Below are 115,343 nucleotides of genomic sequence, written 5' to 3'. Positions count from 1 at the left end.
TTTGAACCAAAAAAAAAGCCTCGGTGATGAGACTTTTTCCTTTGGTTTATTTTTTAATATTCATCCTCATTCCAAAGATAATCTTCGTCTGTTGGATAATCAGGCCAAATTTCTTCCATTGATTCATATATCTCGCCTTCGTCTTCAATCGACTGTAGGTTTTCTACTACTTCCAAAGGAGCTCCTGCTCTAATAGCGTAGTCAATAAGTTCGTCTTTGTTAGCAGGCCACGGTGCATCACTTAAATAGGATGCTAATTCTAATGTCCAATACATCTTTTGTCGATTTAGTTTGTGCAAAAATAAATTTTTTACTGAAAAAGACAAGTAAAATTTGATTTATTTTAATAAAATTTAAGAACGTCGCTTGTTAATTCTAATATTTAAATTCCAAATCCCAAAAAAGACCCTTGAAATCTCAATATTTAAAATCCAAATTTTTAAGATTTATTTCGTTTTAAAAATTCGAAATAATTTTATTTTTTATTGAAATTTGTGGCTTCAAAAATTGGAATTTGCAGAAAATTTATTTTCTGGGGATCCATTTCACTTCCTCCGCTTTGAGGTCAGAGGACAACTTCCGTGCCAAGACAAAAAGGTAGTCAGAAAGTCGGTTTAAGTACATAATTGCGATTTCAGGAACGTGTTCGTTATGGCTTAAATGGACAGCTAAGCGTTCTGCACGACGGCAAATACAACGCGAAATATGACAATGTGACACGGTTGGATGGCCACCCGGTAAAACAAAATGAGTCATTGGCGGTAGACTTTCCTCCATTTTATCTATTTCATTTTCCAGTAATTCAATATCCGAATCGATTATTCCGAGATTTTCTAATCGGAGTTTGCCGTTTTTTAAAACTTCTTTTTCCTGAGGAGTTGCCAAAATGGCACCAACAGTAAAAAGACGATCCTGAATTTCGATTAAAATAGTTTTATAATGCGAATCAATTTCCTGATCACGGATTAGTCCGATATAAGAGTTCAATTCGTCAACAGTTCCATAACTGTCAATCCTGATATTATCTTTAGGAACACGTGTGCCTCCAAAAAGAGCCGTGGTTCCTTTGTCTCCTGTTTTGGTATATACTTTCATTTTTTCTTTTAAGATGCTAAGGTTCTCAGATGCTAAGGCACTAAGCTTTTTTTATTAGTTGTTTAAGCCAAGTTCATTACTCAGTTTTGTTAATTTTTTATGGGCTTTGTCATTAAAGGCATCGCTTTTTATTCCCGCAGTTTTTGCGGTCGACTCAAGTTGAGAGCATTCTAAACAAATCTGTGTTTGACAAATTATTTTATTATCCTTAAAATAAATAAATCCAAGTCTTGGATTGTAACAAGCCGTCAGATTTGGATTTTCAAATGTTTTTTTATCTCCAATAATTGTATTTAATTTTAAGATTTGATTGCGATCGAGTTTCTTTCTGCCTTTTATGGTGTTAACAGATCTTCCTCTTTTATTTATTGGATAAAATGAATGTCCATTTCCATCAAAACCAATATAATTAACTCCAATAACTGAATCACATTCAAATTCTTTCTTGTAAGATAAAAGAGTGTCAATACTAACTACAAATTCATTTGTGGTTGCCCAACGTATTTTTACACTTTCAATTTTCGGATGTAATATTTTAGAATTTTCATTATTCTTTACTGAAGTATTTTTACAAGACGCTAAAAACAAAAAAGCTAATAAAAGAGATCTAATGAAATTGGTCATTTTTTTCTTTTCCGATTAAACAATAAACCAAATAAACGCTTAAACTATTTCGTAGTATCACTTTCAATCAAGCCATCTCGCAAACGAATAACCCGATGCGCATAAGCGGCAATATCTTCTTCGTGTGTTACCAGAATTACAGTGTTTCCCTGCGCATGAATATCTCCAAAAAGCTTCATGATTTCTACAGAAGTTTTACTGTCCAGGTTTCCTGTTGGTTCATCGGCTAATATAATGGATGGTTTGTTAACAAGAGCACGGGCAATTGCCACACGCTGGCGCTGCCCTCCTGAAAGCTGATTCGGCTGATGATCCATTCGGTCTGCAAGATTTACTTGTTTTAATACTTCTGTCGCTCTTGTGTTTCTTTCAGATTTAGAATATCCTGCATAAATCATGGGCAATGCAACATTATCTAATGCGGTCGTTCTGGGTAAAAGATTAAAAGTTTGAAAAACAAAACCAATTTCTGTATTACGAATTCCCGCCAGTTCATCATCTTTCATCTGGCTTACATCTTTTCCGTTCAAGACATAACGACCGGAAGTTGGTGTGTCTAAACATCCCAATAAATTCATTAAAGTAGATTTTCCGGATCCTGAAGGTCCCATTAACGCCACATATTCTCCTTTATTGATTTCTAAATTAATTCCTTTTAAAACATAAACGATTTCATTACCCAGCACAAAATTTCGTCTTATGTCAGTTATTTTAATTAATGGATTTGCCATTTTGTTTTACAATTTTGGATTTAAAAGTACAAAACCCTTTTCAATAATTGGTAAGTAGTATTTAATTGATTTTTGTTACAGGCTTTACAATCTAAATAGTCATTCATTGCAATACTTTGAATTCTGTAGAAAATTCTGGTTCTTCAAAAAAAGGTGTTATATGATTTCGATTAAATTTTATATAATTATCATATTTATTGAAATTAATTAAATTATTTTTAATTAAAAAGCTTAATTTTTAATAATAATTTATTTTTAGTTGTTTTTTTAACTATATTTGTTTGTAACTTTTAAAAATTAGAATTATGAAAAATATACAAATTTTATCAGCAATTGTATTGATTGCATTGGGTTTTACATCATGTAAAGACGAGAAACAAGAACAAGCTAAGAAGACGATTGATTCATATGTAGCTTATGTGGATTCAGTAAAAAATGTTGCGGCAGAAGATTTGAAAGCAGATTGGGCAGCTGTTGAAGCGGAATATGACAAGAGAGCAGAAAATGCACAACTAGCGCTTGCGGATATTAAGGATAATACAGCTGAAACGGAAAGAATAAATACGAGCAAAATTAAATATGAAGAATTTAAAAATGAGATGGCAGCTAAACTTGCGCCGCCTGTAAGTCCGAAACAACAATTGCGTAATGCTTTATTTGGAGAAGGAAAAATTGGTGACGACATGAGTTTTGCCTGGGTAAATGCTAAAAATATTCATAGTGTGTATCAACAATTTGTACATACAGTAGAAAATAATAAAGACAGTTATTCACGTGAAGACTGGGATGAAATTAAATTGATGTATGAAGCACTTGACAGTCGTAAAAATACAGTCGAAAAAGAAGGTCTCTCAGCAGAAGATAACAGAAAAATTGCAGGCTTAAAAATCAAATTTGCGCCTATGTATACTGTAAACAGAATGGGAGCTAAATCTGAAGAAACTGCCGCAGCTAAGAAATAGGTTATTTAGGTTTATTTAGTTTTGAAAATGACAATCAGTAATGGTTGTCATTTTTTTATGCCCTGATGATAAAGTGTTCTTTTTCCTGCTCACGTCTGAAAAATACAAAACCCCATTGAAAAGTATCGATTGTAACTTTTACTTTTGGATGTTTTTTTATAATTTCCCAAGCTTCCTCCATTTCTGAAGACCAATGAATATCATCAAAAATCCAAACGGAATCATTGTCAATCGTAGGTAGTAAAAGTTCAAAATAAGCTAAAGTTGCTTTTTCAGAATGATTACCGTCGAAGTAAATCAGTTCAAAGTTTAAAGTTTCTGATTTCAGGTTATTCAGATACAGTTCAAATTCTGAAATTACATTTTCAACATTATTGAAATTGAATCTTTGCAGTTGCAATTGACATTGGTTTGCAGTTTGCGGGCAGCCTTCTAAAGTAATGACTTTTGCTTTTGGATTTCCTAATGCAAGAGCAGAAGTTGCTAAACCTAATGAAGTTCCGATTTCAAGAATATTTTTGGGCTCAAAATAATTAGTTACGCGAAATAATAATTCAGCACGTTTTTTAGAAATTCCGGCAGTTTTTGCAATTTTTGAAATCTGTCTTTTATTGGATTTGAAAACTTTTGAACCTGCTCCAAAATCAGTTACATTAATAAAGTTTTTATTCTCTAAAAATGATTTTCGATAGTTATTAAGAGTTGAATATTCAGGTTTTGATTTTTTATCGTAAAAGCATTTCGTTAATAAACTAAAAACAAATGGAGAGTGTACTCCATGTTCATTTTTGGAGTTCCAAAGGAATTTTAGATATGATTTTATTTGATGTTGCATGTTTTGTTTCACAAAGATTCACAAAATCCAAACACAAAGATTTGCAAAAAAAGTTTAGTGTAATTCTGTGATTCTATTGTGAATCTCCGCGTAATGTTTAATTAACCGAAATCAATTTGACATCGAAAATAAGTACTGAGCCACCGGGAATTCCTCTATAATCAAAACTTCCATATGCTAAGTGGGATGGAATTAATAAAACACCGCTTCCGCCGGTTTTAAAATAAGGAATGCCCTCAGTCCAGCCCTTTATAACTTGATTTAATGGGAAAGAAACCCCGGCAGCAGTACTTTGATCAAAGATTTTTCCACTAGTGTAATAACCTTTATAAGCAACCGTAACATTAGAAGTTGCTGTTGGTTGTGTTCCTTCTCCGGGTTCGTTAATGACATAATATAGTCCCGTATCACTTCTTTGTGCGGTTAAATTGTTTTTAGCTATATAATCTGTAATTTCTTTTTCATTTTCAGCAGTGTAATCTTTTGCTATTTGTGGTTCTGCATTGTCCGGGTTACACGAAATAAAAAGCGTTAAAGCGATTAGATAAGATAGGATTTGTTTCATAACTGTTTTAAATTTTGTATGATGTGTTGATTTTTTGTTTTACAAAGATTGTCAAAGTAAATACATAATAATAAAAAGTAATGTACCTTTGTGGCTTTTTTAAACTCAATGAAAATAATTAGCCTTCAATTTTAGCAGAAAGCTCAAACCAGCGCTCTTCTTTGTGATCTATTTTGTTGATGATATTTTGTAATTCGTTTGCTTTTTTCTCGATGTCAGCATCGGCAACCTTTCCGTCAGAGAATAATTGTTCGATTTTAGTTTTATCAATTTCTAAATCTTTGATTTCTCTTTCTAGTTTTTGATATTCTTTTTGCTCGTTAAAAGTCAGGTTTCCAGTTGGATTATTTTGTTTCCAATCTTTCTTTTCGGCTTTGTTTTCTTCTTTTTGGGCAACATCCGCACTGTCTTCATAAGCTCTGAAATCAGAATAGTTTCCCGGGAAATTTTCGATCTCACCATTTCCTCTGAAAACAAATAAATGATCGACAATTTTATCCATGAAATAACGGTCGTGTGAAACTACTAATAGACAACCTGGGTAGTCTAAAAGGAAACTTTCTAAAACGTTTAGTGTTACAATATCTAAATCGTTTGTTGGCTCATCGAGAATCAAAAAGTTTGGATTCTGAATCAAAACCGTACATAAATACAAACGTTTTAATTCGCCACCACTTAATTTTTCAACAAAATCGTATTGTTTTTTGGCATCAAAAAGAAAACGTTCCAGTAACTGCGAAGCCGAAATCATTTTTCCCTTTGCAAGCGGAATATATTCACCATATTCCTTAATAATATCGATAACACGCTGTCCCGGTTTGGGATTAATTCCGCTTTGGGTATAATATCCAATTTTTATTGTATCGCCTTTTACGACACGTCCGCTGTCAAGAGGAAGTGTGCCGGTTAAAAGGTTTAAAAAAGTTGATTTTCCTGTTCCGTTTTTACCAATAATTCCGATACGTTCTCCTCTTTGGAAATCGAAACTGAAATTATCCAGAATAACATGATCTTTAAACTTTTTAGAAATTTTGTGAAGCTCAATAATTTTGCTCCCCATTCTTTCCATGTTGATTTCAAGTTCGACCTTGTTTTCTTTTCTACGACTTTGAGCTTTTTCTTTAATTACATAAAAATCATCCTGACGCGATTTTGATTTCGTCGTTCTTGCTTTAGGCTGACGGCGCATCCACTCTAATTCTTTTACAAATAAGTTTTTGGCTTTATCAACACTCGCATTTTCAGAGGTAATTCGCTCTTCTTTTTTCTCTAAATAATAGGAGTAATTTCCTTTGTATTGATATAATTTACCGTTATCTAACTCCAGAATTTCATTACATACACGCTCTAAAAAGAAACGGTCGTGTGTTACCATAAACAGCGTAATATTTTCTTTAGCAAAATAACTCTCCAGCCATTCAATCATTTCAAGATCTAAATGGTTGGTTGGCTCATCCAAAATCAGTAAATCAGGGCGATTGATTAGAATTATAGCTAATGAAAGACGCTTTTTTTGTCCCCCGGAAAGATTTTTTACTTTTAGTTTAAAATCTTCTAGTTTTAATTTGAATAAAATCTGCTTGTATTGCGTTTCAAAATCCCATGCATTGTGCTGATCCATTCCGTCAAAAGCTTTTTGGTAGGCTTCTTCGTCATTCGGGTTTTCTAATGCTTTTTCGTAAGCTTCAATAATTTTTAAAGTTTCATTGTCTGAAGCAAAAATACTTTCTTCAATAGTCAGTTCGTCCTGAAGATTATTATCCTGAGAAAGAAATGCCATTCTAATGCCTTTTCTTAAAACAACCTGACCTGTATCTGGTTCATCTAAGCCATTGATAATGCTCATAATGGTTGTTTTTCCAGAACCATTTTTAGCAATAAATGCAATTTTTTGATCTTTATTGATTCCGAATGAAATGTTGTCAAAAAGTGTTCTTTCGCCAAAAGACTTCGATATATTCTCTACAGATAGGTAATTCATTGTTTTTAAATAGCTTAAAATTAAGCTTTTGTGTTTTATTAAAATTAAAAGGTCTCCAATTAGGTCTCTAATTTTAATTAGGATAAATTTGGACTTTGCAAAGATACTTTTTTGAAGCAAACAAAAAAAGATACTCTTAAAGTATCTTAAAATTGAATTTTGAACAGCTAATTTAAGTTATCACTTGTCCATCTTGAAAGCTTCACGATTTTATAAAGTGAGCTAAAAGGTTTGAAATAAATATGCTTTATTCTTTTGGCTCTTGCTTGAATGAAAAATGCATTAATGATTAGGAAATTATCGTTGCAATAACTTTAAATTATTAAACTCAAACAAAGGCGATAATGAATTAAAATTTATGAAATTTACATAACTTTAAATTAAGCTACTTTCCGCAATGATTTTTGAATTCACTACAGCATATGGCTTTGACTTTATCACTCTCTTTGCAAAAAAGATCAATGTTCCTGTAAGAGATAATTTTATGGAAATTCCAAATGCAATGGGAGAAGGTTATGTGCGTAAAGTTGGGTTTGGAAATGATTTTAAATTAACAATACATCGTTATAAACTAAAGGAAGATCTTATTCTTAAGCGTAATCCTTCTCCGGAATCTGGCAGTGTACGTACTTTTTTCTTTTATAGTAATAGAGAAAGTCTTGAAGTCAAATATGATAACGAGGAAGATATAGCATTCTCACCAAAAAAAGATTCTTCTATTTTATTGTCTACAAATGATTTACAGACAGAAATTCGTTTTCCTGCCAAGAGTAATATACAATATGTAGTAGTAGCGATTGCTGCTGATAGACTACGCACAATTTTATCGATTGATAATCCTAATGCTACAATAAAAACCATCACGGCAGATAATGCTTCGTTTCTCTTTTTCGAAAACCTCGATACTGAAATGCAGTTGCTTATTAAAAATATTGTATCGGTGGATATGAATAACCCAATGAATAATTTCTATGTACAAATTAAGGTTCAGGAGCTCATGTATCTTCTTTTTACTAAGCTGTCACTTAGAGAAAATTCAACATTTAAAAGTATAAATAGCAACGATGCGGCGAAACTTTTGGTAATTCGTAACGAAATTTTGAACGACCTAAGTACACCACCAGTTTTGAAAGAATTAGCCGCAATTGCTTCAATGAGCGAGACAAAACTTAAGCAGCTCTTTAAGCAGACCTTTGGTGATACAATCTATAATTATTTTCAAAAGGCAAGGATGGAAGAAGCTGCATTCCTCTTGAAACAGGCAAAGCATTCGGTTTCTGAGGTAGGTTATGAGTTAGGATTTTCAAATCTTAGCCACTTCAGCAGACTATTCCAGAAGCAGTATGGTATTACCCCCAAAAAGTATTCCTATACTGCATAATACTTTTTCTCTACTTCTAGTTTTATTTGTCGGATAGGACTATTATTGTGTCTTTTTTGGTTATTTTATCCATTTATTAGCTTTTAAATTTGTGCTTGTAATTAAGCACGGCAAATGAAAAAGTTAATCGCTCCTTTCGGGAAAGGCTCCTTAAAATTAAAAAAACCATCTGGTGATGGCTCTCATACTGAAGCTAATCTTGTTATCGGTATCGAAAAAACACATCCCACAATGAATGATCTCGACTCTAACAGATTCTATTTCTGAGCCAACAAGATTACACTAATATTCTACTTTAAATTTTAAAATAATGAAAGCAATACAATACAGAACTTATGGAAGTTCAGATGTGATCGAACAGGTTGAAGTTTCGATTCCATCAATTCAGAGTGATAATGATGTCTTGATCAAGGTTAAAGCAGCAGGTATAAATCCGATAGATATGAAAATACGCATGGGATTTATGAAAGAAATCCGTCCCGTTGAAATGCCCTTTATACCTGGCGGTGAAGCTTCGGGAATAATTGCTGCTGTTGGTGCACGTGTTACAAAATTTAAGTTGGGTGACGAGGTTATTGCCCTTACAAAGAAACATTCTTATGCGCAATATGTAACTGCCAAAGAGAATTCTGTTTTGCTTAAACCTGAGGGTTTGTCGTTTGAAGAAGCATCATCAATAGGTGTCAATATCGGAACGGCACAAACTGTCCTTTTTACAGAAGGCAAATTAGAAAGAGGTCAAAAAGTTTTAATTCAGGGCGGAGGTGGTGCTGTTGGCGGTGCTATGATTCAGATGGCAAAAGCTGCTGGTGCGTATGTTATGGCTACAGCGTCAGGTGAAGGAGTTGCTTTGGCAAAAAAACTAGGTGCTGATAAAGTGATTGATTATAAATTAAATGATGTAGCAACTATAGCCAAAGATATTGATCTTGTTGCAGATACAGCCGGGGGAGATGCTCAGGAAAAACTTTTTCAGATTTTAAAGCCAGGTGGCAAGCTCTTGAGTATTGCCACACAACCGTCACAGGATTTGGCGGAACAGTATAATGTGACAGCCTACTTTGTAGCTTCGGATATATCGTCAGAGAATTTAAAGCAAGGGATTGACCTTATAGAGGCTGGTAAATTTGTGCCGATCGTTTCCAAAATATTTAAACTGGAGTATGCAGCAATTGCACAGGATTTTTTAGGTGCCGGAGGTGCAAATGGTAAGGTTGTTCTTTTAGTTGAATGACAGTAAAATAATAATTTAAAAAGATAAAAATGAATACAAAAAAAGTTATCGTTGCCGGGGCAACAGGATTTCTGGGCAGTCAGATTGTGAAAGAATTGCTTGAGCAGGGAGCAGATGTTACCGCTATGGTTAGGGCAAGCAGTAATAGAAGTGAACTTACCAAAATGGGCGTTGAAAATTTTGTAGTGGGGGATATGATGGATGTGGCTTCATTAAGGCAGGCTCTTTCTCCTAAACATGGTTTTGATGTAATAGTTGCCAGTGCAGCAGGATATACGCGTCGTAAAAAAAGCGACAGTGCAGCAACAGATACAATTGGTTACCAAAATCTGGTTGATGCGACCAAGGAAGCAGGTATTCCCCGTTTTGTGCTGATTTCTATTCTCGAATCTGATAAGGCAAGATCGGTACCACATTTTCACAATAAATACCTGATCGAGCAATATCTTAAAAAGAAAAACCAGCCTTTTATAGCGCTTAGACCGGGTGCATTTCTGGATCAGATGCCTGATTTTATAATCAATAAAATGACAAAAGGAATATTGCCGACTTTCCTAAGCGGAAGCTATGGCATTATTTACACACCACAATTAGCCAGATATACGGCTTTGGCAGCAGTTTATTTACCTAATTCAGAATTGAATACTTCTATAGATGTTGGCTGGGACAGACCGGTAAACGAGCAGATACTGGCGGCAGCCTTTTCAAGTGTTCTTAAAAAGAATATTAAAACGGAGCCGGTTATCCCGCCATTCGTACTGAAATTTATCCTGCCGTTAATTGCACGTTTTAATGACAATATAAAAGACATGGTCGAAATGACCAAATGGATCGATAAAGGTGTCTATATCAGTAGAAATCATCAAAGGCAAAAAGAGCTTTTCGGCGAATTACCAACTCCTGAGCAAAGTATAAGAGAATATTGCCGGGATAAGGGATTAATCTAAAGGAAGATTTTCAACATGATAAATTAAGCGGTACATCAATAATAAAAAAATAGACTATGAAATTATTAGAAAAGGTAACATTGGGAAAACAAACATTAAAGAATGCAATGGCGATGGCGCCTATGACCCGCAGCAGGGCAAATAGCAAAGGTGTAGTGTCAGACCTGACTGTATTGTATTACACACAGCGTGCGAGCGCCGGATTGTTGCTGACTGAGGCTATAAACATTTCAGAACAGGCATTGGGCAGTCCATTAACACCAAGCCTTTATAATCAGGAGCAAATTGATGCATGGAAAAAAGTGACCAAATCAGTTCATGATCATGGAGGTGTAATCTATGCACAGCTTTGGCATACAGGTCGTGTTGGGCATTCAGTGGATAGAAACGGTAAACTTCCTGTAGCACCATCGGCAATAGGGATAAAAGGACAACAGCATTTTACCTCTCAGGGAATGAAAGATTATGAAACTCCTCAGGAGCTTACTTTATTAGAGATTAAGCAGATCGTAAAGGACTACGGTCAGGCTGCCAAAAATGCTATCGAGGCCGGTTTTGATGGTGTCGAACTTCATTCGGCATTTGGGTACTTGCCTAACCAGTTTTTATCTGAAAGTGCAAACCTGCGAACTGATGAATATGGCGGAAGCGTAGAGAACAGGAACCGCTTCGTGCTTGAAGTAATGCATGAATTAGTTACTGCTATCGGAAGCGATAAGGTTGGCATAAAGCTATCGCCAACAGTCTATTATAATAATATTGAGAACAGTAGTGATCCTGAGGCACAATTCAAACCATTAATCCAAGCTTTGAATACATTACCGCTGTCATATATTCATTTAATGAATGGGATGCTGCCTCTTGATAATCATCCAAACTATCCTAAAAACGCAGTAGAAACTTTTGGCAGCATAAGCAAACATCTGGTAATTGCAAATGCAGGGTTTAATAAGGAAACCGGGGAGGCAGAACTTGAAAAAGGGATTGCCAAAATAATTGCTTATGGATCTTTGTTTCTCGCAAATCCTGATCTGCCAAGAAGATTTGAATCAAATGCAGAGTTCAATCAACTTGATCACACTACAATGTACGGCGGAGGTGAGCAAGGATATACGGATTATCCTCAATTGAAAGATTGAAACTATATGTTCATCATCAAGTGGAAGCTATGAGGAGATTTTAAAATAAAATAAAATCAATGAGATATTTTCCAGAATAGAACTCACGTCTTAGGTGACGTGAGTCCTTTTTGCTTTTACAACTTTCATCCAGATGAATAGATATTGTGGATACTCTAATAAAAAAAAATAAACAGACTCTAAAAAGAGAATCATTTTGAAGCCAAATTTTAAGATTTTATCAGAAGAAGATAAGTCCAATTTAAAAGCGAGAATTGCAAGCAGTATAGCAAAGGAAAATCAGTGTATAAAAAGAAAAAGGATTTTTATCCTTTTGTATAGTATTGCAGCTTTAGCACTCCTAATTTTAATTATTTTGCTTATTTCTATACTAATATAGATAATTTACGTAATTGAAAATGATTTTTTATCTGCTAAAGTTACTCCTTTTTTACTAGAGCTTTCGTCCGAAATAGTGTTTAAAAAGAGAAATCACATTATTCAAAAGTAGTAAAGCATCTAATACTCTCGCTTGGTTTTGCTTTTCATTGAAAATATTGTCCTTAAATGGTATGACAGTATTAAAAAACCGAAGTTAAAAGACTTGTAAACTTCTAAAATACAGTTCACGGAAAGTATCTGAAGAACTTTTATATGAAAGATTAATTTCACTTTGTAAATTATAAGTTATGAATGATTTACAAAGCACAATTTTTTTGCAAAAGTAAACTATTACATTACGATTTGCGAATTATTTATGGAGATAGGAATTCAATATAGGACTTAAATCGAAGTAATGGATCTGTTGACGAACATTTAAAATAGGTTTTTTGATTAAAGCTTCGTTGGTTAGATAATAATGCAAACCATCTTGGGTAGTAATTCCCTCTATTTGATGAAAAGAAAGTTTAAGACTTATTCTTCGTTTGTTTCCGGATAAAAAATCATGATTTTTAAAATCGTACAGAAGATATATAAACGGTTTTCCTTTTGCTGAATAGCCGCAAAGAGCAATTATTTTTTTTGATTCTATATAAGTGGCACCTGTTACTAAACCTTTTGTATCAATTGTTTCTCTTAGTGTTGCTTTATGATTTCCGGATTTGTTTGGTAAAGTGTAAATACTTGTTTTTGATGATTTCCATTGTTTTGTAAACAAGTAGATACTATCCTTTGTGACAATAAAAGCTTCACAATCAAGATTTGTAGCGTTTGGTTTTTTTGGAGAAAAATCAGTTTGGTCTGAATATGAAAATGAAATAGTCTCAATTATTGGATCTTCTTTTAAAAATGATTTTTTCTCAATTTTTAAGATTTTCAAGTTGACTCTGTTTCCTGCATAATTATTTCCAAAATCCCCAATATATAAATACGAACTGTCTTGCGAGATTTCTTCCCAATCATTATTTATCGTGTGCTCCAGAATTATTTTTTTTTTAATTTTTCCCAAAGAATCCAATCCGTAGATAGTTTTATCATGATCATCATTGTGAGTCCATAATAAATTTGCAAACGAAATAATTCCTGAAGTCTCGTTGATAGAATCGCTTAGTGTTTTTGAGTATTCTGGTTTTATTTTGATTGTTTTGTAGAGACAGCTTCCATCATTTAGAGTTGCATTCGAATTGTATGTTTTTGAAAAGGGATCTGTACATCCGGAAATTTGGCTGTAAGCTGTAGAGATAAAAAAAAAGCAAAAAATAAAATATTCTTTCATAATTAAAATGCAATAAACTAAAATATTAAAAGTTATGTTTTAGACATTATAATTTGAAATTAGTTGCAATATATAAAAAATACATGATTTAATTGCATAAACGGCTTTTGTAATAATCTCGAAAAGTCAGAAATTTAACATTAAAAAGTGTATTGTTTTATTTTAAGTGGTACTAAATTAAATTTAACTTATTTTTTTATCAAAATTTAAAAATTGACTACAATTTGTGTTAAGTTGTATGTGATTGATAATGAGATTAATGTATTTTTGTGTGGCTTTTATTAATTGCCTCCTGATGTTTTTAAGTATATAATCTAAAAAATGTCAATACATTTGCACAAATTTTATCTATTCTGAGTTTCTTTAAAATGGGATTTAGAGGAGCGAAGCTATGTTAAAACACAATTAATTTTACAAAATTATAAAGAAAAATACTATTATAGGTTTTTAAATAATTTATTTTTAATTTTCGTATTAACTTTGTTTTTAGAAATTATGTATTTATTAATTATTTGACAAAATAGTCATGATAAAAAAGAATAAAAAAGCAGCTTATGTTGTATGTTAGAAAATAATCTTTAAAAAATTTATTATAAATTATAACAATCCCAAAATTACCAACTTATGAAAAAAATGTTTTTTGCCTTATTATTAATTGCGACAGTTTCACAAGCTCAATACAGATTAAGATACGATAAGCTTTTTATGGAAGCCGGAATTGGATTGGCAGTTCCTTTATCAAATGTTTCACCTTCTGGTGAAAATACGCCAATATCTCTTGTTCATGGTCAGGGAGCATTACGTTATATGTTTAGTGAAAATGTTGGAGTAATGGGGACTTTAAGTTATGATCAGTTTGGATATCTAAAGAGTGATCAAAAAATGGCGGGTTTAGAGCTTTGCTATAATTTGGGCAATCTTCTTGAATTGTCAAGAAATACCGGAGGACAATTTGGATTATTAGTTCATGGAGGAGCTTCAGCTGGAGTAATGGCTAGCCGATTTAACAATCGCGATAATATTGCTGCTTTGGTACTGGGTGCAAGACCCTATATAGCTATAAATGAAAAAGTTTCCTTTTTTGCAGACTTAACTTATAAGTCTACATTTCAGCAAAGTATGTACTATAGCGGAGATTTACCAGGAAAAGCGTTGACAGGCAGTCAATTAGGGCTTACTTTTGGTTTTATGGTTGCTTTGGGACAAAACCGTTTCCATGCGGATTCAGCTTATTAAGTTAGAAGATAGTTAAATCATTTTCATATAAATAAATAATGAAAATAGGAATTACTTTTAGTGCTTTCGATTTGCTTCATGCCGGACACATTACCATGTTGGAGGAAGCCAAACGTCAGTGTGATTATTTGATTTGTGCATTACAAACCGATCCAACATTGGATAGACCTGAAAAAAACAGGCCTACTCAAACTGTTGTAGAACGTTACATACAACTAAAAGGATGTAGGTTTGTAGATGAAATAGTACCATATGCTACCGAGCAGGACTTGGAAGATATTTTACGATCTTTTAAAATTGATGTACGTATCATTGGGGATGAATACCGCGAAAAAAACTTCACTGGTCGGGAGTATTGCGAATCAAAAGGTATTGAATTATACTTTAATACCAGAGACCATCGTTTTTCAAGTAGTGGATTAAGAAAAGTAGTAGCTGAAAAAGAAGCTTTAAAAGTAATTTAAGTTAAAATGGACAAGAATATTAAAATATATATCGCCGGTCATAATGGTATGGTTGGAAGTGCGATTTGGAGAACACTAGCTGATAAAGGATTTACAAATTTGATAGGTGTTTCAAGTAAAGAACTTGATCTTCGTAATCAACAAGCTGTTCGTGATTTTATTACCAAAGAAAAACCAGAAGTTATTATTGATGCGGCTGCAAGAGTTGGGGGAATATTGGCCAACAATGATTATCCGTATCAGTTTATTATGGAGAACATGCAAATTCAAAATAATCTGATCGATTCAGCTTTACAAAATAATGTCGATAAATTTATTTTTTTAGGAAGTTCTTGCATATACCCAAAATTAGCACCGCAACCTTTAAAGGAAGATTACCTGCTAACAGACACTTTAGAGCCAACCAATGAATGGTATGCAATTGCCAAAATCACCGGAGTAAAAACGTGCCAGGCTATTAGAAATCAATTTGGAAAAGATTATGTAAGTTTAATGCCAACAAATTTATATGGTACGCATGATAATTTTGATTTAAATACATCGCATGTTTTGCCTGCTATGATTCGAAAATTCCATGAAGCTAAAGAAAACAATAATGCCCCGGTAACTCTTTGGGGAAGCGGAACTCCTATGCGTGAATTTTTATTCGTAGATGATATGGCGCAGGCTGTAGTTTTTGCATTAGAAAATAAATTACCGGATTATTTATATAACGTAGGAACAGGAGAAGATTTAACTATTAAACATTTAGCAGAAACTATTCAGCAAATTACCGGACATAAAGGAGAAATTATCTGGGATGCTACTAAGCCCGATGGAACTCCACGAAAATTGATGGATGTTTCTAAAATGCATAATTTAGGCTGGAAACATAAAATTGAACTTCAGGAGGGAATTCAAAAAACCTATGATTGGTTTTTAAAAAATAGCGAAGCATTCAAGCAGGTAAAAATGGAATGAATGACTTAAATGTTTTAAATATTTAGAACTTATCCAGTTTATCAAATAAATGTCAATTAACCAACTATCCAGTTGTTAACATAAAATATATGAGTACAAAAAAAGTTGCATTAGTAACAGGAATTACAGGTCAGGATGGATCTTATTTAGCTGAATTATTATTAGAAAAGGGTTATCAGGTACACGGAGTTAAAAGACGTGCGTCATCTTTTAATACTCAACGGATTGATCATATTTATCAGGATCAGCATGAAACACATGTTGATTTTAAGTTGCATTATGGAGATTTAACAGATTCAACAAATATTATCAGAATAATTCAGGAAGTACAACCGGATGAAATTTATAATTTAGGTGCAATGTCACATGTAAAAGTGTCTTTCGATTCTCCTGAATATGTAGCTAATGTTGACGGATTAGGGACTTTACGAATTTTGGAGGCTGTAAGAATATTAGGTTTAGAGAAAAAGACCAGAGTATATCAGGCTTCTACTTCAGAGCTTTATGGAGGTCTGGCTGAAAATAAAAATGAAAAAGGATTTTATGATGAGAACTCACCATTTTATCCACGTTCGCCATATGGTGCTGCTAAAATTTACGGTTTTTGGATAACAAAAAATTATCGTGAAGCCTATAATATGTTTGCATGTAATGGAATTCTATTCAATCATGAGTCTCCAAGACGAGGTGAAACTTTCGTAACGCGTAAAATTACTATGGCAACTGCTGCTATTGCAAAAGGAAAACAAGAATGTCTGTATCTTGGCAATCTAAACTCACAAAGAGATTGGGGGCATGCTAAAGATTATGTAGAAGCAATGTGGAGAATTTTACAACAAGATGTGCCTGAAGATTATGTAATAGCAACAGGAGTGACTACCTATATCAGAGATTTTGTAATAATGGCTTTTGCAGAAGTAGGAATAGAATTGACTTTTGAAGGGGAAAATGAAAGCGAAGTGGCTAAAATAGCAGCCTGTAACAATCCTTTATATCAATTGGAAAAAGGAAACATTGTGGTACGAGTTGATCCGGAATATTATCGCCCTACTGAAGTTGATCTTTTAATTGGTGATCCGACAAAATCTAAAACTAAATTGGGCTGGGAACCTAAATACGATTTAGCTGCTTTGGTTCAAGAGATGGTGGCTAGTGATTTAAAACTGTTTTAGGAAATTATGAGAAATCCCGAAGTTTTGAATGTTCAATTATTTCGAGTAGATTTTTAGACAATATATAAATCAGGATACTTTTCTTTTTAGAATTATTTAGAAAAGTTATCATCAAAAACTAATTATATACCAACCTGATTTCTGGTATTGCTGAATATGAAAAACATTTTAAAAACAGATTATTTTAAATCTCTTAAATGGGGTTTTTCTTCCATAATAATAAATTTCTTTAAGCAAATAATTTTAGTACCAATATTCATTTCTTGTGTTGGAAAAGACTTTTATAGTTTTTGGTTAATTATTTCTGCTATTGTTTTTATGATAAGGGCTATAAATTTAGGACAGCTTAATTATAGTTCAAATGTTATAAATTTAAATTATCATATAAAAAGCGATATTAAAGAAGAATTAGCAGTTAGTCAAGGAGCTAACTTGATGATGCTTTGTTTACAGTTTTTTGTTGGATTGGTTATATCATCACAATTTATTTTAGGTCACATTACCAATTATGAAAGTACTTTTTTAACAAATGTTAATGCTCAATTATGTGTTGTTTTTCTTGTAGTTTCAACCATCCTCTATCAATATAGCACATTATACCTTCTGAGGCTTTTTGAGCCTTTAGGTAAAATTAATTTAACAATAAAGTATCAGACAATTGGTGAATTTTTTGATTTTGTAGTTACAGCATTGTCAATATATTTTACCCGAAGTATTTTATTGACATGTTTTGCAGTTTTTATATTTAATATCCTCTATAGTGTATCAATATTTTATTTTATTAAAAAAAGAGTTCCTTTTGAAATACCCTTGTTTCGAAATTTAGATTTAAAAAAGTCATTTGAGCAAATAAGAAAATCATTTTTACTTTGTATTAGTTTTTTAATTGAAAAAATTTATGAAATTGGTATAAATTTGGTTGTAGTCAGGGTTTTTTCATCTGCCTTATTACCTGTTTTTACTACTAGCAGGGTCTTGTCAAACTCATCATTAAAGGTGTCAAATACGATGACAATACCCATAATGCCAAGTATTCAAAAACAATTTGCTTTAGAAGAAAAACATTTGATACTACAAAAAATTAGTTTGTTTTGGAGGATTTCCGGAACATTACTCATGAGCTGTATGACTGTAGCAATTCCTTTTATTCCGTATCTTTATAAGTTATGGACGGTCAATCAGATCGAATTTAATATGAAATTGCTTTTTTTTCTGTTAATCGCCATTCTATTTCAAAATTATGCCATGATTCTTACTGAGTTTTTAAAGAAAACAAATTTAAGCAGACAAATATTGGTATATAATTTAATCAAGGTTCCCACAACAGTTTTCTTTATTTTAATTTCTGGTATTTATAATAAAGGGATTCATTTTGTGGGAATTGGATTACTTGCAGGAGAGTTGACTGGTTTGACTTACCTTTTAATAATAATGTCAATATTGTTTAACGGATTTAAGCCTTGGAAAGAAATAATAAAAAATTTATTACCAATATTATTATTCACATTTACATTTACCATTTATTTATTTGCATCAAATTATTTAATATTTTTAATATCTAATATTCTGATTTTATTAATGAATAATTTTATGTTTTTAAAAAAGAATCTTTTAAAGTAATTTGAATTTAATAAATATAACACATCAAATTAGTTTTATATTATCTTTTTTTAAGCTAAAGAACGATTAACTATCTTTTAGTCTGCTATTTATATTTTTAAAATTAATTAAAATTTAAATCACTTGTATGTATCAAATCATTAAATTTATTAAGGCGGTTATACGAAGATTTAGAAATATATTTTCAACATTTTATTGGAAAATATATTTAAAAAAATTAGATAGAAATAGTAAAATATATTTAGGTACACAAATATCGTTTCCTGATAAAGTGGAAATAGGATCCAACTCATTAATTGAGTTTAATTCAGTTTTTTCAAGTGAATTGCCTACCGGGAAATTAACGATAGGAAATAACGTCAAAATTAATTCGAATGTTTTTTTGGATTTTACAGGAGGTTTAGAAATTGATGATGATGTGGTAATTTCAAAGGATACATATATAATTACGCATAGCCATGGATACGATCCAAGATCTTTACCAATGCCTAAACCATTAAAGATCGGTAAAAATGTATGGGTAGGTGCAAAGGTAATTATTTGCGAAAATGTTTCATTAATTGGTGAAAATTCAATTATTGCTGCCGGGGCTGTAGTCACCAAAAATGTTGAGGCAAATACTATTGTTGGAGGGAATCCGGCAAAAATGTTAAAAATTAAATAATGAATGGTGTTCTAATATCTTTACTATGGTTTTTATCACTTTACACTTTTGTATATTATAATGATAAGAGGTCAGATATTTTTTCGCCAATAAAATTTATTTGTCTTATATATTTGCTGAGAAATATTCCTTTTTTATTTATGGTTTATTTAGATAATGATAAATTTCCATATAATATTCTTCAGGCTATTCATACTGATCTTGATAACGCGTTTATTAATTATACTATAGTACAAACTGTAGCTTTTGCATCTTTAATATTTGGTATTTATTCATACAAGAATAGAGCATTACCTAAAATTAATCCTGCTGAGGTACATTATAAATCCACAAAAATCCTCATTTATATTTTGACACTTTTAGGTGTTGGGGCTTTTTTAGTGTTTCTAAGTACAATAGGCGGGATAGGTTATCTTTTAAGTAATCTTGATAACCGAGTTGAAATTCAAAGTGGCCAATTTATTTTATTGCTACTCCCTTTATTGACTATATCAGTAGTTTTGGTTATAAAACAAATTGAATTAAAAAATAAACTTTCGGATAAAATTTTATTGATTTTTTTGTTTATAATAACGGTTTTATCAAATTCAGCTCTTGGAGGAAGGAAAAATACCTTATATCTTATTGTAACCTGCGTCGTAGCTTATCATTATTTCATTAAAAAAATTATTTTTAAAAACATTAATAAGGTAAAATTTTTTATTGGAACGCTTTGTGTTGCAGGGTACATTTTTATTATCCCGATTTTACGACAATCAGATGGTTTTGAGACTATTTCTAGCGGAAGTGTTGATCTGTCTGATCAATTTAAAGTTGAGGAAATAATTGGACATATATCTTATACTAGTATTGATGTTTTTACTGCAAATTATTTCAATTATTCAAACATCTGGTATTTTTCAACGTTCTCAACAATTACTTCTAATTTATTTGACAGAGGTGATAAGGACAATTTACCGCCAGTTGATGAAGGGGTATACTATTATAACATAATTAATAATAATGCAAATTATTCTCCTCCATATCCCAGAAGCAGGATGCTAATAGTTTCTTTACCTATAGAGAATTTGGGATTTGGATATGCTAATTTTTTATTTGTAGGCGTCATAATAGCTTTTTTTTTGCAAGGAAGAGTTTTTGCCTATATGTACCAATTATTAATAAAGTATAACTTTCATCCATTCATGGTTTATTTTTATGTCTTTATGATTTTTAATTTTAATTTTAGTTCACTAAGAGTTTTTAATTTATTGACAATTTCGGCTACTTTATTATTTGCAATTTTTTTGCAAAAAATAACTCGTAATTTTTATCTAAAACAAACATGAAAATAACACATTGTATTTCATCAATAGACGAGTCAACCGGAGGACCGGCAAGAAGTGTGACGAATTTATGTGAAGAACTCATAAAATACGATAGAATTAAAGAAGTTAGTTTATTAACTCTGAGTTCTATTAAACCTCTAGTAAGGGATTTTCAAAGTAGTAAGGGAAAAATCGAGTTTTTTTTAATTTCATTAGGGATTTCAAAACAATTAGATAAAAGACTCTCCGTTATTAATACAGATCTTTTTCACGGTCATGGTATTTGGGAGCAGCCTGTTCATCAAATGGCAAAAAAGGCAAGAAAGAGAAATTTGCCATATATTATTTCAGTTAGAGGTATGCTTGAACCATGGTCTTTAACACAAGGGAAGTTTAAGAAAAAAATAGCCTTAATGTTATTTCAGCATAAAGATTTACAAAGAGCTAATTGCCTTCACGCTACCGGTAAAATGGAATTGGAGAGTATAAGAGCATTAGGATTTAATAATCCAATTGCAGACATACCTAATGGAATACAAACAGATCAATATCCTGTGAAAGATTTTTCTAAAAAAAGAGATCTAAAAAAAATTCTTTTTTTGTCCAGAATACATCCAAAAAAAGGAATAGAAATTTTAATTAATAGTTGGGAAAAGTTAAACCCCGAAATTCGTGAAAACTGGATCGTAGAAATAGCCGGTAATGGAGAAGAAGTTTACATTGAATCATTAAATAAAATAATAAAATCTAAAAATCTCGAAAATCAAATAACGATTGTTGGGCCTGTTTTTGGTGTTGAGAAAGTTAATTCCTATCAAAACGCAGATATATTTGTTTTGCCAACTTATAGTGAGAATTTTGGGATAGTAATTGCTGAAGCATTATCTTGTGGAACTCCGGTTATTACTACCAAAGGGACACCGTGGGAAGAATTAGAAAAAGAGAATGCCGGCCGATGGATAGATATAGGTGAAGAACCTTTGAAAATTGCATTGTCTGAGTTGATGATGAAAACGGATTTTGATAGAGAAATAATGGGTAAAAATGGAAGAAAATTAATTGAAGAAAAGTATTCTATTGAAGCAGTTGCTAAAAAAATGGAAGAATTGTATGAATGGATTATATTTAAAGAGAAAAAACCTGATTTTGTATATTTATAGTTATGGAAGATACTAAAATAGACTTGTCAAAATACAAGAATACCTTTAGCCGAAAAAACCAAATAGCTAGATTACTGTGGACAATAATTTGGGCAATTTTTGCTAGACCGCTGCCTCGTAGTTTTGGTAATTCCTGGAGAATTTTTTTATTACGATTATTTGGGGCTAAAATTCATAGAAAAGCAGTAATTTATTCTACTGTTCGAATTTACATGCCATGGAATTTAGAAATGGGTGCGTATTCTTGTTTGGCACCTGAAGTAGATTGTTATAATGTAAATAAAATAAAAATTGGTGCCCATAGTACAGTTTCTCAAAAAAGTTATTTATGTGGAGCTTCTCACAATATTACTCTAGCACAAAATCCTTTAATTCATGCTCCAATAATTATTGAAGACCAAGTGTGGATTGGTGCAGATGCCTATATAAGTATGGGAATTAAGATAGGACAAGGAGCAGTTGTTGGAGCAAGAGCTTGTGTGTATAAAGATGTTGAACCATGGGTAATTGTTGGAGGTAATCCTGCAAAATTTATCAAAAAAAGGATATTAAAAAATGGATAAAGTTTCTTCACTTACCGCAATAATTCTTACTTATAATGAAGAAATTCATTTACAACGTTGTTTAGATTCATTAAAGGATGTTGTAAAGGAAGTTTTTATTATAGATTCCTATTCTACAGATAGTACACGTGAAATTGCAGAAAGCAATGGTGCACATTTTTATCAAAACCCATGGGTTAATTATTCATTGCAATTTAATTGGGGCATAGATAATTGTTCAATAAATACAGATTGGATACTACGTATTGACGCTGATGAATATCTTACACCCGAATTACAAGCTGAGATTAAAGATAATTTACCAAATTTAAATACTGAGATATCAGGTATTGATGTTCCTTTGAAAAGGGTTTTTCTTAATAAGCACATGAAAAGAGGACTGGGTGAAATAAAAATGTTGCGTATATTTAGAAAAGGTAAAGCCCGATTAGAAGATAGATGGATGGATGAACATATCGAAATTTTAGAAGGGACAACAGTTACCTTTAAAAATTCATTTGCGGATCACAATCTTAATAATTTAAGTTGGTGGACTGCTAAACATAACTCTTATTCAAACAGGGAAGTTGTTGATTTATTGGATATTGAGTATAATTTAATAAATAATAATTCACATGTTAAACTCAGTAAACAAGCTTTAATGAAGAGAAATCTAAAAATTAAGTACGTAAAAATGCCATTATTTTGGCGTTGCTTTATTTATTTTATTTATAGATATTTTTTTCGATTAGGTTTCTTAGATGGTAAAGAAGGCTTTTTGTGGCATTTTTTACAAGGATGGTGGTACAGAACTATTGTTGATGCAAAGATCTATGAAATTAAAAAGGAGTGTGGAACAGATGTAACTAAAATGATAAAATATATTAAGGATATCTATAAAATTAATTTAACCGCAGATTTAAAATAAGATTTCTTTGCAGAAGACAATATTGCTATGAAAATTACAATAATAACAGTTTGTTACAATAGTGCTGCCACATTAGAAAAAACGATTCTCTCTGTTGCAGGACAATCATATAAAAATATAGAGTACATCGTAGTTGATGGTAACTCAAAAGATACAACAAAAGATATCATCCTAAAGCACGAAGATAAAATTACTAAATGGATTTCTGAACCTGACAAAGGCCTTTATGATGCCATGAATAAAGGAATCACTTTGGCAACAGGAGACATTGTAGGAATATTAAATTCAGATGATACATTTTATTCAACTACAGTAATAGAAGAAATTGCGGCTTTTCATATTAAGAATACTATAGATGCATCTGTAGGCAATATTATGCAGCATAAAGAAAATGGAACTACTGTTCGTATTTATTCTTCAAAATATTGGAGTCCTGAAAAGTTGAAAATTGGCTTTATGCCGCCGCATCCTTCTATATTTTTTAAAAGAAGATTGTTTGAAGAATTAGGATTTTATAAGCTTGACTTCATTATTGGGGCAGATTACGAATTAATAACCCGTTTTTTTCTAAAAGAAAAAATTAGCTGGAAATATTCAGGAATAACCACTACAGCTATGTTAGTTGGTGGGTTAAGTAGTTCAGGCAGGAGCTCCTATAATTTAATTACCAAAGAAATCCAAAAGGCCCTTCATATGAATGCTATCGATTTCTCAGGTTTAAAAATCAGGATGAGATTTGTTTGGAAAACAATTGGATTTTTAAAGAAATGAAAATAAACAAACAAATTTTAATTACAGGAATCACCGGATTTGTAGGTCAGAATCTCAGTGTATACTTAGCAGATGATTTTGATGTGAAAGGCATTACAAGAAAAGGATATAATGGATTAACCTACGAAGCTTTTCTGGAAGGCAGTACTCCATATGATGTAATGATCCACCTTGCCGGTAAAGCACACGATCTGAAAAAAACGTCCAATGACAACGAATATTATGAGGTTAATTTTGAATTAACAAAGAAATTATATAACCAGTTTTTGCAGTCTGAAGCTAAGCAATTTATTTACATAAGTTCTGTAAAGGCGGTTGTAGATTCTATAGATGGAATTTTGACAGAAGATGCCATTTCAAATCCGGTAAGCGTTTATGGAAAATCAAAACGAATGGCTGAAGATTACATTTTAGCAAATTTGCCTGAAACTAAAAAAGTGTATATTTTACGCCCCTGTATGATTCATGGTCCGTTAAACAAAGGAAATTTAAACTTGTTATTTGGTTTGGTTCAAAAAGGCTTTCCCTGGCCTTTAGGAGCTTTTAATAATCAGCGTTCTTTTTTAAGTGTAGAAAATTTATGTTTCGTTATTAAAGAATTATTAATTCAGGAAACAATTCTTTCCGGAGTTTATAATATAGCAGATGATGATTCAATATCAACTAATGAATTAGTGACCTTAATTTCCAAGTCTCAAAACAAGAAAGTTAGGATTCTTTCTCTTCCAAAAAATATGATTGTCAGTATTGCAAAAGCAGGAGATTTTCTAAGGCTGCCACTCAATCTGGAACGACTACATAAATTAACAGAAAGTTTTGTAGTATGTAACTTAAAAATTAAGCAAGCTATTAATAAGCCATTTCCTGTAAGTGCTAAAGATGGTTTGTTGAAAACGTTTACTTCATTTAAAATGTAGAATGATAGTGTATTAATGTGATTTAGTCAAAATCATTAAAGATCATATATTTAATTTAATAAAAACTTTTATAAACAACTATTTTAAGGCATAAGAATTTAAAGAATTTATTGCATTACCTTAGTAATACTAAAAAATAGTAATTATGAATGCAGATAAGCAGTAAATTTGAAAAGAGTAAAAATGTGGTCTCCAATTTTTAACTCTTGTTGTATTATCTATCTTTGCAAATTTTAAAATCTCAAACCGCATGAAATATGTATTTCTAATGAAAAAAACATTTCCACTCTTCGTTTTTTTCTTGTTTTTCTCCTGTGCATCTAAAAAAGATATTGTTTATTATCAAAATATTGATGGATTGAATAGACCAGAGAATGCTTCTTCTTACGAAGTAAAAATTCAACCTGATGATTTATTGATGATTATAGTTTCTGCTGAAGACCCTGAAATTGCCATTCCTTTTAATTTAACATCTGTTACTTTGCCTAATACAACAAATTTATTAGCTACAACAGGACAGCAGACAATTCAGTCTTATTTGGTGGATAGGAATGGAAATATTGAATTTCCCGTTATAGGAAAGATACAAGTAGGAGGTTTATCAAGAACAGAAGTACTACAGTCATTAAAAGAAAAAATAGGTGTTTATATTAAAAATCCAATAATTAATTTGCGGATCATGAATTTTAAGGTTTCCCTACAGGGTGAAATTAATATGCCAGGAACCTATTCTGTTGCATCAGAAAGAATAACACTGATTGAGGCTTTGAGTATGGCAAAAGATTTGTCAATATATGGAAGGAGAGATAATGTTTTGGTAATTCGTGAGATAAATGGTATAAAATCATATAATAGAGTTGATATAACCAAAGCTGATTTTATCAATTCACCTTTTTATTACTTAGCACAAAATGATGTGATATATGTTGAGCCTAATAAAACAAAAATAAATGCTGCAGCTGTAGGACCAAATACTTCTGTTATTATATCGGCAGTTTCGATTTTAATATCGCTTTCCGTTCTAATATTTAAATAAAAACTGATTAAACAAAAGACATGCAAGATTTTTATAATGAGGCTGTAGAAAATGAAATTAATGAAGTAAATCTTCGTGAAAAACTGGACAAATATTTTATTCACTGGAAATGGTTTGCTCTAAGTGTTTTACTATGCTTGATATTTGCGTTTTTGTATTTTCGATATACGACACCAAGTTATGAAGCAACTACTTCTATATTGGTAAAAGACGAAAAAAAAGGAGGAATGCTTTCTGAATTGTCTGTTTTCTCCGACTTAGGGTTGGGAGGAGGTTCTATTAATAATGTTGACAATGAAATTGAAATTTTAAGATCAAGAACATTAGTTGAGTCTACTGTGAAAAGACTTAATCTAAATGTTAGTCTATTAGTAGAGGGGAATGTTGTTGATCGTGATACTTATGGAACTGCTGCTGTGGATGTTTATTTCTTGAATAAAACAGAATTATTTGATGAAGCAAACGTTGTTTTGAAATTGGAGTTATTACCTAATGGATCTTTCGCTTTAGAGAATGTTATAATTGATGAAGCTGTAACAGAGAATGTTATTTTAACATCTAAAAAGCAGTTTAAATTTGGTGAAAAGATTCCTACAAGCCTTGGGGTATTAGTAATTAATAAGACTGCGTTTTACAAGAAAAATAGAGCTAAGCATAAATCAAGTAGAATAATTATTAGTCCTCTTGAAATTGTTACAGCAAGTTTTAGAAATAGATTAAAGGTAAATCCAATAAGTAAAACCAGTAGTGTGGTCAATGTAACTGTAACTGATCCTGTTCAGAAAAAAGCTGAAGATTTTTTGAATAATATGATCCAGATTTATAATGAGAATGCTGCTGAAGATAAAAATTTCATTTCTGAAAATACTTCCAAATTTATTGCGGAGCGCTTAGCATTAATTACACAGGAATTAGATGGTGTAGAACAAGATGTAGAGAGTTTTAAAAAATCAAATAGATTAACTGATATCGAATCAGAAGCAAAACTTTTTATTGAAGGCTCAAACGAGTATGGTAAAAAAGGAGTAGAAACTGAAATTCAATTAAATGTGGTTTCTTCTCTGCTTGATTTTATTAAAAAAAGTACTAATGCCGATTTATTACCCACCAACATTATTGCTACTGATGGTGATGCAGGCGGTTTAATTACATCTTATAATCAGTTGGTTTTGGATCGTAACCGAATTTTAAAATCGGCGACTATTGAAAATCCTTCGGTGATAAAATTAGATCAGCAAATTTCCTCTTTGAAAGCTAATGTAGCGACAAGCTTAAGAAGGATGCAGTCGAATTTACAAATTCAAAATCGTGATTTAAAAAATCAGGAAACCTTATTGAATAGTAAAATTGGTAAAATTCCGGTACAGGAACGACAGTTCAGGGTAATTGCAAGACAACAAAAAGTAAAAGAAGAGTTATATCTGTATCTTTTGCAAAAACGAGAAGAAACAGCTATATCATTAGCAGCTACTGAACCTAACGCCCGTATAATAGATGCAGCAAAAGCAAATAAAATCCCAGTAAGTCCAAAGAAAAAAATCATTTATATATTCGGATTATTAATAGGACTTTTAATACCTTTTGGTATTATATACGGGTATGATCTATTGGATACCAAAATTAAAAGCAGATTAGATTTGGAAGGTAAAACCCAGATACCTTTTATTGGAGATATTCCAACATCTGAAGATGCTAATGAACTGATTAAAACAGACAGTAGAACGAGTTCAGCTGAAGCGATACGAATTGTCAGGACAAATCTTGAATTTATGTTAACAAATGTACCGGAGGGCAGAGCAAAAACAATTTTTGTAACCTCTACTTTTCCGGCAGAAGGAAAAACCTTGGTATCTGTAAATCTTGCTGCTACATTTGCGCTCTCAGGAAGAAAAGTTTTGCTAATAGGAATGGACATTAGAAATCCTAAATTTATGGATTATTTCGCAATGCCTAATTTGGGATTGACTAATTATTTGTCTTCAAATGATATTGATATCAACAAATACATTATTAAGCATAATGATTATGAAAATTTCTATATATTACCTTCCGGTGTAATTCCTCCAAATCCGGCAGAATTGCTGATGAGTAAAAATGTTGATAAGCTTTTCGAAATAGTAAAAAAAGAGTACGATTATATTATTGTTGATACTGCTCCTGTAAGTTTAGTTGCTGATACATTATTGGTGGCAAAAAATGCAGATACTTTTGTATATGTAATGCGTGCGAATGTTTTAGAGAAGCGCATGTTGTCTATCGCAAACACTTTTTACAGGGAAAAGAAATTACCAAATATGTGTTTGGTACTTAATGATACTGATTCAACGAAAGGGTACGGATACGGTTATGGATACGGGGTTAAATCAGAGAGTAAATCCTGGTTTAAAAAAATCAAAAATCCAAGTTAAAATTTAAAAAACTGATTGTTAGATATGATTTTTTTTAATGCATCAAGTGAATTGACTTTTATTCTTTGTTCAAATGCTGCTATATGGTTATCATGATGTACATCGGTGCCTACAAAATCATACATGCCTTTTTTTAATAATTGTTCAGAAATTTTAGCGATCTCTTCACCATAATAGCCTACAACAGCTAGTAGATTTAATTGAAACAAGCAGCCTGCTTTTTTTAACCTTTCGTATTCATTAAAGTTTTTGTGATAAAATAAATATCGTTCCGGATGCGCTAAAACCGGTATGTATCCTGCAACTTGCAAATCGAACAGGATTTTATACAATTGTATTGGAGCATTCATGTAAGACATTTCTACTAATACATAATTGTCTTTTAGAGGAAGAAGTTTTTCTGTTTTAAAATGCTTTTCGAACCAATCGTCCATAAAGTATTCTGCTGCTGCCTTAAAAGGGTCTTTGATATTATTTTCAGATAACAATAGTGTGGTTTCGTAATGATTATCACAAACTGCTTTAGGAGAATTATTCCATATGTAATGGCTAATATGGGGTGTGGTGACAAATTGTGAAATTCCGATCTTTTTAAGCGCCTTTATTAATCGTACAGTGTCAGAGATCGTTTTTGCACCATCGTCAATTCCGGGCAGTAGATGGGAATGAATATCGATAAAATTATCCGATAAAAGATCTTTTAAGTATGGTTTTTGTTTTAAGAATGATAGCATAGTAGCAAAAATAAATAAAATTGGTAGAAATATTAAGAGTAAAGAGCATAAAGATTTATTTTGTTTTTAAAACCCTTATGCTGACTTAACTGAAATTATTAAATCACTGCAATCTTCCCGTTGGAATTACTTTATGTATTAAATGATATAAAAAGAGAACATGAATTTATAGAAGATTTTCTAAATATTGTAAAAACGATTGGTCAACAACGTTTTTATTGAAGTGAAAATTTTTAACTTTCCCAAAATATTTTAATTTCATGCAATTATCTGTTATTATTCTTAATTATAATGTGCGCTACTTTTTAGAACAGTGTGTTTTAAGTGTTCAGGAAGCTCTTTCGGTAATTGATGGAGAAATTATTGTAGTAGATAACAACTCGGATGATGACAGTTGTCAGATGATTAAAAATAGGTTCCCAGAGGTAAAGCTTATTCAAAATAAAGAAAATTACGGGTTTCCAAAAGGGAATAATATTGGTGTACAACAAGCAAAGGGGAAATATATTTGCATTCTTAATCCTGATACGGTAGTAGCCGAAGATACATTTTCTAAAATTTTGGTTTTTGCTGAAAGGCAAACAAATCCTGGAATTATTGGATGTAAACTTATTGACGGTACAGGTAATTTTTTACCTGAAAGCAAACGAGGAGTTCCAACCCCCTGGGTAGCTTTTACCAAAATTTTTGGATTGTATAAAATTTTCCCTAATCTAAAACTTTTCAATCAGTATTATGCACAGCATTTAAGGGATAACCAAACAGGAAAAGTAGATATTTTGGTAGGTGCCTTTATGGTAATGCAACGTGAATTGTATCTGGAAACAGGAGGATTTGATGAAGATTGTTTTATGTACGCTGATGATATTGATTTGTCCTATTCCGTTTTGCAAAAACAAAAAAGCAATTACTATTTTCATGAAACATCAGTCATACACTATAAAGGAGAAAGTACCATAAAAGATGAGAAATATATGAAAAGATTTCAGGAAGCAATGGAGTTTTTTTATCAAAAGCATTTCAGGAAATCGATATTTTTCTCTGTTTTTATTAAAATCGGAATTCTCTTTTTTTCGTTTATAAAAATGTTTCAGGGAAAACCAAAAGCAAATCTATTACCGGAAAGCTATATTTTCTTGTCTTTAAATAAAATATTGAGTGAACAATTGTCTTTGAGTTTAAAAAATAAAGTTTCTTTTTTGGATTTCAAAAAGGAAAAAATGGTAAATTCGTGCCTCGTTTCAAAGGGTAAAAGAGTTGAAATTATTTTGGATAATCATTATGTTTCTTTTAAAAAATGTATCGAAATCTTAGAAACTCTTAGAGATAAGCGTATTACTTTTAAAATTTTACCTAAAAATACTAACTTTATTATTGGAAGTGATTCTAAAAATGAACGTGGTAAAATGGTGAAAATTGATTAAAAATTATATTTTATGTAATTTATATTTAAAATATTCAGTAATTTCGCAATATCAAAATCGAAATCACCTTTTAGGTTAATAATATGGCAAGATTTGAATTAAGGCTTCCAAAAATGGGAGAAAGTGTAGCTGAAGCAACCATTACAAATTGGTTGAAGCAAGTGGGAGACAAAATTGAAGCTGATGAAGCGGTGCTTGAGATTGCAACAGATAAGGTTGATAGTGAAGTGCCAAGTGAAGTGTCAGGAGTTTTGATCGAGCAATTATTTGACAAAGATGATCTGGTTCAGGTTGGGCAAGTTATAGCGATTATTGAAACAGAAAGTGATGGTGTGTCAGAGGTTGAGTCTGTAGAGGAAGTTGTCATTCCTGCTGAAGCAGTTGAGATTGAAAAAACAATCGATGTAGTAAAAGAAGCTGTTTTAGCTCCTCAGGTTTTCTCTAATTCGGATAAATTCTTTTCGCCGTTAGTAAAAAACATTGCTAAAGAAGAAGGTGTTTCTCTTTCTGAATTGGAAAGTATTCCGGGTTCAGGAAAAGAGGGGCGAGTTACAAAAGAAGATATTTTAAAATATATTGAGAACCGTAAACCAGATGTTGAAGAGGTAAAAGTTACTCTTATTCCAAAATCAATACAACCGACAGTTCAAAAAAGCCAACAAGTAGTTCCGGTCTCTGTAAACGGAGAGGATGAAGTAATTGAAATGGATAGAATGCGTAAGCTTATCTCAGGTTACATGGTGGCTTCGCTTCAAACTTCTGCTCATGTTCAGTCTTTCATAGAGGTAGATGTGACCAATATTGTTAAATGGAGAGATAAGGTTAAAACGGCTTTCGAAAAAAGAGAAGGCGAAAAACTTACGTATACTCCTATTTTTATGGAAGCGGTTGCAAAAGCGATAAAAGATTTTCCGGGAATCAATATTTCTGTTGAAGGTGATTATATCATTAAAAAGAAAAATATAAATTTAGGAATGGCTGCTGCTTTGCCAAACGGAAACTTAATTGTCCCTGTTATTAAAAATGCAGATCAATTGAACCTCGTCGGAATGGCAAAAGCTGTAAATGATTTGGCAAATCGCGCAAAAACCGGAAAATTAAAACCGGATGATACCCAGGGAGGGACATATACAGTGACGAATGTTGGTACTTTTGGAAGTGTTTTTGGCACTCCAATAATCAATCAGCCACAGGTTGGAATCCTTGCTTTAGGAGCAATTCGTAAAGTACCTGCGGTTATTGAAACGCCTGATGGTGATTTTATAGGGATTCGTCAAAAAATGTTTTTATCGCATTCATATGATCACAGAGTGGTTGATGGTGCTTTAGGTGGAAGCTTTGTGAAGCGTGTAGCTGAATATTTAGAGGCTTTTGATTTGGATCGGGATTTCTAAATAATACATTTATAATATTTAATCCGGCAGAGTTTTGAATTTTGCCGGATTTTTTCGTTTTATAAGTGTAAACTTTCTAAAAAATAATTTTAACAATTGTTTTGAGAGATAAGTTTGTGATAATTCGTCTTTAAAAATTACATTTGTAAATTCAAAAAAAAATAAAAAAATGGAACTCAAACTTACCAGGCCAATCTGCTTTTTCGATTTAGAAACCACTGGAATAGATATCGGGAAAGACAGGATCGTGGAAATTTCAATATTTAAAGTTTTTCCAAACGGTAATAAAGAAAGTAAAACCTGGTTAGTGAATCCAACAATTCCAATTCCTCCGCAAACGACAGATGTTCATGGAATAACAGATGAAAAAGTAGCTAATGAGCCAACATTTCGCGAATTAGCACCGCAAGTGTACAATATGATTAAAGACAGCGATTTAGGAGGTTTTAATTCAGATCGTTTTGATATTCCTTTGTTGGCAGAAGAATTGCTTAGGGCAGGTGTTGATTTTGATATGAAAAATAAAGTTTCTGTAGATGTGCAGACTATTTTTCATAAAATGGAAGAGCGTACTTTAAGTGCTGCTTTAAAATTTTATTGTGGTAAAAGTTTAGAGAATGCCCATTCAGCAGAAGCAGATACGATGGCAACTTATGAGATTTTAAAAGCGCAGTTAGATCGCTATCCTGAACTTGAAAATGATATAAAAGTATTGTCGGAGTTTACAACACGTAAAAAAATTGCTGATTTTGCCGGAATGATTGCCTTTGATAAAGATAACGAAGAAATTTTTACTTTCGGAAAACACAAAGGAGCGAAAGTTGAAAAGGTATTGGAAACTGAACCGGGATATTTTAGTTGGATTCAAAACGCTGATTTTCCGTTGTATACAAAAAAAGTTTTGACGGCAATTAAATTAAGAAAGTTAAATACTAAATAAGTTTTTAAGACTCTAAGTTCTTATTGGCTTAGCGTTTTAGTTTCTTGGTAACTTTAGAAAAAATGAAAATAATCTGCATCGGTAGAAATTATACCAATCATATTGAAGAGTTAAAAAATGAAAGACCTTCCGATCCTGTTGTTTTTATGAAACCTGACTCTGCGGTTTTATTAAAACAGCATCCGTTTGTAATTCCTGAATTTTCAGAAGATATTCATCATGAAATCGAGGTTATTATTAAAATTAATAAAGTAGGAAAGTATATCGAGCCTAAGTTTGCACATAAATATTACGATGAAATAAGTGTAGGTATTGATTTTACAGCTCGTGATTTACAGACTAAGCTAAAAGAGAAAGGCTTGCCATGGGAAAAAGCAAAAGCTTTTGACGGATCGGCAGTAATTGGGGAATTTTTATCAAAGACACTTTTTAATTCTGTTGAAAATATTAATTTTGAACTCACAAATAATAATAAAACAGTTCAAAAAGGCAATACAAGTCTCATGCTATGGAAAATTGATGAGCTTATTTCATATGTGTCACAGTATTTTACACTAAAAATAGGTGATGTTATATTTACAGGAACGCCTGCAGGAGTTGCTGCAGTAAAGCCAAATGATGTTTTAGAAGGATTTTTAGAAGATAAAAAATTATTCAGAATACAAGTAAAATAATGGCATTAAAATATAATTTATCAAAAGTATACGCACTTTCAGACAATGATTCGGAATTTGTAAATGAGATTCTAAAGTTGTTTGTTACTGAAGTTCCGGAAGATTTAAAGCAAATTAAAGAGGGTATTAAGAAGAAAGATCATAAACATGCCTATTCATATGCGCATAAAATAAAACCAACGCTTGATTTGATGGGATTAAATGTTGCTTTTGAAGAGATTTTGCAAGTAGAAGCCTGGACAAAGGCTGAGGGTAAAAAGAAAGAAATCATCGAGACTTTTAAAAGTATCAAAAAGCAGGTAAATGATGCTATTAAAGAAATCAATAAAGATTTCGATTTGTAATTTTTGGGCGTGTCCTGATTTTTGACTCATTTGAAAGTTCAAAAATCAGGCCGGGTCATCCACTATATCTTTTGTTTCGGAAATTTTCGGAAAGCTAGTTGTTTCTTTTTGTCACAAAAGGATGCCGTTTCTACCCCTCACGCAAATTAAGGCGATAATAGCCTCTTCCTAAATAATGACTTACTTTTGTGAGCGAAATATTCTATAAATATGAAAGCAGCTATAATAACAATTGGAGATGAAATTTTAATTGGGCAGATTGTAGATACAAATTCAGGTTTTATTGCAAAATCACTTGATAAGATCGGAGTCGAAATTACCGAGATGATTTCTATCAGCGATAATAAAAAACATATTTTAGATACTTTTGCAAAATTGCAAAATAAGGTTGATGTGGTTATTGTTACCGGAGGATTGGGTCCAACAAAGGATGATGTGACTAAGAAAACTTTTTGTGAATATTTTGATGATGAGTTGGTTGTTAATCCAGAAGTTTTAGCACATGTAACACAATTGATTGAAGGTTATTTTAAACGGCCAATCACTCAAATGAATAAAGATCAGGCTTTAGTGCCGTCAACCTGTACGATACTTCATAATCAGGTTGGAACTGCGCCGGGAATGTGGATGAAAAAAGAAAATACTGTTTTTGTTTCATTGCCGGGTGTCCCTTATGAAATGAAATATCTGGTCGAAGAAGAAATAATTCCAAAAATAGTTCGTGAATACAAGCGTCCTTATATCATTCATAAAACCATTTTGACTTATGGACAAGGTGAAAGCTTAGTTGCAGAACGTATCGAAAACTGGGAGAATAATTTACCTGAATTTATCAAATTGGCGTATTTGCCAAATCCCGGACGTGTGCGTTTGCGTTTAACAGCGAAAGGGACTGATAAAGAACAACTGGAAAAAGCAATTGAGGAAAATGTAACATCTTTAGATGCTATAATTCATGATATAATAGTTGGTTATGAAGAGAATGAAACAATAGAAACGGTAATTGGTAAATTGCTTTCGAAACAAAATAAAACTATTGCAACTGCCGAGAGTTTTACGGGCGGAAAAGTAGCTTCTCTTTTGTCTGCGGTTCCGGGTGCGTCGGCTTATTTTAAAGGAAGTGTCGTTTCTTATGCAACCGAAACTAAAATAAATGTTTTGGGAGTTTCAGAAGAATTAGTAGAGAAATTTTCGGTGGTAAGTGCGGAGGTAGTATCTGCTATGGCTTTGAATGTTAGAAAGTTACTAAAAACTGACTACGCAATAGCAACGACGGGTAATGCGGGGCCTTCAAAAGGTGATTCTGATGCCGAAATTGGTGCTGTTTTCATTGCTTTGGCGACCCCAAACGAAGTAATTGTTGAAGAATTTAACTTCGGACAACCTCGTGAAAAAGTGATAGATAGAGCCACGATTAAGAGTTTGGAAATATTGCAAAAAGAAATTTTGAAAATTGTGTAATATTTTTTTGCTACAATCGTTTATTTTTCTTTTCTTTGCACCCTGATTTTGAATAACGATAAAAGATAAGTATAATGTCAAGAGTTTGTGACCTTACAGGTAAAAGAGCGATGGTAGGAAATAACGTTTCTCACGCTATGAACAAAACTAAGAGAAAGTTTTCTGTAAACTTAGTTAAAAAGCGTTTTTATCTTCCAGAAGAAGATAGATGGATTACTCTTAGAGTAGCAGCATCTACGATAAAAACAATTAATAAAAATGGAATTTCTGCTGTTTTGAAAAAAGCGCAGTCAGAAGGATTTATCAAATAATCTTTTCCTAAATAAATATATAGCAAGATGGCAAAGAAAGGTAATAGAATCCAGGTAATTTTAGAATGTACTGAACACAAGACTTCTGGTGTTGCAGGGACTTCAAGATACATCACAACAAAGAACAAAAAAAATACTCCGGACAGATTAGAGATTAAAAAATTTAATCCAATCTTGAAAAGAGTAACAGTTCACAAAGAAATTAAGTAATAATTAGAGATTTTGTAAATCTTGATTGGTTTGGCCATGAGAGTTTTATAAAAACTTCAAATAACATTTAAATCATGGCAAAGAAAACCGTAGCATCGTTACAAACAGCTTCTAAGAGATTGTCAAAAGCCATAAAAATGGTAAAATCTCCTAAAACTGGTGCATATACATTCGTAGAATCTATTATGGCTCCTGAAGAAGTTGATACTTTCTTGAAAAAGAAATAATTACAATTACAGTATATAGAAAAGCTACTTTCACTCCGAAAGTAGCTTTTTTATTTTTATATTTGTCTTAAAATTTAGAGAAAGCCAGGTATTAGTCCTTGTTTTAATTATGGTTTCCCACCATTACTCTGTCTTTTCCTGTCTGAAGAAGTTTGGAAAATGATGTTGTTTCTGTCGGGGCTAAATAAAATCAATTTGCTTTCTTTAAAGATTTGGATTTCAGGTCATCTAAAACCGAAAGGTCCCAACAATTCTAAAAACCTACAAAACAAATGAGTTTTTTTAAAAAATTATTCTCTACTGATAAAAAAGAGACTTTAGATAAAGGTCTTGAAAAAACAAAAACAACTTTTTTCTCAAAGTTAAGCAAAGCTGTTGCCGGAAAATCTAAAGTAGACGACGACGTTTTAGACAATCTGGAAGAAATTTTGGTAGCTTCAGATGTTGGAGTAAATACCACTTTGAAAATCATTGAAAGAATTGAGAAACGTGTTGCTGAAGATAAATATCTGGGTACAGACGAATTAAACCAGATTCTTCGTGATGAAATCGGAGCATTATTGTCTGAAACCAATACAGGAGAAGCAACAGAGTTCGAAATTCCGAAAGACAAAAAGCCGTATGTTTTAATGGTTGTTGGTGTTAATGGTGTAGGGAAAACAACTACAATCGGTAAACTGGCATATCAATTTAAAAAAGCCGGATATAAGGTAGTTTTAGGTGCTGCTGATACGTTTCGTGCTGCTGCTATCGATCAGTTGCAAATTTGGGCTGATCGGGTTGATGTTCCAATTGTAAGACAAAATATGGGGAGTGATCCTGCTTCTGTAGCTTTTGATACTTTGCAGTCTGCAGTGGCTCAAAATGCAGATATTGTTATTATTGATACTGCGGGACGTTTGCATAATAAAATCAATTTAATGAACGAATTGACAAAAGTAAAACGTGTGATGCAGAAAGTTGTTGCTGATGCGCCTCACGATGTGCTTTTGGTTTTGGATGGTTCTACAGGGCAGAATGCTTTTGAACAGGCAAAACAGTTTACAGCAGCAACTGAAGTAACTTCTCTGGCTGTTACAAAATTAGACGGAACTGCAAAAGGCGGTGTTGTAATTGGTATTTCAGATCAGTTTAAAATTCCGGTAAAATATATTGGTGTCGGAGAAGGAATTGAAGATTTGCAAGTCTTTAATAAATATGAATTCGTAGACAGTTTCTTTAAATAATTTTTTAGGCATAAAATGAAAAATATACCTCCTATTGCATTTTATTTTGCAAGTGTTCTGTGTTTTGTTTTCGCAAATGTTTCAAAAGATAAAAGTTTGTCTTTTTATTATATTCTATTGGTATTGGGTCTCCTTTTCTTTTTTGCAGGAATGTTGAAAAGAATCCGTACCAAACGATAGTTTCGTTATAATAGCTTTCTCTATTGATTTTATGAAATATTATACCTTCATTTTGCTGTTTAGTCTGCTTTCCTGTACAAACAAGAAAAATGATAGAGATGATAAAGAATTTCAGGCAGAACGGCAAAAAGTAATTGTTATTCAGCCTTTAGGAAACTTTAAGCTAAATCAGGCTGAAAAAGTTTTCAAGCAAATCAAAGCTATCAATTCGAATGTGGTTTTAAGGAAAAATATTTCTTTTCCTGAAAATTCATTTTACAAACCCAGAAACCGATACCGTGCTGACAGTATTATTAAAAATCTTAAAAATAATATTGGTGTAGATTCTGTAATTGTAGGATTAGCACATGCTGATATCAGTACAACCAAAAACGGAATTAAAGACTGGGGTGTTATGGGGTTGGGTTATAAGCCCGGAAAAGCCTGTGTCGTTTCTGATTTCAGATTGTCAGTAAAAAATAAAAACGAACAATTTTATAAATTAGTTTTACATGAATTAGGACATACAGCCGGTCTGCCTCATTGTAAAATCAAAACTTGTCTGATGCGGGATGCTGAAGGTGGCAATCCTCTTGATTATGAAAAAAGCTTCTGCAGGGAATGCAAAAGCTTTTTAAAAAGTAAAGGATGGCAATTAATCTAAAATGCCGATTTTCGTACTTATTGATATAAAGCATTAATTTTTTCCCATAAAACCTTGTCAAAATCAGACAAGGCAAGATTTTCAGCATCGGCAGCATTTCCCATTCTGATGACTACCATTTTCTTGCTCGGTATTACATATATTTTCTGATCGTTTTTTCCTAAAGCCATAAACATATCGTTTGGTGCAGTTGGAATTATGCTTCCCTGAAAAGTAAGCTGTGACTGAGGTAAGTGATAATTCGCTTTTCCGTTTAGCCACCATAAATAGCCATATCCTAAATTAATGTTTTGAGATGTAGTGGTAGCTTCATTGAAATAAGCCTCATTCAAAATGGTAGTATTCTCCCATTTTCCTTTGTTTAACATTAGTAAACCAAAACGTGCCATACTTCTGGTGTTGCTGGTATAAACACTGTTTACGTCTATTTGAACCCACGTGCCATTCATTCCGATTTTATCTCTCAATTTTGTATTGAAATAGGTTGACCAGTTTTGTCCACTTGCAGATGCAACAACATCCTGCAGTTTTACATATACATTATGATACGCCCAGCGTGTACCTGCATCGGCTTTGTAAATTAAATCTGTGGGTTCAACTTCATCTGTGCTGTCATCAAGGCCTGATGTCATTGTTAACAGATGTTTGCAGGTAATTAGATTTTCTTTAGCAAGTGTTTCGCTTGTCCAGCCAGTGCCCAGATATTGAGAAACCTTATTATTGATGTTGAGTAAACCTTCCTGTTGGGCAATTCCTGTAACAGTAGCCGTTAGTGTTTTTCCTGCACTTGCCCAATACCAGTTTTTGGTTACTGAATGGTCGTTGAAGTAGTTTTCTAAAACGATTCGGCCATTTACCAGTATGATAAATGATTTGGAGTTTTTGAGTTCTAAATAATCTAATAGTGGCTGAACAGCGTTCTGATTCCATTTTAGGTCAGAAATAGATTGGGTTTCCCAGGCATTTCCGGTCAGAGGTGGGAAATACATGCTTTGAGTAGTGGGTGTGTCAGTAGTGGTGTCTTCTTTACTACAATTGACGAAGAATAATAAAATCAGGATTTTACAAATTGTTTTAGTCATGGTTTATGTTTTTGGTTTGTGGTATGACCAAAAATATGTAAAATAGTTTAATGTGTTTAGCAAATTTTTATCTCTTTTCAACTTTATAAAGTTAACTTTGTAGATGTCTAAAAATCTTTTGAAAACAAGAACCCTAGCCCTGATAGAAGCGGCATCCTTTTATGGCAGGGTTTGCCATAAAAGATACAGCGGACAGATGGAAACAGCTTCTTATTAAAATGTATAGTATGAAAAACACTTTTATGATTTTGGTTTTATCGCTTTTGTTTGTAAGCTGCAAACAGCAAATTAAACCGGCAGATATTGCAAAACTGAATGGCTACTGGGAAATTGAAAAAGTGGTTTTTGATAAGGGAGAGAAGAAGGCTTACGGAATGAATGAGAATTTTGATTATTTTCAGATTAAAGGGACTAAAGGAATCCGGACTAAAGTAATGGTACAACTTTACGGGACTTTCCTGACTACTGATACTTTTGAAAATGTTTCCGTTCGGTTTACAGACAAAGGAACTTTTTTAGATTATAAAACGGATTACGCCAAATGGAGTGAGGAATTGATTTCGATTTCGGATGAAGCTTTTGTGGTAAAAAACGATCAGAATAAGGAATATCATTATAAAAAATCAGGACCAGTAAATTTATTAAACGATGGAAAAAAGACTAAATAACGAAAGTACGATTGGGGCTGTTTTGCAACAGATTATCCAGGTAAATAAATTACAGCCGGGAATGGACCAGATTGATGTTCGGGATGCCTGGAAGGAATTGATGGGAAGCGGTGTGAATACGTATACTAAAAATGTAATTTTGAAAGGAAGTACACTGTATGTTGAATTGGGATCTGCTGTTTTAAGGGAAGAACTGAGTCACGGTAAATCTAAAATTGTAAAAATGATAAATGAAGAGTTAGGTCGTGATGTTGTTAAGGATGTGATTTTACGATAGACTTCTTAGAATTTTAGATTATTGGATTAAAAAAATAGTGATTAAAAAAAGGAAACCCACTTCAATGAAGTGGGTTTTGTTGTTTATCAAGAAATCTAAGTTAGTCTAAAATAAGATGTCTAAATTAAAACTGCTCTCTTCCGGCAAAGTGGAATGCACCTTCGATTGCAGCATTTTCATCGCTATCTGAACCGTGAACTGCATTTTCTCCTATAGAAGTTGCGTATGCTTTACGGATAGTTCCTTCAGCAGCTTCCGCAGGGTTTGTAGCTCCGATTAAAGTTCTGAAATCTTCTACAGCATTGTCTTTTTCTAAAATAGCAGCAACAATTGGTCCGCGTGACATGAATTCAACTAATTCTCCGTAGAAAGGTCTTTCTGCGTGAACTGCGTAAAAAGCTTTTGCATCAGCTACAGTCAATTGCGTTAATTTTAATGAAACGATTTTGAAACCTCCGTTTGTAATCATTGCCAGGATATTTCCGATGTGTCCGTTTGCAACTGCATCAGGTTTAATCATGGTAAAAGTTCTATTTGTAGCCATTTTTTTTGTTTTTTAAATTTGGTGCAAAAATAGAACTTTTTTGCGAATTGATTTTAATATATTCATAATTAAAATAGGTCAGAATGATGTTTTGAATAATAAAAATATAAATTATGAATCATGATACAAAAAAAGAGACGCACAACAGTGCGTCTCTACAAATACGTCGAAATGTTTTTAAACTTTAAATATTAATTTATTTCTGTAGAATATCCACAAAATAAATGTCCAGATGCAAACATAAACTAATGCACCAGCTAATGAGGCTGTCATTGGGTTACTGAAGAACGGCGCAATCCAGAAGCGGTATAAGAAATCTAAAAGATTGGTCTGCTCTTCGGGATTTTTGGGATTTTGAAACCGAATCATTACTAAAGCCTGTGGTATAATTTGAGAGCTAAAAAATACAATCATTGGATTTACACCCCAGATCAGGAAGGGTTTAAATCCTTTTTTGTAGTTGGCAATATCAATAAGATAATACAATATGGTAAAAAATACGGTTGCTAATCCTGTTGTAAATAAAACATAACTGCTTGTCCAAAGCGATTTGTTGATTGGAAAAATCAAATCCCAAAGTAATCCTAAAATGATAAGTACAGCGCCAATCCTGCCCATTTTTAGTGCTTTTTTAATTTTAGAACTATCACTTTGTAAAAACTGTCCAATTAATAATCCTATAATTCCATTTACAATTGATGGAATTGTGCTTAAAATTCCTTCCGGATCCCAGGTGACAGTACCGCTGTACATATGACCTTTTAGCAAAATACTATCAAACCATGATGCCAGATTGGTTCCTTTTTCAAGATTTGCTTCTCCAATTCCGGGAACGGGAATTAGTGTCATTAAGGCCCAATATCCTAATAATAAAACTGTTCCGGTTATAATTTGTGTTTTTAAAGTCGTTTTTAGATATAAAAGTGAGACTACGAAATATACAATGGCAATTCGTTGTAAAACTCCCGGAAGTCTTACGTCATGATATGCTTCAATACCACTGTAAGCCAGAACCAGATAAATAAGCAGAATTGAAAAAGCTAAAATGTTTTTTACTTTAGAACTAAAACTTCCCATTAAGGCATAACCAACAGCAATGGTTATGGCTAAACGACCAATAAGAAGTGGAATTCCATCAAGCCCAAATAATTGAATTTTACCAAAAAAGTTGAAGAAAATCCCCAGACACAACATTCGCAACGAACGAATCAGGATTTTACTGAAAGTAGTATTGTCATAAAATTTGTCAGGCATTGCAAGCGGAACAGCAACTCCCATAATAAAAACAAAAAAAGGGAATACCAAATCGGTTGGCGTGCATCCGTGCCAGTCGGCATGTAACAGAGGAGGATAAACATTGCCCCAGTCTCCGGGATTGTTGACAATTGTCATTAATAAAATAGTGAGTCCACGAAAGACATCTAGCGAAATTAAGCGTTCTTTTACCATTGGTTTTGGGTAAATTGGTTAATTAATAATTTTTAAAAATCGCTATTTGGTTTAGGGAATAATAATTTTGAGAAGAGAGGTGGTTATTTGTTTCTCAAGATTATTACAAAATTATTTTTGCTGCAAATTAATCTTTTTTTGATGAGTAATTCAGTAATATATGCTCTGTTTATATTGTTATGATATCGAAATTGTGTTCTAATGGTTTTAGTTTCTGAATTAAAAGCGGAATCAGTTGTTCTCCTTTCTCTAAATAAAATTCAGAAAAATTAGCCTGACGTTCCTGTAAACTCTTATTTGGGAATAACTCAAATTGTAAATCAGTTACGCGTTGTAATTCGTCATCTAATTTTCTTTTTTGAGCTTTCAGTAAACGTTTTTCCAGATTTTCCAACCCTTTTTTCTGTTTGGCTTCCTGTGCTTTTACAGCTCCCGAAAATGATTTATCCGTTTGATCTGCTAATTCGTAAAGATATTTAAATTGTTGTTCTAATGTTTCTTTTTGAACAGATAAATCAATTGGAAATGCAGATAATTTATGTGTGATTGTATTCACTAAATCAGCAGGTTTAGTAAACAAATCGGCCCAGCTTAAATTTAAATTATCAGCTTTTCTTGCTTGTTTTTCAGTTGCTAAAAGAACTGAGTTTCGAACTAAAAGCATTGGGAAAGAAATATTTACTGCATCAAAAAATGATTTCAATTCGAGCCAATATGCAATTTCTCCGCCTCCGCCAATGTAGCATAGATTTGGCAAAATGATTTCCTGATAAAGCGGACGCATGATCACGTTTGGGCTGAATTTTTCAGGATTGCTTTCCAGTAATTTCAGAATTTCGTCTTTTGAAAATGAAATTCGGGTATTGTTTACGTAATATTGATCTTTTTCAAAAATGATTCTTTCGCGCAGATTTTCTTCGATATAAAACAAATTGATTTCGCGCGGATTTACCTGAACGCTGTAATCTCCAAGCTGTTCAATGGTTTTTTGAACTGTTTTGAAAGAAGTCTGCTTTTCTAATTCTTCTTTTACAAAAGGAATAAAAGCACGTTTTAAATCTGCATCATCAGCGTCTAAAATAATTAAGCCATAATTAGCAAATAAATTATTGGCTAAAAAACGTGTTGCATCAGCAAGATTATCATGTTTCAGATAAGCATCTTCAAACAGTTTTTTCAGAGTATTGGCATTCGTGCTTGATCCTAATTCCAAAGCATAAATTTCCAAAAATTCGGCTAAACCTTCAGTTGAAAGTCTCCCAACAGGTCCTGTACTTTCTTTGTTCCAACGGAATTTTTTCCCTTTGAAATTGAAATAATTGATCTCTTCAAAGTCATGATCTTCAGTTGCCATCCAGTAAATCGGAATAAAATTATTCGATGGGTATTTCGACTTTAATTCTTTGGTAAGATTAATAGTTGAAATAATTTTATAAAGAAAATATAATGGACCGCTGAATAAATTTAGCTGATGTCCTGTGGTAATTGTAAATGTATTTTCGAGCGCTAAAAGTTCAATATTTTGTTTAGTCGAATCTGAGATTTCGATATTTTGATATTGTTTTTTTAACGTATTTACTAGCGGAATTCGGTTTGCATTATCAAAATTTGATTGCTTTTCGACGATTTGTTTTTCGAAATTTTCAAGTGTTGGAAAATGATTGTACAGCGGTTTTAATTCTGGTTTCTGATCTAAATAGTCTTGCATCAATTTAGAGAAATACCCTGAGTTTTGATAGCTGATACAGTCGGTTGGCATAATTTTGAATTTATTTTTGACAGCTGTAAATTTAATGAAAATATGCAGTTAAAAATGGTTTTAACGATTGCTTATGATTTGATTTTTGATTTTTGGTTTAAAAACTTTGTAATCAGGTTTTTAGTTTTTGAGAAGTTGTGTAACATTGAAAATTTATAAAATTTGTTAAAAAACGCGAGTGTTGTGAAACTAATTTTCCTAAAACTGAATTATTTACAATGAAACTCTATTTTTGCAAGTAAAAAAGTTATATCACAGTAATATGAAAAGTAATCCCAATCAAAAGAACTCCTTAAAGCATGTTCTGTTTGGAAGCCTTATTGGCACCACAATTGAATTTTTTGATTTTTATATTTATGCCAATGCAGCCGTATTGGTTTTTCCTCAATTATTTTTTCCCGGTTCAGATGCTACCATGGCAACTTTAGAATCATTGGCCACTTTTTCAATTGCCTTTTTATCACGTCCGCTGGGTTCTGCTTTTTTTGGACATTATGGAGATAAAATTGGTCGAAAATTCACCTTAGTTGCAGCCTTATTAACTATGGGAATCTCGACAGTTACCATAGGATTTTTGCCTGGTTATGCCAGTATTGGTGTTGCCGCTCCTTTATTATTGATGCTCTGCCGATTCGGGCAAGGTGTTGGTTTAGGAGGAGAATGGGGAGGAGCCGTTTTATTGGCCATTGAAAATGCACCGCCGCATAAACGTGCCTGGTATGGAATGTTTCCGCAATTGGGAGCGCCAATTGGATTACTGCTTTCCGGAGGGACTTTTTTATTACTGACAGATTCAATGAGTAATGAAGATTTCATGAATTACGGCTGGAGAATTCCTTTTATCGCCAGTTCGCTATTGGTTATAGTTGGTTTTTATATCCGAACCAAAATTACAGAAACTCCTTCATTTGAAAATTCTAAAAATGCTCACGAAGAAGTAAAAGTCCCGTTTTTAACTCTGGTGAAATCATATAAAAATCAATTAATTTTTGGAACATTAGGAGCTGTAACAACCTTTTTGGTGTTTTATTTAATGACGGTATTTACCCTAAGCTGGGTTACTTCAGATTTAGGTTATGTAAAGAGAGATGCTTTGCTGATTCAATTGTTTTCGGTATTGTTTTTCGCTCTTTTTATTCCGGTTTCAGCTTTGGTTGCCGATAAAATTGGCCGTCGTAAAATATTAATTTTCACTACAATTGCAATTGCTGCTTTTGGATTTTTCTTTTCATTATTCCTTAATTCAGGAAGTCCGTTTTTAGTAACGGCTTTTGTTTGTATCGGAATGTCTCTCATGGGCTTTACTTATGGGCCTCTGGGAACATTTTTATCAGAGTTGTTTCCAACCACTGTTCGTTATTCAGGAGCTTCTTTGACGTTTAATCTCGCAGGAATTTTAGGAGCAGCATTTGCGCCCATGATTGCCATTTGGCTGGCAAGTACGTATGGTTTGAATTATGTTGGTTTTTACCTGACCATTGCAGCTATTATTTCTTTAGTTTCCTTTTTAGTGATTTCTAAAAAAGTACACCAGTTTTAATATTCCTAAAAACTAATTTATAGGAGGTAACGGGTCATTCGTTACCTCTTTTTTTTGTAAAAATCTTAAAATAGTTGATTAATTTATGTTTTATGAAATTTTATTTACGTCTTAAATGCTTGTATTTTAATGTTTTGAAAATATTTTTAAGAAAATTTTGTGATTTGATTTGTTTATTAAAAAAATAATTCACAAAATTTGCATCAGAAAATAAGTAATTAACTATTAATAAGCGAAGACAATGTTTGTATTAAACCTTACCTCTCAAAACATCGCATCAGGATCAGATTCTGTTGGCATGTGTCTTCGTGGCTTTTCTCAATCATAGCAAATCAATTTTAGAGATATGAATAAGCCCGAAGGAAAATAACTTTCGGGCTTTTTTTATTCTAGACACTTCAAAAATTCCCGAATATCCGAACTGAATTTATCTGTTTCAGATAAAATGTTTATCAAAATCTATTTGCTCAGATTTTGCATGATGTTTTGCACATATTCTTATGCCTTAAATGTTTTAAGATAAAGTATTTCATTTTGTAAAAAAGAAACAGGCAATATTGATTTTGAAAGAATTTCAATAGTAAAAAACAAATGGGAAATAAATTATCCGGAAAAGACCTGATTAAAATAGGCTTTCCAAAAAATAATAGTATCAATATCGCCTTGGGGCAAATCAACCGATACAGAAAACGAGAAAAAAAAGAGAGTATATTAACCGAAGCCAAAGAAGTGTTACTGTTTCCGGAAAAATTTACCGGACACGGAACCTGGGGAAAAGTGGCAGAAGGATTAGTAAATCCGGTACAAGTGAGAATGCATCAGCTTAACAATACAAGAGCACCTTTCTCAATTTTCGGAGAAAATGAAATTGATGAACAGGCAAAATATCAATTGTATGATGCCTTAAAATTACCAGTTTCAGTAGCAGGAGCTTTAATGCCCGATGCGCATTCAGGCTACGGACTGCCAATTGGCGGAGTTTTAGCAACAGATAATGCCGTGATCCCGTACGGAGTTGGAGTAGATATCGGCTGTAGAATGAGTTTGTCAATTTTTGATATTCCGGCTTCTTTCTTTAAAGGAAAGGAACATCAGCTGCAAGCTATTTTAAAAGACAATACCAAGTTTGGAATGTATGAAACCCACACCATTCGGGCAGATCACGAAGTGTTTAGCCGAAGCGAATTTCAGGATATTCCGCCTTTGAAAAACCTTTTAAATAAAGCGTATAAGCAATTGGGAACATCTGGAGGAGGAAATCACTTTGTTGAATTCGGAATTGCAAAAATTACTAATCCGCTCAACGAATGGAAGATTGGAGTTGGGGAATATTTTGCAGTGCTTTCTCATAGCGGCTCCCGGGGATTGGGTGCTAATATCGCAAAACATTACACCTATCTGGCAACCAAACAATGTCCGCTGCCTAAAAATGTGCAGCATCTGGCATGGCTCGATTTGAATACTCATGATGGTCAGGAATATTGGGTGGCTATGAATTTAGCTGGAGATTATGCCAAAGCCTGTCATGATGATATTCACCGCCGAATTGCAAAAGCTATAGGAAAACGAGTGGTTGTAACGATTGAAAACCATCACAATTTTGCATGGAAAGAAATCGTAAATGGAAAAGAAGCAATCGTGCATCGAAAAGGAGCTACTCCTGCAAACGTTGGTGAACTGGGCATTATTCCGGGTTCGATGACTGCTCCGGGATTTATTGTTCAGGGAAAAGGAAATGCAGAGAGTTTAAATTCAGCTTCTCACGGTGCAGGCAGATTGTTTTCGAGAAAGAAATGCAAAGATTCGTTTACCCAAAGCGAAATCAACAAAGTCTTGAAAGCAAATGAGGTGACTTTGATTGGCGGTAATATTGACGAAGCGCCAATGGCATACAAAGACATTAATAAAGTAATGGCAAACCAAACGGAACTGTTGGATGTGTTAGGAACATTTACACCAAAAATCGTTAGAATGGACCGATAATTATGGAAAAAATAATTCAAATAACATCAGGGCGCGGCCCGGCAGAATGCAGCTGGGTTGTGGCTCAGGTGCTGAAAACTTTTCTGGAAGAAGCAAATGACAATAAAATAAAAACAACTTTGCTTCAGCGGGAAAAAGGAATCGAAAACGGAACGGTAGAAACGGCAACAATTTTACTCGAAAGTGATAATCTAAACGATTTTGTAAACTCATGGAAAGGAACCATTCAGTGGATTGGGCAGAGTCAGTTTCGAAAATTTTACAAACGTAAAAATTGGTTTATCGGAATTTTTGAAGTTGATAAAACGACAACTACCGAAATTGATGAAAAAGATATTCAGTATCAGGCGATGCGTAGTTCCGGTGCCGGCGGACAACATGTAAACAAAGTAAGTTCGGCAGTACGGGCGACTCATGTTCCAACAGGAATTAGCGTAGTGGCTATGGATTCTCGATCTCAGCACCAGAATAAAAAACTGGCAACCGAAAGATTGCTTCAGAAGTTTAAGGACGAAATGGTAAAACAATTCAAAGCCGAATTTCAGGCACAGTGGATGAACCAATTGCAGATTCAGCGTGGGAATCCGATTCGGATTTTTGAGGGTTCAGATTTTAAGAAACAAAAACAAGTTAAAAATTACAAACAGGAACGGCAAAGATTAAAACGGGAGGATTATTTCGACCGGGATTAATGATAGAATTTGCATTTCCAAATAGAAAAAATTATGAAAACAGTAGAAAAATATCTTTTTCAGGCATTAGACAATTATCCATATTGGTTGGAAGGAACCATCGAATCCTTGGATTACGCTTTGTCTTACGATGATAAAAATACCATGGCCTTGTGTTTATACGGTCAGGTTTTCTCAGATCAGTTATTGAAATATGAAGAGGCAAAAGAATATTTTCAAAAAGCACTTTCGATTAATATTTATGCTTTAGAGGTGTATCCTTTTTATATTCATACTTTAATTTTAAATGAAGATTACGAAGAAGCAATGAAACTGATTGATTTTGCATTGACTGTCAAGGGAATCAATAAAACAGAGATTCTTTTGAAGAAAGTAATACTTTTTGAGCGTCAGCAGGAATTTAAAAAAGCATTGAAAGTGATTAAAAAAGCAAAACTTACCACAATCAATACTTGTTATGATTATACGATTGAAGAAACTGAAAAAAGGCTGAATAAAAAACTGAATGGTGATTCGAAAAAAGAAAAATCGGCCAAGAAGAAAAAGAAGAATAAGTAAAGAAGAAAGGATGGTCGGTTACGGCATCCTTTCTTGCTTAAAAGTTTCAAAATATTAAAATGTTGGTCAAGTTTAACTAGTTGGATTTAGTTTAATCAATATTTAATTTAAAGCAAAAAGCTATACATTTGTTAAACATAAAATATACGCTAATGTCATCAATTAGAATTAAAAATTTTGGACCTATAAAAGAAGGTTATACAGATAATGATGGTTTTTTACCAATTGATAAATTAATGATATTTATTGGTGGACAAGGCAGTGGGAAAAGTAGTATTGTAAAATTAATATCTACTCTGACTTGGTTGGAAAAAGCATTGGTTAAAAGATCAATCACTATTGAAGATATTACCCAAAATAATGCTTTTGTGGCAAAGTGGTGTGAATGGCAATCTATTCATAATTATTTTAAATCCGATTCTTTTATTGAATATAATGGTAAGTATATTGATTTTAAATATACTCAAGACTCGGTTAAAGTAGTTGTTAAAGATTCAGATATTTATGAAATTCCAAAAATAACTTATATTCCTGCCGAAAGGAATTTCTTGAGTGTTTTAGAAGAGCTAGAAAATGTAAAGGGTTTACCCAAATCATTGGGTTGGACTCTCGAAGAATATATTAAAGGTTGTCGTAGTTTTGATGTTCCTTTATCAATAAATATCAACGATATTAAATTTGCTTATCATAAGTTGAATAAAACGGCATATATCAGTGGCGACGGATTTGATACTTTAAAACTTTCAGAAGCATCCAGCGGAATACAATCAGTAGCTCCTTTAATGGTGGTTTCAAATTATTTGAAAAATTTTATTGATGATAAAAAGTTAAATAGCCTTGATAATGCAAGTTTTATCGAAAGAGAATCTTTTTCGGAAATATTAAATGAACTTGAACAAAAGACAGAGGGATTAGAATCAAATAGATTAGCAATATTAAACTTGCCTAAAAGATTTTTACCCCAATATCTATTCACAATAATCGAAGAAATAGAGCAAAATTTATTTCCAGAAAGTCAAAAAAACATTCTGTTTAAATCTTTCGAATTTAATAATAATAAAGACGATAATCACCTTATTATTACAACTCATAGTCCTTATATAATAGCTTATACAAGTCTTGCAATGAAGGCTTTTAAAGTAAAAGAGAATACAAATGAAAACTATGATTTGTTAAAAAAACTTGAAGATATTGTGCCAATAAAATCTTGTGTTAATCCTGATCAAACAGGTATTTATCAAATAGACGATAATGGTGCAGTTTTTTCCATAAAATCAGAAAGAGGTTTGATTTTAGATAATAATTTTCTGAATACGAGTTTAGAAGATACTAACGATTTGTTTAATGAATTACTTGATATCGCTGAGGAATGCAACAAATAGATTTTTTTAATTCAGATTGTGGTTTCGAAGAAACAAAATCAGACAAGTTTGGAATTCATGATGAATTGGATAATAATACAAAAGCTTATTTAGTTTTTGACTCTCAAAAAACATGGACAATTGAAGTTTTAAATTCTCAAGGAAAATCTATTGAGTTTTACCCAATCGATAATTGTGTTAAAATTTATAAAGAGAATTCTAAAAATAAAGAGAGTACTTGTGATGGGATGTTGAAATTTGATAATCACTTGATTTTTGTAGAACTTACTGAAAGTTGTCACAAAAGTGTTGAAGAATGTATTAGTCAAATTAAATCTACAATTTGTTTGTTTAAAATATGTCATCCTGATTTGGTTTTTGTAAAAAAGTCCGCTGTTGTTTCTAATACAGCGAGACCAACTTCAACTATTTCTCACGAAAGATGTCTCGATTTTAGAGAAGAAACTGGTTTTGGTTTATCGGTAAAGACAGTTTTAAATATTAAATAACTCCTTTTGAAAACAAAACTTTTTGTAATCACCCCACCATTTACCCAACTGAATACTCCGTATCCGGCAACTGCGTATATAAAAGGTTTTCTGAATACCAAAAATATTGAATCGGTTCAGGCTGATTTGGGAATTGACGTGATTTTGGAATTGTTTTCGAAAAAAGGATTGGTTGATTTGTTTCAGGTTTCAAGTTTCAGGTTTGAAGTTTCTAATCAAGAAGTTTCAGATAATTCTAAACGCATTTTTGCTTTACAGGACGAATACATTAAAACGATTGATTCGGTAATTCAGTTTTTACAGGGAAAAAATCCAACTTTGGCGCTTCAGATTTGTCAGGAAGAATTTCTGCCGGAAGCTTCCCGTTTTGCTCAGCTGGAAGAACTTGACTGGGCTTTCGGAACGATGGGGACGCAAGACAAAGCAAAACATCTGGCGACTTTATATCTCGAAGATATTTCGGATTTTATTGTCGAATGTGTCGATGAAAACTTTGGTTTCAGTCGGTATGCCGAACGTTTAGGCCGAAGTGCCAATTCTTTTGATGAATTATATGAAGCTTTACAAAAAGATTTAACTTATATCGATTCAATTTTAATTTCACTTTTGAAAGCTAAAATTGAAGCTGTAAAACCAACGTTATTTTTAATTTCTGTTCCCTTTCCCGGGAATTTATACAGTGCTTTTCGATGTGCGCAATGGGTGAAACAAAACCATCCCGAAATTAAAATTTCGATGGGAGGCGGTTTCCCGAATACTGAATTACGTTCACTTTCAGACAAGCGCGTTTTTGAATTTTTCGATTTTATTACTTTGGATGATGGTGAAGTTCCGATTGAAGAATTAATTTTCAATTTGGAAAATCCCGAATATAATTCATACAAAAGAACTTTTTTACTGGAAAACGGAGAAGTTCTCTACAAAAACAATTCGCTGAAACACGATTATAAACAAGCATTTGTAGGAACTCCTGATTATTCTGATCTGCCTTTGGATAAATACATTTCAGTTATCGAAATTGTAAATCCGATGCACAGAATGTGGAGTGACGGACGTTGGAACAAACTCACTATGGCTCATGGCTGTTATTGGGGAAAATGTACGTTTTGCGATATTTCTTTAGATTATATAAAAGTTTACGAACCTGTTGCGGCCAATTTACTTTGTGACCGAATAGAAGAATTAATTGAAAAAACGGGACAAAATGGCTTTCATTTTGTAGACGAAGCGGCTCCGCCAGCCTTAATGCGTGCTTTGGCGCTTGAAATCTTAAAAAGAAAACTAGCCGTAACCTGGTGGACAAATATTCGATTCGAAAAAAGCTTTTCAAAAGATTTGTGCTTATTGCTAAAAGCTTCCGGCTGTATAGCCGTTTCAGGAGGATTGGAAGTAGCTTCGGACCGATTGTTAAAATTGATCGACAAAGGTGTAACGGTAGAACAGGTTGCAAAAGTAACCCGAAATTTTACCGAAGCAGGAATCATGGTGCATGCCTATTTGATGTACGGGTATCCGACACAAACGATTCAGGAAACCGTTGACAGTCTCGAAATGGTGCGTCAGTTATTTGAAGCCGGGGTTTTGCAATCCGGATTTTGGCATCAGTTTGCACTTACGGCACATAGTCCTGTAGGATTGTATCCGGAGCAATTTGGCGTGACCAAAAAAACAGAGGCTATCGGAACTTTTGCGAATAATGATATTGATTATACCGATTCAACAGGAATCAATCATGATAAATTCAGTTTCGGGTTAAAGAAATCACTTTTTAATTTCATGCACGGAATCTGTTTTGATTATGAATTACAGGATTGGTTCGATTTTAAAATTCCGAAGACAAAAATTCATCCTGATTTTATTTTTAATGCTTTAGAAGAGCAAAGCGATTTCAATACCAAGCCAAATGGAAAAGTAGTCTGGCTGGGCGGGAAACCTTCAACAGAAAGTTTTACAAAATCAAAAAAAGGAAGAAGCTGGGAAATGATGTCGCTGACTTTTCATGATAAAAAAGAAAGTTTTACTATACAGACGAGTAAAGGCGAAGGCGAGTGGCTGGTCGAAATCCTAAAGAAAATCACAGTTTCAAACAGTAAAAATTATACTTTTCAGGAAGTCAAAAATGATTTCGAAATCACATTAGAAGATTTTGAATTATTTTGGTATTCTAAACCAATAAATACTTTAAGAGAATTTGGATTGCTAGTGCTTTAAAATCTGAATTTAATTTTTGGTTACCCAATAATGAAGATCTCTTTCTAAATCGTAAATCATTCTTTTTACACTTCTTCTAATAACGAAATAAGGAATTCCTAACATTACAGACATGTGGAATAAAAGAAAAGGTACAAGAAAAAAAGGGACAGCATTATCAGCAGATGAAAAAATAGTAGCGAAAATAAATATAGAATAAAACAAAATTGCTATTCCTAAAAAGAAAAACATTCTATTTCTAAAGCCATTAATCTCTGCATTTATATTTAATTGATTATGGTCTTCTGTAAATTCACCAGTTACTTTTGCAAATGAATAATTAGTGTCAAATAACTTTCTTCTTTTTCTTAAGTGAAAAACATGGTTAGTAATGTTTCCTTTATATTCATTTCTGCTCGATTGAAAAACTTCAAAAGGAACAAAACTTAAATCAGATTCATCGACATTATTTCTAAATTTTTGAATAAAATCTATTTTTGAAACCGGAAGCTGTATCTTAATATCTTTAACTAATTGTATTTTTCTTAAAAAATCGTTCATTTATATTGATTTGGTTAGCGAACCAAATATAATATTTATATGAGAAAGACGAAATAAACAATACCAAAATGATGTTCTTATTTTGGGAATTATTTCTAAACTAATATTCCACACATTCACCATCATTAGGTACAGCGGTTTTGGATAAAAGATTATTTTCAGCCAAAGCTCTTTTTAATTCATCCCTTGTTGTCGGACAATGGTTTAAAGACTCTAAATGATTGGCAAAAACTTTCCAGGGTGCCAGCGCGGTAAATTTCAGAATATCATTCATTCTCATTAATAACGGCTGTCCAAAATCTAATCTTGCAGTACCGCAGGCAACAGTTGCAATGTCAGGTTTTAATTCGGTCAAAACTTTTTCGGTATCTTTTGTGAAAATGGTATCAGAACTGATGTAAATCGTTTTTTCATTCAGAAGTTCTATAAAAAAGCCCATCACATTTCCTATTAATTTGGCGATAAAACCATATCCGTGAACGGCCGGAATACCCGTTATTTTTCCGTCAAGAAAGTTTTCAGGCTTCCAGTAGTCCAAAGTTTGCAAGACGGTTAAACCTCTTTGGGTTATCTTTTTTTCATCTTTTATACTGCAGATTACCGGAATTGATTTTCTTTTTAGAAAAACTTCACCCGCTTTATCAAGATGATCCGGATGCAAATGTGTTATCAGGCAATGTGTGACCTTACTCAAAATTTCCCTGCTGTTTTTTGGAAGCGCAGTCAGCGGATTTCTTTTTGGCTGGTAACGAAAAAGGGTAAAAGGAGCTATAGTTTTCCTTTTTCCTAACATGGGGTCAATTAAAAGCACATGCTTTTCTGTTTCAATGACTAAAGTCGCATTTCGCAAATGATGCAGTTTCATATCTAAAAGTTTACTATTAAAAATACGAAATTTTTTATAATCATAATCTGTAAATTACATCACAAACCGAAACCCAATCCCATGCAGGTTTTCAATAGAAATACCTTTTTCATTTGCTAAAATTTTACGCAGACGCGAAATAAAAACATCCAGGCTTCGTCCCATAAAATAATCATCGGTTCCCCAGAGAGCGGTTAAAATTTCTTCTCTTTTTAAAACACTATTCTTGTTGTCCAGAAATAATTTCAGCAATTCGGCTTCACGTTGTGTAAGACCAATTTTTTCATCAGCATTAAAAAGAATAAAATTTTTAGTATCAAATTGATATTTGCCTATTTCATAAATAGATTTTTGGGGTTTGTTATTTTTTTGTGAACGCTTTAAAAACACTTCAATTTTCAGTATTAATTCCTCAATGCTGAAAGGCTTGACAAGATAATCATCTGCACCTAAGCGCAATCCTTTGATTCGGTCTTCTTTTAAAGTTTTAGCCGAAAGAAAAATAATCGGAACATCTGTATTTAGTTTTCTAATTTCTGTTGCCAATTCAAATCCATCCATCTTTGGCATCATGATATCAAAAATGCAAATGTCGAAATCCTCATTTTTAAAACTTTCCAAACCTGATTTTCCGTCACAACAATGAATTACCTCATAATCATTTTGTTCGAGATTATCTTTGGTTAAAAACGCTAAGGTTTCATCGTCTTCGGTATAAAGAATTTTAAAATTACTCATTTTTGTATGGGATTGACAAAGTTATGGTGATGCCGTTTTCAGGGTTTTGGGTTGCCGAAATTTTCCAGTACTGCAGGTTGCAAATCTTTTTCACATAATACAAGCCTAATCCAAAACCGTTTACTTCATTACTTTTTTCGTTTTGGATTCGGTAAAATTTATCAAAAATAAACGAAATGTTTTTAGATGAAATTCCGATTCCATTATCTTCAAAAGCCAGCTTTAAAAGTTGATTTTCTGTAAAAATACGAATTGTAATTTCGGGTTTTTCATTGCAGTACTTTACAGCATTATCAAGTAAATTATAAATCAGATTCGTAAAATGAAAAGCATCCGTTTCTATTTTATATTTTTCTGAATCAGCTTTAATTTTAATAGAAACTTCCGGGTATTTTAACTGAATATTTTCGATAGTTTCTTCAATTGCAGGAATAATGAAAAGAGTTTCTTTTTTTAATTCCAGTGGAGTATAATCAGATTTGGCAATATTTAAAATCTGCTCAATATGATTATTTAGTTTGTGGCTTTGGTTGATGATAATGTCAGTGTAGGTGTAGAGTTTTTTGTCTTCTTTTATTTTATCCTGTCCGATAAGGTATTTTGAAGCAATTAAAATCGAAGATAAAGGTGTTTTAAATTCATGTGTCATATTATTAATGAAATCACGCTGCAGCTCTGAATATTTTTTTTGTTGCAAAAGAGTTAAAATAGAATAAACATAAATCAGCAAAATAAAAATCAAAACAATAGACAAAACAAACCAAAAGCGCATGGAACTGAATAAATAACTGGTTTCATGAGGAAAACGAACGGCAAAATAATAAACCAGATTTTTATGTTTCGGAAAATAAACCGATTGTTTCGCTCTTCCTTTATCCGATAATGAGATGTAATTTCCGTAGATCATTTCGTCACTCTGGCAATTGTACATAGCATATTCAAAATCGGTTGTGATATTCATTTTTTTGAATTCCGATTTCAAATAAAATTCCAGAATATCGGGTTCAAAATCATTATCAATGTTGACAATATAATAATCATTGGCAATTTTTTGAATCGGATTCTGAGCCGGCAATTCATGATTGGTGCCTTCGTATAATTTTTTTGCCACTTCTAATAAAGCGATATGCGTTTTCTGACTCAGCTTTTTTTGTTCTAAAGTAAAGGCTTCTTTTGTCCACAGCAATTGTGCAACCAATATGCCGATAATGGCAATTAATCCCAAAATAATGATGCCGTTAAGTTTGTTTATTTTCAAGAAAACGAGATTTTAGAAAGTGTAATATTAATCAAATTTTAAATTAAAAATACCACTTAACAGGTCGTTAACAAACATTTGAAACCGGTTAACAGCGAATTGATTTTTTGTAAGGTACTTTTGAAATATAAAATTAAACCATTTACCAATTTAAATAAATATATTATGAAAATTTTAAAAATTACAATGTTGGCATTAGCATTAGGATTAATGTCCTTTTCGGCAATTACACCTATAAAAGTGATCGCTTCAAAAGTAGAAAGTAAGTTTGATGCTTCTGCTATTGTATGGAAAGCAGAAACAATCGATGTTGGGCAGATTCCGCAGGGAACGCCAAAAGCAATTGTTTTCGAATTTAAAAATACCGGAAAAACAGCTGTCGTAATTACAAATGTACAAGGTTCATGCGGCTGTACCGCAACAGATTATACTAAAGAGCCAATTCTTCCTGGTAAATCTGCAAAAGTTACAGCAACTTATAATGCGGCAAACAAAGGAGCTTTTACCAAAACGGTTACAGTTACAACGAGTGGAGAAACAACTCCTAAAATTCTTACTTTGAAAGGAACAGTTGTCTAAAATAAAGTTGATTATATAAAGGGGAAAAACTCCGGTCATGTGATGTGACCGGAGTTTTTTTATGCCAAAATATTATTTGAGAATGAATTTGTTTTTACTAAAACTTTTCTATTTTTATTAAAAAAATCATTATGAAAATTTGGTACAGGTTTACTGTTATTATGCTTGTTTTTATTGCTGTTTCATGTAATTCAAAAGGAGATAAAAAAGAGGGAAACCAAAAAGAAGAGAAGGTTGTAATACCGGAACTTAAGCTTTCAATTGACAGCCTGGCGATTGCGGGATTTTATGAAACATATCCGAAACTTAAAAATTTTCAGGATGAGGTTGCTGCTTTATACATCAAAAAACAATCGACTCAATTATGGCTTGATAACAAAGGAGTTGTTGAATTCGGAAATACTTTGTATGATAAATATAAAGGTTTGGAAAATGAAGGTTTGAAAGCCAATTTTCCGTATAAAGAAATCAATTCGATTTTTGAAAACAATTCAGTAAATAAACTTTCAAAAGTCAATACGGATCTGATGATTACTAATTTGTATTTCTACTATGCCGAAAAAGTATACAGAGGTTTTGATGAAAAAACATCCATTTCATTAGAATGGCTGTTGCCGCGAAAAAAACTCAATTATCAGGTTTTAACTGATTCTATTTTTGAAAAATCAACTATAAGCGATGATAAGAAGAGCAAAATGTTCAGCCAGTATTACAAGCTTCGCGATGCGCTTCATCAATATAGAGATATTGAAAAAAAAGGCGGCTGGAAAACAATTGAAGTTGATGAAGAGTATAAAGGCCTAAAATTAGGAGATTCATCAGCTATAATTGGTCAAATCAGAGAAAGGCTTTTTGTGACGGGAGATATTAAGGAGGACAATAAAAGTGCTGTTTGTGATACGATTTTGATGAAAGCCGTTAAAAATTACGAATTGCGTCATGGCTATGTGCCAAAGAATACCATTTTATTAGAACATATAAATGATTTGAATATTCCGGTTTCAGACCGAATTAAAACCATAATTGCCAATATGGAGCGTTGTCGATGGATAGATCCTGAACTGGAAAAAGGCAAAAAATACATTGAAGTCAATATTCCTGAATTCAAATTGTATATAATAGAAGATGGGAAAATTGCTTTTACATCTCCCGTTGTTGTAGGAAGGGCTATGACCAAAACGGTTATTTTCAGCGGAATGATGAATAATATTGTTTTTAGTCCGTATTGGAATGTTCCGCCAAGTATTATCAAAAGCGAAATCAAGCCCGGAATGGCAAAAGACAAAAACTATCTGGCTAAGAAAAACCTGGAGTGGAATAACGGAGCTGTAAGACAGCTTCCGGGAAAAAACAACTCACTTGGTCTGGTTAAGTTTTTATTTCCAAATTCCAGTAATATCTATCTGCATGATACGCCTGCAAAAAGTTTGTTCGAAAGAGAAAGCAGGGCTTTTAGTCATGGCTGCGTACGTGTAGCAAAACCACGTGAACTGGCTATTGAATTATTGAAAGATGACCCGAAATGGACTCCGGAAAGAATTGACAAGGCCATGCATGCCGGAAAAGAAAGCTGGTACACTTTGAAGAAAAAAGTTCCGGTTTATATTGGTTATTTTACAGCCTGGGTAGATCGTGATGGACAGCTTAATTTCTATAAAGATATTTACCAAAGAGATGAAAGCCTGATTAAATTATTGACGGAAGAGTAGAATATAAAGTAAACTCTTTGGGTATAATTAAAAAGTGAGTGTCAGGCTGAGCGGAGTCGAAGACCATTAGTTGTAAAAATCTTCGACTTCGCTCAGGATGACATTGATTTAATAATATTTTTTAATAAATCATGGTGATTCCTGTTTTATTCAGTCAAAACATCAACACATTTATAAAAACGTCGGGTATAATGCTCTTCATCAAGTGCCGTGATCGTAACTTTTTGGGCTTTTCCAGAGGATGCGTGTATAAATTTTGACTGCATTCCGTTAGCTTCACAAATGATGCCAACGTGTCCTATAACATTTCTGTCTTTGTATCCATAAAATACTAATACATCTCCTACTTTAAATTCCTCAGGTTTTAAAGACTTACCTATGTTTTTATAACCACCTGAACTTCTCGGTAAGGTTAAGCCAAAATTTTTGAAAACATAATAAACAAACCCCGAACAGTCAAATCCTTTGCCGGGATTGCTGCTTGCATATAAGTATCGTGTTCCTAGATGTTGTTTTGCATATGAAATAATTGAATCCCGCTCAATTGCAGTCTGGATTTTAGCCAAATCAGATTGCATTTTATTGGTTTTTTTTAAATTAAAAGAAGAAAGCAATATAGTAAGAAGCAGTAGCAGGGCAGAAACAGTAGTTTTCATTTGTGGGGCAGATAAAAATATTAGTTTATAAAGATAAGGCGTTTAGTCAGAATATCAAAAAGAGGTGAATTCAGAGAAGTACTTTTTGGTGTTTTTTTATTACTTTTTGACATTTTAGTATCTTTCTGTAAAATGTAATTCGGATATATTTGTGAAATGTATTTATATTTTAACAAATAAATTATGTTTATCAAAAAAATACCACTTTTAATTTTGTTTTTGTTGATTTCGACACTGTCGATTTCACAAACCCAACCACAAACCTTTTTGTATGCAGGAAGAGTTGATGTGCTGAAGGACAATAAAGCGGTCCTGATTGGAACAGCATCGTCTGTATCCTTTAATTTTTCAGGAAATAAATGTGCTGTTACGCTGCAAAGTATCGATTCATGGGAACATCATAATTATGTGGTCTTAGAATTAGACGGTCAGTATATGGGAAAAGTTACTGTTGAGAAAGGTCCTGCCCAGTCTTTTAATATTAAGGCTACTTCAAATCAAAAAGTGCATACACTAACCATTTACAAAGCTACAGAAGCTACGATGGGAAATGTTTTGTTTGTTGGGACTACAGCAAAATTAATGACTATAACTTCTGTCAAGAAGAAGAAAATCGAATATATTGGAGATTCCATAACAAGTGGTGCAGCAAATGATCCGTCAACAATTCCGTGTGATCAGGGCCAATATTTTGATCATCACAATGGTTATTATGCGTATGGACCTATAATTTCAAGAAATATTGATGTAGATTATTTAATGAGTTCCGTTTCCGGAATCGGGATTTACCGTAACTGGAATGAAGAAGGTTCTGATGCACCAATTATGCCTGCTGTTTATGAAAATTTGTATTTGACAAAAGACGCTTCAAAACCTAAATATGATTTTGCTTTTCAGCCTGAAATTATCAGCATTGCGTTAGGAACCAATGATTTTTCTAATGGTGACGGCATCAAAGAACGTTCGCCTTTTAGTCCTGAAAAATATGTTTCGAATTATGTCAATTTTATAAAGATGTTATACCAGCATAATCCAAATGCACAATTGGTTTTAACAAACAGCCCAATGGTAAACGGAGAAAAAGCCGTAATTTTTGAAGACTGCCTGAATAAAATAAAAGCCGAATTTGATACTGATAAATCACACAAACCAATTCTGATATTCAAATTTAAGCCTATGACACCAAGCGGATGTTCCGGACATCCGAATATTGAAGAGCACAAAATTATGGCTGCCGAATATGGTCCTTTTTTAAAAAATCTGCTAAATGAAAAATAATATATTTAAGTTTGTTTTTTCTCTGATTTCAGGTACGATGATGGCAAACGTTTCCCTTCCGAATATTTTTGGCGATAATATGGTATTGCAGCGCAACTCCGAAGTCAAAATTTGGGGCTGGGGCAATCCAAAAGAGGAAATTAAATTGGTTTCCAGCTGGAATAACCAGGAATATAAAGTTACAACGAACAATCAGGCACAATGGGAATTTAAGATCAAAACGCCTGAAGCGGGAGGTCCTTATTCGATCTCGATAAAAGGCTATAATGAAGTGGTGCTGAAAAACATTTTAATTGGCGAAGTCTGGGTTTGTTCGGGTCAGTCCAATATGGAAATGTCTGTAAGCTGGGGAATCGATAATGGGGAGGAAGAAGCCAAAAATGCTGCGAATCCTAATATTCGTTTTTTTACAGTTCCAAAATTAACGGCGACGACACCACAGAATAATTTATTAGGCAACTGGACCGAATCGACTCCGGAAACCATGAAATACTTTAGTGCGGTTGGCTACTTCTTTGCCAAACGCTTAAGAGAAGATTTGAAAAATGTTCCCATCGGATTAATTTCTTCCAACTGGGGCGGAACTCCTGCAGAAATCTGGATGCCTGAAGAAGTCGTTCAGAACGATACTGTTTTATTAGAAAATGCCAAAAAACTAAACGAGCAGGAGTACGGACCAAGGCAGCCGGGACGTGCCTACAACGCGATGATTTATCCATTCGTTGGATTTAAAATTGCTGGTACTCTTTGGTATCAGGGCGAATCCAATGTGGGTTCAGAAGTTTATGATAAAACATTATCGGCTTTGATTACGTCATGGCGAGAAGGCTGGCAGGACGAATTTCCTTTCTATTATGTACAAATTGCACCTTTTAAAACTGGTAGTAACAACTTCTCAAATGTTACGCTTCGAAACTCCCAGCGAAAACTTTTAAAAGAAATCAATAATACCGGAATGGTCGTGATAAGTGACGTTTCGGATACGATTGATATTCATCCCAAGGATAAAAAATCTGTTGGAATTCGTTTAGCAAATTTAGCATTGGCAAATACTTATAGAACCAATTCTAATCTGGTAAATGGTCCGCTTTTTAAAGACATCAAAATTGATAAAAACAAAGTAACTGTCTCTTTTGATTATGCTGACGGATTATATTTTAAAAACAAAGTGACTAAACAGTTTGAAGTTGCCGGAACCGATGGAACTTTTTATCCTGCGGAAGCTTCAATAAAAAACAATCAGGTAATCGTAACGAGTAAAAAAGTACCGAATCCTGCAAAAGTGAGATTTGCATGGGGAAATACAATTCAGTCTGATTTGTTTAATAAAGCGAATCTGCCGGCTTCCTGTTTTATTTCGGAGTGAGGATTTAAGATTTTCGATTAACGATTTTTGATTTAAGATTTTGCGTGTTTTGTCATTTTCTCTTTCTTGGAAGGACAAAATCATGAGGGGTTCTTTAGTTATTAAAATCAAAAATTCTTGTTTACCCGTTGCGTGAGGGATAGGAGAGGAAAGCCCACAGCCTGACGGAGGAAGGGCGAGGACTTGAAACGGATAGCCCGACCCGTAGGGACACGCCCAAAATATGAAACTAACTATCATGAAAAATAAAAAAATACTAATTATTGGGGTTTTGACCCTGTTTACTGCCGGAAATATGAATGCACAGAAGAAACCGTATCTGGATAAAAATAAAACGATCGAACAACGAATTGACCTGCTTTTGCCATTGATGACTTTGGAAGAAAAAGTGGGACAAATGAATCAATATAATGGTTTTTGGGATGTGACAGGCCCTGCTCCAAAAGGTGGAAATGCCGAATTGAAATACGAACATCTGAGAAAAGGATGGGTAGGTAGTATGCTCACAGTTCGCGGTGTGAAAGAGGTTCGTGCGGTGCAGAAAATTGCTGTGGAAGAAACCCGATTGGGAATTCCGCTGATTATTGGTTTTGATGTCATTCACGGTTATAAAACGTTAAGCCCTATTCCGTTGGCAGAAGCGGCGAGCTGGGATTTGGAGGCCATTAAAAAGTCGGCGGCGATTGCGGCAGATGAGGCTTCGGCATCCGGAATTAACTGGACTTTTGGACCCAATGTCGATATTTCAAACGATGCCCGTTGGGGACGTGTGATGGAAGGAGCAGGGGAAGATCCGTATCTGGGAAGCAAAATTGCGGTTGCCAGAGTAAAAGGATTTCAGGGAGAAACAACTGCTGATCTGGCAAAAGTAAACACCATTGCTGCCTGCGCGAAACACTTTGCGGCCTATGGTTATGTAGAATCCGGACGTGATTATAATTTGGTTGATATCAGTAATTCGAAATTGTTTAATACCGTTTTACCTCCTTTCGAAGCAGCAACAAAAGCCGGTGTAAGAACACTCATGAACTCGTTTAATCTCGTAAACGGAATTCCGGCAACGGGAAATGTTTTTCTCCAAAGAGACATTTTGAAAGGCAAATGGAAGTTTGATGGTTTTGTGGTTTCAGACTGGGCTTCGGTTCGTGAAATGATTGCGCATGGTTATGCAAAAGATGGAGCAGATGCAACATTGAAAGCCGTTACAGCCGGTTCTGATATGGATATGGAATCACATTTGTATGTTAACGAATTAGCGAAATTAGTTAAGGAAGGAAAAGTTAAAGAGGCTTTAGTAGATGATGCAGTTCGTAGAATCTTGCGAGTAAAGTTTGAATTGGGATTATTTGACGATCCATACAAATATTGTGATGAAAAACGTGAAAAAGCAACTATCGGAAATAAAGCAAATAATGATGGTGTTCTGGATATGGCTAAAAAGTCAATTGTCTTACTTAAAAATAATAAAAATCTGCTTCCGCTAAAGAAATCTGGACAAAAAATTGCTTTGATCGGAGCTTTGGCAAATGATAAAAACAGTCCATTAGGAAGCTGGAGAATTGCTGCAGATGATAATACGGCAGTTTCGGTTTTAGAAGGAATGCAGCAATACAAAGACAATCAGCTGGTTTTTGAAAAAGGAGCCGATTTAATTGTTGGAAAAGCGACTTTCCTGGATGAGGTGGTTTTTAATACAACAGACAAAAGCGGATTTGAAGCAGCAAAAACAGCGGCCAAAAATGCAGATGTTGTGGTGATGGTTTTAGGCGAACATGGTTTTCAGAGTGGTGAAGGACGAAGCAGAACAAACCTTGATTTACCGGGATTGCAACAGGAATTATTAGAAGAAATTTACAAAGTGAATCCAAATATTGTTTTGGTTTTAAATAATGGCCGTCCGTTGACTATTCCGTGGGCAGCAGAACATATTCCGACAATTGTTGAAGCCTGGCATTTGGGAACACAAACCGGAAATGCAGTGGCGCAGGTTTTATACGGAGATTACAATCCGAGTGGAAAACTGCCAATTTCTTTCCCGAGAAACGTAGGTCAGGTTCCAATTTATTACAACAATTACAGTACAGGACGACCTGTAAATGTTGATAAAAATGTGTTCTGGTCACATTTTTCCGATGTAGAAAAAACACCTCAGTTTCCTTTTGGCTTTGGATTGAGTTATACTAAATTCGAGTATAAAAATCTGAAAATAAACAAAACCGCTTTCGCAAAAGGCGAACCGGTTCAGGTGAGTGTTGAGGTTACCAATTCAGGTAATTATGACGGAAAAGAAGTAGTCCAGCTGTACATTCATGACGATTTTGCAAGTATTGCCAGACCGGTTGAGGAATTGAAAGGTTTTGAATTGGTAAGTTTGAAGAAAGGAGAAACTAAAACAGTAAACTTTACTTTGACAGATGCAGAAGTTGGTTTTTATGATAATAACGGAAATTACTTGGTTGAGCCGGGAACTTTTAAAATTAAGGTTGGAGGAAGTTCTGATTCAGGTTTAGAGAGTGGATTTGAAATAAAGGAATAGTTTTAAGCTTAAGAAAAAAACATTTTCTCTCGCAGATTTTACAGATCAAGTAGATTTTTTATCTCCTAAATCTGCAAAATCTGCGAGAGTTTTTTTTACCTTTAAAACCTATTTAACTTTCAACTATTAAACTAAAACAATGAAATATAACAGGTGTGGAAAAAGCGGGTTATTGTTACCTGAAATTTCTTTAGGATTATGGCATAATTTCGGATCGGTAGATAATTTTGAGAATGCAGAAAGTATAGCTGTGGAAGCTTTTGATAAAGGAATCACTCATTTTGATCTGGCAAACAATTACGGACCGGTTCCAGGGTCTGCGGAGACTAATTTCGGAAAAATATTGTGGCATAACTTTCAGGGGAATCTACGTGATGAAATCATCATTTCAACCAAAGCGGGTTATACAATGTGGGATGGACCTTATGGAGATTGGGGCTCGCGTAAATATTTGCTGTCGAGTTTAGATCAGAGTTTAAAAAGAATGAAAGTTGATTATGTCGATATTTTTTATTCACATCGTCCAGATCCTGAAACTCCAATTGAAGAAACCATGATGGCACTTGATTATGCTGTCAGAAGCGGAAAAGCATTGTATGTAGGCATCAGTAATTATTCGGCAGAACAGACCAGAGTTGCGGTTGATGTTTTAAAACAATTAGGAACTCCATGTCTGATTCATCAGGCTAAATATTCAATGTTGGTACGTTGGGTTGAAGAAGGTTTATTGGATGTTCTGGAAGAAAAAGGAGTAGGATGTATTGCGTTTTCGCCTTTGGCACAAGGACTTTTGACGGATAAATACTTAAACGGAATTCCTGAAAATTCCCGTGCTCATAATCCAAACGGACATTTAAAAGAAGATGAGGTTACGGAAGAGCGTATTCACAAATTAATTCAATTGAATGAAATTGCCCAAAACAGAAATCAGTCTTTGGCACAAATGGCGCTTGCCTGGCTGCAGAAAGACAAACGAATTACATCGGTTTTGATTGGTGCAAGTTCAGTAAAGCAGCTGAATAATAATATTGAGTGTCTGCAGAATCTGGATTTTACACAAGATGAATTAAATGCGATTGAGAAGATTTTAGTGTGAAATGTATTTTGTGAAATGTAAAATGTATGGACTGCTATGCATATCTATGATATAAAAAATGGGACAATTTGTCCCATTTTTTATTTTATAATCATCGCGATTCCGCCACCGCTTGCCAATCGAAATTTCAATTTTGTTGTTGAATCAATAGTTACAGTTTCTCTTTTATAATCATTCGCAGCTTTATCTGCGTTTAATCCATCAGAGAAAATCTCTGCTTCGAATTTTTTGCCTTTTTCAAGGAAAGTAAAATCAATTGTAATTTCTCTTGAATCCCAGTTTGTGATTGCACCTAAATACCAGATACTTCCTTTTTTACGGGCAATTGAAACGAATTTTCCCACTTCACCGTCTAAAGCCACTGTTTCATCAAAAACGGTTGGGATCCTGGCTATAAAATCAGTACTTTCCTGTTCTTTGATATAGGCAGTCGGACTGTCGGCCATCATTTGCAGAGGTGCTTCAAAAATCGTATAAAGTGCCAGTTGATGACTTCTTGTCCCCTGACTCATTGGAGTGGAATGGCTTGGTCTGAATTCGCTTTTCGTAGCGTTTCGCATAGCACCAGGTGTGTAATCCATCGGGCCAGCTATCATTCTTATATAGGGAATCGTGGTATCGTATAAAGGGACATCATCATTTGGCGTCCATTTATTATTCTCTAATCCTTTTACACCTTCAAAATTTAAAATGTTCGGAAAAGTTCGCTGAATTCCGGTTGGTTTGTACATGCCGTGAAAGTCTAAAAGCAATTTGTTATCAGCGGCTTTTTGAGCAATATCATACACCGAATTTACCATTTTAGCATCATCGCGATCAAGGAAGTCAACTTTAAATCCTTTTATTCCTAAATCAGCATAATTTTTGAAAATTCCGGCTGTATTTTTAGTCAAAGCCATCCAGGAACTCCATAAAATAATGCCAACGTTTCTTTCTTTTCCGTAAGCGATTAAAGCTTCCAAATCAACATTCGGGTTGTGTTTCATGATATCGTCTTCAAGACTCCAGCCTTCATCCAAAACCACATATTCGACTTTGTTTTTAGAAGCAAAATCAATATAATATTTATATGTCTGCGTATTGATTCCGGCTTTAAAATCGATGTTGTAAATGTTCCAGTCATTCCACCAGTCCCAGGCTACTTTTCCGGGCTTTATCCACGAAATATCTTTTATTTTTGAAGGCTCGGATAATTTCTGAACCATATCGTTATTGGCTAAATCGGCATCGTTTTCAGAGATCACAATTGCTCTCCACGGAAAGTTTCGTGTTCCTTTGGTTTTAACCAGATAATCAGTTTTCTCCGTAATTAGTCTGTTGATGTTGTTAAATCCGCCATTGGTTTCCTGCAACGGATATTTAGAAAAACAGGCTTCAAAACCTAATTTGGGCTTATTATTCGTTACAAACAATCCCGGATAATCTTCTAAATTTGCTTCCAGAAAAACAGCTTTTTTACGGTTTTTAAAATCAATTAAAAAGGGTAGAAACGCCAAAGTATCTTTAGCAAATTCACTGATTTTTTTGTTTTCATATTGTGCTTCAAACGAAGAAATATAAGGATCTTTCGGATTTCTTAAATCACGAACATAAGGTATTAAAGTATTATAATCCTCATCAAAGTTTAAAGTAACTTCTTCCCATTTTACGGTAATATCTTTTTTCTTTTTGGTGATGAATCTGTAAGCTACGCCATCATCAAAAGCCCTGTATTCGATACTGAAATCATTTTTGAAGTTTAATATCAAAAGATTGTATTGATTTTTAACAGTACTCTTTTTGTAAAATGGAGATTCAAAAGTCTGGTTTACTTTTTCTCTTTTTGAATTCAAAAGCAAAGCATTTTTGCCTAAAATTTCATTTTGATCTAATGTCATAGAAATAGAAGATGGAGCCAGAATTAAATCTTTATCATGCGAAACTGACCAGGTTATCTTCTCACTGATTACGATACTGACCTTTATTTTTCTGTTTGGAGATTCCAATACAAAATCCTGTACCTGTTGTTGTGAAAAACTGGCATTAAAAAAAAGCAGTATAAAAATATAGAAGATTCTTTTTTTCATGATTTGATTATTTGGATAATAGGAAACCATATAAGTACATAGTTGAATTTATTTGAGGCTGTCCTCTCAAATGAATTTACATGACTTATATGGTTAAGTAAACTTTGCACTATTTTATTTTTTCTTCAGTTCCAGATTGTATTTTTTTACAATTTCTAAAGTCGATTTATCACTGTTAAAAACTGAATTTAATCCTTGAGGTTCCTGCGGAGGATCGGTTGTTAATGGCTCTCCCGGATTCCATTTTCCGGTTTCATTAACTGCTTTTCCTTCACCGCCAAATCCCCAGAAATTAGCTGCCTGCAACGGGCCTTTATTGGCAACACTTTCAGCAACTCTGCCAAAGATATAACTATAAAACTGATTTCGGTAAATGGAAGGCGCCCCTGCATTTAAATTTTCGTTTTCTCTTGGTAATCCAAACTCCTCAATAATAATAGGTCTTTGTAGATTATTGGCAACTTTAACGTGAGCATCAATATACTTCCCTGCATTTTCAATAGTGGCAGGAATTGTAGCTTCGGCATTATCAGCTTTAAACCAGTTCCAGTTTTTAGGCCAGATGTGCATGGTCAAATAATCAATGTTTGGATTTTTATGTGTTCTTTCAAAAATTCCTATGTCATCGTTCGAACTGTTCAAACCTTCAGAACCTGTAGAAATTAAATGGTTTTTATCTAAACTATCCATTAAATTGACAATATTATTGAGCCAAATGGTGAATTTTCCCTCATTTTCAACCGTAAAAAGCCTTGGTTCATTACCAACCTGCCAGGCCATAATCGTATTGTCTTCTGTATATTTCTTTTTAGAATAAGAATTAGTTCTGCCCATAATAAATTTCACATGATCTTCTAACGCTTTCATACAAGGGTCACAATTGTGAAACTGTTCAGTATACGACATAAACTGTGGCCAGGTATTTGGTGCGATAGCCGGAATAGGAATAGCGCCTTTACCATTCCATTCAAGATATTGTGACATTCCGCCAGACCATTCCCAATTGTTGGTCAGGTATAAAACCGCGTACATTTTACGTTTTCTCATCTCATTCATCAGGAAGTCCAATCCGTCAAGCAAGTCCTCATCATATTTTCCCTGCTCATATTGCAACGCCGGACGTACCGTAAAATCATATTTTCCACCATCTGCTCCCACTAAAATTCGCAAGTTATCGATTCCGTTTTTTTGCATGAAATCAAGCTCGCGAAGCAGTCTTTCCCGGTCACCTACTTTTTTAGAAGCCAGTAAACTTCCGTACCAGTAATTTGTACCAATATAGGTGTAAGGTTTGTCACCTTTATAAAATTGCGTTCCTTTTACTGTAATTCTAGGGAGTTGCTTTTGTGCTTCACAATTTAGATTTAGTAAACAAAAGGCAAACAGGATTAGTTTTGAAATTGAATTTTTCATGATTATTTTATGAGATAGATGATTTTATTTTTTTTCGATAACAACAAAAACTGATGAACGGGCTGGTAACGTTATATTAGTACCTTTTGTTGTTTCTGCAGAGAAGGGTTTTAGAGTTGCATAATTAGCAGGCCCTCCGGCTACTAAAGTTGGACCAGTTCCGTTTATAATTACTTTTCTTGAGAATTCTCCGTTATCGGTATCACCGACCAATGTGTACCAATACATTCTCTTTCCGGTAATGAAATTATTAAGCTGTACTTTTATATTGATAGCGGTTGTTGCCTTATTTACAAAACTGATCCCCACTTTACCATCTGAAAATGAAGAAGCATAAACTTCATAATTTCCGTTGCTATCTTTGTTGGCTTCAATCATACGGTCTCCCATGTATTTTTGAAAGTAATACAAGTGATAAAAAGCAGGTCGAGGCGTACCTTTAGGAATATTAGGCTCGTCTCCGTTGCTAAACATTCCGTGATCATCTCCGTTTGACCATCCGTTTGCGAAATCCCAGCGGGCTGCCAGACCAATTTTATTTTTTAAAACTTCTCCTAAAATCAAAACAGCGTGCATGCCGTTTATGTGAGAAACCTGCTGTTTGCTTCCGGTAGAAAAAATATTCCATTCGTCTAACGCAAAAGGTTTAATTTCATTGTTGGTAGTCGTTAAGGCGTCTTTGCAAAAAGACATCATTTCGGCAGTTACTTTCTTAGGTGTTTCTAAAATTTCGGCGGCAGCAGCGTTTGTGTTATAATTGGTGTAATAATTATGAACCACATAATAATCTGCTTTACCATCGATGTTTTTAAGCAGTTTATCATTCCATGTTTTATGACAATCCGGTAAATAGCTGGCAGGAATCGTTTCGACCATTACAGCTCCAATTTTAATGTTTGAATTTCCAACATCAGCAGCGGCTTTTCTCATGGCAGCGGCTATTATTTTAAAATGCTGGGCATATAACTGGCCATTTAAAAGTTCGGGCTGACCATCTTTATTATTTGCGGAGTTGATTCTGTAACTCGCTTCCCAATCGGCATAAACTTCGTTGCCAATTTCCCAGTATTGTGTTCTTCCGTTGTCATAAGTTACCCAGTCTGCTGCTAATTTTGCAGCATCAGCAACAGGATCGGCACCAGTTCCATATCTTGCATAACCATAATTTATGGTAATAATTCCTTTACTATTAGTGGATTGTAAGAGTTGGTAATAATTATCTAAAGAAATAGTCCAGTCTGCATCGTTTTTACCAAACCAAAAACCGGATGCTTCTTCAGTACCATCTGCTTTTATTAATTTTGAAGGGGCTGTTGAAGGAGTGCTGCTTGCATTCCAGAAATAAATATCACTGATACTTCCGCCGGGGAATCTGATAATATTGGGTTTTAGGTTTGTAATATCATTGATTAAAGTGGTATTGGTAATCATTTTTCCGGACCATAAATTGGCATTATTTCCGTAGATTGTAGTGGGAATTTTAGTGATTACATTCGCAAAATCTATGGTAACGGTGGAGCTTGTCGTTTCAGGAAGAGAAGCTTGGGTGTAATTGGTTGGAGAGGTAAAGTTTTTTGATTTCCAATTATCCAGAAAAAAACCAATTGTATTTGATACTGAAGGATCCGTTTGTGGTTTTATTACAGGATCTTCCGGTGTTGTTGTTGTATCAGGAGAATTGTCATCTTGTTTTGAGCAAGATGAGAGCTGTAATAAAAGAACAGTAACTGTTACAAGGATTATTTTTTTCATCTTGACTATGTTATTTAGGTAATTCATACATCTTCGGTAATGAATTCAATAATGCCGATTTTGATTTTAGACTAAATGTTTTAAAATCAGCATCATTCGAAACCGAACCATTCGGAACATAATAACCATTTTCATCATTATTCCAGAACATCACATAACTTACTTCAATACTGTTTGATGTTAAAGCACTGTATAAGTAATTAGAAAACCAATCGTTTATTGGTGTTTTTGAACTTGTAACCCGATATCCTGTTTCTGTTAAAGCTGCGATTTTTACTTTGGTTTTAGCTAAATCTGATATAATTTTTAATTTAGAATTCGCTGTATTGGCACCCGTTGTACCCTGATTGTCAAAATCCCCATAATTATCCATTCCTAAGACGTCAACATACTTATCGCCCGGATATCTGCTTAAATAATCGGTTGAGGTTAAATAGGTTCTGTCTGGAGAAAAAGCATATAAAATATTGTGAACGCCTTTAGTATTTTTTAAATAATCAACAGTAAATTTATACACTGTTTTGTATTCTTCCGGAGTACAGAAATCGGCTCCCCACCAAAACCAGCTCCCGTCAAATTCATGGAAAGGCCTGAAAATTATCGGAATCAATTCGCCTTTTGTGCCTTTTAGTTTTGAAGAGAAAGCAGCTACCTGATCTAATTTTTCTTTAAACCATTCATGTCTTGTACCTCCCGGTAAAATGCTTCTAAAAAAAATGCTTTTATCGGCTTCAAACATTGAATTAGCATAAAAAGTATATTCTTCTTTATCTGTTTCTGAATAATTCTTATTTTTTGGCCCTCGCAAATGCCAGGATACTGTGTTGATTATTCCTTTTGCATAAGCATTTTTTATTTGGGTAATATTTTTAACCTCTTGCTGATAGAACCAATTGCTGGTTGTGCCATCGTTTCTAATGTCGGTAACAAAGGATAAGTCTGATCCTATAATGGCTGGGTCGTTCCCTGTTATCTTTTTAATGTCAGATTCTCCGCTACTATTTTTGTAAAAAGAAATAAAAGCATCCTGTTGTCCAATAGCGAATTTGCTTTTGGCTAATTTCTTTAGGTTGTAAAACAATGCAACAGTTTCTTTTGTGGCATTGGCGTCAACCATATACGTAGTTGTATTTGAGTTTGTAAGCGGGTCTGTAGCTACTACAACTGGAGGGTCTACTATTACAGGATTATTTGTTACATCGTCAGACGAACAACCTGCAAAAAATAAAATGGGAGCGCTTAAAAAAAATATTCTGATGTAGTTTTTCATTGATTTTAATTAGAAAGTTTGACCTCAATATTATCGGCTAATAAAGTTCCCGTGCAAACACTCATTGCAACCATAATCCGGTATTGTTTTGCACCTTCGGGAATTTGAAATGTTTTTTTGAAAAGAGTCCAGTCCGTATTTCCGGTCACTGTTCCTATAACCTGATCTTCTGAAGCTTTGGTGTTTTCGTCTTTTTTAAATTCAATAATAAACATGCCGTTATTCCATGGGTCTTTTCCTTGTTGGATATCTTTTGCTTTTAACCATCCTGAGATTTCTATGGTTTTATTTCCTTTATTAATATCAGATACCTGATCAATTGCTTTCCATTCGGCGATTTTTGATGAAATTTCTACTGCTGCATTTCCATCTTTTTTGTCTGTAGTAGAAATTGTTCCGTTTCCATTCCATGAATTTAGATTCTCTTCAAAATTTCCGTTTGAAAATGGTTTTGAAGTAGAAATTGTTTTTTGTCCTTCCGGAACTGTCGTTATGGGATTAAGTTTGAAATACTCTTCTTCAGAAAGTGCAGTCGCATTTACATCGTCAAAAAATACAGAGCCGTTGATTTGTGCCAATGCGAGCATGATTCTGATTTTTTGCGCTTTTTCAGGAACCAAAACTGTTTTTTTATAATTGGTCCAGACGATTGTTCCTTTTACTTGCGCTATGTTTTCAGAAACTATTTTTTTTCCGCCGCTGTTTGTAAATTCAGCAATCATTAAACCGGCGTTATAAGCTTCCTTGCCGCCTTCAATCTGATCGGCTTTTACCCAAACGCTGAATTCTACAGCATACGTATTTTTTGGAATGTTTACAATTTGATCTATTGCTTTCCATTCAGCACCCGTAAACTGATTGATAACAGCGCTGTTTTTACCCGTTTTTTTGTCATACGGAGATATGGTTGCAGCATCGCCAGTCCAATTTAATGTTTCAGATTCAAATCCGCCATTTTTAATCAAATTGGTTTGTGCATCACTTATTGCACAAAAAAATAATAAACTAAAGAAAAAGAGTTGTTTCATAATCGTTGTTTTTAATGCAATAAATCAGTTTTATAGAAGTGAAATAATTTAAGTTTTTATTCTTTGGATGAGTTCCAAACAAGCACGACTGTTGTGATATGGGCATTTCCAGAAACCGGCTTTGTCTTTTTCAATCAAAGTATAATCGCCGTAAATTCCCCAAAACCATTCTCCGTTTTGTTTGTCTAAAATGTGTTTTTTTATAAACTCCCAGTTTTTTAAAACAATTTCTAAATATTTTTCGTTATCAGTTAATTGATATGCGTTATAAAAACCAATTAAGGCTTCCGCCTGTACCCACCAGTGTTTCTCGGTAGTTAGTCGCTTCTTTTCAGGGTCAAATTCATACCATAAACCACCATCAGTATCTATGCCTTCCTGGGTAGCTTCTGCTATTTGAATGGCATGTTTAGTGAAATTGTCGATTAATGTTTTATCTCCTGAAATTTCGGCACATTGCAATAAAAGCCAGGCAGCTTCAATATCATGACCATATGAAATAACATCTGGTTTTTCAATCCAGTTTTCATCAAAAAACAAATGCAAATGGCCTGTTTCTGGATTGATGAAATGTTTTTCGATGGTTTGTAATAATTCGATAATATCACTTTGTAACTTTGCATCTTTCCAAACCTTGAATAAATTTGCATATGCCTCAACAATATGCAAATGTGTGTTCATGGTTTTCTTTTCGTTAGCATCTTTACTGCTCAGTCGTAGATCTTCAATAGGTTGCCAATCGCGTGTAAAAGCTTCTAAATAACCTTTGTTTACAGAATCGTAACTGTGTTTTTGTATTCTTAAATATAAATTGATGGCAATTGCGAGTGCCTTTTCATCTTTTGAAATAATATAATATTCGGACAAACCATAAATGGCAAAAGCCAAAGCATAAATCTGATTTTTGGTGTCTTTTGGGGTTGTATCTGCATTGATACTCCAAAATAGACCTCCAAACTCAGGGTCATAAAAATATTCAGAAAGATATTGAAAAGCTCTTTTGGCAATTTCTTTATGAGACTCATCTTTTGTAACCTGGTAGCTTGCAGAAAACGACCATAATATTCGGGCATTTAGTACAGAACCTTTTTCAGCATTTAAAATTACTGCATTATTAGAGTCAATCTGACCAATAAAACCATCATTTTCAATATCAATTGTGTTTTTTGACCAATAGTCTAAAATAGCATCAAGTTCAGCTGATAATTCGGTTTTAAGTTGCTTTAGTTTTGATTGCACGGTTAAATTATATTGCGTTGTTTTTTTCGATTTGGCTGATAATTGTTTCTACAGAACCGGCAGAAATAAAAGTGTCAGCTGGAGTATTGGTCACATAATCAACTAATTTTGCTACAGATGAAACGGCGACATGCATTCTGGTGTCTGATGATGCGTAATATACATAGACAGTACCATCTTCGTCTTCAATCCATCCATTTGAGAACAATACATTCGAAACATCTCCAACTCTTTCTATTCCTTCAGGTCCCATAAAATGTCCGGCAGGAACATGAGTTACTTTCGAAATATCATTCAAATCTGTCATAAACATATAAAGTGTATATCGTAAACCGGCAGCTGTGTTACGAACTCCGTGTGCCAAATGCAGCCAGCCTTTTTCTGTTTTGATAGGAGCAGGACCAAGACCATTTTTTAACTCATAAATGGTGTGATAATGCTTTCCAAAAATGATTTTTTCTTCTTTTACAACGGGATTTTCCATATTGTCAACATATCCTAAACCAATTCCGCCACCTGCTCCCACATCAATAAAACCATCTTGTGGGCGTGTGTATAAAGCATATTTTCCGTTTACAAATTCAGGATGTAAAACAACATTTCTTTGCTGGCCGGTATTCGAAATTAAATCAGGAAGCCTTTCCCAGTTCACTAAATCTTTTGAACGTACAATCCCGGCGTTGGCAACAGCTGAACTTGTATCCCCTTTTGGAGCTTTTGGATCTTTTCTTTCTGTACAAAAAATTCCGTAAACCCAACCATCTTCATGATTGATCAAACGCATATCATACACATTTGTGTCCGGCTCTTCGGTTTGTGGAATTACACACGGTTTTTCCCAAAACCTGAAATTATCAATTCCATTTGGACTTTCCGCAATAGCAAAAAATGATTTTCTGTCAATTCCCTCTACACGAACTGCTAATAAATATTTGCCATTCCATTTCATCGCACCTGCATTAAAAGCAGCATTCATTCCGATACGTTCCTGTAAAAATGGATTTGTTTCTTCATTTAAATCGAAACGCCAGTTTAAAGGTACGTGTGCGGCAGTGACTACCGGATTTTTATAACGTTGATAAATTCCGTTTCCAATCGTATTTTGAGGCTCATTTTTTTGCTGTACAAGCGTATTATGTTCTTTTTCTAACGCTACTTTTCTATCGTGAAATGTAGCTGAAGTTGTTATTGTTGTCATATCAATCAATTTCTAAATCTGTATTTTAATTTTTTATGTCTCTTTTTTCGTTTAAATCCTGTTCTATGATTTGTAATTTTTCTTCAGATAATGGGTAGAATGCAATAAAAGCTACAGATATTGCTGCGGCCATGGCAGGAAGTATGCTTAACATCAATTGAATTCCGTTTTGAGTAGTGGCCGTTTGTTCAACATTGGCCTGAAAACCGTAGTAACCCAAAAGCCATCCAGCTCCGGCACCACCAATTGTCCATCCAAACTTTTGTGACATCGATGAAGCAGAGAAGACTAAACCTGTGGCTCTGCGTCCTTGTTTCCATTCTGAATAGTCAGCACTATCAGCATACATTGACCAGATTAAAGGGAAGATACAGCCTGCACAAATGCTTATTAAAACCTGAAAACTCATAATTAGGACAACATCTTCTTTTCCGAAGAAATAGAATACAAGGCTCAAAATTGCGGCTAATGCCATAGCACCAAAGAAGGTTTTCTTTTTACCAAACTGATTAGCCAATGGTGTTGCTGCAATAACTCCAATGATATTGGCTGCTTGTCCTAAAACCAAATAGATTGAAGTTGGAGTCATGTGAAAAACTGTTCCAAAAAGCGAAAAATCGAAGTTTACACTACTGCTTACATAGTATTTAAAGTAATATACAGCTGCTCCGTCACGGATAGAATTGAAAACTAAAGCACCAATCCCGGCTCCAAGCAGAATCCACCAGGGTTTGTTTTTTAATAAGTCTTTTAAATCTTCTTTTAGATTTGTCTGTTCATCATCAATTGGTTTAACTCTTTCTTTTGTCCAAAGGAAACATGCCCAGAAAAAAGCAGTTGTTATAATTCCGAATACAGCAATTGTAGCCAGCCAGCCTGTTTTTGAGTTAAGGCTTCCTCCAAAATAATTTACTAAAGGTTCAATTAACCAAAGTGCTAAAAGACTTCCTCCAAAAGCAAAAACCATTCTGTAAGAAGATAAGGTTGTTCTTTCTTTTCTGTCAGAAGACATTACGCCTAAAAGTGAAGCATAAGGTACATTGATTAAGGAGTAAATCATCATCATTAAGGAATAAGTTACATAAGCATATATAATTTTTCCTTTTTCATCAAAATCAGGAGTGTAGAAGGTTAGTACTCCAATAACAGCAAATGGCACAGCAACCCAAAGTAAATAAGGTCTGAATTTTCCCCATTTGGTTTTTGTTCTGTCAGCGATAATTCCAACAATAGGGTCGAAACAGGAATCCCATATTCTGGTAATTAAGAACATGGTTCCTACTACTGCTGGTGCCAGTCCGAAAACATCGGTATAGAAAAATAGAAGGTACATACTGAAGATTTTCCAGAACATAGAAGAAGCTGCGTCTCCAAGTCCATAGCCTATTTTTTCTTTCAAACTGATTTTGTCGTGCATTTAATTTCTTTTTTAAGGTTGTAATTTGGTATAGTTAGTTATTTTAATGCTTTTTTGATGTCTTTTTCGAATAAGGTTTTGTCAAGATTATAAAAATCTACAAAATTTTTCTCGCTTATCTGACCGGAATAAGGAACATAATAATGCATTTTTTGTTCTTTTTCCTGCCAGCCATGATTCCTCCAAAGTAAGATATAAGATATTTTATAATCACCAATTGCTTTTGTAAAAGTCCCTGTCCACCATTTGCTATCGGGAACAGCTTCGTATCCGGCCTCTGCAACAGCAATTAATTTATGCTTTTCCTGACCAATTTTATTTATGATTTTAAGTTGATTCTGAACTTCGGCTATAAATTTTTCGCCACTTTTATCTTCGTTATTCTGATAGGAATCAAAGCTTAAAATATCGACATAATTATCGTCTGGATAGTTTTCTAAAAAAGCTTCTTTGGAATTGAAACTGCTGGTGTTATAAACGTAAATTAAATTGTGTACCCCTTTTTTTTGCAGGTATTCGAAGGTAAATTTCCATGCGGCTTTAAATTCTTCTGGTGTACAATTTCCTTTTCCCCACCAGAACCAGCCTCCCGTTAACTCATGGTAAGGTCTGAAAAGGATTGGTATGTTTTTTCCGTTCTTATCTTTTAAGGATAGAAAGAAATTGGCAGCTTTATCAAGCCATGATATGAATTTTTCATGATTTTTTTCACCCGGTAAAATGGTTTTTAAAGAATTTGAAGTATTGTCCCAGGCATTTTTTCCAGTTTCAGGATTGTCAAAATGCCAGCTTATTGTTGAAATTCCGCCTCGTTCATTTGCCTCTTTAATATATTGTTTCATTTTGTCAAAAGGAACTCCGTCAATATTATGGGCGTCATCTTTTTCCAGACCTGCTATATCCCATCCATATACTGCCGGGTAATCCCCAACGATATCTTTTATATCGCTGCGCAATGGTTCGTATTTCCAGTTTACACCATAAGCCAGGTCATCCTGATGTCCGAAAAGATATCCTTTTTGAGACAATTGCTGTAGTTTTTTATAAAGAGCAACTGTTTCATTTGTTGCTTTTTTATCCGAAATTGACAAATTTGTATCAGTAGCTTTTGCTTTTATAGAGCATGAAACTCCAATAAAAGCAGTTATAACAAGGAGTAGGGATATTTTTTGCATAATTTATTAAAATATGTTTCATCATAAAGCTAAAAAAAATAAAAAGGATTGTAAAAAATTGAAATAATTTCTCATTAAATTCAATGCTGTCTTTTTTAACTCTTATATTATCAAAACTATAAAAAGAGGACGGATTAAAAACGATTACTGTTTATTATCTATAGTCTTTTTGAAAAGATGATAATTATTTTTTCAAAGATAAATGGATGTTTCTCGTATAATTAATATTATTTTATCAATTATATATCATATTATTGCAAATGGATTTGTTGTTTTATGATCTTTAATAACTTTATAATAATATGAGTACAGCTAAAAATTTTTACAGAGAGATTGCTCCTTTGTCCAGTGGTGATAGTTTTTTAGTCTTCGACAGAGTTAAGGATAGTTTTGATTTTCCGGTGCATTATCATCCGGAATTTGAAATTAATTTTATTTTGAACGGAAAAGGAGTTAAGCGTGTGGTTGGGGATAATATTGAAGAAATTGATAATGTTGAGTTGGTTTTGATTGGGCCTAATTTGTATCACGGTTGGGAATTGAATAAATGTACCAGTAAAAAAATACATGAAATCACTATACAGTTTCATAATGATTTATTTCATGAATCTTTGCTTTCAAGGCGTATTATGAATCCTATACGGGATATGTTTAATCGTTCTATTCATGGTATTTTGTTTTCTAAAAAAGTAGCAGAAGAATTAACTCCAAGATTGATAAAGCTCTCTAAATTAGATGGTATGGATTATTTTTTGGAAATCACTTCGCTATTGTATGATTTGGCTAATTCCAGAAATCAAAGATTGCTCTCGACTTATACGGTAGACTATGATACTTTTGAGGATTATGATAAAATGAAGTTAGTCTACGAATATGTACAAAAACATTTTGCGGATAAAATTACTTTAGAAGATGCGGCCAATATTGCAAGTATGTCTATAATTTCTTTTAACCGATTTATAAAAAAACGTACAGGGAAAACCTTTGTAAATTATATTAATGATATCCGAATTGGATATGCTGCTCGTTGGCTGGTTGAAAAAGATATGAGTGTTTCAGAAATAGCTTTTAAGTCCGGTTTTAATAATATAGCAAATTTCAATCGTAGTTTTAAAGCTACTAAAAATTGTACGCCTAGTCAGTATAGGGAGGATTTTTCTGGATTAAAGCGTATTTTGTAGTAATACTTTTTTTTCATAAACAAATATTATTTTTAACGAAATCGTTTTAATTTTTGACAAATCGTTAATTAATGTTTATTGTTTGTAGGGTTTTCAAGTAGATAAATTACGAATAATTTAAAAAAATGATGTTTTTATTTCACTATGTGTTTTTTTAAATTATTAAAGTAAAAATATTATCATCAAATGATATAATACTATTAACTTCATGTAAACTTCTGTTATAGATTTGTTAAAATAAATTAGTTAAAAAAACGAACTCCTTTTTTAGCTTTTTATCAAGTAAGTATTAAACTTAAACTAACCAAACATTTATTATGAAAAAACTAATGACTAATTTTATTCATTGGAATGCTAACCACAGAGCGATTCCATTGATTTTATTTTTGTTACTGACAAGTAATTTTATTACTGCTCAGGTTAAGGTATCGGGAACAGTCTCAGATGATAAAGGATTGTCAATTCCTGGAGCAAATATTTCGGTTGTAGGATCGAAAACTTCGGTTTCAACTGATTTTGATGGGAAATATACTATTGATGTTCCTGTAAATGCTACTTTACAATTCTCATTTATTGGATTTAATACTCAAAAAATTGCTGTAGATGGAAAAGGGACTATAAATGTAATTTTAAAATCTGCTGCTGAAGATTTAAAAGATGTAGTAGTAATTGGTTATGGAACTGTAAAAAGAAAGGACGTAAACAGTGCTATTTCCAGTATTGGAGCAAAAGATATTGAAAATTTAAAGGTGGCTTCTTTTGATCAAATGATGCAGGGTAAGGCTGCGGGGGTTGTTGTGAATAATAATTCTGGAGAGCCAGGAGGAAATGTTTCTGTAAAAATTAGAGGAGCTTCTTCTTTGACAGGTACTAACGAACCTTTATATGTAATTGATGGAGTGCCAATTTCCGGTGATGCCAGAAACTCATCTACATCAGGAAGAAATGCGGCTGGAAATTCTAACTTTTCAAACTCTGGTAATATTACATATAGTCCATTGTCATTAATAAATCCTAGTGATATAGAGTCTATTGATATTCTTAAGGATGCTTCTGCTACAGCTATTTACGGTTCTCGTGGAGCAAATGGTGTTGTTATAGTAACAACAAAATCTGGAAAGAAAGGAACAGGAAAATTAACTTACGAAAACACATATTCGTTCAGTAATTTACCAAAAAAATTACCTTCGATGAACCTTCAACAATATGCAGCTCATCAAAATGCTTTGGCTCCTATTTTACGTCCAGGAGACAATACTGCTATTCGCTCTGAATTTGCTCATCCTGAACTTTTGGGTAAAGGTACGGATTGGCAGGATGAAATTTATCAAACAGGAATTATGACTTCACATCAGTTGTCTTTCTCAGGTGGTAAAGATGGAATAAATTATTTTATCTCTGGAGGAGTGCTGGATCAAGATGGTATTGTGATAGAATCAGGTTTCAAAAGATATAACGTGAGATCAAATATTGATGCTAAAGTAAATAAATTTATAAAAGTAGGTTTAAATGTTAGTGCTGCATTAACAGATGAAAAATTAACATTAAATGGTCAGTTTAATGGAGTAGTTGCTACTTCTTTATTCTCTACTCCGGATGTTGCTGTTAGAGAATTGTCAGGATCTTTTGCCGGGCCGCCTGCTGGAGGTCTAACTTCATTTGTTAATCCTGTAGCTACATCTTTATTAGGGTCTAATACATTAGTTAGAAAAAATTATTCGGGTAATTTTTATACTCAAATTGATTTGTTTAAAGGATTAGAATATCGTTTTGAATTTGGAGGTTATATGTATGATAATTTAGGTCAGCAATATGATCCAATGTATTCTTTAGGAAATGCAGTAAAAGATTATGCGAACTTATATTATAATCCTTCTTCGGGTAATTCATGGAACTTAAAAAATATGATTACCTACAGAAATACTATTGGTAAACATAACTTTACAGTTTTGGCAGTGCAGGAAGCAAATAGATCACATTGGCAGGGACATTCTGTTAACGCTACCGGTTTTAAGGATAATAGAGATCACTCGCTTGCAGCTTCTGATTTGTCTAAAGCAATTATAAGTAGTCCGTATCAGGGGACACAAACATTATCCTCTTACCTAGGAAGGTTAGTTTATGATTATGCTGATAAATATGGTGTTAGTGCAGCAGTTAGAACAGATGGTTCTTCAAAGTTTACTGTAGGTAATAAATGGGGCGTATTTAGTTCTGTTGGTGCTTCTTGGAAACTTTCAAATGAATCTTTTATGGAGGGTACTAAAAAGTATATTGATAATATTAAACTTAGATTTGGTTGGGGACAAACAGGAAATAATCAAATTGGTAATAATTTGTATGATTCAAATTTGCATATAGTAAATAGTTCAATGGGAAGTTCTTATTTGCCTTCAAATACTCCTAATAAAGATTTGAAATGGGAAACTCAGGAGCAAACAAATTTAGGTTTAGATTTTACATTGTTTGATTCTAAATTTACTGCTACTGTTGAGCTATATAGAAAAGTTAATAAAGATTTCTTATATCAAGTTCCTTTGCCAAACTTTCTTTCTGGTGGAGGAGATTATGAAGGAGGGGTAAATCCGCCTTACTTTAATCTTGGAAGTATGGAAAATAAAGGGATTGAGGTTACACTTGGGTATTCTCATAATTTCTCTGAAAATTTCTCGTGGAATAGTAGTTTGAATTTATCGAAATATGTTAATCAGGTTACCGATATGGCAGGATTGAATATTGTTAAAACAATGAATACACTTGCTTATCATACTATATCTGTTTCAAGAACTACGGAAGGCTTGCCAATAGGATCATTTGTTGGTTATCAGGCTACAGGAATTTACAGAACAGATGATGATTTGTTGACTTACGGATATGATAATGGCGGGACTAAAGTGCCTTTGAAAAATGGAACTAATTCATTATTGCCAGAGTTTCAAAAAGGAGATGTGATTTACAAAGATCAAAATAATGATGGAATTATTGATGTAAAAGATTTAGTTTCAATTGGAAATCCAAATCCAAAATTAACTTACGGATTTACAAATAATTTCAAATATAAAAGTGTTGATTTATCTATTATGGTTCAGGGAACAACTGGAAATAAATTGATGAATTTAACCAGAGCATCTGGTGTAATGAATAGTAGCGTTGGAACAAATTATTTAACTGAAGCATCAGATTTCTATTCAGCAGATAATTTAGATGCTAGTTTGCCAACACCATCCGTTTATTCTCATATAAATAATGCGATATCGTCACGTTTTATTGAAGACGGATCTTATTTGAGAATTCAAAATGTAACTTTAGGTTATTCTTTGCCTTCAGATCTTATTTCAAAAATTAAACTGTCTAGATTGAGATTATATGCAAGCGCGCAAAATCTATACACTTTTACAAAATACAAAGGTTATGATCCTGAAGTAGGTTCTTATAATCAGGATGCATTATTGTCAGGTGTTGATAATGGGCGTTATCCTACGCCTAGACAAATATCTTTTGGTTTAAATGTTGAATTTTAATATGATTAATATGAAAAATATAATAAAAAAGAGCAGTGCTGTTGCTTTGACATTGATGTTGTTGGTCTCATCCTCTTGTTCACAGGATTTTATAGATGTGCCTGCAGAGGGAACTCCAACTATGGGGAATTATTATGATTCAGATGTTAAACTTGATAATGCAACGAATGGGTTGTACGGTATTGTGTGGTTTAATATGAACAAGGAGGGTTATTATGCAATTACAGATGTTATTTCAGGTAATTTGGTTTCAAAGTATAATGATAACTTTGCTAAGTTTACAGATTTAAGCTTTACGAATACGGCTTCATATATATCTGATTCCTGGAGATCTTGCTTTGGAGCTATAGCAAATTCTAATGCTTATATTAACAGTTTGCCTATCAGTGTTGGGCCAAATGTTAGTAAAGCAGCGTTAGATAATGCATTGGGAGAAGCGCATTTTATCAGAGCCTTTTCTTATTTCTTCCTTGTGAGATTATGGGGTAATGTGCCAATTATCGAAAACAATGCCGATTATTCTAAGAATTTTGTTATTCCAAGTAACCCGGTTGAAGATGTATATAAGTTCATTGAGAACGATTTGAAATTTGCTATTGATAATTTAAAAACTAAAAACAGAGGAGCAGATTATGCCGCTAATGCTCATGTATCTAGTGGATCTGCTAAAGCTTTCTTAGCAAAAGTATATCTATATCAAAAGAAATATGATTTGGCAAGACAAATGGCTCAGGAGGTTATTAATAGTGGAGAGTTTAAGTTGTTAGGAGGCGAAGAATTGCCTACAAAATCTTTTGCTGATTTGTTTTTGCAAAAAAACAATAATAATGAAGAATCAATCTTTTCATGGCAATGGACAGGTACGGGAACTTATTTTGAGGGTAACTTCTCTAATACAACTTTTGCTCCGGAAAACAGATTAGTTGAAACTACTTATAGTCAGGGTATCGCTCCTTCTCAGGACTTAATTAAAAACGGTTACGAAGTTAATGATAAAAGAAGAATAGAGACTTTTATGCTTCCTGGAGATTATTATCCAAATTTAACCTATGCTGAAACAACTGTAGGGGCTCCTTATATTTTAGGTTATACTTTTGACATTGCAAATGAAACTCAAAACTCTGGCTCAGGTGTAAAAAAATATGTAATTGGAAAAGAAAACTTACCAATCACAGGTAAATTTAATAAACCCTTTAATGGAGAAAGCAGTATGAATACGTATCAAATGCGTTATGCGGAGTTGTTATTAATTCATGCTGAAGCTATATTAGGTTCTCAAACAGGAAGTACTACTGATGCATTGGCTCTTAAATCGTTTAATGCAGTTCGTAAAAGAGCAGGTTTAACTGAAAAAGCTTCAATATCTTTTGATGATATATTTAAGGAAAGACGTTCAGAATTGGCAGTTGAAGGAGATTATTATTTTGATTTAGGACGTTTGCCTTTTGCTAAAGCTAAAGCTATATTAGAAGCACAGGACAGAGGGGATAGATACACTGCAAAACATATTGCAATAACTGCTACAAGTCTTTTATTGCCTTATCCTTCAGATGATTTGATTAAAAATCCAAAATTGACAGAAGTAGTTCCATATACTTTCAAATAATTTTAAAAATATAAAATATGAAAAATTTAAAAAATGTTTCATTAATAGCATGTTTGTTATTTCTAATACTTTTTACTTCATGCTCAAACGATGATAATGATTCGAATGGAGGAAATACTCCGGTGATTGAGTCAGTAATGCCTTCTGGTTATTATGAAGATGGAACTATTAAGTCATTAGAGCCTGTTAGTATTGTTGATCCTAAAAACTATTATATAATTCATGGAAAGGGATTTTTAACAGCAAAAAAGGTTTATTTTAATGATTATGATACCTATTTTAGACCAACATTTGTTACTGATACTGATATAGTTATATTGGTTGATGAAAAAACACCTTATGCGGATGCATCAAACAAAATTAAAGTTGTTACGGAAAAAGGAACTGCAGAGTTTGATATAACAGTTGCGCCACCAGTGCCTACATTCAACTGGTTTAATCCTGAAAATGCGGCAGAAGGAGATATTGTTACAATTAATGGGAATTACTTTTTAAATCCTATTGTGAAAGTTGGAACAGAAAATGCAACTGTATTATCTTCAACTTTAACACAAATCACTTTTAAAATGCCAGCGAATGGAAATGACAAATATGTAACAGTTAGTAATATCTCAGGTACAACTCCATCAAGTGTTGGAGTGGGGTCAGCATTATACGATGATGTGTTGCAAGGAGATACCGGGCACTGGACATGGAGTGGAAATGAGTTTAATACAAACTATACTACAGATAAAATTCAGGGAGATGCATCGATGAAAATAGTTTTTAATGGTTGGGATGGTGCTGATATGAAATTTAATTCCAGAGATGTTTCTAAGTATAAAGCTTTTAGAGTTCGAGTGAAAAGTGCTTCTGCTAATACTAATGCAAGTTTAACATTTGTGTTTGGAGGTTGGGCTTATCAAATTAAAAGATCTCTTAGTTCTGTATGGACTTATATTGAAATTCCTTTTTCTGAAATAGGAAATCCGACAACTTTCGATCAGTTAACACTGCAAGAGTCAGGGAATTTTGGAGGTAATACTATATATATGGATGATATGGGATTTGTTTTGAAATAAATAAATTTGTTTAATTTGAGTTAGTCTAAAATGTTCCCTGGTTGAAAAATTAGGGAACATTTTTTATAAAGTATTTTAATTTTAAAAAAAATGAAAAGAATAATTTTAATATTGGCTTTGCATATTTCCATAGTAGGCCTCAGTCAGGGAAATACCCACAATCAAACCGGAGGGAAATTTGAAGGTCTTGCAATGACACCTCCGATGGGGTGGAACTCATGGAATACTTTTGCAACCAATATCGATGAAAAATTGGTAAAAGAAACGGCTGATATTATGGTTTCATCAGGAATGGCCGCGGCAGGTTATAATTATATTGTCCTGGACGATGGATGGATGGCAAAAGAGCGAGGTGCAAACGGAGATTTAGTCCCAGATCCAGGTAAATTCCCAAATGGAATGAAAGCTGTGGTAGATTATGTACACAGCAAAGGTTTGAAATTTGGTCTGTATAATTGTGCCGGAACACAAACATGTGCCGGATATCCGGGAACTCGCGGTTATGAATACCAAGATGCCCGATTTTATGCCCAACTTGGAATCGATTTTCTTAAATACGATTGGTGTAATACAAAAGGAATTACTGCGCCCGAAGCTTATACAACAATGAGTAATGCACTAAAAACAGCCGGAAGGCCTATTGTGTTTAGTCTTTGTGAATGGGGTGATAACCAGCCTTGGGAGTGGGGTAAACCAGTTGGAAACCTTTGGAGGATTTCCGGTGATATTTATCCTTGTTTTGATTGCGAATTTAAGCATCCTGAAAATTGGTCATCCTGGGGATTCATGAAAATTGCAGATATGCGTAAAGATATTCGAAAATATTCAGGCCCTGACCACTGGAATGATTTTGATATGATGGAAGTTGGGAACGAAATGAATGATACCGAAGACAAAGCACATTTTAGCATATGGTGTATGTTGGCATCACCACTGTTTAGTGGAAATGATTACAGAAAAATGTCAAAAGAAACATTGGCAATTTTAACCAATAAAGAACTAATTGCGGTTAATCAGGATAAGTTAGGTATTCAGGGTTTTAAATATCTTGCAGAAGATGGAGTAGAAGTTTGGGTAAAACCATTATCAGATGGAAATTGGGCTGTGACATTTTTGAACAGAAGTGATGTTTCTAAAAAAATCAATTTCGAATGGAAAAAACATATAATTAAAGATGCTGATTTTGGTTATGAGGCAAATTTGGGTAAAACAGTTTATAAATTGAAAGATCTTTGGAAAAACAAAGAAATTGGAAATACTAAAAATAATTTTAAAGCAGATCTTGCTTCTCATGATGTTATTACGCTAAGATTAATTCCATAATACCTTAATATGAAATCAGAAATTAAACTTTTTGTGACTGTCTTATTATTGATGTTTTGTTATGCTAATGCACAATTTGTAAAAAAACATGGTCAGTTAAGTGTTCAGGGTACTCAATTGGTAGATAAAAACAATAACCCGATAGTCTTGCGTGGAATGAGTTTTGGCTGGCATAGCATGTGGCCAAGATTTTACAATGAAAAAGCAGTTAAGTGGCTGAAAAAAGATTTTAACTGTAATATAGTTCGTGCCGCTATGGGAATCGAATTAGGAGAGATGGCTTATAAAAAGAATTCTCAATTTTCAAAAGATAAAATAGAGTCTGTTATTAAGGGGGCAATAAAATCTGATATTTATGTGATTATAGACTGGCACAGTCATAATATAAATTTAGAAGAAGCAAAGGTTTTTTTTGCAGAGATATCCAAAAAATATGCGAAATACCCAAATGTCATTTATGAGATTTTTAATGAGCCGGATGATGAAACCTGGCCACAAATTAAGGCGTATGCCGAAGAAGTAATTAAGGTGATAAGAAATAATGATTCTAAAAATATTATTTTGGTGGGATCTCCTCATTGGGATCAGGATGTCAATCTTCCGGCAGCTGATCCCATTGTAGGATACAATAATATAATGTACACGATGCATTTTTATGCCGCAGCGCATGGTAAAGAACTCAGGGATAGAACTGATGAAGCAATTAAAAACGGTTTGCCAATTTTTATATCAGAATCTGCAGGAATGGAAGCGAGTGGTGATGGACTTTTGGATATGAAAGCATGGCAGGAATATATTGACTGGATGGAAGAACGAAAATTAAGCTGGATTACCTGGTCAGTTTCGGATAAAGATGAAACTTGTTCGATTCTGCAAAAATCTGCTAAATCAGAAGGTAATTGGAAAGAAAAGGACTTGAAAGAATCTGGAATTAAAGTCCGTGAATTTTTAAGGAAATATAATTATAAGGAATAAGTTTGTTATTTATCATGAGGAAAGCCTGTTCGTTTGAGCAGGCTTTTTTTTGTTATTTTAAGTTAAGTAGAATATTTTTCACGACACTTTTTTGTAAGAATTTAGCCTGGTTATTTTGATTTGTTTTTGAACTTTTTAAAGTTATTTTGATGGCTTGAATATTTTATTTTTATTTAAATTTTTTTTAACCCCTATTTTTTATGGGGTGATTTGTGTTTTTGTGTTTAAAAAAGTGAGAAAATTGTCTTTTTTTATATTTTTAATTTTGTTAAACCCTGTTTTTTTAAATATTGTTGCTTAAAATGTGTTATCGTATTTTTAAAAACCAATCCGTATAAATGTGAAATAACGATTATTTTTAATTTAATTTTTGTAATCCATAATTCTGCTTCAAAAACATTAAAAAAATAGATTTCGATTCTTCTACTCATACAAAAGTTAATAAATTCGCTGAAGAAAATGATGATGATTAGATGGGTTTAAAGTTCAAAGTGGAATCGTATAATTAATATAATAATAGATAAAAATTTAACTAACCAAAATCAAATTAATTAACTAAAACCAATTTAACACATGAAAAAAGTATTATGTATTTTATCATTAGCCTTAACAACAAGTTTTGCATTTGCACAAGATGACACTCCAGAAACCACTCCTTTAGAAATTTCAGGTTCCGGAGATGTATATTACAAATATGATTTTGCTAAAGTTCCTAATATTCCAACAAGTTTCGCAACAGATCAGAATTCAGTTTCTTTAGGAATGTTAGATATTGCTTTGAAGAAGAAAATAAAGAACATTTCTTTCGTAGGTGAAATTTCTTTTGGACCAAGAGGTCAATACCAATCATTACCAAATGGTGATGGAAGTAGTTCAAATGCGGACAATTCATTCCACATCCAAAACTTGTATGCAAGCTATGCAGTTACAGATAAACTTAGTCTTACTGCAGGTTATATGGGGACATTTATTGGATATGAGGTAATCTCACCTGTAGGGAACTTTCACTACTCTACTTCTTATTTATTTACCAACGGACCATTCCAAAATGCAGGAGTTAAAGCTAATTATGCGATAACGGAGAAATTCGGGGCAATGGTAGGGGTGTTTAATGACTCTTGGAATACATACAAAGCGGATTCACAAAAAGGATTAAATGCTGTTGGAGGTCAATTGTCTTATGTAACAGATAAAGCAAGTGCTTATTTGAATTTTATGGATGGTTCAGTAAGTGGTACTATTGTTGACTTGACTGCAACATTTCAATTAACTGATAAATTTAAATTAGGTTTAAACGCTGCTGATTTTTCAAACGAAGGCGATGTTGGTTATACAGGTGGTGCTTTATATCCATCTTATGCAATTAGTGATGCTTTTGCTTTAGGGTTGCGTGCAGAATACTTTAAGTCTAAAGAAGGTTCTTTAGATACGGATGTTACAGCTTTTACTTTATCAGGAAATTATAAAATAAACGGCTTAACGATTATTCCAGAGTTTAGACTTGATTCTAATTCAGATGAAGTTCTGTTCGTAGATTCTGATTTAGCTCCTGCTAAATCTGCTTCTCAGGTGCTTTTAGCTTTAGTTTACGGATTCTAAGATTAAATAAAACATACTCTTTAAAAAGAGATAAAGATTGATATTTTTTTTTTTTTTTTGGAAGCTGTCAAAATTGTGAAATTTTGGCAGCTTTTTTATTGGTCTCAAATCGGTGGTTTAAAACCTGCAGTATTGTAATGTTTTATAGTACGAAAAAACACACTCTTCAACTTCTTTAGTCTAATTTCAAAATAGTAAAACTGAAGGTCTCGTCAAAACAAACCTTCTGTTTTCAGTACAGAGTTTTTAGTTTACACGTCTTTCACTAATATGTTTAATCGTAAAAAGAGTAGTTAAGATGTGATAATTTGGTTCTGATAAAAAGTTGTTGATTTGCTTGGATTTAGCTTGGTAGTTTTCGGTTTAAGTTTAGTGGTTTTAACTTAATACTAATTTTAATCTTATCGTTTTGTGTAATATTTGCTAGTACCTATTGATAAACAAACAAGTGTTTTTTTTTATTATTTAAGAATATAGGGAGTGAGGGATATAATTGGTTTCTTTAAAAAAATGCGTTTCTAAATTGAATTAGAAACGCATTTTTTATAAAATAAAAGTTATTGTAGCTGTTTTTTGTAAATAGAATAGATTGTATCTATTGTTTTACGGTCTAAAACAGAGCTGGTGTCAGTTTGAATATAATGTAATTTAAAAGCCATTATTGCTGCTGATAGATTTTTGGTATTATAACCGATAATTCGCAATGCAGGTTCAATTTTAAAATCAAAAGGAGCTTCTTCTAAAATTTCATCAGGCCATATTCCAAATCCTTTTTCGGCTAATGTCTTCCATGGAAATAAAGCGCTTGGATCTTGTTTTCTGCCTGGAGCAATATCAGCATGCCCTAATATGTTTTGTGTTGGAATGTTGTAATCTTTTTTCAATTTTGTCAAAAGCGCAATTAAACTTCCAATTTGAGCTTCAGTAAAGGGCTTGAAGCCATTATTGTCAAGTTCGATACCGATAGAGCTTGAATTTAAATCTGTATTTTTTCCCCATGTTGAAGCACCTGCATGCCATGCTCTTAAATAATCATTTAACATCTGAACAACTTTGCCGTTTTCAGAAATTATATAGTGAGAGCTGACCTGTGTTTTAGTTTTTGTAAAAGTACTAATGGTTTGCTGTAGAGAATCTTGAGCTGTATGGTGAATGATAATGAAACTGGGTTTTCTCAGATTGAAATTGACAGTTCCTATCCATTCTGTGTTGATGCCATTTAATAAAGGTGTAGATCCTGTTTTTGATAACGTATCTTTTACAATCCCTAATTGCGTTGCGTAAGTAGTATCAATGATAACCGGGGTAACTGGTATTGGTGCAACTTCTTTGCTTGTAATTTGATTTTCTAAAGTTTTAAGCTGCTGATCATAAACTTTTTCTGTTGTTCTGTATGGGTTTTTTGTTCCGCAAGAAGTAATTATAATTGCTGAAATGAGATAACAAAAATGTTTTTTTAACATGTTTTACATTTTAAGATTAAGTAGAAATAGTTATTCTGCAGGTTTTATTTCTTCAGTATCTTCCTTAACTTCTTTTTTTTCTTTCTTCTTTTTTGACTTATTCTTTTTTATTTCTTTAAAATTAGCCATAAAAGTGGTGTATTTTTCTATCTGTGCAGGATTTAAAAAAGCAGTTATTTTTTTAGTCGTAACTTCTCTTAATGCATTTATTTGCTCAATTTTCTGATCCTGACTACTGCTTTCGTTTTTTAAGAGAACACCTTGTTCTCTCATGCTGTCTGCTAAAACATTTGTAATGGCAATAACCTGCAATTCATCAAGATTTACTTCCGGTTTCATTTGTTCTACAATTTTAGCAGCTGTTTCTTCTACAGGAACTTCTTTTGGCTTGCTTGGGCTACTTTGCGACCCCTGCATCATGCTTCTGTCCATTCCCATTCCGCCCCCTCTTCCGCCGTAGCCATTACCATAGCCATTATTGTATCCGTTTCCATATTGAGCCGAAACGGAATTAAGGCTTAATAAAGTAAAAACTAATAGAAAAAAAGATTGTATAAGTTTCATAAAAGTATTTTCTAAGTTGAAATTTAAAAATCGGTTACGGTAAATTTAAGCAGGTTCTCCGTATAAATCAAATTCTGTAGCTTCTATTATCTTGATATTAACAAATTCACCAGTTTTTACGTAATGTTTTGAGGCATCTATTAAAACCTCATTGTCAACATCCGGACTGTCAAATTCGGTTCTTCCAACAAAATGAGCACCTTCTTTTCTGTCAATAATACATTTGTAAATCTGTCCTACTTTTTCCTGATTCAAATCCCATGAAATTTGCGATTGTAATTCCATGATTTCATTGGCTCTGGCTTGTTTTACATCAGCAGGAACATCGTCTTCCAATAAATAAGCATGAGTGTTTTCTTCATGAGAATAAGCAAAACAGCCCATTCTGTCAAATTTCATTTCCTGAACAAAATCTTTCAAAATTTCAAAATCTTCCTGGGTTTCGCCTGGGTAACCAACAATCAAAGTAGTTCTGATGGCCATTCCGGGAACCGCAGCACGAAAATCTTTCAATAACTGAGTCGTTTTGGCCTGAGTTGTACCACGACGCATCGATTTTAAAATATTATCCGAAATATGCTGTAACGGAATATCAATATAATTACAGATTTTAGGTTCACGTTTCATTAATTCCAAAACATCCATAGGGAAACCGGTAGGATAGGCATAATGTAAACGAATCCATTCAATTCCTTCAACGGCTGCCAATGCTTCTAAAAGTTCAGCAAGGTTTCTTTTTTTATAAAGATCAAGGCCATAGTAAGTTAAATCCTGAGCGATCAGAATTAGTTCTTTTACGCCGTTTTTGGCTAAACCTTGTGCTTCCTTTACTAATTTTTCAATTGGTTGAGAAACATGTGAGCCACGCATTAACGGAATCGCACAGAAACTGCACGGTCTGTCACAGCCTTCAGCAATTTTTAAGTATGCGTAATTTTTTGGAGTCGTAGTTAAACGCTCTCCTAATAATTCATGTTTATAATCTGCTCCCAATGCTTTTAAAAGCTGAGGCAGTTCTGTAGTTCCAAAATATTGGTCTACATTCGGAATTTCTTTTTCTAAATCCGGTCTGTAGCGTTCGGATAAACATCCTGTAACAAAAACCTTGTCGACCAACCCTTTGTCTTTTTTATCAGCATATTCCAAAATCATGTTTACCGATTCTGCTTTCGCATTGTCAATAAAACCGCAAGTGTTGATTACGATAATGTTTCCTTCCTCAGCGGCTGGTGCCTCATGTTGTACTTCTTTGCCATTGGCACGAAGCTGTCCCATTAACACTTCACTATCATATACATTTTTCGAACACCCAAGAGTGATTACGTTAATTTTGTTCTTTTTTAAAGACTTGGTTCTCATACTTTTATAAATTGGAGTGCAAAATTACACTTTTTTATTCAAACACAGACTGTTTAGGTTTGTTTTAAGGTGTTTTTTCAGGAGCCATTTCCCGCTATCCGTTACAATCTTTTATGCCGAACACCGGCATAAAAGGATTTTCACTTCTATCCTTTAGATTTGTTAGGAAGATTTAAAGTAATTTTAATCAACAACCAAACTGACAAAGTGAACCTTCTCTTCTATCAAAGTTTGCTACTTATGCCCTGATTAGGACTTTGTCAGTTTTATTGAATAAGCTTCAGAATAGTAATTAAGGATTTAATGCCTATTATCAAGGATATGAATTTATTCAATAGTTGGTTGCTAATTTTTAAAACATTTTCTTATGAACAAATTTAAACATTTTCTAGGCATCGATGTATCCAAGGAATATTTTGATGCAGTTTTAATTCTGAATGGAGCAAAAGAAAAACCAATTCACAATCAATTTGCAAATGATTCCAAAGGAGTAAAAACATTAAATCAATGGCTTAAAAAACAAGGCGCTACAAGTCAGCAAACTCTTGTTTGCTTAGAACATACGGGTATGTATGGAAAATTAATCATTAGATATTTAATGGGTTTTAATTATTCTCTTTGGGTAGAAATGTCTTTGAAAATCATTAGGAGTATGGGACTTCAAAGAGGTAAAAATGATAAAATTGATGCAGAAAGAATTGCCATTTATGCAATGAAAAATCAGCAGGAAGCTATCATTTATAAAGCTCCCAGCCGAACCGTTGAAAAGATCAGAAATCTAATGTCATTAAGGGAAAAACTAATTCTTACCAAAGCTTCTTTGATACGCAATTCAAAAGAAATGAAATCGTTAGACCCGGAAGTATCTAAACTTTCTGATAAATTTCAAAAGCAAACCATAAAAGGAATTACTTCTGATTTAAAGCAAATAGAAAAACAATTAGATTTATTTATAAAAGAAGATGAAAACTTAAGCAAAATTTATTCACAAGCCATTTCAGTTCCTGGAGTTGGTAAAGTAACTACTCTATATCTAATCTGTTTTACGAATGAATTCACAACCTATTCAACGCCAAGACAATTGGCTTGTTACGCAGGAGTGGTGCCTTTTGAACATACTTCAGGCAAAAGCATAAGGTTAAGACCGAAAGTTCATCATATGGCTAACAAAAAGCTTAAAAAGCAATTACACATGTGCGCCTTGTCGGCAGTTAATCACGACCCGGAAATGAAAGAATATTTTAAAAGAAAAGTACAAGAAGGAAAAAATAAAATGCTCGTAATTAACAATGTCAGAAATAAAATAGTACATCGTATATGTGCCTGTATTAGAGATAACAAAACATTTGAGGTTAGAAAATCAGCATAAATCTTATCAGGGACAACCCTTATTATCAACGAGTAAGATATAAAACCTTTTGTTGAATTCTTATTCGCAAACTTGCTGTGTCTTAAAATAAAACTAATTTAAATTAAAAAAAAAGATTTATTAACTTGTTTATGTCATAGTAATCAGGGCTATGAATCGTGTCTTTAGAAAATTATTTTTTGCTGACAAATTATCAGTAAATTGTATTTGGATAGTTTTTTGATTAATAATTATTCAATTGATTAATAAAAATATGAACGATAACCATTTTAAATTTTCAACTGCAGTTATTGGACTACCAGTGTTTTTTGTCCTCTTTTTATGGATTATTTATTGGGTTCAGATTCGGTTTGATTTTGATTTTTATCAAAATGGAATTTATCCAAGGGATGTATCAGGTTTGCAGGGTATTTTATTTAGTCCCTTTATTCATGAAAATTTAAACCATCTATATAATAACTCTATTCCGCTTTTAGTATTATTGTCTGCTTTGCAATTTTTTTACCCTAAACAATCTTTTGCGGTTATAGGATTTGGAATTTTATTTTCAGGTTTAATAACATGGATTATTGGGAGGGAAAATTTTCACATTGGTGCAAGTGGACTAATTTATGTTTTGGTAAGTTTTATATTTTTCAAAGGGATTCAGACCCGATATTATCGTTTAGTAGCACTTTCATTTGCGGTAGTTTTACTTTATGGTGGAATGATTTGGTATGTTTTTCCGGATGTTGATCAAAATATTTCGTGGGAAGGACATTTGGCAGGTTTTATAACAGGGTTTGTAATGTCTTTGTTTTATAAAACTCCGGAATATGCTAAACCAATTGTTTATGATTGGCAAAAACCTGATTTTAATCCCAATGAAGATGCTTTTATGAAGCACTTTGACGAGAATGGTAATTTCGTCAATACTGAAATACCTCCTGAAGAGTCTGAAATATTATCTTCTTATTTCAATTCTGATATTTCGGTTAATTATATTATAACCAATTCGAAATCAGAGGATAAATCTTTGTAGATAAAAGGTTTAATGATGAAAGCAATGGTGTTAATGGTTTCAGAGAACCTAAGGTAACAAAAAAGCACCTCAGTTAGAGGCGCTTTTCTATTCTTTGTAGTGATTCCCTTAGTTTCTTTGGCGAACAGCTTCATATAAGAATGCTCCACAGGCAACCGAAACATTTAATGATCCAATGGTTCCAAACATGGGTAGTTTTGCTTTTTCATCGACAATTTTTAAAACAGAAGGATTAATTCCTCTGTCTTCAGAACCCATAATGATTGCAGTTGGTACATTTAATTCCAGATCATAAATATTTTGTTCTGTTTTCTCAGTTGCAGCAATAGTTTTGATTCCTGAACCCTGTAAATAAAAAATAGCATCCTTAATGTGTTCTACTTTACAAATGGGTACATTAAAAACAGCTCCGGCTGAAGTTTTTACAGTATCTCCGTTTACAGGGGCAGATCCAGCTTTTTGAACAATAATTCCGTTTACGCCAGTGCATTCTGCAGTTCTTATGATGGCTCCAAAATTTCTTGCATCAGAAATTTGGTCTAATATTAAAAACAAAGGTTTAGAACCGGATTCAATTGTAGATTCAACAAGATGTTCTAAATCTATGAATCCAATCGGAGATATTGTTGCAACTGCTCCCTGATGATTATTAGGAGTTAAACGATTCAGTTTTTCAACAGGAACGTAGGAGAAATTAATGTTGGCGCGCTTCATGACTTTCATTAAATCCTTCATTAACTCACCCGAAATTTCTTTCTGAATGAATACTTTGTCTACTTCTTTTCCTGCCTGAATTGCTTCTATAATAGCTCTGATTCCAAATATTTGATGTTCTTTTTCCATATCGCAAATATAGGTATAATGTTTATATAAAAAAAAACCACCCTGAATGAACAGAGTGGTTTTGTATTATTTGTTTCTGCTAAATTAGTTAGCGTCCCACCAAAGTTTTGTAGTTACATTACTAACTACAGTTGCATTAGGGTTGTATTGTCTCTCATCAGAAGGAGTAGGTAGTCTCACAGGAACAACTTTTGTATCAGAAGCCTGATTTGGAGTTATTGCAGGAAAACCGGTTCTTCTATAATCATTATAAGGCTCCATTGTTAAGAAAAGAGCAATATATTTCTGTTGAAGAATATTAGCAACATCAAATGTTGCAGTTGCATTTGTTAAGAAAGTAGATGATGGGGCAACACCTGTAACTTTTGTTACAGAAGCAGTCACAGCTTCTTCTAATGCAGCTTTAACACCATTTTGTGCTAATCTAGCTTTAGCTTCAGCTTCAATGAATTTTGCTTCAGCATAAGTTACGATACCAATTTGCCAATCATGACTTGCAAAACCTCTTTGTCCGTCTGGATCTTCATTAGCACTACTTAAGAAGCCTCCTATATAAGATGTTTCAACAGAATCATCATCTTCAGGTGCATTTCCAGAGTATCCATCGTTTTCATCAAGGTCAACCATAAATGGTAATCTAGGGTCGCTATTGGTAACTAAGTGGTCTACGAAATATTTACCCATTTTTAAATAGGTTGGACGTGAGTCTTCAAACGCATACCATTGATTTAATGAGTTTTGTTCGCCAATGAAATACGTATTTGCATCGTCATCGTTTGATGTCATTCCAGCTGCAGTTACATAGTCTAATGCTTTTTGTGCAGCATTTACATCAACAGCAGTTAATCTCAAAGCATATCTAGCTTTCAATACGCGAGCAACTTTAATCCACTTAGCAACTTTACCTTTGAAGATAAAGTCATCATTGCCTGGAACCTCTTCATTACTAGCCAGAGGCTTAGATAAGTTTACAATTGCTTTGTCTAAAATAGTTTGCAATCTTTCATAAATCTCCTGTTGAGTGTTGTATTTAGGAGTTTGATTTCCTTCAGCTGCTAAAAAAGCTTCATCATAAGGAACATCCCCCCACATATCTGTTGCATACCCTAAATTTATTGCAGTTAATACCTGACCTATTCCATTATAATAAGGGAAATTTTCTGCAAAATCACGGTTTAGTATATGGCCATTCATTAAAGTGGTCCCGTAAATTAGATTCCACTCATTATTTACATCACCCTCATTTACAATGTATTTACCAATAGCGCCTAATTGTCCAACATTTGTTCCTTGTAGGTGTTGCGTAAAAATACCGGCATTTCTCATTAATCCACTTGAGTGAGTCTGAAAAGTACCAAGTTCCATTGCGGCTATTAGTAATGATGGATTACTGGAATCAGGATCATTTGGATTATTGTTAAATTCGTCTAATTCTGTCTGACAGCCAGTTAGTAAGCCAATGCTAAATGCTGTAAGAATTATATTTTTTATATATTTTTTCATTTTTATTTAATTTAAATTAAAAGCTTACGCGTAAACTCATTATGAATGACTTACTTCCTGGATTATTAAAATAATCTAAGCCGTTAATACTAGAACCAGCTCCTGTTAAACTTGTCTCTGGATCAACTCCTTTATAATTAGTGTCTAACCATAAGTTTCTTCCTGTTACTGATAACTGTGCAGAACTCAAGAAAGGAAATTGTTTTGTGTTAAAATCATAGCTTAGGCTTACATCACGTAATCTAACCCAGTTAACATCTGTTGTAGCTTCTTCTGCGGCTGCTAAAGAGCTATCTCCTTTAAAGTTTTGGAAATAACTTTTAGCCGTTATTTCAATATCATTAGGGGTGCCGTCTTCTTTAACTCCAGGAATAATATAAGTGTGTTCTCTGTCAGCTGATCCTGCCGAAATACCAATTGTGTTTAATCTTGCTCCTGTACCATTGTATACAACACCACCATGTCTAATGTCTAATAAGGCAGATAATGTAACTCTTTTAAATGCAAAAGTATTTCTAATACCGCCTGTCCACTTTGGAGCAGAATTTCCTAAATTTCCAGTTTCCGGATCTAATTTTGCTAAACCATTAGTTCCAACAATTATTTGCCCATTTTCATCACGTAACCACTTAGTTCCGTAAAAACTTCCCAATGGTTGTCCTTTAACTGCAAAATATCCAATTGAAGAAAAAGCAGGTTCTATTGAAATCTCGTCTAATCCACCAGAAATGTCTGTAACTTCATTTTTATTTAATGCCCAGTTCAGGTTTATGTTCCATTGAAAAGCATTACTTTTCTTGAATATGTCATATCCTAATTCAACTTCAACACCTTTGTTAACTAATTCTGCAGCATTTTTATATTGGAATCCAAATCCAGAAGACTGAGCTAATGGTACATCAATTAATAAATCTTTAGATGTTTTGTAGTATAAATTCAAGTCGAACGTTAAACGGTTTTCTAAAAATTTAGTACTTAAACCTAAATCATGGCCTAATACTCTTTCTGGTTTTAAGTCTGGGTTTCCTAAACGACCTAACAGACCCATACCATTTATTCCGCCATATGGAAAACTTAAACCATCTGTAAAACCATCTGTAAGGCTTGGCTGGCTATAATAACTTTTTGTGCGGTAAGCAGTTGGTGCAATACCTACTTCTCCATAACCATAACTTAATTTGATAAAGCTAGGTAAGTCAAAAGTATTCGAAACGATCCAAGAGGCCGTTCCAGAAGGGAATATAGCGCTTTTTATATTGTCACCATAAGTTGATGACCATTCTTTTCTTATTGTACCGGCTATGAAGATTTGATCTTTAATATCAAAATCCACTTGTGCAAATAATGCTCTTGAAATAGTATTTTCTTCAGAGTTAGATGCGAATAATTCTGTAGCATTGCCCAAGTTATAATTATATCTAACAGATAAACCTTTTCCTCTTGAATAGACACTTAGATATTGATTTGAACGTAAGTTAAGACCAGCAGTATAGTTGATTTTTAGCCAATCAGATTTAATAGGTAATAAACCTGTTGCGATGAAATCTCCATAATAATCTTTACTTGTAATACTATTAAAAGCTATTTCTCCAATTCCTCCTAAACTATCACCATTTGATGAAATTGCAAATATTTGTTTACGTGCATCTGAATAAGTATCAATACCTGCTTTAGCTGTCAAAGATAACCATTCAGCATGAGTATAAGTCAAGAATATATTACCTAAAGCACGGTTAACATCACTTGTAGCGGGGTTATCATTTACTGTAAAATATGGGTTGTCATAATTTGGAAAATAATTAGTATTATTTCCGAACTCATCTTTGTAATTTCTTAAATCATAACTAATAGGGGAGCGCATTAAACTTAGCATAACTCCAGAAGTATTACTACCGTTTTGTGCTAAAGTATTTGTAGTATGTGTGTATTGCATGCTACCACCAGCTTTCCATTTTTCGCTTAATTTTATGTCTCCTGCAAATCTTATTGTATTTCTTTTTAGACCTGTTTCTGGAACCATACCTGTTTGGGTTACGTTTCCATAAGAAGCTCTAAAAGATGCTTTTTGATCTCCTCCAGTGAATGAGATGTTATTGGTATGTGTAATTCCATCTTGGAAGAAATTACCAATATTATCATATGTTGGTACGCCTAAAGATTCAGCGCTTGGTCCCCAACTTTGTGGTGTGTTATTAGGTATTGTAGTTGCAGTTGCAGTTGTACCCTGAACATATTTGTTCTGTCTTGCAGGTAATTGGCTTACTCTGTCAATTGCCAAAGAACTTGAAATATCAATACCTAAACCTTTTCCGTTTTTTCCTTTTTTAGTAGTGTAAATAATTACCCCATTCCCTGCTCTAGCTCCATATAATGCTGCGGCAGCAGGTCCTTTAAGGATAGTAACACTTTCTACGTCGTTAGGGTTAATGTCTAATGCTCTGTTTGAGTTGTTAATACCTGATAAGTTAGCATTAAAAGGGTTGTCTCCGGCAGCAGTTTGATCAGTAGTATTATCAATTGGAACTCCATCAACTACAATTAAAGGATCTGTTGATCCATTAATAGTGTTTGCTCCTCTAATGATAATTTTACTAGAAGCACCTGGAGTACCTCCTGAGCCAATAATCTGAACACCAGCGGCTTTTCCTGCTAATGCTTGAACAACATTTTGTTCTCCGGATTTTATTATTTCATCTGAAGTTACTTTAGATACTGCGTATCCAAGTTTTTTCTCTTCTTTTTTAATACCCAATGCGGTAACAACCACACCTTCCAATTCTACAGAATCATCTTTTAATTTTACGTTAATAGATGTCGAACTCGCTGCTACTTCCTGGCTTTTCATACCAATGTAGCTAAATACCAAAACCTGGCTTGGTGCTGCTTTGATCGTAAATTTACCATCAAAATCTGTTTGTGTTCCTGCTTTGGTTCCTTTAACTAATACACTCACACCCGGTAAAGGCATGCCTGAATTGTCAGAAACTGTTCCAGAAACAGCTCTTTCTTGTGCAAAAGTAATTTGCGCAACTAGTGCTAATAATAGCACTAAAAATCCATTGAACTTTAGTTTCATTTTTAAATATTTTGAATTAGTATCGCAAAACTCTTAATAATTTGTTAACTATCCTAATATAAGAAGCTTTTTTTTTAGTTAAATTATGGTTTTATAATAGGAAATTGTTTTTTTAGTGTTAAAAAAGACTCTTAAATTCGGTATTCTTAATTTATTGGTTTAAATATGATAATAATTAAATATACCCTAATTATTGCAAATGTTAAATTTTGTGTTGAGTCTATTTAAATTGTTTTTTTTGTAACTTTTAAATAAAAAAAATCCACTCTTTATAGAGTGGATTTTGTCTTAGATTAAGTTTTTTCTAAAATTTATCCCAAAATAATTTAGTGTCAACATTATCTCCGCCGATTGCCTGGCTTGCTGCAGTGTAACTGCTTTTATTTAGTGATTGTTCTATAATAGGATAAGTGTAACGAAGCGGAATTGCAGAAACTGCATCTGCCGGAGCAATTAAAACCGGATAATCCAGTCTTCTGTAAACAGACCAGCCTTCAAAAGAATTGTTGTAATATGCTATCCAACTTTGAGTACCTATTTTTTGTTTCCACGTTCCAGGAGCAGTTGAATATGCAACATTTGGGGTTAAAAGATAAGTTGCTGCTTCCGTTTCAGTGCCGCCCCAGTCTAAAATGGATGCTGTAATGGCCGCATTATAATGTGCTGCAGCTGTTGCCGGAGTGCCATATAAATTTCTTTCTGCTGCTTCTGCTAATAAAAATTCAGTTTGTGCATAATCTAAAAGTGTTCCAGGGAAATCTGGTACCTGTAGAGTAGGTGAAATGTGTGTAAAATTTGGAAATGAATTACTGCCTCCATTTGTACCGCCAATATATTCTACTTCCGGTGTAGTCGGATCATCTACATTACTGTCGAAATACTTAGAACGTCTCGGGTCATTTAAATCATTCATGACGTCTACTAATGTGTTTGCCGGAACAAAATCAGAACGGCCACTAGCAACAAGGTCCACATATAAAGGATTTGTATTTGGAGTTGCTGTTAAGTATTTGAAATCAGCATTGTCAAGATTTGATGAAAAAACAAATGGTGCTGCACTAGATACAGTTGCTTGTGCAAGAGCTGCTTCAGATGGTATGTCTGAGATCGTGATGCCTAATCTTAATTTAAGAGTATTTGCAAACTTAATCCACTTGCTTATATCACCTGAATAGATTCTGTCATTACCACCAAAGCTTTGGCCCGCAGTATTTAGGTTTGTTATAGCTTTGTTTAATCTTACTATTAAATCTTTGTAGATTGTTAAGCCATCATCATATTTAGGCGTTTTATAGGCTAAATTTAATGCTTGTGAGTAGGGTACATCTCCAAAAGTTTCTACTAATATTGCATAAGTATAGACATTTAATACCTCAATTATGGCAAGTTTGTTTTGCTTATCCAATGGGTTTTCTGTTAATCCTAATGGGGTATCAGTAATGTTTTTTGCACTTTGATCTAAATCTTTTAGTACATCTTTGTATAGATACTGCCAGTGTTGTTCCGGGATTGTTCTGGTAACTAAATCGTAATTACTTTCGTCTGTATATACTGTTTCTGTCCAATATTGACTTAGTAATCTAAAAACATTGTCATTTACATTGGTGCTCATCATCTGATCAACCAGACTTTTTTGGGCACTTGTAAATAAAACTTCCCCAGGTACATTTGCCGGGTCTTTTACGTTTTCGTTTAATTTTTCTAAATCATCTGAACAAGATGTTGTTATTATTGCCGTGAAGAGAATAAAGAATATTTTTTTCATGATTTCTAATTTTAAAATTGGATTTTAATGTTAAAGCTAATGTCTCTGGTGGATGGTAAAGATCCTGTTGAGTAGCCTTGTAAATTACCTGCTCCTAATCCTGATTCCGGATCTGCATCTGGTAAGTTTTTGTGAATAATCCAAAGGTTAGTTCCGACAACACTTAAAGTCATTCCGTTCATAAATGTGTTTCTTAAAATTTTTTCTGAAAATGAATAAGAAATTGCAGTTTGTCTTAATTTAATATAGCTTGCATCATATACAAAAGCTTCATCTGGTAATCCTCTTCTGTATCCCTGAGCCCCAAATCGACTGGCTACAATTCTGGTTGTGTTTACAGTTCCGTCGGGATTTACCCCTGGATTAATAAATCCTCCGCTATCACTTCCTGAGGTTAATGGGTCTCTAACAGGATTTCCAAGTTCATTAATAAATGCGGTATCATCTGGTAATCCTGTTGCTAAACCATAGTAGCGGTCTAATGAAAATATTTGCCCGCCTTTTTGCATGTCTATTAAAAATTCTAATGAGAAGTTTTTATATGTGAATTTGTTGTTAAGGCCTCCAGTCCATTCTGGATTTGCACTTCCAATTGGGTTATCAGATGTTGAAGTTTTGATATATTGACCGTTAGCAGGATCAACTACTCTTTGCCCGTTTAAATAAGTGTATCGAGTGCCGTAGATTACACCATAAGGCTGGCCGACTGCTGCATTTATTGTAACACCTCCCTGAAAAGAGCCTAATTGTAAATTGTCAATACCGTCTAAGAGTTCTAATACTTTGTTTCTGTTCCGTGCCCAGTTCAAATTAACATCCCAGGAAAAGTTAGCTGTTTTTATTGGTGTGCCATTTAAAGAAACTTCTATCCCTTTATTTTCTATTTCTCCGGCATTAATTAATTCGTATAAATATCCGGTTGAAGATGTTAATCGTAATGGGATAATTTGATCAATTGAGTTAGATTTATAGTAGGAAACATCTAATCCTAATCTCTTTTTAAAGAATGACAGCTCTATACCAGCTTCATAACTCTTAGTTTTTTCTGGTTTTAAATTTGGATTGTTTTTAGTGTCTTTTACAGATGCAGATCCGGCTCCGATAGCTGTGTTTACAGCGTAAGTGTCTAATATTCTGTCAAATCCGGGGCTATTTCCAACTTCGGCATAGTTAAGTCTTACTTTACCAAATGATAACCAATCTGCTTTTACAAATTTAGAAAACACAAAACTGGATGATACAGATGGGTAGTAGTATGAGCTGTTGGCTTCCGGAAGAGTTGAAGAATGATCTCTTCTTATAGTTCCTTCCAAGTATAGGAAATCATCATATCCCAAAGAAGCACTTCCGTAAATACCATCTACTCCTATTGATTCGTCTCTTTCTATTGGCGCAAGCATAGGAGCTGCAGTATTTTGTAAAGCATACAAACCAGGTATAGCAAGTCCGCCGTTTGTTGCTGCCCAGATTGAGTTGTAATAACTTCTTCTAACGTTTAGACCAACAACTCCTTTTAGGTTTAACTTTTCTGTTAAATCTTTATTGTAGTTTAACATGAAATCATAGTTGTATTCGCTAAAGCCAATATTTCTTCGTGAGTAACCTGATGGGGCTGGGTTTCTGTTAAGACTACCGTCACCACCACCAGTTCCGATACCAAAATTTGAAGGTACACTTCCTACCGCTCTTCTTTCTTCTTGTAATTCATCATAAGTGTCTACTGACATTCTACCATATGCATCTAGCCAGCTTGTAATTTTATAGTTTAAAGAAACGTTACCTATGAATCTGCTTCTGCTATCTGATTCATAATTTTCATAGCGTTGAAAGTAAGGGTTGTCCCAGAAAATTGGTCTAGGATCGTCATATGCATTAGGATTCCAAGTTACATTTCTTCCTGTAAGTTCATAAGCCTGCTTTAGATCTTTAAGGTCAACGTTTGTTTGCCACCATTGTCTAAAATTACCGGCAATATTGTCATTGTATCCTGTAGTATTTCTTCCTATTGTGCTTGTTTTTGTGAAGTTTCCATATCCGGACACAGTTAGCTTGTCGTTAATTAAAGTTGATGCATTTAAAGTAATAGTATTTCTTTTCAATGAACTGTTCGGTAAGAGACCTTTCTGGTCAAGATTGTTAACTCCTAATCTTAAATATCCATTTTCAAGTCCTTTATCTATCGAAATAGAGTTTGTTAACGCTACTGGTTTTTCAAAAAATGTTATAGGGCCGTTTTTTGCATTTATCCATGGAGTTGCTTTCATGTAATTTGGAGATTCAGGATAGAAAGCATCCCATTGATACACTAATAAATTTGGATCAAATGCTTGTCCGTACGAAGCATCTTCTGTTAATGGTGTTACATTGTCTAAAATTCCGTCTCCATTAATATCTCTGTGATCAAGGTAAGAGTCTTCATCTGGCCCATAATAGGGTCCATATCCGGCACCGTATTGGTTTTGATATTTTATAAAAGTGCTTTTGTCAACAGATCCCATAGTTACTCCTGAGTTTACTGTTATAGAATATCCCTTTCCTTTTTTATTTCCTTTTTTTGTTGTAATTACTACAACACCATTAGCGGCTCTGGATCCGTATAATGCACTTGCGGCAGACCCTTTAAGTACATTTATTGATTCAATGTCTTCAGGGTTGATATCAGATGCAGCATTTCCGTAGTCGTAACCAGACCCTGATTGCTCCTGATCTCTTGAGTTTGTGTTATTGTTGCTTACCGGAACTCCATCAATCACAAATAAAGCCTGATTGTTTCCTGTTAATGATGCGTTCCCTCTAATTACTATATTAGTAGACCCGCCAAAATTTGTTGTTCTTTTTACTTGAACACCAGATACTTTACCGGATATAGAGTTTACAAAGTTGTCACTTTTTACTGCGGATAGACTTTCTCCTTTTACTTCTTGTGTAGCATATCCAAGCGATTTTTTTTCTCTTGATAGTCCTAATGCTGTTACAACAACCCCTTCGAGTTGCATTGTGTCTCCTGATAATTTTGCATTGACTTCTGTTGAATTTGCATTAGCTTCTTGAGATCTCATCCCAATGTAGCTAAAAATTAAAACTTGACTTGGTGATGCTTTGATGGAGTATTTACCATCAAAATCTGTTTGTGTTCCGGTTTTTGTGCCTTTAACTAATACACTTACACCTGGTAAAGGTAAGCCTGCGTCATCGGTGACAATTCCCGAAACAATTCTTTCTTGCGCAATGGTTAATTGCGTCATTAGTACTAATAGCAGTACTAAAAATCCCTTGGATTTTGGTTTCATATTAACAGTTATTTTGAATTAGTAATACTAATCTCATAATAATTTGTTGACATTCCAAGTTTTTGTTAAAGTTTTTTTAAAAGCAACTAAAATTTAACACTATAACAAATATTAACAATACTGTTATAAAATTTCATTTCTCCTTTATTTGTACTGCCATTGGCTATCTGTATTTTTAAAATACCACTTTTTGTAGCTAAACCCATACCTATTCCAAAAGATAATATATTTCTTACTTTTTTAGAATTTTCTGTAATCGTTTGATCTTGAAATAGTCCGTAATCAAATATGGTGTGAATGTATAAATTTAATGTAGGAAGATATCTATATTCGGTTATAAGTAGATTGGAGTTATTTCCTTGTAAACTGTTTTCTGAAAAGCCTCTTATTGAATTTATACCACCAAATCTAAATAGTTCGTTTGTTATATAGCTGTCGCTCTTTAAAAAGTAATTTTGTGAGTTGATATAAATATAATTCTTGTCGTTAAGCTTAAAGTTGTAAGATAAGTTCGAAGAGATAAAAAATTGTTTGCTTGGTTTAGAGTTTTCTGGTTCATTGTTTGTATTTCTTTTTCCGTACCCAATAATGAAGTTTAAAGATGTTTTTCTCGGAAAAAGATTGTTGTTGTCTGGTTTGTTGTAATTATAGCTCGTGGTGAGGTATGAATTGTTAAAATCGCTTATGCTTGAACTGTTTGTGTTTTGAATATCGCTGGATTCTGTTGATTGATAGCCTAAGTATAATTTTGAATTATAATTTATGTAATAGCCTAAGTCAATTGATGTTTTTGTATTTTGAAAAGTACTGTCTTGTTTGAAGATGTTTAATTGTGCTTTAATTCCAAGAGAAGATTTAAAGATGTAAGGGATTTCTAATTTTGTATTAAAGGTTTTTTGTTGGTTCCCGTCGCTTTTCCAATATAAAGAAAACTGTTCGCCTGCTTTAAGTATGTTTTGTAGGGTTATGTCAAGGTAACCATTTAAATTCAGTTTTTTGTTTTCATCATTTGAAAATCCTATGTAGCCATCAAAAGTATTTGCTTTTCTTTTTTCGAGGTAGACATAAACTTTAGTTGAATCGTTTGTGAATAGTATTTCAGGATATTTTGTCTGGGACACAAATTCATAATTATTTAGATCTTCATAAAGATCTTTGATTGTTTTTTGATTAAATGTTTTACTTATGTATTTTTTGCTAAGCTGTTTTAAATGTCCTTTAGGAAAATCCTTGAGATTGTTATTGGTGTAATTTATTATAATGGAGTTAACGCTGCGCTTTTTTTCGTTATCAAGATTTAAATCGGCATAAATTATCGAATTCTTTTTTTTGATATTTTCTAGTTTTATTTTGCTTAGTGCAAAACCTTGCTTTTCTGCATCATTAATTTTTTGATTTATATAGTTTTCTGTTTCTTCATATGGAATAATTAAGGTGTCATTTTTTGTTTTGAACAGATCAAAAAATGAATCATTTATACCTATATATATATAGGTGTATTTTATTTTGTTTCCAAGTGATAATTTGTATGTGTATGTTGAATCGTTTTCTTTATGGTTTTCGAGTGTTTTTATGTCCAGGTATCCTTTTTTGTAAAGATTTTCAATAGTACTAATTGATTCGTTGATAACAGACTTTATGTTAGGGTGTTTTTTAATGTAATTTAATGAATCGATAATTGTGTTTTCTGTTTTGTTTGTACCGTTTATTTTTAAATTAAAATTTTGAGCATAATTCGAAATGCTTATTGATGAAAAAATGATGATTTGTAATAGCTGTTTCGAAAACATTTGTTTGTTAATTAAAAGTTTTGCAAATATCCATCTTTTGTTTCTAAAAAGATAAGCTTAAATAATGTTATTGAAAATTAATAGATTAACGTTTGTATAGTGGAAAATATTTTATACATTTGCAACCCCGTAAAAAGCGGGAATTTTATAAACAAGTAATTTTTAGTATTTAATTATGCCAACTATTCAACAATTAGTAAGAACAGGAAGAACTCAGATCACTAAGAAGAGTAAATCGGTTGCTTTAGATTCTTGTCCTCAAAGAAGAGGGGTTTGTACGCGTGTTTACACTACTACGCCAAAAAAACCAAACTCTGCAATGCGTAAAGTTGCGCGTGTACGTTTGACAAATGGTAATGAAGTGAATGCTTACATCCCTGGAGAAGGACACAATTTACAAGAGCACTCGATAGTATTAGTGCGAGGTGGAAGGGTAAAAGATTTACCAGGTGTTAGATATCATATCGTTCGTGGAGCGCTTGACACGTCAGGAGTTGCGGGAAGAACGCAAAGAAGATCTAAGTACGGTGCTAAACGCCCAAAAGAAGCAAAAAAGTAATTTAAAAACGTTAAGAGTTCGAGGTTAGGAGTTGAGGGTTAAAGATTTGCGATAGCAAAAGTCGATAAGCACAACATTTAACGGATAACCTATAACTTTTTATTAAAAAAAAGACATGAGAAAAAGAGCGGCAAAGAAAAGACCACTTTTACCAGATCCAAGGTTTAACGACCAGTTGGTAACACGTTTTGTAAACAACTTAATGTGGGATGGTAAGAAATCTACAGCTTTTAAAGTATTTTATGATGCAATTGACATCATTGAGTCTAAAAAGCAAAATGACGAAAAAACTTCATTAGAAATCTGGAAAGATGCTTTAACAAACGTTATGCCTCACGTAGAAGTGCGTAGTCGTAGAGTGGGAGGAGCTACATTTCAAATTCCAATGCAGATTCGTCCAGATAGAAAAATTTCTATGGCAATGAAGTGGTTGATACTTTATTCTAGAAGAAGAAATGAAAAATCTATGGCACAACGTTTAGCGTCAGAATGTTTAGCTGCTGCTAAAGAAGAAGGTGCTGCTGTTAAGAAAAGAATGGATACTCACAAAATGGCAGAAGCTAATAAAGCTTTCTCTCACTTTAGATTTTAATTCGTAAAGAAATGGCTAGAGATTTAAAATATACAAGAAATATCGGAATTGCTGCTCATATTGATGCTGGTAAAACAACAACTACTGAGCGTATCCTTTTTTATACTGGAAAGTCACATAAAATTGGTGAAGTACACGATGGTGCTGCAACAATGGACTGGATGGCTCAAGAGCAAGAAAGAGGTATTACAATCACTTCAGCTGCAACAACTTGTGAGTGGAATTTTCCAACTGAGCAAGGTAAGCTTTTGCCTGAATCATTACCTTATCATTTTAATATTATTGATACTCCTGGGCACGTTGATTTTACTGTAGAGGTAAACCGTTCTTTACGTGTACTTGATGGGTTGGTTTTCTTGTTTAGTGCTGTTGATGGTGTTGAGCCTCAATCGGAAACTAACTGGAGGCTTGCTGATCAGTATAGAGTTCCACGTATGGGATTCGTTAATAAAATGGACCGTCAGGGATCTAACTTTTTGGCGGTTTGTCAACAAGTTCGTGATATGTTAAAATCAAATGCTGTTGCGATCACTTTGCCGATTGGTGAAGAGAATGATTTCAAAGGTGTTGTAGATTTAGTGAAAAATCAAGCAATTATTTGGCACGATGCAACTCAAGGGGCAACTTTTGATATTGTTGAAATTCCTGCTGATATGGTTGCAGAGGTTAAAGAATACAGATCGATTCTTATTGAGGCAGTTGCTGACTACGATGAAAATCTTTTAGAGAAATTCATGGAAGATGAAAACTCTATTACAGAGGAAGAAATCAACAATGCTTTAAGAGCTGCTACTATGGATATGGCTATCATCCCAATGATTGCTGGTTCTTCTTTCAAAAATAAAGGAGTTCAATTCATGTTAGATGCAGTTTGTAAATATTTACCTTCTCCAATGGATAAGGAGGGTATTGAAGGGATTCATCCTGATGATGCTGAATTGTTAGAAGAAGATCAAACTAAAATCTTACGTCGTCCAGATGTAAAAGAGCCGTTCGCTGCTTTGGCATTTAAAATTGCTACAGACCCATTCGTAGGTCGTTTAGCTTTCTTTCGTGCTTACTCTGGTCGTTTAGATGCTGGTTCTTATGTTTTGAACACTCGTTCAGGAAGTAAAGAAAGAATTTCTCGTATCTATCAAATGCATGCTAACAAACAAAATCCAATCGAATACATTGAGGCTGGAGATATTGGAGCTGCTGTTGGGTTTAAAGATATCAAAACTGGAGATACATTGTGTGATGAAAAACACCCAATTATTCTTGAGTCTATGAAATTCCCTGCGCCGGTAATTGGTATTGCAATTGAGCCTAAAACTAAAGCTGACGTTGATAAAATGGGTATGGCTTTGGCTAAATTAGCTGAAGAAGATCCAACATTTACTGTTAGAACAGATGAGGCTTCAGGGCAAACTATTATCTCTGGTATGGGTGAGCTTCACTTAGATATCTTGGTAGATCGTATGAAACGTGAATTTAAAGTTGAAGTTAACCAAGGTGAGCCTCAAGTTGAATATAAAGAAGCGTTTACAAGAACTGCTACACACAGAGAGACTTATAAGAAACAATCAGGGGGTCGTGGTAAATTCGGTGATATCGTATTTACACTTGAGCCAGCTGACGAAGTTGATGGTAAGGTTCCTGTAGGATTACAGTTTATTAATGCAGTAAAAGGTGGTAACGTTCCTAAAGAATATATCCCTTCTGTAGAAAAAGGTTTCCGTGAAGCTATGAAAACCGGTCCATTGGCAGGTTATCAAGTGGATAGTTTGAAAGTAACTTTGACGGATGGATCTTTCCACCCTGTCGATTCTGATGCGCTTTCTTTTGAGTTAGCTGCTAGAATGGGTTATAGAGAAGTAGCTAAAGCTGCTGGTGCGATTATTTTGGAGCCAATCATGAAAATGGAAGTTATTACTCCTGAAGAAAACATGGGGGATATCGTTGGTGATATCAACCGTCGTAGAGGTCAGGTTAATGACATGGGTGACAGAAACGGTGCTAAAACTATTAAGGCTGATGTGCCTTTATCAGAGATGTTTGGATATGTAACAACATTAAGAACATTATCTTCTGGTAGAGCAACTTCAACAATGGAGTTTTCTCACTATGCAGAAACACCTTCTAATATTTCAGAAGCTGTAATTAAAAAAGCAAAAGGTAACGCTTAATTCTTAAGAAAATGAGTCAAAAAATCAGAATAAAACTAAAATCTTACGATCACATGTTGGTAGATAAATCTGCTGAAAAGATCGTAAAAACAGTAAAAACTACTGGAGCAGTTGTGACAGGTCCAATTCCTTTGCCAACTCACAAAAAACTTTTCACTGTGTTGCGTTCTCCGCACGTTAATAAAAAAGCGAGAGAGCAATTTGAAGTAATGTCATACAAGAGATTGATTGATATTTATTCATCTTCATCTAAAACTATTGATGCATTAATGAAACTTGAATTGCCAAGTGGTGTTGAAGTAGAGATAAAAGTATAATTTTATTATATTTTTTTATAAAAAAAGCGAGACAGAAATGTCTCGCTTTTTTTTGTTTTTAATGATGTCTTTAATTATGTTATTGGAGTTTGTTTTTGAGTTAAAAAATTTGAGCGAATATTTGTGAATCCCTTTGTTTTAGGGTGGTGTAGGTGTTTTTTCTTGTAATTTTATTAATTAATTATTGGGTCTCAGTTGGTTTTTGAGTTTTTAAAAGACCTAATGATTTAGAGGAGATAAGGTTGTTTTTGATCTTGTCTTTGAGCTTTGATTTTGATTATGAGCTATTTAATTTTCAGAAGTGTTTGGTATATTCAATTTTAATATCTACTTTTGCACTCCCTGTTTGGAAATTTCTGTTATTTTCAAATTGAAGGGAATTTTAGTAATTAATAATTAATATTTATGTCTGGGTTAATTGGTAAAAAAATCGGCATGACTAGTATTTTCGACGAAAACGGGAAAAATATTCCTTGTACAGTAATCGAGGCTGGGCCGTGTGTTGTTACCCAAGTCAGAACCAAAGGTGTTGACGGGTACGAAGCGTTGCAACTTGGTTTCGATGACAAAAACGAGAAACATTCCACTAAAGCGGCTTTAGGTCACTTTAAAAAAGCTGGAACTGTTGCTAAGAAAAAAGTCGTTGAATTTCAAGATTTTGCAACTGAACAAAAATTAGGGGATCTTATTGATGTTTCTATTTTTGCTGAAGGAGAATTTGTAGATGTACAAGGTGTATCTAAAGGTAAAGGTTTTCAAGGGGTTGTTAAACGTCACGGATTTGGTGGTGTTGGACAAGCAACTCACGGTCAACACAACCGTTTAAGAGCGCCGGGTTCTGTGGGAGCTTCTTCTTATCCATCTAGAGTATTCAAAGGAATGCGTATGGCTGGAAGAATGGGAGGAGACAATGTAAAAGTTCAAAACCTTAGAGTTTTAAAAGTAGTGGCTGAAAAGAACCTGCTTGTTATTAAAGGATGTGTTCCTGGACATAAAAACTCTTATGTAATCATTCAGAAGTAATGGAAGTAAAAGTATTAGATTTCAACGGAAAAGATACTGGAAGAAAAGTTCAACTTTCTGATTCAGTATTCGCAATTGAACCAAACAATCACGCTGTATACCTTGATGTTAAGCAATATCTTGCTAATCAAAGACAAGGAACTCATAAAGCTAAAGAAAGAGCTGAAGTGACTGGAAGTACACGTAAGATTAAAAAGCAAAAAGGAACTGGTACAGCTCGTGCGGGAAGTATCAAAAATCCATTGTTTAAAGGTGGTGGAACAATTTTTGGACCAAGACCAAGAAGTTATTCATTTAAATTGAATAAAGGCTTGAAAAGATTGGCAAGAAAATCTGCTTTCTCTATCAAGGCAAAAGAGTCAAATGTTATCGTTCTTGAAGACTTTAATTTTGAAGCTCCAAACACTAAAAATTTCATTAACGTTTTGAAAGCTTTAGGGTTAGAAAATAAAAAATCTCTATTTGTATTGGGTGAGTCAAATAAAAATGTATATTTGTCGTCACGTAATTTGAAGGCTTCAAACGTCGTAACTAGCTCAGAATTAAGCACTTACGCAATATTAAACGCTAATAATTTAGTGCTTTTGGAAGGTTCTTTAGAGTTAATTGAAGAAAATTTAAGTAAATAATAGGAATATGAGCATCATTATCAGACCTATAGTAACGGAGAAAGTAACCAAAGAAAGTGAAGTTTTAAACCGCTTCGGATTCGTTGTTGACAAAAAAGCAAATAAAGTTCAAATTAAGAAAGCTATTGAGGCTGCTTATGGAGTAACTATTGTTTCGGTTAACACGATGAACGTAAGACCGGACAGAACTACTAAATACACTAAGAGTGGTTTAATCAGTGGAAAGACAAATGCAATTAAAAAAGCAATTGTTCAAGTACAAGAAGGAGAAACAATTGATTTTTACAACAATATCTAAGATAGAAAAATGTCAGTAAGAAAATTAAAACCTATTACCCCAGGTCAGCGATTTAGAGTTGTGAATGGTTATGACGCCATTACAACTGATAAGCCGGAACGCTCTTTGATAGCGCCGATAAAAAACTCTGGAGGTAGAAATAGTCAAGGAAAGATGACCATGCGTTATACGGGTGGTGGTCACAAGCAGAGATATCGTATAATTGATTTTAAAAGAACTAAAGACGGAATTCCGGCTACTGTGAAATCAATCGAATACGATCCAAATCGTACTGCATTTATCGCTTTATTAGCTTATGCTGATGGAGAGAAAACTTATATTATCGCTCAAAACGGATTGAAAGTTGGTCAGAAATTAGTTTCTGGTCCAGAATCTCAGCCGGAGATTGGTAATACATTGCCTTTAAGCAGAATTCCTCTTGGAACTGTTATATCTTGTATTGAGTTACGTCCAGGACAAGGAGCGGTTATCGCTCGTTCAGCTGGAACTTTTGCTCAGTTAATGGCAAGAGACGGGAAATATGCAACAATTAAAATGCCATCTGGTGAGACAAGATTAATCTTGTTAACTTGTTCGGCTACAATTGGAGCTGTTTCTAACTCTGACCACCAATTAGTTGTATCTGGAAAAGCAGGTAGAACAAGATGGTTAGGAAGAAGACCTAGAACTAGACCAGTAGCGATGAACCCAGTTGATCACCCTATGGGAGGTGGTGAAGGACGTTCTTCTGGAGGGCATCCACGTTCAAGAAACGGATTGCCAGCTAAAGGTTACAGAACTCGTTCTAAGAAAAACCCGAGTAACAAGTATATCGTAGAACGTAGAAAGAAATAATAAGATATGGCACGTTCATTAAAAAAAGGACCTTTCGTTCATTATAAATTAGACAAGAAAGTTCAGGAAAACATTGAAAGCGGAAAAAATGGAGTAGTAAAGACTTGGTCTAGAGCTTCTATGATTACTCCAGACTTTGTTGGACAAACTATCGCAGTTCATAACGGTCGTCAATTTGTACCAGTTTACGTAACAGAAAATATGGTAGGTCACAAATTAGGAGAGTTTTCACCAACTAGATCTTTTAGAGGTCATGCTGGAGCAAAAAATAAAGGTAAAAAATAAGAAGCAATGGGAGTTCGTAAAAGAGAAACAGCAGATGCGAGAAAAGAGGCTAATAAGTCTATTGCTTTCGCAAAATTGAATAACTGCCCTACTTCACCTAGAAAAATGCGCTTAGTAGCGGACTTGGTAAGAGGTCAGAAGGTAGAAAGGGCACTTAACATCTTAAGATTCAGTTCTAAAGAGGCTTCAAGAAAATTAGAAAAACTATTGTTATCTGCAATCAATAACTGGGAGCAAAAAAATAGTGAAGGTAATTTAGAAGAGGCTGGATTATTTGTTAAAGAGATCAGAGTAGATGGTGGAATGATGTTAAAAAGACTTCGTCCAGCTCCACAAGGTCGTGCACACAGAATAAGAAAACGTTCTAACCACGTTACAATCGTGCTTGGAGCTATCAATAACACACAAAGCAATTCTTAAGCAGCATGGGACAAAAGACAAATCCAATTGGAAATAGACTTGGTATCATCAGAGGATGGGACTCAAACTGGTATGGTGGAAATGATTACGGCGATAAATTAGCTGAAGATCACAAAATCAGAAAGTATATCCACGCTCGTTTATCAAAAGCTAGTGTATCTAAAGTAATCATCGAGAGAACTTTAAAGCTTGTAACCGTTACTATCACTACTGCCAGACCTGGTATTATTATCGGTAAAGGTGGGCAAGAGGTAGACAAGTTAAAAGAAGAACTTAAGAAAGTTACTGACAAAGAGGTTCAAATCAACATCTTTGAAATTAAAAGACCTGAATTAGATGCTTATCTTGTGGCGACAAGCATCGCTCGTCAAATCGAAAGCCGTATTTCTTACAGACGTGCAATCAAAATGGCTATTGCTGCTTCTATGCGTATGAACGCTGAGGGTATCAAAGTTTTGATTTCTGGTCGTTTGAATGGAGCTGAGATGGCACGTTCAGAAGGTTTCAAAGAAGGTAGAATTCCTCTATCAACTTTCAGAGCTGATATTGACTATGCTTTGGCTGAAGCTCACACTACTTATGGTAGAATGGGTATCAAAGTTTGGATCATGAAAGGTGAAGTTTATGGAAAGAGAGATCTTTCTCCACTTGCAGGAATGGATAAAAAACAATCTGGAACTGGTGGTGGTAAAGGTGGAGATTCTCCAAGAGGAGACAGAAAGCCTTTTAATAAAGGTGGTAAACCAGACGCTCGTAAAAGAAAGTAAATTTTTAAACTAAAGAAAAATGTTACAGCCTAAAAGAACAAAATACCGTAAGGTACAGAAAGGTAAAATGAAAGGTAACTCTCAAAGAGGGCATGAACTTTCTAATGGAATGTTTGGTATTAAATCTGTACATGAAGATGGAATGTTCTTAACGTCTCGTCAAATTGAAGCTGCGCGTATTGCTGCA

103 protein-coding genes (1 of these 103 running past the window's edge) are annotated in these 115,343 nt (G+C 33.5%); 67 read left to right on the top strand and 36 right to left on the bottom strand.

The genetic code is table 11. The annotated features are described in order from the left end of the window. Window positions 1-53: 53 nt before the first annotated feature. From JE46_RS15160 to JE46_RS15145, 4 genes are all read right to left on the bottom strand, one after another. Complete coding sequence (locus tag JE46_RS15160) at window positions 54-275, bottom strand: DUF2795 domain-containing protein (RefSeq protein ID WP_007138072.1); 222 nt, start codon at window positions 273-275, stop codon at window positions 54-56. Window positions 276-525: 250 nt separating this feature from the next. After that, window positions 526-1,095, bottom strand: a complete 570-nt coding sequence (locus tag JE46_RS15155) for a cob(I)yrinic acid a,c-diamide adenosyltransferase (protein ID WP_031456128.1) — start codon at window positions 1,093-1,095, stop codon at window positions 526-528. A gap of 54 nt (window positions 1,096-1,149) precedes the next feature. After that, complete coding sequence (locus JE46_RS15150; protein WP_031456127.1) at window positions 1,150-1,719, bottom strand: hypothetical protein; 570 nt, start codon at window positions 1,717-1,719, stop codon at window positions 1,150-1,152. Between the two features lie 44 nt (window positions 1,720-1,763). Continuing rightward, the gene (locus JE46_RS15145; RefSeq protein WP_031456126.1) at window positions 1,764-2,450 is read right to left on the bottom strand and encodes an ABC transporter ATP-binding protein; all 687 of its coding nucleotides are present in this window, start codon (window positions 2,448-2,450) and stop codon (window positions 1,764-1,766) included. A gap of 305 nt (window positions 2,451-2,755) precedes the next feature. Between JE46_RS15145 and JE46_RS15140 the strand changes: the two genes are divergently transcribed. Next, a complete protein-coding gene (locus JE46_RS15140) occupies window positions 2,756-3,412 on the top strand; it encodes a DUF6565 domain-containing protein (RefSeq protein ID WP_031456125.1) in 657 nt (218 codons plus the stop codon). 55 nt (window positions 3,413-3,467) lie between these two features. Here the strand turns inward: JE46_RS15140 and JE46_RS15135 are convergent, their stop codons facing one another. The 3 genes from JE46_RS15135 to JE46_RS15125 form a co-directional block, all read right to left on the bottom strand. Then, window positions 3,468-4,247 carry an O-methyltransferase gene (locus JE46_RS15135; protein ID WP_031456124.1) on the bottom strand — a complete coding sequence of 260 codons (780 nt, stop codon included), beginning with the start codon at window positions 4,245-4,247 and terminating at the stop codon, window positions 3,468-3,470. Between the two features lie 97 nt (window positions 4,248-4,344). Then, window positions 4,345-4,812, bottom strand: coding sequence for an FKBP-type peptidyl-prolyl cis-trans isomerase (locus tag JE46_RS15130; RefSeq protein WP_031456123.1), 468 nt, complete (start codon window positions 4,810-4,812; stop codon window positions 4,345-4,347). A gap of 118 nt (window positions 4,813-4,930) precedes the next feature. Further along, the gene (locus tag JE46_RS15125; RefSeq protein ID WP_031456122.1) at window positions 4,931-6,793 is read right to left on the bottom strand and encodes an ABC-F family ATP-binding cassette domain-containing protein; all 1,863 of its coding nucleotides are present in this window, start codon (window positions 6,791-6,793) and stop codon (window positions 4,931-4,933) included. Window positions 6,794-7,190: 397 nt separating this feature from the next. Between JE46_RS15125 and JE46_RS15120 the strand changes: the two genes are divergently transcribed. The 5 genes from JE46_RS15120 to JE46_RS15105 all read left to right on the top strand — a co-directional run bounded on the left by JE46_RS15120 (window position 7,191) and on the right by JE46_RS15105 (window position 11,494). Continuing rightward, entirely contained in the window at window positions 7,191-8,174 is a 984-nt protein-coding gene (locus tag JE46_RS15120) for a helix-turn-helix domain-containing protein (RefSeq protein WP_031456121.1), read from the top strand. A 114-nt stretch (window positions 8,175-8,288) separates the two neighbouring features. Then, window positions 8,289-8,441 carry a hypothetical protein gene (locus tag JE46_RS24060; RefSeq protein WP_157505931.1) on the top strand — a complete coding sequence of 51 codons (153 nt, stop codon included), beginning with the start codon at window positions 8,289-8,291 and terminating at the stop codon, window positions 8,439-8,441. Window positions 8,442-8,484: 43 nt separating this feature from the next. Beyond that, window positions 8,485-9,408 (top strand): NADP-dependent oxidoreductase, encoded by a 924-nt coding sequence (locus JE46_RS15115; RefSeq protein WP_031456120.1) that lies wholly within the window; start codon window positions 8,485-8,487, stop codon window positions 9,406-9,408. Between the two features lie 29 nt (window positions 9,409-9,437). Further along, entirely contained in the window at window positions 9,438-10,355 is a 918-nt protein-coding gene (locus JE46_RS15110; protein WP_035136635.1) for an NAD(P)H-binding protein, read from the top strand. Between the two features lie 56 nt (window positions 10,356-10,411). Continuing rightward, window positions 10,412-11,494: an alkene reductase gene (locus JE46_RS15105; RefSeq protein WP_031456118.1), complete on the top strand. Its 1,083-nt coding sequence runs from the start codon at window positions 10,412-10,414 to the stop codon at window positions 11,492-11,494. Between the two features lie 730 nt (window positions 11,495-12,224). Here JE46_RS15105 and JE46_RS15100 read toward each other — a convergent pair. Beyond that, complete coding sequence (locus JE46_RS15100; RefSeq protein ID WP_031456117.1) at window positions 12,225-13,190, bottom strand: hypothetical protein; 966 nt, start codon at window positions 13,188-13,190, stop codon at window positions 12,225-12,227. A gap of 624 nt (window positions 13,191-13,814) precedes the next feature. On the opposite strand from JE46_RS15100, the gene JE46_RS15095 reads away from it, so the two are divergent. The 14 genes from JE46_RS15095 (at window position 13,815) to JE46_RS15030 (ending at window position 28,375) form a co-directional block, all read left to right on the top strand. After that, window positions 13,815-14,426 carry an outer membrane beta-barrel protein gene (locus JE46_RS15095; RefSeq protein ID WP_031456116.1) on the top strand — a complete coding sequence of 204 codons (612 nt, stop codon included), beginning with the start codon at window positions 13,815-13,817 and terminating at the stop codon, window positions 14,424-14,426. A gap of 38 nt (window positions 14,427-14,464) precedes the next feature. Further along, window positions 14,465-14,890: an adenylyltransferase/cytidyltransferase family protein gene (locus tag JE46_RS15090; protein WP_031456115.1), complete on the top strand. Its 426-nt coding sequence runs from the start codon at window positions 14,465-14,467 to the stop codon at window positions 14,888-14,890. A gap of 6 nt (window positions 14,891-14,896) precedes the next feature. Beyond that, window positions 14,897-15,850, top strand: coding sequence for a GDP-L-fucose synthase family protein (locus tag JE46_RS15085; RefSeq protein ID WP_031456114.1), 954 nt, complete (start codon window positions 14,897-14,899; stop codon window positions 15,848-15,850). Between the two features lie 89 nt (window positions 15,851-15,939). Continuing rightward, a complete protein-coding gene (gmd, locus tag JE46_RS15080; RefSeq protein WP_031456113.1) occupies window positions 15,940-17,022 on the top strand; it encodes a GDP-mannose 4,6-dehydratase in 1,083 nt (360 codons plus the stop codon). Window positions 17,023-17,178: 156 nt separating this feature from the next. After that, window positions 17,179-18,642 carry a hypothetical protein gene (locus JE46_RS15075; RefSeq protein WP_031456112.1) on the top strand — a complete coding sequence of 488 codons (1,464 nt, stop codon included), beginning with the start codon at window positions 17,179-17,181 and terminating at the stop codon, window positions 18,640-18,642. Between the two features lie 127 nt (window positions 18,643-18,769). Next, window positions 18,770-19,306, top strand: a complete 537-nt coding sequence (locus tag JE46_RS24690) for an acyltransferase (RefSeq protein WP_051872896.1) — start codon at window positions 18,770-18,772, stop codon at window positions 19,304-19,306. Between the two features lie 140 nt (window positions 19,307-19,446). Continuing rightward, window positions 19,447-20,634, top strand: coding sequence for an O-antigen polymerase (locus JE46_RS15065; protein ID WP_031456110.1), 1,188 nt, complete (start codon window positions 19,447-19,449; stop codon window positions 20,632-20,634). Next, a complete protein-coding gene (locus JE46_RS15060) occupies window positions 20,631-21,773 on the top strand; it encodes a glycosyltransferase (RefSeq protein ID WP_031456109.1) in 1,143 nt (380 codons plus the stop codon). The genes JE46_RS15065 and JE46_RS15060 overlap by 4 nt, the downstream gene beginning before the upstream one ends. Window positions 21,774-21,775: 2 nt before the next feature. After that, window positions 21,776-22,336 carry a DapH/DapD/GlmU-related protein gene (locus JE46_RS15055; RefSeq protein WP_031456108.1) on the top strand — a complete coding sequence of 187 codons (561 nt, stop codon included), beginning with the start codon at window positions 21,776-21,778 and terminating at the stop codon, window positions 22,334-22,336. Continuing rightward, entirely contained in the window at window positions 22,329-23,243 is a 915-nt protein-coding gene (locus JE46_RS15050; protein WP_031456107.1) for a glycosyltransferase family 2 protein, read from the top strand. The genes JE46_RS15055 and JE46_RS15050 overlap by 8 nt, the downstream gene beginning before the upstream one ends. A 27-nt stretch (window positions 23,244-23,270) precedes the next feature. Then, window positions 23,271-24,014: a glycosyltransferase family 2 protein gene (locus JE46_RS15045; protein WP_031456106.1), complete on the top strand. Its 744-nt coding sequence runs from the start codon at window positions 23,271-23,273 to the stop codon at window positions 24,012-24,014. Then, the gene (locus JE46_RS15040) at window positions 24,011-24,931 is read left to right on the top strand and encodes an NAD-dependent epimerase/dehydratase family protein (protein ID WP_031456105.1); all 921 of its coding nucleotides are present in this window, start codon (window positions 24,011-24,013) and stop codon (window positions 24,929-24,931) included. Before JE46_RS15045 ends, JE46_RS15040 begins: the two co-directional genes overlap by 4 nt. Before the next feature lie 268 nt (window positions 24,932-25,199). Continuing rightward, window positions 25,200-25,967, top strand: a complete 768-nt coding sequence (locus tag JE46_RS15035; RefSeq protein ID WP_157505930.1) for a polysaccharide biosynthesis/export family protein — start codon at window positions 25,200-25,202, stop codon at window positions 25,965-25,967. A gap of 20 nt (window positions 25,968-25,987) precedes the next feature. Beyond that, window positions 25,988-28,375, top strand: coding sequence for a GumC family protein (locus JE46_RS15030; RefSeq protein ID WP_031456103.1), 2,388 nt, complete (start codon window positions 25,988-25,990; stop codon window positions 28,373-28,375). Here the strand turns inward: JE46_RS15030 and JE46_RS15025 are convergent. Then, window positions 28,372-29,109, bottom strand: a complete 738-nt coding sequence (locus tag JE46_RS15025) for a tyrosine-protein phosphatase (RefSeq protein ID WP_031456102.1) — start codon at window positions 29,107-29,109, stop codon at window positions 28,372-28,374. The two genes, JE46_RS15030 and JE46_RS15025, sit on opposite strands and share 4 nt — an antisense overlap. A gap of 260 nt (window positions 29,110-29,369) precedes the next feature. Here JE46_RS15025 and JE46_RS15020 point away from each other — a divergent pair, with 260 nt between their 5' ends. The 11 genes from JE46_RS15020 (at window position 29,370) to JE46_RS14975 (ending at window position 38,143) form a co-directional block, all read left to right on the top strand. Beyond that, window positions 29,370-30,533 (top strand): glycosyltransferase family 2 protein, encoded by a 1,164-nt coding sequence (locus tag JE46_RS15020; protein ID WP_031456101.1) that lies wholly within the window; start codon window positions 29,370-29,372, stop codon window positions 30,531-30,533. Between the two features lie 83 nt (window positions 30,534-30,616). Further along, on the top strand, window positions 30,617-31,927 hold the full coding sequence (locus tag JE46_RS15015; protein WP_031456100.1) for a dihydrolipoamide acetyltransferase family protein: 1,311 nt from the start codon (window positions 30,617-30,619) through the stop codon (window positions 31,925-31,927). Window positions 31,928-32,096: 169 nt separating this feature from the next. Continuing rightward, entirely contained in the window at window positions 32,097-32,867 is a 771-nt protein-coding gene (locus tag JE46_RS15010; protein ID WP_031456099.1) for a 3'-5' exonuclease, read from the top strand. Between the two features lie 62 nt (window positions 32,868-32,929). Next, window positions 32,930-33,541 (top strand): fumarylacetoacetate hydrolase family protein, encoded by a 612-nt coding sequence (locus tag JE46_RS15005; RefSeq protein WP_031456098.1) that lies wholly within the window; start codon window positions 32,930-32,932, stop codon window positions 33,539-33,541. Continuing rightward, on the top strand, window positions 33,541-33,885 hold the full coding sequence (locus tag JE46_RS15000) for an Hpt domain-containing protein (RefSeq protein WP_031456097.1): 345 nt from the start codon (window positions 33,541-33,543) through the stop codon (window positions 33,883-33,885). Before JE46_RS15005 ends, JE46_RS15000 begins: the two co-directional genes overlap by 1 nt. Before the next feature lie 210 nt (window positions 33,886-34,095). Continuing rightward, entirely contained in the window at window positions 34,096-35,346 is a 1,251-nt protein-coding gene (locus JE46_RS14995) for a CinA family nicotinamide mononucleotide deamidase-related protein (protein WP_031456096.1), read from the top strand. Between the two features lie 74 nt (window positions 35,347-35,420). Then, window positions 35,421-35,657 carry a 50S ribosomal protein L28 gene (rpmB, locus tag JE46_RS14990; RefSeq protein WP_007805815.1) on the top strand — a complete coding sequence of 79 codons (237 nt, stop codon included), beginning with the start codon at window positions 35,421-35,423 and terminating at the stop codon, window positions 35,655-35,657. A gap of 27 nt (window positions 35,658-35,684) precedes the next feature. After that, the gene (rpmG, locus tag JE46_RS14985; RefSeq protein ID WP_017495179.1) at window positions 35,685-35,867 is read left to right on the top strand and encodes a 50S ribosomal protein L33; all 183 of its coding nucleotides are present in this window, start codon (window positions 35,685-35,687) and stop codon (window positions 35,865-35,867) included. 74 nt (window positions 35,868-35,941) lie between these two features. Then, window positions 35,942-36,094 (top strand): DUF4295 domain-containing protein, encoded by a 153-nt coding sequence (locus tag JE46_RS23865; protein ID WP_072961632.1) that lies wholly within the window; start codon window positions 35,942-35,944, stop codon window positions 36,092-36,094. A gap of 272 nt (window positions 36,095-36,366) precedes the next feature. Continuing rightward, window positions 36,367-37,320, top strand: coding sequence for a signal recognition particle-docking protein FtsY (gene ftsY, locus JE46_RS14980; RefSeq protein WP_031456095.1), 954 nt, complete (start codon window positions 36,367-36,369; stop codon window positions 37,318-37,320). A gap of 211 nt (window positions 37,321-37,531) precedes the next feature. Next, entirely contained in the window at window positions 37,532-38,143 is a 612-nt protein-coding gene (locus JE46_RS14975) for a zinc-dependent metalloprotease family protein (RefSeq protein ID WP_031456094.1), read from the top strand. Between the two features lie 17 nt (window positions 38,144-38,160). Here JE46_RS14975 and JE46_RS14970 read toward each other — a convergent pair whose 3' ends face one another. After that, window positions 38,161-39,225, bottom strand: coding sequence for a serine hydrolase domain-containing protein (locus JE46_RS14970; protein WP_031456093.1), 1,065 nt, complete (start codon window positions 39,223-39,225; stop codon window positions 38,161-38,163). Window positions 39,226-39,452: 227 nt separating this feature from the next. On the opposite strand from JE46_RS14970, the gene JE46_RS14965 reads away from it, so the two are divergent. Then, window positions 39,453-39,893 (top strand): hypothetical protein, encoded by a 441-nt coding sequence (locus JE46_RS14965; protein ID WP_031456092.1) that lies wholly within the window; start codon window positions 39,453-39,455, stop codon window positions 39,891-39,893. After that, window positions 39,874-40,170, top strand: coding sequence for a DUF721 domain-containing protein (locus tag JE46_RS14960; RefSeq protein WP_031456091.1), 297 nt, complete (start codon window positions 39,874-39,876; stop codon window positions 40,168-40,170). Before JE46_RS14965 ends, JE46_RS14960 begins: the two co-directional genes overlap by 20 nt. A gap of 124 nt (window positions 40,171-40,294) precedes the next feature. On the opposite strand, the gene JE46_RS14955 is transcribed toward JE46_RS14960, so the two are convergent. The 3 genes from JE46_RS14955 to bshC form a co-directional block, all read right to left on the bottom strand. Next, entirely contained in the window at window positions 40,295-40,714 is a 420-nt protein-coding gene (locus JE46_RS14955) for a nucleoside-diphosphate kinase (protein ID WP_031456090.1), read from the bottom strand. Between the two features lie 177 nt (window positions 40,715-40,891). Next, the gene (locus JE46_RS14950; RefSeq protein WP_031456089.1) at window positions 40,892-42,163 is read right to left on the bottom strand and encodes an acyltransferase family protein; all 1,272 of its coding nucleotides are present in this window, start codon (window positions 42,161-42,163) and stop codon (window positions 40,892-40,894) included. Window positions 42,164-42,332: 169 nt separating this feature from the next. Next, window positions 42,333-43,922: a bacillithiol biosynthesis cysteine-adding enzyme BshC gene (bshC, locus tag JE46_RS14945; protein WP_031456088.1), complete on the bottom strand. Its 1,590-nt coding sequence runs from the start codon at window positions 43,920-43,922 to the stop codon at window positions 42,333-42,335. Window positions 43,923-44,184: 262 nt separating this feature from the next. Between bshC and JE46_RS14940 the strand changes: the two genes are divergently transcribed. The 7 genes from JE46_RS14940 (at window position 44,185) to JE46_RS14910 (ending at window position 52,776) form a co-directional block, all read left to right on the top strand. After that, window positions 44,185-45,462, top strand: a complete 1,278-nt coding sequence (locus tag JE46_RS14940; protein ID WP_031456087.1) for an MFS transporter — start codon at window positions 44,185-44,187, stop codon at window positions 45,460-45,462. A 591-nt stretch (window positions 45,463-46,053) separates the two neighbouring features. Next, complete coding sequence (locus tag JE46_RS14935) at window positions 46,054-47,445, top strand: RtcB family protein (protein WP_031456086.1); 1,392 nt, start codon at window positions 46,054-46,056, stop codon at window positions 47,443-47,445. 2 nt (window positions 47,446-47,447) lie between these two features. Continuing rightward, window positions 47,448-48,137, top strand: coding sequence for a peptide chain release factor H (gene prfH / locus JE46_RS14930; protein ID WP_031456085.1), 690 nt, complete (start codon window positions 47,448-47,450; stop codon window positions 48,135-48,137). Between the two features lie 33 nt (window positions 48,138-48,170). Continuing rightward, window positions 48,171-48,695: a tetratricopeptide repeat protein gene (locus tag JE46_RS14925; protein ID WP_031456084.1), complete on the top strand. Its 525-nt coding sequence runs from the start codon at window positions 48,171-48,173 to the stop codon at window positions 48,693-48,695. Between the two features lie 152 nt (window positions 48,696-48,847). After that, on the top strand, window positions 48,848-50,077 hold the full coding sequence (locus JE46_RS14920) for an AAA family ATPase (RefSeq protein WP_031456083.1): 1,230 nt from the start codon (window positions 48,848-48,850) through the stop codon (window positions 50,075-50,077). Beyond that, window positions 50,065-50,565: a hypothetical protein gene (locus JE46_RS14915; RefSeq protein ID WP_031456082.1), complete on the top strand. Its 501-nt coding sequence runs from the start codon at window positions 50,065-50,067 to the stop codon at window positions 50,563-50,565. Before JE46_RS14920 ends, JE46_RS14915 begins: the two co-directional genes overlap by 13 nt. Before the next feature lie 6 nt (window positions 50,566-50,571). Beyond that, window positions 50,572-52,776, top strand: a complete 2,205-nt coding sequence (locus JE46_RS14910; protein WP_031456081.1) for a B12-binding domain-containing radical SAM protein — start codon at window positions 50,572-50,574, stop codon at window positions 52,774-52,776. 9 nt (window positions 52,777-52,785) lie between these two features. Here JE46_RS14910 and JE46_RS14905 read toward each other — a convergent pair whose 3' ends face one another. The 4 genes from JE46_RS14905 to JE46_RS14890 all read right to left on the bottom strand — a co-directional run bounded on the left by JE46_RS14905 (window position 52,786) and on the right by JE46_RS14890 (window position 56,177). Further along, on the bottom strand, window positions 52,786-53,316 hold the full coding sequence (locus tag JE46_RS14905) for a hypothetical protein (protein WP_031456080.1): 531 nt from the start codon (window positions 53,314-53,316) through the stop codon (window positions 52,786-52,788). 100 nt (window positions 53,317-53,416) lie between these two features. After that, window positions 53,417-54,181, bottom strand: coding sequence for an MBL fold metallo-hydrolase (locus tag JE46_RS14900; RefSeq protein ID WP_031456079.1), 765 nt, complete (start codon window positions 54,179-54,181; stop codon window positions 53,417-53,419). A 54-nt stretch (window positions 54,182-54,235) separates the two neighbouring features. Next, on the bottom strand, window positions 54,236-54,919 hold the full coding sequence (locus JE46_RS14895; protein WP_031456078.1) for a response regulator transcription factor: 684 nt from the start codon (window positions 54,917-54,919) through the stop codon (window positions 54,236-54,238). Further along, window positions 54,912-56,177: a sensor histidine kinase gene (locus JE46_RS14890; protein WP_031456077.1), complete on the bottom strand. Its 1,266-nt coding sequence runs from the start codon at window positions 56,175-56,177 to the stop codon at window positions 54,912-54,914. The genes JE46_RS14895 and JE46_RS14890 overlap by 8 nt, the downstream gene beginning before the upstream one ends. 165 nt (window positions 56,178-56,342) lie before the next feature. On the opposite strand from JE46_RS14890, the gene JE46_RS14885 reads away from it, so the two are divergent. Both JE46_RS14885 and JE46_RS14880 read left to right on the top strand, forming a co-directional pair. Further along, the gene (locus JE46_RS14885) at window positions 56,343-56,756 is read left to right on the top strand and encodes a DUF1573 domain-containing protein (RefSeq protein WP_031456076.1); all 414 of its coding nucleotides are present in this window, start codon (window positions 56,343-56,345) and stop codon (window positions 56,754-56,756) included. 131 nt (window positions 56,757-56,887) lie between these two features. After that, entirely contained in the window at window positions 56,888-58,465 is a 1,578-nt protein-coding gene (locus tag JE46_RS14880) for a L,D-transpeptidase family protein (protein ID WP_031456075.1), read from the top strand. A 146-nt stretch (window positions 58,466-58,611) separates the two neighbouring features. Here JE46_RS14880 and JE46_RS14875 read toward each other — a convergent pair whose 3' ends face one another. Further along, complete coding sequence (locus JE46_RS14875; protein WP_031456074.1) at window positions 58,612-59,121, bottom strand: C40 family peptidase; 510 nt, start codon at window positions 59,119-59,121, stop codon at window positions 58,612-58,614. Between the two features lie 183 nt (window positions 59,122-59,304). On the opposite strand from JE46_RS14875, the gene JE46_RS14870 reads away from it, so the two are divergent. The 4 genes from JE46_RS14870 to mgrA all read left to right on the top strand — a co-directional run bounded on the left by JE46_RS14870 (window position 59,305) and on the right by mgrA (window position 65,397). Next, a complete protein-coding gene (locus JE46_RS14870; protein WP_031456073.1) occupies window positions 59,305-60,399 on the top strand; it encodes an SGNH/GDSL hydrolase family protein in 1,095 nt (364 codons plus the stop codon). Next, a complete protein-coding gene (locus tag JE46_RS14865) occupies window positions 60,389-61,765 on the top strand; it encodes a sialate O-acetylesterase (protein ID WP_031456072.1) in 1,377 nt (458 codons plus the stop codon). The genes JE46_RS14870 and JE46_RS14865 overlap by 11 nt, the downstream gene beginning before the upstream one ends. Before the next feature lie 238 nt (window positions 61,766-62,003). Further along, window positions 62,004-64,301 (top strand): beta-glucosidase BglX, encoded by a 2,298-nt coding sequence (gene bglX, locus JE46_RS14860; protein WP_031456071.1) that lies wholly within the window; start codon window positions 62,004-62,006, stop codon window positions 64,299-64,301. 139 nt (window positions 64,302-64,440) lie between these two features. After that, window positions 64,441-65,397 (top strand): L-glyceraldehyde 3-phosphate reductase, encoded by a 957-nt coding sequence (gene mgrA, locus JE46_RS14855; RefSeq protein WP_031456070.1) that lies wholly within the window; start codon window positions 64,441-64,443, stop codon window positions 65,395-65,397. A gap of 80 nt (window positions 65,398-65,477) precedes the next feature. On the opposite strand, the gene JE46_RS14850 is transcribed toward mgrA, so the two are convergent. The 9 genes from JE46_RS14850 to JE46_RS14810 all read right to left on the bottom strand — a co-directional run bounded on the left by JE46_RS14850 (window position 65,478) and on the right by JE46_RS14810 (window position 77,955). Continuing rightward, window positions 65,478-67,463, bottom strand: coding sequence for a glycoside hydrolase family 97 protein (locus tag JE46_RS14850; RefSeq protein WP_031456069.1), 1,986 nt, complete (start codon window positions 67,461-67,463; stop codon window positions 65,478-65,480). Between the two features lie 114 nt (window positions 67,464-67,577). Continuing rightward, complete coding sequence (locus JE46_RS14845; RefSeq protein WP_031456068.1) at window positions 67,578-68,876, bottom strand: glycoside hydrolase 5 family protein; 1,299 nt, start codon at window positions 68,874-68,876, stop codon at window positions 67,578-67,580. A 24-nt stretch (window positions 68,877-68,900) separates the two neighbouring features. Further along, complete coding sequence (locus tag JE46_RS14840; RefSeq protein WP_031456067.1) at window positions 68,901-70,628, bottom strand: hypothetical protein; 1,728 nt, start codon at window positions 70,626-70,628, stop codon at window positions 68,901-68,903. Between the two features lie 10 nt (window positions 70,629-70,638). Next, complete coding sequence (locus tag JE46_RS14835; protein ID WP_031456066.1) at window positions 70,639-71,898, bottom strand: glycoside hydrolase family 26 protein; 1,260 nt, start codon at window positions 71,896-71,898, stop codon at window positions 70,639-70,641. A 5-nt stretch (window positions 71,899-71,903) separates the two neighbouring features. Then, window positions 71,904-72,926, bottom strand: coding sequence for a carbohydrate binding domain-containing protein (locus JE46_RS14830; protein ID WP_031456065.1), 1,023 nt, complete (start codon window positions 72,924-72,926; stop codon window positions 71,904-71,906). 48 nt (window positions 72,927-72,974) lie between these two features. After that, on the bottom strand, window positions 72,975-74,165 hold the full coding sequence (locus JE46_RS14825; protein WP_031456064.1) for an AGE family epimerase/isomerase: 1,191 nt from the start codon (window positions 74,163-74,165) through the stop codon (window positions 72,975-72,977). A 7-nt stretch (window positions 74,166-74,172) separates the two neighbouring features. Next, complete coding sequence (locus JE46_RS14820; RefSeq protein ID WP_031456063.1) at window positions 74,173-75,363, bottom strand: glycoside hydrolase family 130 protein; 1,191 nt, start codon at window positions 75,361-75,363, stop codon at window positions 74,173-74,175. A 25-nt stretch (window positions 75,364-75,388) separates the two neighbouring features. Then, window positions 75,389-76,780 (bottom strand): MFS transporter, encoded by a 1,392-nt coding sequence (locus JE46_RS14815; protein ID WP_031456062.1) that lies wholly within the window; start codon window positions 76,778-76,780, stop codon window positions 75,389-75,391. Between the two features lie 38 nt (window positions 76,781-76,818). Then, window positions 76,819-77,955: a glycoside hydrolase family 26 protein gene (locus JE46_RS14810; RefSeq protein WP_031456061.1), complete on the bottom strand. Its 1,137-nt coding sequence runs from the start codon at window positions 77,953-77,955 to the stop codon at window positions 76,819-76,821. Between the two features lie 302 nt (window positions 77,956-78,257). Between JE46_RS14810 and JE46_RS14805 the strand changes: the two genes are divergently transcribed. From JE46_RS14805 to JE46_RS14770, 7 genes are all read left to right on the top strand, one after another. After that, window positions 78,258-79,136: an AraC family transcriptional regulator gene (locus JE46_RS14805; RefSeq protein ID WP_031456060.1), complete on the top strand. Its 879-nt coding sequence runs from the start codon at window positions 78,258-78,260 to the stop codon at window positions 79,134-79,136. Window positions 79,137-79,453: 317 nt separating this feature from the next. After that, complete coding sequence (locus tag JE46_RS14800) at window positions 79,454-82,657, top strand: SusC/RagA family TonB-linked outer membrane protein (RefSeq protein WP_031456059.1); 3,204 nt, start codon at window positions 79,454-79,456, stop codon at window positions 82,655-82,657. Window positions 82,658-82,667: 10 nt separating this feature from the next. Continuing rightward, a complete protein-coding gene (locus JE46_RS14795) occupies window positions 82,668-84,263 on the top strand; it encodes a RagB/SusD family nutrient uptake outer membrane protein (protein ID WP_031456058.1) in 1,596 nt (531 codons plus the stop codon). A 17-nt stretch (window positions 84,264-84,280) separates the two neighbouring features. Next, window positions 84,281-85,324 (top strand): IPT/TIG domain-containing protein, encoded by a 1,044-nt coding sequence (locus JE46_RS14790; RefSeq protein WP_031456057.1) that lies wholly within the window; start codon window positions 84,281-84,283, stop codon window positions 85,322-85,324. A 90-nt stretch (window positions 85,325-85,414) separates the two neighbouring features. After that, window positions 85,415-86,647 (top strand): glycoside hydrolase family 27 protein, encoded by a 1,233-nt coding sequence (locus JE46_RS14785; RefSeq protein ID WP_031456056.1) that lies wholly within the window; start codon window positions 85,415-85,417, stop codon window positions 86,645-86,647. A gap of 9 nt (window positions 86,648-86,656) precedes the next feature. Continuing rightward, entirely contained in the window at window positions 86,657-87,622 is a 966-nt protein-coding gene (locus JE46_RS14780; RefSeq protein WP_031456055.1) for a glycoside hydrolase family 5 protein, read from the top strand. A gap of 573 nt (window positions 87,623-88,195) precedes the next feature. Beyond that, entirely contained in the window at window positions 88,196-89,221 is a 1,026-nt protein-coding gene (locus tag JE46_RS14770; protein ID WP_031456053.1) for a porin, read from the top strand. 557 nt (window positions 89,222-89,778) lie between these two features. Here JE46_RS14770 and JE46_RS14765 read toward each other — a convergent pair. Genes JE46_RS14765 through rimO form a run of 3 tightly spaced genes read right to left on the bottom strand, consistent with a single transcriptional unit; the run spans window position 89,779 to window position 92,607 of the window. Then, window positions 89,779-90,684 carry an N-acetylmuramoyl-L-alanine amidase gene (locus tag JE46_RS14765; RefSeq protein ID WP_031456052.1) on the bottom strand — a complete coding sequence of 302 codons (906 nt, stop codon included), beginning with the start codon at window positions 90,682-90,684 and terminating at the stop codon, window positions 89,779-89,781. A gap of 30 nt (window positions 90,685-90,714) precedes the next feature. Further along, window positions 90,715-91,248 (bottom strand): hypothetical protein, encoded by a 534-nt coding sequence (locus JE46_RS14760; protein WP_031456051.1) that lies wholly within the window; start codon window positions 91,246-91,248, stop codon window positions 90,715-90,717. A 45-nt stretch (window positions 91,249-91,293) separates the two neighbouring features. After that, a complete protein-coding gene (gene rimO / locus JE46_RS14755) occupies window positions 91,294-92,607 on the bottom strand; it encodes a 30S ribosomal protein S12 methylthiotransferase RimO (protein WP_031456050.1) in 1,314 nt (437 codons plus the stop codon). A 367-nt stretch (window positions 92,608-92,974) separates the two neighbouring features. On the opposite strand from rimO, the gene JE46_RS14750 reads away from it, so the two are divergent. After that, complete coding sequence (locus JE46_RS14750; protein WP_031456049.1) at window positions 92,975-93,976, top strand: IS110 family RNA-guided transposase; 1,002 nt, start codon at window positions 92,975-92,977, stop codon at window positions 93,974-93,976. A 253-nt stretch (window positions 93,977-94,229) separates the two neighbouring features. Next, on the top strand, window positions 94,230-94,997 hold the full coding sequence (locus JE46_RS14745; RefSeq protein WP_031456048.1) for a rhomboid family intramembrane serine protease: 768 nt from the start codon (window positions 94,230-94,232) through the stop codon (window positions 94,995-94,997). Between the two features lie 108 nt (window positions 94,998-95,105). On the opposite strand, the gene rlmB is transcribed toward JE46_RS14745, so the two are convergent. From rlmB to JE46_RS14715, 6 genes are all read right to left on the bottom strand, one after another. Beyond that, complete coding sequence (gene rlmB, locus JE46_RS14740; protein ID WP_031456047.1) at window positions 95,106-95,840, bottom strand: 23S rRNA (guanosine(2251)-2'-O)-methyltransferase RlmB; 735 nt, start codon at window positions 95,838-95,840, stop codon at window positions 95,106-95,108. A gap of 84 nt (window positions 95,841-95,924) precedes the next feature. Next, a complete protein-coding gene (locus JE46_RS14735) occupies window positions 95,925-97,343 on the bottom strand; it encodes a SusD/RagB family nutrient-binding outer membrane lipoprotein (protein WP_031456046.1) in 1,419 nt (472 codons plus the stop codon). Window positions 97,344-97,359: 16 nt separating this feature from the next. Then, a complete protein-coding gene (locus JE46_RS14730; protein ID WP_031456045.1) occupies window positions 97,360-100,419 on the bottom strand; it encodes a SusC/RagA family TonB-linked outer membrane protein in 3,060 nt (1,019 codons plus the stop codon). Between the two features lie 304 nt (window positions 100,420-100,723). Beyond that, the gene (locus JE46_RS14725) at window positions 100,724-102,184 is read right to left on the bottom strand and encodes a SusD/RagB family nutrient-binding outer membrane lipoprotein (protein WP_031456044.1); all 1,461 of its coding nucleotides are present in this window, start codon (window positions 102,182-102,184) and stop codon (window positions 100,724-100,726) included. Window positions 102,185-102,195: 11 nt separating this feature from the next. After that, window positions 102,196-105,474 carry a SusC/RagA family TonB-linked outer membrane protein gene (locus JE46_RS14720; RefSeq protein WP_031456043.1) on the bottom strand — a complete coding sequence of 1,093 codons (3,279 nt, stop codon included), beginning with the start codon at window positions 105,472-105,474 and terminating at the stop codon, window positions 102,196-102,198. 86 nt (window positions 105,475-105,560) lie between these two features. Further along, complete coding sequence (locus JE46_RS14715) at window positions 105,561-107,264, bottom strand: BamA/TamA family outer membrane protein (protein WP_031456042.1); 1,704 nt, start codon at window positions 107,262-107,264, stop codon at window positions 105,561-105,563. Window positions 107,265-107,439: 175 nt separating this feature from the next. On the opposite strand from JE46_RS14715, the gene rpsL reads away from it, so the two are divergent. From rpsL to rplP, 12 genes are all read left to right on the top strand, one after another. After that, complete coding sequence (rpsL, locus tag JE46_RS14710) at window positions 107,440-107,823, top strand: 30S ribosomal protein S12 (protein ID WP_007136570.1); 384 nt, start codon at window positions 107,440-107,442, stop codon at window positions 107,821-107,823. Between the two features lie 115 nt (window positions 107,824-107,938). Continuing rightward, entirely contained in the window at window positions 107,939-108,415 is a 477-nt protein-coding gene (gene rpsG / locus JE46_RS14705; protein ID WP_017495022.1) for a 30S ribosomal protein S7, read from the top strand. An 11-nt stretch (window positions 108,416-108,426) separates the two neighbouring features. Further along, window positions 108,427-110,583 carry an elongation factor G gene (gene fusA / locus JE46_RS14700; RefSeq protein ID WP_031456041.1) on the top strand — a complete coding sequence of 719 codons (2,157 nt, stop codon included), beginning with the start codon at window positions 108,427-108,429 and terminating at the stop codon, window positions 110,581-110,583. A gap of 11 nt (window positions 110,584-110,594) precedes the next feature. After that, window positions 110,595-110,900, top strand: a complete 306-nt coding sequence (gene rpsJ / locus JE46_RS14695; RefSeq protein ID WP_007803605.1) for a 30S ribosomal protein S10 — start codon at window positions 110,595-110,597, stop codon at window positions 110,898-110,900. A 405-nt stretch (window positions 110,901-111,305) separates the two neighbouring features. Continuing rightward, complete coding sequence (rplC, locus tag JE46_RS14690) at window positions 111,306-111,923, top strand: 50S ribosomal protein L3 (protein ID WP_007803612.1); 618 nt, start codon at window positions 111,306-111,308, stop codon at window positions 111,921-111,923. Beyond that, window positions 111,923-112,552 carry a 50S ribosomal protein L4 gene (gene rplD / locus JE46_RS14685; RefSeq protein ID WP_031456040.1) on the top strand — a complete coding sequence of 210 codons (630 nt, stop codon included), beginning with the start codon at window positions 111,923-111,925 and terminating at the stop codon, window positions 112,550-112,552. Before rplC ends, rplD begins: the two co-directional genes overlap by 1 nt. A 7-nt stretch (window positions 112,553-112,559) precedes the next feature. After that, entirely contained in the window at window positions 112,560-112,850 is a 291-nt protein-coding gene (gene rplW, locus JE46_RS14680; RefSeq protein ID WP_007803621.1) for a 50S ribosomal protein L23, read from the top strand. A gap of 9 nt (window positions 112,851-112,859) precedes the next feature. After that, window positions 112,860-113,684, top strand: coding sequence for a 50S ribosomal protein L2 (gene rplB / locus JE46_RS14675; RefSeq protein WP_008464287.1), 825 nt, complete (start codon window positions 112,860-112,862; stop codon window positions 113,682-113,684). 6 nt (window positions 113,685-113,690) lie between these two features. After that, window positions 113,691-113,969: a 30S ribosomal protein S19 gene (gene rpsS, locus JE46_RS14670; RefSeq protein WP_031456039.1), complete on the top strand. Its 279-nt coding sequence runs from the start codon at window positions 113,691-113,693 to the stop codon at window positions 113,967-113,969. Window positions 113,970-113,975: 6 nt separating this feature from the next. Further along, on the top strand, window positions 113,976-114,389 hold the full coding sequence (gene rplV / locus JE46_RS14665) for a 50S ribosomal protein L22 (RefSeq protein ID WP_007803631.1): 414 nt from the start codon (window positions 113,976-113,978) through the stop codon (window positions 114,387-114,389). 5 nt (window positions 114,390-114,394) lie between these two features. Then, entirely contained in the window at window positions 114,395-115,156 is a 762-nt protein-coding gene (gene rpsC / locus JE46_RS14660) for a 30S ribosomal protein S3 (protein WP_007803635.1), read from the top strand. Window positions 115,157-115,175: 19 nt separating this feature from the next. Further along, window positions 115,176-115,343, top strand: partial view of a 50S ribosomal protein L16 gene (gene rplP / locus JE46_RS14655; protein ID WP_007803637.1) — the 5' end (the start) only. It continues 258 nt past the right edge of the window; only the first 168 of its 426 coding nucleotides appear in the window; it begins with the start codon at window positions 115,176-115,178; its stop codon lies beyond the right edge, outside the window.

The sequence above is a fragment of the Flavobacterium chungangense LMG 26729 genome, assembly GCF_000735715.2.
Taxonomy (GTDB): Bacteria; Bacteroidota; Bacteroidia; order Flavobacteriales; family Flavobacteriaceae; genus Flavobacterium; species Flavobacterium chungangense.
This window is presented reverse-complemented; position numbering and strand designations above follow the sequence as displayed.

What these genes read in the sequence shown, in the direction of transcription:
- JE46_RS15160 (WP_007138072.1), bottom strand. Translation starts at nt 275, where the DNA reads ATGTATTGGACATTAGAATTAGCATCCTATTTAAGTGATGCACCGTGG.
- JE46_RS15155 (WP_031456128.1), bottom strand. Translation starts at nt 1,095, where the DNA reads ATGAAAGTATATACCAAAACAGGAGACAAAGGAACCACGGCTCTTTTT.
- JE46_RS15150 (WP_031456127.1), bottom strand. Translation starts at nt 1,719, where the DNA reads ATGACCAATTTCATTAGATCTCTTTTATTAGCTTTTTTGTTTTTAGCG.
- JE46_RS15145 (WP_031456126.1), bottom strand. Translation starts at nt 2,450, where the DNA reads ATGGCAAATCCATTAATTAAAATAACTGACATAAGACGAAATTTTGTG.
- JE46_RS15140 (WP_031456125.1), top strand. Translation starts at nt 2,756, where the DNA reads ATGAAAAATATACAAATTTTATCAGCAATTGTATTGATTGCATTGGGT.
- JE46_RS15135 (WP_031456124.1), bottom strand. Translation starts at nt 4,247, where the DNA reads ATGCAACATCAAATAAAATCATATCTAAAATTCCTTTGGAACTCCAAA.
- JE46_RS15130 (WP_031456123.1), bottom strand. Translation starts at nt 4,812, where the DNA reads ATGAAACAAATCCTATCTTATCTAATCGCTTTAACGCTTTTTATTTCG.
- JE46_RS15125 (WP_031456122.1), bottom strand. Translation starts at nt 6,793, where the DNA reads ATGAATTACCTATCTGTAGAGAATATATCGAAGTCTTTTGGCGAAAGA.
- JE46_RS15120 (WP_031456121.1), top strand. Translation starts at nt 7,191, where the DNA reads ATGATTTTTGAATTCACTACAGCATATGGCTTTGACTTTATCACTCTC.
- JE46_RS24060 (WP_157505931.1), top strand. Translation starts at nt 8,289, where the DNA reads ATGAAAAAGTTAATCGCTCCTTTCGGGAAAGGCTCCTTAAAATTAAAA.
- JE46_RS15115 (WP_031456120.1), top strand. Translation starts at nt 8,485, where the DNA reads ATGAAAGCAATACAATACAGAACTTATGGAAGTTCAGATGTGATCGAA.
- JE46_RS15110 (WP_035136635.1), top strand. Translation starts at nt 9,438, where the DNA reads ATGAATACAAAAAAAGTTATCGTTGCCGGGGCAACAGGATTTCTGGGC.
- JE46_RS15105 (WP_031456118.1), top strand. Translation starts at nt 10,412, where the DNA reads ATGAAATTATTAGAAAAGGTAACATTGGGAAAACAAACATTAAAGAAT.
- JE46_RS15100 (WP_031456117.1), bottom strand. Translation starts at nt 13,190, where the DNA reads ATGAAAGAATATTTTATTTTTTGCTTTTTTTTTATCTCTACAGCTTAC.
- JE46_RS15095 (WP_031456116.1), top strand. Translation starts at nt 13,815, where the DNA reads ATGAAAAAAATGTTTTTTGCCTTATTATTAATTGCGACAGTTTCACAA.
- JE46_RS15090 (WP_031456115.1), top strand. Translation starts at nt 14,465, where the DNA reads ATGAAAATAGGAATTACTTTTAGTGCTTTCGATTTGCTTCATGCCGGA.
- JE46_RS15085 (WP_031456114.1), top strand. Translation starts at nt 14,897, where the DNA reads ATGGACAAGAATATTAAAATATATATCGCCGGTCATAATGGTATGGTT.
- gmd (WP_031456113.1), top strand. Translation starts at nt 15,940, where the DNA reads ATGAGTACAAAAAAAGTTGCATTAGTAACAGGAATTACAGGTCAGGAT.
- JE46_RS15075 (WP_031456112.1), top strand. Translation starts at nt 17,179, where the DNA reads ATGAAAAACATTTTAAAAACAGATTATTTTAAATCTCTTAAATGGGGT.
- JE46_RS24690 (WP_051872896.1), top strand. Translation starts at nt 18,770, where the DNA reads ATGTATCAAATCATTAAATTTATTAAGGCGGTTATACGAAGATTTAGA.
- JE46_RS15065 (WP_031456110.1), top strand. Translation starts at nt 19,447, where the DNA reads ATGGTTTATTTAGATAATGATAAATTTCCATATAATATTCTTCAGGCT.
- JE46_RS15060 (WP_031456109.1), top strand. Translation starts at nt 20,631, where the DNA reads ATGAAAATAACACATTGTATTTCATCAATAGACGAGTCAACCGGAGGA.
- JE46_RS15055 (WP_031456108.1), top strand. Translation starts at nt 21,776, where the DNA reads ATGGAAGATACTAAAATAGACTTGTCAAAATACAAGAATACCTTTAGC.
- JE46_RS15050 (WP_031456107.1), top strand. Translation starts at nt 22,329, where the DNA reads ATGGATAAAGTTTCTTCACTTACCGCAATAATTCTTACTTATAATGAA.
- JE46_RS15045 (WP_031456106.1), top strand. Translation starts at nt 23,271, where the DNA reads ATGAAAATTACAATAATAACAGTTTGTTACAATAGTGCTGCCACATTA.
- JE46_RS15040 (WP_031456105.1), top strand. Translation starts at nt 24,011, where the DNA reads ATGAAAATAAACAAACAAATTTTAATTACAGGAATCACCGGATTTGTA.
- JE46_RS15035 (WP_157505930.1), top strand. Translation starts at nt 25,200, where the DNA reads ATGAAAAAAACATTTCCACTCTTCGTTTTTTTCTTGTTTTTCTCCTGT.
- JE46_RS15030 (WP_031456103.1), top strand. Translation starts at nt 25,988, where the DNA reads ATGCAAGATTTTTATAATGAGGCTGTAGAAAATGAAATTAATGAAGTA.
- JE46_RS15025 (WP_031456102.1), bottom strand. Translation starts at nt 29,109, where the DNA reads ATGCTATCATTCTTAAAACAAAAACCATACTTAAAAGATCTTTTATCG.
- JE46_RS15020 (WP_031456101.1), top strand. Translation starts at nt 29,370, where the DNA reads ATGCAATTATCTGTTATTATTCTTAATTATAATGTGCGCTACTTTTTA.
- JE46_RS15015 (WP_031456100.1), top strand. Translation starts at nt 30,617, where the DNA reads ATGGCAAGATTTGAATTAAGGCTTCCAAAAATGGGAGAAAGTGTAGCT.
- JE46_RS15010 (WP_031456099.1), top strand. Translation starts at nt 32,097, where the DNA reads ATGGAACTCAAACTTACCAGGCCAATCTGCTTTTTCGATTTAGAAACC.
- JE46_RS15005 (WP_031456098.1), top strand. Translation starts at nt 32,930, where the DNA reads ATGAAAATAATCTGCATCGGTAGAAATTATACCAATCATATTGAAGAG.
- JE46_RS15000 (WP_031456097.1), top strand. Translation starts at nt 33,541, where the DNA reads ATGGCATTAAAATATAATTTATCAAAAGTATACGCACTTTCAGACAAT.
- JE46_RS14995 (WP_031456096.1), top strand. Translation starts at nt 34,096, where the DNA reads ATGAAAGCAGCTATAATAACAATTGGAGATGAAATTTTAATTGGGCAG.
- rpmB (WP_007805815.1), top strand. Translation starts at nt 35,421, where the DNA reads ATGTCAAGAGTTTGTGACCTTACAGGTAAAAGAGCGATGGTAGGAAAT.
- rpmG (WP_017495179.1), top strand. Translation starts at nt 35,685, where the DNA reads ATGGCAAAGAAAGGTAATAGAATCCAGGTAATTTTAGAATGTACTGAA.
- JE46_RS23865 (WP_072961632.1), top strand. Translation starts at nt 35,942, where the DNA reads ATGGCAAAGAAAACCGTAGCATCGTTACAAACAGCTTCTAAGAGATTG.
- ftsY (WP_031456095.1), top strand. Translation starts at nt 36,367, where the DNA reads ATGAGTTTTTTTAAAAAATTATTCTCTACTGATAAAAAAGAGACTTTA.
- JE46_RS14975 (WP_031456094.1), top strand. Translation starts at nt 37,532, where the DNA reads ATGAAATATTATACCTTCATTTTGCTGTTTAGTCTGCTTTCCTGTACA.
- JE46_RS14970 (WP_031456093.1), bottom strand. Translation starts at nt 39,225, where the DNA reads ATGACTAAAACAATTTGTAAAATCCTGATTTTATTATTCTTCGTCAAT.
- JE46_RS14965 (WP_031456092.1), top strand. Translation starts at nt 39,453, where the DNA reads ATGAAAAACACTTTTATGATTTTGGTTTTATCGCTTTTGTTTGTAAGC.
- JE46_RS14960 (WP_031456091.1), top strand. Translation starts at nt 39,874, where the DNA reads ATGGAAAAAAGACTAAATAACGAAAGTACGATTGGGGCTGTTTTGCAA.
- JE46_RS14955 (WP_031456090.1), bottom strand. Translation starts at nt 40,714, where the DNA reads ATGGCTACAAATAGAACTTTTACCATGATTAAACCTGATGCAGTTGCA.
- JE46_RS14950 (WP_031456089.1), bottom strand. Translation starts at nt 42,163, where the DNA reads ATGGTAAAAGAACGCTTAATTTCGCTAGATGTCTTTCGTGGACTCACT.
- bshC (WP_031456088.1), bottom strand. Translation starts at nt 43,922, where the DNA reads ATGCCAACCGACTGTATCAGCTATCAAAACTCAGGGTATTTCTCTAAA.
- JE46_RS14940 (WP_031456087.1), top strand. Translation starts at nt 44,185, where the DNA reads ATGAAAAGTAATCCCAATCAAAAGAACTCCTTAAAGCATGTTCTGTTT.
- JE46_RS14935 (WP_031456086.1), top strand. Translation starts at nt 46,054, where the DNA reads ATGGGAAATAAATTATCCGGAAAAGACCTGATTAAAATAGGCTTTCCA.
- prfH (WP_031456085.1), top strand. Translation starts at nt 47,448, where the DNA reads ATGGAAAAAATAATTCAAATAACATCAGGGCGCGGCCCGGCAGAATGC.
- JE46_RS14925 (WP_031456084.1), top strand. Translation starts at nt 48,171, where the DNA reads ATGAAAACAGTAGAAAAATATCTTTTTCAGGCATTAGACAATTATCCA.
- JE46_RS14920 (WP_031456083.1), top strand. Translation starts at nt 48,848, where the DNA reads ATGTCATCAATTAGAATTAAAAATTTTGGACCTATAAAAGAAGGTTAT.
- JE46_RS14915 (WP_031456082.1), top strand. Translation starts at nt 50,065, where the DNA reads ATGCAACAAATAGATTTTTTTAATTCAGATTGTGGTTTCGAAGAAACA.
- JE46_RS14905 (WP_031456080.1), bottom strand. Translation starts at nt 53,316, where the DNA reads ATGAACGATTTTTTAAGAAAAATACAATTAGTTAAAGATATTAAGATA.
- JE46_RS14900 (WP_031456079.1), bottom strand. Translation starts at nt 54,181, where the DNA reads ATGAAACTGCATCATTTGCGAAATGCGACTTTAGTCATTGAAACAGAA.
- JE46_RS14895 (WP_031456078.1), bottom strand. Translation starts at nt 54,919, where the DNA reads ATGAGTAATTTTAAAATTCTTTATACCGAAGACGATGAAACCTTAGCG.
- JE46_RS14885 (WP_031456076.1), top strand. Translation starts at nt 56,343, where the DNA reads ATGAAAATTTTAAAAATTACAATGTTGGCATTAGCATTAGGATTAATG.
- JE46_RS14880 (WP_031456075.1), top strand. Translation starts at nt 56,888, where the DNA reads ATGAAAATTTGGTACAGGTTTACTGTTATTATGCTTGTTTTTATTGCT.
- JE46_RS14875 (WP_031456074.1), bottom strand. Translation starts at nt 59,121, where the DNA reads ATGAAAACTACTGTTTCTGCCCTGCTACTGCTTCTTACTATATTGCTT.
- JE46_RS14870 (WP_031456073.1), top strand. Translation starts at nt 59,305, where the DNA reads ATGTTTATCAAAAAAATACCACTTTTAATTTTGTTTTTGTTGATTTCG.
- JE46_RS14865 (WP_031456072.1), top strand. Translation starts at nt 60,389, where the DNA reads ATGAAAAATAATATATTTAAGTTTGTTTTTTCTCTGATTTCAGGTACG.
- bglX (WP_031456071.1), top strand. Translation starts at nt 62,004, where the DNA reads ATGAAAAATAAAAAAATACTAATTATTGGGGTTTTGACCCTGTTTACT.
- mgrA (WP_031456070.1), top strand. Translation starts at nt 64,441, where the DNA reads ATGAAATATAACAGGTGTGGAAAAAGCGGGTTATTGTTACCTGAAATT.
- JE46_RS14850 (WP_031456069.1), bottom strand. Translation starts at nt 67,463, where the DNA reads ATGAAAAAAAGAATCTTCTATATTTTTATACTGCTTTTTTTTAATGCC.
- JE46_RS14845 (WP_031456068.1), bottom strand. Translation starts at nt 68,876, where the DNA reads ATGAAAAATTCAATTTCAAAACTAATCCTGTTTGCCTTTTGTTTACTA.
- JE46_RS14840 (WP_031456067.1), bottom strand. Translation starts at nt 70,628, where the DNA reads ATGAAAAAAATAATCCTTGTAACAGTTACTGTTCTTTTATTACAGCTC.
- JE46_RS14835 (WP_031456066.1), bottom strand. Translation starts at nt 71,898, where the DNA reads ATGAAAAACTACATCAGAATATTTTTTTTAAGCGCTCCCATTTTATTT.
- JE46_RS14830 (WP_031456065.1), bottom strand. Translation starts at nt 72,926, where the DNA reads ATGAAACAACTCTTTTTCTTTAGTTTATTATTTTTTTGTGCAATAAGT.
- JE46_RS14820 (WP_031456063.1), bottom strand. Translation starts at nt 75,363, where the DNA reads ATGACAACAATAACAACTTCAGCTACATTTCACGATAGAAAAGTAGCG.
- JE46_RS14815 (WP_031456062.1), bottom strand. Translation starts at nt 76,780, where the DNA reads ATGCACGACAAAATCAGTTTGAAAGAAAAAATAGGCTATGGACTTGGA.
- JE46_RS14810 (WP_031456061.1), bottom strand. Translation starts at nt 77,955, where the DNA reads ATGCAAAAAATATCCCTACTCCTTGTTATAACTGCTTTTATTGGAGTT.
- JE46_RS14805 (WP_031456060.1), top strand. Translation starts at nt 78,258, where the DNA reads ATGAGTACAGCTAAAAATTTTTACAGAGAGATTGCTCCTTTGTCCAGT.
- JE46_RS14800 (WP_031456059.1), top strand. Translation starts at nt 79,454, where the DNA reads ATGAAAAAACTAATGACTAATTTTATTCATTGGAATGCTAACCACAGA.
- JE46_RS14795 (WP_031456058.1), top strand. Translation starts at nt 82,668, where the DNA reads ATGAAAAATATAATAAAAAAGAGCAGTGCTGTTGCTTTGACATTGATG.
- JE46_RS14790 (WP_031456057.1), top strand. Translation starts at nt 84,281, where the DNA reads ATGAAAAATTTAAAAAATGTTTCATTAATAGCATGTTTGTTATTTCTA.
- JE46_RS14785 (WP_031456056.1), top strand. Translation starts at nt 85,415, where the DNA reads ATGAAAAGAATAATTTTAATATTGGCTTTGCATATTTCCATAGTAGGC.
- JE46_RS14780 (WP_031456055.1), top strand. Translation starts at nt 86,657, where the DNA reads ATGAAATCAGAAATTAAACTTTTTGTGACTGTCTTATTATTGATGTTT.
- JE46_RS14770 (WP_031456053.1), top strand. Translation starts at nt 88,196, where the DNA reads ATGAAAAAAGTATTATGTATTTTATCATTAGCCTTAACAACAAGTTTT.
- JE46_RS14765 (WP_031456052.1), bottom strand. Translation starts at nt 90,684, where the DNA reads ATGTTAAAAAAACATTTTTGTTATCTCATTTCAGCAATTATAATTACT.
- JE46_RS14760 (WP_031456051.1), bottom strand. Translation starts at nt 91,248, where the DNA reads ATGAAACTTATACAATCTTTTTTTCTATTAGTTTTTACTTTATTAAGC.
- rimO (WP_031456050.1), bottom strand. Translation starts at nt 92,607, where the DNA reads ATGAGAACCAAGTCTTTAAAAAAGAACAAAATTAACGTAATCACTCTT.
- JE46_RS14750 (WP_031456049.1), top strand. Translation starts at nt 92,975, where the DNA reads ATGAACAAATTTAAACATTTTCTAGGCATCGATGTATCCAAGGAATAT.
- JE46_RS14745 (WP_031456048.1), top strand. Translation starts at nt 94,230, where the DNA reads ATGAACGATAACCATTTTAAATTTTCAACTGCAGTTATTGGACTACCA.
- rlmB (WP_031456047.1), bottom strand. Translation starts at nt 95,840, where the DNA reads ATGGAAAAAGAACATCAAATATTTGGAATCAGAGCTATTATAGAAGCA.
- JE46_RS14735 (WP_031456046.1), bottom strand. Translation starts at nt 97,343, where the DNA reads ATGAAAAAATATATAAAAAATATAATTCTTACAGCATTTAGCATTGGC.
- JE46_RS14730 (WP_031456045.1), bottom strand. Translation starts at nt 100,419, where the DNA reads ATGAAACTAAAGTTCAATGGATTTTTAGTGCTATTATTAGCACTAGTT.
- JE46_RS14725 (WP_031456044.1), bottom strand. Translation starts at nt 102,184, where the DNA reads ATGAAAAAAATATTCTTTATTCTCTTCACGGCAATAATAACAACATCT.
- JE46_RS14720 (WP_031456043.1), bottom strand. Translation starts at nt 105,474, where the DNA reads ATGAAACCAAAATCCAAGGGATTTTTAGTACTGCTATTAGTACTAATG.
- JE46_RS14715 (WP_031456042.1), bottom strand. Translation starts at nt 107,264, where the DNA reads ATGTTTTCGAAACAGCTATTACAAATCATCATTTTTTCATCAATAAGC.
- rpsL (WP_007136570.1), top strand. Translation starts at nt 107,440, where the DNA reads ATGCCAACTATTCAACAATTAGTAAGAACAGGAAGAACTCAGATCACT.
- rpsG (WP_017495022.1), top strand. Translation starts at nt 107,939, where the DNA reads ATGAGAAAAAGAGCGGCAAAGAAAAGACCACTTTTACCAGATCCAAGG.
- fusA (WP_031456041.1), top strand. Translation starts at nt 108,427, where the DNA reads ATGGCTAGAGATTTAAAATATACAAGAAATATCGGAATTGCTGCTCAT.
- rpsJ (WP_007803605.1), top strand. Translation starts at nt 110,595, where the DNA reads ATGAGTCAAAAAATCAGAATAAAACTAAAATCTTACGATCACATGTTG.
- rplC (WP_007803612.1), top strand. Translation starts at nt 111,306, where the DNA reads ATGTCTGGGTTAATTGGTAAAAAAATCGGCATGACTAGTATTTTCGAC.
- rplD (WP_031456040.1), top strand. Translation starts at nt 111,923, where the DNA reads ATGGAAGTAAAAGTATTAGATTTCAACGGAAAAGATACTGGAAGAAAA.
- rplW (WP_007803621.1), top strand. Translation starts at nt 112,560, where the DNA reads ATGAGCATCATTATCAGACCTATAGTAACGGAGAAAGTAACCAAAGAA.
- rplB (WP_008464287.1), top strand. Translation starts at nt 112,860, where the DNA reads ATGTCAGTAAGAAAATTAAAACCTATTACCCCAGGTCAGCGATTTAGA.
- rpsS (WP_031456039.1), top strand. Translation starts at nt 113,691, where the DNA reads ATGGCACGTTCATTAAAAAAAGGACCTTTCGTTCATTATAAATTAGAC.
- rplV (WP_007803631.1), top strand. Translation starts at nt 113,976, where the DNA reads ATGGGAGTTCGTAAAAGAGAAACAGCAGATGCGAGAAAAGAGGCTAAT.
- rpsC (WP_007803635.1), top strand. Translation starts at nt 114,395, where the DNA reads ATGGGACAAAAGACAAATCCAATTGGAAATAGACTTGGTATCATCAGA.